The 115,343-nt window shown below is 41.6% G+C and carries 100 protein-coding genes (1 of these 100 running past the window's edge); 40 read left to right on the top strand and 60 right to left on the bottom strand.

All coding sequences use genetic code 11. From position 1 onward, the window contains the following. Positions 1–1,505: the 5' portion of an SUMF1/EgtB/PvdO family nonheme iron enzyme gene (locus A7968_RS15070; protein ID WP_064667400.1), read on the bottom strand. 520 nt of this gene lie to the left of the window's left edge; the window shows 1,505 of its 2,025 coding nt (coding positions 1–1,505); its start codon is at positions 1,503–1,505; its stop codon lies beyond the left edge, outside the window. Positions 1,506–1,764: 259 nt separating this feature from the next. Here A7968_RS15070 and A7968_RS15065 point away from each other — a divergent pair, with 259 nt between their 5' ends. Further along, complete coding sequence (locus tag A7968_RS15065) at positions 1,765–2,664, top strand: 1-aminocyclopropane-1-carboxylate deaminase/D-cysteine desulfhydrase (protein WP_064667399.1); 900 nt, start codon at positions 1,765–1,767, stop codon at positions 2,662–2,664. A 6-nt stretch (positions 2,665–2,670) separates the two neighbouring features. On the opposite strand, the gene A7968_RS15060 is transcribed toward A7968_RS15065, so the two are convergent. The 3 genes from A7968_RS15060 to A7968_RS15050 all read right to left on the bottom strand — a co-directional run bounded on the left by A7968_RS15060 (position 2,671) and on the right by A7968_RS15050 (position 6,812). After that, positions 2,671–4,407, bottom strand: coding sequence for an EAL domain-containing protein (locus A7968_RS15060; RefSeq protein WP_084448216.1), 1,737 nt, complete (start codon positions 4,405–4,407; stop codon positions 2,671–2,673). Positions 4,408–4,692: 285 nt separating this feature from the next. Continuing rightward, positions 4,693–5,424 (bottom strand): single-stranded DNA-binding protein, encoded by a 732-nt coding sequence (gene ssb / locus A7968_RS15055; RefSeq protein WP_064667398.1) that lies wholly within the window; start codon positions 5,422–5,424, stop codon positions 4,693–4,695. A gap of 20 nt (positions 5,425–5,444) precedes the next feature. Beyond that, positions 5,445–6,812 (bottom strand): MFS transporter, encoded by a 1,368-nt coding sequence (locus tag A7968_RS15050; RefSeq protein ID WP_064667397.1) that lies wholly within the window; start codon positions 6,810–6,812, stop codon positions 5,445–5,447. Positions 6,813–6,976: 164 nt separating this feature from the next. Here A7968_RS15050 and uvrA point away from each other — a divergent pair, with 164 nt between their 5' ends. Together uvrA and A7968_RS15040 are read left to right on the top strand one after the other, a co-directional pair. Next, on the top strand, positions 6,977–9,796 hold the full coding sequence (gene uvrA / locus A7968_RS15045) for an excinuclease ABC subunit UvrA (protein ID WP_064667396.1): 2,820 nt from the start codon (positions 6,977–6,979) through the stop codon (positions 9,794–9,796). Between the two features lie 18 nt (positions 9,797–9,814). Further along, positions 9,815–10,861 carry a hypothetical protein gene (locus A7968_RS15040; protein WP_064667395.1) on the top strand — a complete coding sequence of 349 codons (1,047 nt, stop codon included), beginning with the start codon at positions 9,815–9,817 and terminating at the stop codon, positions 10,859–10,861. Between the two features lie 35 nt (positions 10,862–10,896). Here the strand turns inward: A7968_RS15040 and A7968_RS15035 are convergent, their stop codons facing one another. Further along, entirely contained in the window at positions 10,897–13,062 is a 2,166-nt protein-coding gene (locus A7968_RS15035) for a winged helix-turn-helix domain-containing protein (RefSeq protein ID WP_064667394.1), read from the bottom strand. Positions 13,063–13,337: 275 nt separating this feature from the next. Here A7968_RS15035 and A7968_RS15030 point away from each other — a divergent pair, with 275 nt between their 5' ends. Continuing rightward, on the top strand, positions 13,338–13,610 hold the full coding sequence (locus tag A7968_RS15030) for a hypothetical protein (RefSeq protein WP_064667393.1): 273 nt from the start codon (positions 13,338–13,340) through the stop codon (positions 13,608–13,610). A gap of 119 nt (positions 13,611–13,729) precedes the next feature. Here the strand turns inward: A7968_RS15030 and trpS are convergent, their stop codons facing one another. The 3 genes from trpS to rpe all read right to left on the bottom strand — a co-directional run bounded on the left by trpS (position 13,730) and on the right by rpe (position 16,146). After that, positions 13,730–14,734: a tryptophan--tRNA ligase gene (gene trpS / locus A7968_RS15025; protein ID WP_064667392.1), complete on the bottom strand. Its 1,005-nt coding sequence runs from the start codon at positions 14,732–14,734 to the stop codon at positions 13,730–13,732. Between the two features lie 63 nt (positions 14,735–14,797). Then, complete coding sequence (locus A7968_RS15020) at positions 14,798–15,463, bottom strand: HAD-IA family hydrolase (protein WP_064667391.1); 666 nt, start codon at positions 15,461–15,463, stop codon at positions 14,798–14,800. Then, complete coding sequence (gene rpe / locus A7968_RS15015; protein WP_064667390.1) at positions 15,463–16,146, bottom strand: ribulose-phosphate 3-epimerase; 684 nt, start codon at positions 16,144–16,146, stop codon at positions 15,463–15,465. Before rpe ends, A7968_RS15020 begins: the two co-directional genes overlap by 1 nt. A 345-nt stretch (positions 16,147–16,491) precedes the next feature. On the opposite strand from rpe, the gene A7968_RS15010 reads away from it, so the two are divergent. Together A7968_RS15010 and A7968_RS15005 are read left to right on the top strand one after the other, a co-directional pair. Continuing rightward, positions 16,492–16,785, top strand: a complete 294-nt coding sequence (locus A7968_RS15010) for a hypothetical protein (protein WP_064667389.1) — start codon at positions 16,492–16,494, stop codon at positions 16,783–16,785. Between the two features lie 4 nt (positions 16,786–16,789). Continuing rightward, complete coding sequence (locus A7968_RS15005) at positions 16,790–16,975, top strand: DUF2970 domain-containing protein (RefSeq protein ID WP_064667388.1); 186 nt, start codon at positions 16,790–16,792, stop codon at positions 16,973–16,975. Here A7968_RS15005 and A7968_RS15000 read toward each other — a convergent pair. The 9 genes from A7968_RS15000 to A7968_RS14960 all read right to left on the bottom strand — a co-directional run bounded on the left by A7968_RS15000 (position 16,938) and on the right by A7968_RS14960 (position 25,836). Further along, positions 16,938–17,789: a Dam family site-specific DNA-(adenine-N6)-methyltransferase gene (locus A7968_RS15000; RefSeq protein WP_064667387.1), complete on the bottom strand. Its 852-nt coding sequence runs from the start codon at positions 17,787–17,789 to the stop codon at positions 16,938–16,940. The two genes, A7968_RS15005 and A7968_RS15000, sit on opposite strands and share 38 nt — an antisense overlap. Positions 17,790–17,842: 53 nt before the next feature. Next, a complete protein-coding gene (locus tag A7968_RS14995) occupies positions 17,843–19,183 on the bottom strand; it encodes an AAA family ATPase (protein ID WP_064667386.1) in 1,341 nt (446 codons plus the stop codon). Further along, a complete protein-coding gene (gene aroB / locus A7968_RS14990) occupies positions 19,183–20,253 on the bottom strand; it encodes a 3-dehydroquinate synthase (protein WP_064667385.1) in 1,071 nt (356 codons plus the stop codon). The genes A7968_RS14995 and aroB overlap by 1 nt, the downstream gene beginning before the upstream one ends. Before the next feature lie 25 nt (positions 20,254–20,278). Then, a complete protein-coding gene (aroK, locus tag A7968_RS14985; protein ID WP_016709531.1) occupies positions 20,279–20,797 on the bottom strand; it encodes a shikimate kinase AroK in 519 nt (172 codons plus the stop codon). Between the two features lie 184 nt (positions 20,798–20,981). After that, the gene (locus tag A7968_RS14980; protein ID WP_064667384.1) at positions 20,982–23,066 is read right to left on the bottom strand and encodes a type IV pilus secretin PilQ; all 2,085 of its coding nucleotides are present in this window, start codon (positions 23,064–23,066) and stop codon (positions 20,982–20,984) included. After that, positions 23,053–23,589, bottom strand: a complete 537-nt coding sequence (locus A7968_RS14975; protein WP_064667383.1) for a pilus assembly protein PilP — start codon at positions 23,587–23,589, stop codon at positions 23,053–23,055. Before A7968_RS14975 ends, A7968_RS14980 begins: the two co-directional genes overlap by 14 nt. Next, a complete protein-coding gene (locus tag A7968_RS14970; RefSeq protein ID WP_064667382.1) occupies positions 23,586–24,206 on the bottom strand; it encodes a type IV pilus inner membrane component PilO in 621 nt (206 codons plus the stop codon). Before A7968_RS14970 ends, A7968_RS14975 begins: the two co-directional genes overlap by 4 nt. Continuing rightward, positions 24,203–24,769, bottom strand: a complete 567-nt coding sequence (locus A7968_RS14965; protein WP_064667381.1) for a PilN domain-containing protein — start codon at positions 24,767–24,769, stop codon at positions 24,203–24,205. Before A7968_RS14965 ends, A7968_RS14970 begins: the two co-directional genes overlap by 4 nt. Next, a complete protein-coding gene (locus A7968_RS14960) occupies positions 24,757–25,836 on the bottom strand; it encodes a pilus assembly protein PilM (protein WP_064667380.1) in 1,080 nt (359 codons plus the stop codon). The genes A7968_RS14965 and A7968_RS14960 overlap by 13 nt, the downstream gene beginning before the upstream one ends. A gap of 132 nt (positions 25,837–25,968) precedes the next feature. Between A7968_RS14960 and A7968_RS14955 the strand changes: the two genes are divergently transcribed. After that, complete coding sequence (locus A7968_RS14955) at positions 25,969–28,470, top strand: penicillin-binding protein 1A (RefSeq protein WP_064667379.1); 2,502 nt, start codon at positions 25,969–25,971, stop codon at positions 28,468–28,470. A gap of 76 nt (positions 28,471–28,546) precedes the next feature. Here the strand turns inward: A7968_RS14955 and metL are convergent, their stop codons facing one another. Beyond that, complete coding sequence (gene metL / locus A7968_RS14950; RefSeq protein ID WP_064667378.1) at positions 28,547–30,892, bottom strand: bifunctional aspartate kinase/homoserine dehydrogenase II; 2,346 nt, start codon at positions 30,890–30,892, stop codon at positions 28,547–28,549. Positions 30,893–30,899: 7 nt separating this feature from the next. Beyond that, complete coding sequence (gene metB, locus A7968_RS14945) at positions 30,900–32,162, bottom strand: cystathionine gamma-synthase (protein WP_064667377.1); 1,263 nt, start codon at positions 32,160–32,162, stop codon at positions 30,900–30,902. A 235-nt stretch (positions 32,163–32,397) separates the two neighbouring features. On the opposite strand from metB, the gene metJ reads away from it, so the two are divergent. Next, positions 32,398–32,718 carry a met regulon transcriptional regulator MetJ gene (gene metJ, locus A7968_RS14940; protein WP_016709540.1) on the top strand — a complete coding sequence of 107 codons (321 nt, stop codon included), beginning with the start codon at positions 32,398–32,400 and terminating at the stop codon, positions 32,716–32,718. A gap of 82 nt (positions 32,719–32,800) precedes the next feature. Here metJ and A7968_RS14935 read toward each other — a convergent pair whose 3' ends face one another. Continuing rightward, complete coding sequence (locus A7968_RS14935) at positions 32,801–34,042, bottom strand: malic enzyme-like NAD(P)-binding protein (protein ID WP_064667376.1); 1,242 nt, start codon at positions 34,040–34,042, stop codon at positions 32,801–32,803. A gap of 557 nt (positions 34,043–34,599) precedes the next feature. Then, positions 34,600–34,812, bottom strand: a complete 213-nt coding sequence (gene rpmE / locus A7968_RS22990) for a 50S ribosomal protein L31 (RefSeq protein WP_084448215.1) — start codon at positions 34,810–34,812, stop codon at positions 34,600–34,602. A 233-nt stretch (positions 34,813–35,045) separates the two neighbouring features. Between rpmE and priA the strand changes: the two genes are divergently transcribed. The 5 genes from priA (at position 35,046) to A7968_RS14910 (ending at position 40,187) form a co-directional block, all read left to right on the top strand. Further along, entirely contained in the window at positions 35,046–37,232 is a 2,187-nt protein-coding gene (gene priA / locus A7968_RS14930; protein ID WP_064667375.1) for a primosomal protein N', read from the top strand. 20 nt (positions 37,233–37,252) lie between these two features. Continuing rightward, positions 37,253–37,777 (top strand): SPOR domain-containing protein, encoded by a 525-nt coding sequence (locus A7968_RS14925; protein WP_064667374.1) that lies wholly within the window; start codon positions 37,253–37,255, stop codon positions 37,775–37,777. A gap of 80 nt (positions 37,778–37,857) precedes the next feature. Continuing rightward, the gene (gene hslV / locus A7968_RS14920) at positions 37,858–38,376 is read left to right on the top strand and encodes an ATP-dependent protease subunit HslV (protein ID WP_064667373.1); all 519 of its coding nucleotides are present in this window, start codon (positions 37,858–37,860) and stop codon (positions 38,374–38,376) included. A gap of 11 nt (positions 38,377–38,387) precedes the next feature. Further along, positions 38,388–39,716: an ATP-dependent protease ATPase subunit HslU gene (gene hslU / locus A7968_RS14915; RefSeq protein WP_064667372.1), complete on the top strand. Its 1,329-nt coding sequence runs from the start codon at positions 38,388–38,390 to the stop codon at positions 39,714–39,716. A gap of 96 nt (positions 39,717–39,812) precedes the next feature. Then, positions 39,813–40,187 carry a gamma-butyrobetaine hydroxylase family protein gene (locus A7968_RS14910; protein ID WP_064667371.1) on the top strand — a complete coding sequence of 125 codons (375 nt, stop codon included), beginning with the start codon at positions 39,813–39,815 and terminating at the stop codon, positions 40,185–40,187. 171 nt (positions 40,188–40,358) lie between these two features. Here the strand turns inward: A7968_RS14910 and A7968_RS14905 are convergent, their stop codons facing one another. The 11 genes from A7968_RS14905 to A7968_RS14855 all read right to left on the bottom strand — a co-directional run bounded on the left by A7968_RS14905 (position 40,359) and on the right by A7968_RS14855 (position 48,953). Beyond that, positions 40,359–40,655, bottom strand: coding sequence for a hypothetical protein (locus tag A7968_RS14905; RefSeq protein WP_064667370.1), 297 nt, complete (start codon positions 40,653–40,655; stop codon positions 40,359–40,361). Between the two features lie 2 nt (positions 40,656–40,657). After that, positions 40,658–41,080 carry a hypothetical protein gene (locus A7968_RS14900; RefSeq protein WP_064667369.1) on the bottom strand — a complete coding sequence of 141 codons (423 nt, stop codon included), beginning with the start codon at positions 41,078–41,080 and terminating at the stop codon, positions 40,658–40,660. Between the two features lie 275 nt (positions 41,081–41,355). Next, the gene (locus A7968_RS14895; RefSeq protein ID WP_064667368.1) at positions 41,356–41,628 is read right to left on the bottom strand and encodes a hypothetical protein; all 273 of its coding nucleotides are present in this window, start codon (positions 41,626–41,628) and stop codon (positions 41,356–41,358) included. 325 nt (positions 41,629–41,953) lie between these two features. Further along, on the bottom strand, positions 41,954–42,928 hold the full coding sequence (locus tag A7968_RS14890) for a transposase (protein WP_064667367.1): 975 nt from the start codon (positions 42,926–42,928) through the stop codon (positions 41,954–41,956). Between the two features lie 404 nt (positions 42,929–43,332). Then, a complete protein-coding gene (locus A7968_RS14885) occupies positions 43,333–43,764 on the bottom strand; it encodes a hypothetical protein (protein WP_064667366.1) in 432 nt (143 codons plus the stop codon). Between the two features lie 45 nt (positions 43,765–43,809). Next, the gene (locus A7968_RS14880) at positions 43,810–44,202 is read right to left on the bottom strand and encodes a hypothetical protein (protein ID WP_064667365.1); all 393 of its coding nucleotides are present in this window, start codon (positions 44,200–44,202) and stop codon (positions 43,810–43,812) included. A 376-nt stretch (positions 44,203–44,578) separates the two neighbouring features. Further along, positions 44,579–44,866, bottom strand: coding sequence for a type II toxin-antitoxin system RelE/ParE family toxin (locus tag A7968_RS14875; RefSeq protein ID WP_064667364.1), 288 nt, complete (start codon positions 44,864–44,866; stop codon positions 44,579–44,581). Then, a complete protein-coding gene (locus A7968_RS14870) occupies positions 44,866–45,144 on the bottom strand; it encodes a type II toxin-antitoxin system Phd/YefM family antitoxin (RefSeq protein WP_064667363.1) in 279 nt (92 codons plus the stop codon). Before A7968_RS14870 ends, A7968_RS14875 begins: the two co-directional genes overlap by 1 nt. Positions 45,145–45,390: 246 nt before the next feature. Further along, complete coding sequence (locus A7968_RS14865; RefSeq protein WP_064667362.1) at positions 45,391–47,271, bottom strand: methyl-accepting chemotaxis protein; 1,881 nt, start codon at positions 47,269–47,271, stop codon at positions 45,391–45,393. A 117-nt stretch (positions 47,272–47,388) separates the two neighbouring features. Then, entirely contained in the window at positions 47,389–48,417 is a 1,029-nt protein-coding gene (locus A7968_RS14860; protein WP_064667361.1) for an MJ1255/VC2487 family glycosyltransferase, read from the bottom strand. After that, positions 48,414–48,953: a phosphatase PAP2 family protein gene (locus tag A7968_RS14855; protein WP_084448214.1), complete on the bottom strand. Its 540-nt coding sequence runs from the start codon at positions 48,951–48,953 to the stop codon at positions 48,414–48,416. Before A7968_RS14855 ends, A7968_RS14860 begins: the two co-directional genes overlap by 4 nt. A gap of 218 nt (positions 48,954–49,171) precedes the next feature. On the opposite strand from A7968_RS14855, the gene rraA reads away from it, so the two are divergent. Both rraA and A7968_RS14845 read left to right on the top strand, forming a co-directional pair. Further along, the gene (gene rraA, locus A7968_RS14850; RefSeq protein ID WP_064667360.1) at positions 49,172–49,669 is read left to right on the top strand and encodes a ribonuclease E activity regulator RraA; all 498 of its coding nucleotides are present in this window, start codon (positions 49,172–49,174) and stop codon (positions 49,667–49,669) included. Between the two features lie 3 nt (positions 49,670–49,672). Continuing rightward, positions 49,673–50,722: a formimidoylglutamase gene (locus A7968_RS14845; protein ID WP_064667359.1), complete on the top strand. Its 1,050-nt coding sequence runs from the start codon at positions 49,673–49,675 to the stop codon at positions 50,720–50,722. A gap of 3 nt (positions 50,723–50,725) precedes the next feature. Here the strand turns inward: A7968_RS14845 and A7968_RS14840 are convergent, their stop codons facing one another. Both A7968_RS14840 and hutI read right to left on the bottom strand, forming a co-directional pair. Continuing rightward, on the bottom strand, positions 50,726–52,387 hold the full coding sequence (locus A7968_RS14840; RefSeq protein ID WP_064667434.1) for a bifunctional diguanylate cyclase/phosphodiesterase: 1,662 nt from the start codon (positions 52,385–52,387) through the stop codon (positions 50,726–50,728). 130 nt (positions 52,388–52,517) lie between these two features. Continuing rightward, entirely contained in the window at positions 52,518–53,765 is a 1,248-nt protein-coding gene (gene hutI, locus A7968_RS14835) for an imidazolonepropionase (RefSeq protein WP_064667358.1), read from the bottom strand. Positions 53,766–53,877: 112 nt separating this feature from the next. Between hutI and hutC the strand changes: the two genes are divergently transcribed. The 3 genes from hutC (at position 53,878) to hutH (ending at position 57,882) form a co-directional block, all read left to right on the top strand. Then, a complete protein-coding gene (gene hutC / locus A7968_RS14830; protein ID WP_064667433.1) occupies positions 53,878–54,591 on the top strand; it encodes a histidine utilization transcriptional repressor HutC in 714 nt (237 codons plus the stop codon). Between the two features lie 82 nt (positions 54,592–54,673). Continuing rightward, on the top strand, positions 54,674–56,347 hold the full coding sequence (gene hutU / locus A7968_RS14825) for a urocanate hydratase (RefSeq protein WP_064667357.1): 1,674 nt from the start codon (positions 54,674–54,676) through the stop codon (positions 56,345–56,347). 2 nt (positions 56,348–56,349) lie between these two features. Further along, positions 56,350–57,882 carry a histidine ammonia-lyase gene (gene hutH / locus A7968_RS14820; protein WP_064667356.1) on the top strand — a complete coding sequence of 511 codons (1,533 nt, stop codon included), beginning with the start codon at positions 56,350–56,352 and terminating at the stop codon, positions 57,880–57,882. Here hutH and A7968_RS14815 read toward each other — a convergent pair. Next, positions 57,879–58,649 (bottom strand): Rossmann-fold NAD(P)-binding domain-containing protein, encoded by a 771-nt coding sequence (locus tag A7968_RS14815; protein ID WP_064667355.1) that lies wholly within the window; start codon positions 58,647–58,649, stop codon positions 57,879–57,881. The two genes, hutH and A7968_RS14815, sit on opposite strands and share 4 nt — an antisense overlap. Before the next feature lie 129 nt (positions 58,650–58,778). Here A7968_RS14815 and A7968_RS14810 point away from each other — a divergent pair, with 129 nt between their 5' ends. Next, positions 58,779–60,806: a methyl-accepting chemotaxis protein gene (locus tag A7968_RS14810; protein WP_064667432.1), complete on the top strand. Its 2,028-nt coding sequence runs from the start codon at positions 58,779–58,781 to the stop codon at positions 60,804–60,806. 113 nt (positions 60,807–60,919) lie between these two features. Beyond that, positions 60,920–62,293, top strand: coding sequence for an oxygen-independent coproporphyrinogen III oxidase (gene hemN / locus A7968_RS14805; protein ID WP_064667354.1), 1,374 nt, complete (start codon positions 60,920–60,922; stop codon positions 62,291–62,293). Positions 62,294–62,359: 66 nt separating this feature from the next. Here hemN and A7968_RS14800 read toward each other — a convergent pair whose 3' ends face one another. The 3 genes from A7968_RS14800 to A7968_RS14790 form a co-directional block, all read right to left on the bottom strand. Then, positions 62,360–62,872, bottom strand: coding sequence for a DUF2489 domain-containing protein (locus A7968_RS14800; RefSeq protein ID WP_064667353.1), 513 nt, complete (start codon positions 62,870–62,872; stop codon positions 62,360–62,362). Then, positions 62,872–63,462, bottom strand: coding sequence for a Der GTPase-activating protein YihI (yihI, locus tag A7968_RS14795; RefSeq protein WP_064667352.1), 591 nt, complete (start codon positions 63,460–63,462; stop codon positions 62,872–62,874). The genes A7968_RS14800 and yihI overlap by 1 nt, the downstream gene beginning before the upstream one ends. A gap of 755 nt (positions 63,463–64,217) precedes the next feature. Then, positions 64,218–64,850, bottom strand: a complete 633-nt coding sequence (locus A7968_RS14790) for a c-type cytochrome (RefSeq protein ID WP_064667351.1) — start codon at positions 64,848–64,850, stop codon at positions 64,218–64,220. Between the two features lie 295 nt (positions 64,851–65,145). Between A7968_RS14790 and yihA the strand changes: the two genes are divergently transcribed. Next, a complete protein-coding gene (yihA, locus tag A7968_RS14785; RefSeq protein WP_064667350.1) occupies positions 65,146–65,808 on the top strand; it encodes a ribosome biogenesis GTP-binding protein YihA/YsxC in 663 nt (220 codons plus the stop codon). On the opposite strand, the gene A7968_RS14780 is transcribed toward yihA, so the two are convergent. Then, complete coding sequence (locus A7968_RS14780) at positions 65,809–66,330, bottom strand: DUF1285 domain-containing protein (RefSeq protein WP_064667349.1); 522 nt, start codon at positions 66,328–66,330, stop codon at positions 65,809–65,811. After that, complete coding sequence (locus A7968_RS14775) at positions 66,330–66,917, bottom strand: YceI family protein (RefSeq protein ID WP_064667348.1); 588 nt, start codon at positions 66,915–66,917, stop codon at positions 66,330–66,332. The genes A7968_RS14780 and A7968_RS14775 overlap by 1 nt, the downstream gene beginning before the upstream one ends. Before the next feature lie 420 nt (positions 66,918–67,337). Between A7968_RS14775 and A7968_RS14770 the strand changes: the two genes are divergently transcribed. Together A7968_RS14770 and A7968_RS14765 are read left to right on the top strand one after the other, a co-directional pair. Further along, positions 67,338–68,258 carry a lipase family alpha/beta hydrolase gene (locus A7968_RS14770; protein ID WP_064667347.1) on the top strand — a complete coding sequence of 307 codons (921 nt, stop codon included), beginning with the start codon at positions 67,338–67,340 and terminating at the stop codon, positions 68,256–68,258. 116 nt (positions 68,259–68,374) lie between these two features. Then, a complete protein-coding gene (locus tag A7968_RS14765; protein ID WP_064667346.1) occupies positions 68,375–69,070 on the top strand; it encodes a lipase secretion chaperone in 696 nt (231 codons plus the stop codon). A gap of 60 nt (positions 69,071–69,130) precedes the next feature. On the opposite strand, the gene polA is transcribed toward A7968_RS14765, so the two are convergent. Beyond that, a complete protein-coding gene (polA, locus tag A7968_RS14760; protein WP_064667345.1) occupies positions 69,131–71,866 on the bottom strand; it encodes a DNA polymerase I in 2,736 nt (911 codons plus the stop codon). A 569-nt stretch (positions 71,867–72,435) separates the two neighbouring features. Between polA and elbB the strand changes: the two genes are divergently transcribed. The 3 genes from elbB (at position 72,436) to A7968_RS14745 (ending at position 76,623) form a co-directional block, all read left to right on the top strand. Further along, positions 72,436–73,086 carry an isoprenoid biosynthesis glyoxalase ElbB gene (elbB, locus tag A7968_RS14755; protein WP_064667344.1) on the top strand — a complete coding sequence of 217 codons (651 nt, stop codon included), beginning with the start codon at positions 72,436–72,438 and terminating at the stop codon, positions 73,084–73,086. Between the two features lie 377 nt (positions 73,087–73,463). After that, positions 73,464–73,856 carry a c-type cytochrome gene (locus tag A7968_RS14750; protein ID WP_064667343.1) on the top strand — a complete coding sequence of 131 codons (393 nt, stop codon included), beginning with the start codon at positions 73,464–73,466 and terminating at the stop codon, positions 73,854–73,856. Positions 73,857–74,049: 193 nt separating this feature from the next. Then, positions 74,050–76,623: a diguanylate cyclase domain-containing protein gene (locus A7968_RS14745; RefSeq protein ID WP_064667342.1), complete on the top strand. Its 2,574-nt coding sequence runs from the start codon at positions 74,050–74,052 to the stop codon at positions 76,621–76,623. A 12-nt stretch (positions 76,624–76,635) separates the two neighbouring features. Here the strand turns inward: A7968_RS14745 and rep are convergent, their stop codons facing one another. Next, positions 76,636–78,654, bottom strand: coding sequence for a DNA helicase Rep (gene rep / locus A7968_RS14740; protein ID WP_064667341.1), 2,019 nt, complete (start codon positions 78,652–78,654; stop codon positions 76,636–76,638). 112 nt (positions 78,655–78,766) lie between these two features. Here rep and ubiK point away from each other — a divergent pair, with 112 nt between their 5' ends. The 4 genes from ubiK (at position 78,767) to A7968_RS14720 (ending at position 80,964) form a co-directional block, all read left to right on the top strand. Continuing rightward, positions 78,767–79,036, top strand: coding sequence for a ubiquinone biosynthesis accessory factor UbiK (gene ubiK / locus A7968_RS14735; RefSeq protein ID WP_064667340.1), 270 nt, complete (start codon positions 78,767–78,769; stop codon positions 79,034–79,036). A 128-nt stretch (positions 79,037–79,164) separates the two neighbouring features. Continuing rightward, positions 79,165–79,371, top strand: coding sequence for a ParD-like family protein (locus A7968_RS14730; RefSeq protein WP_064667339.1), 207 nt, complete (start codon positions 79,165–79,167; stop codon positions 79,369–79,371). Then, entirely contained in the window at positions 79,364–80,149 is a 786-nt protein-coding gene (gene map, locus A7968_RS14725) for a type I methionyl aminopeptidase (protein ID WP_064667338.1), read from the top strand. Before A7968_RS14730 ends, map begins: the two co-directional genes overlap by 8 nt. 14 nt (positions 80,150–80,163) lie before the next feature. Next, positions 80,164–80,964, top strand: coding sequence for a helix-turn-helix transcriptional regulator (locus tag A7968_RS14720; protein ID WP_064667337.1), 801 nt, complete (start codon positions 80,164–80,166; stop codon positions 80,962–80,964). 60 nt (positions 80,965–81,024) lie between these two features. Here the strand turns inward: A7968_RS14720 and can are convergent, their stop codons facing one another. The 7 genes from can to ilvG all read right to left on the bottom strand — a co-directional run bounded on the left by can (position 81,025) and on the right by ilvG (position 89,476). Then, a complete protein-coding gene (gene can, locus A7968_RS14715) occupies positions 81,025–81,687 on the bottom strand; it encodes a carbonate dehydratase (protein WP_064667336.1) in 663 nt (220 codons plus the stop codon). Further along, positions 81,687–82,880 carry a methyltransferase gene (locus A7968_RS14710; RefSeq protein WP_064667335.1) on the bottom strand — a complete coding sequence of 398 codons (1,194 nt, stop codon included), beginning with the start codon at positions 82,878–82,880 and terminating at the stop codon, positions 81,687–81,689. The genes can and A7968_RS14710 overlap by 1 nt, the downstream gene beginning before the upstream one ends. A 33-nt stretch (positions 82,881–82,913) precedes the next feature. Continuing rightward, entirely contained in the window at positions 82,914–83,900 is a 987-nt protein-coding gene (locus A7968_RS14705; RefSeq protein WP_064667334.1) for an ABC transporter substrate-binding protein, read from the bottom strand. Positions 83,901–84,066: 166 nt separating this feature from the next. Then, positions 84,067–85,617: a threonine ammonia-lyase, biosynthetic gene (gene ilvA / locus A7968_RS14700; protein WP_064667333.1), complete on the bottom strand. Its 1,551-nt coding sequence runs from the start codon at positions 85,615–85,617 to the stop codon at positions 84,067–84,069. Positions 85,618–85,619: 2 nt separating this feature from the next. Next, on the bottom strand, positions 85,620–87,476 hold the full coding sequence (gene ilvD, locus A7968_RS14695; protein ID WP_064667332.1) for a dihydroxy-acid dehydratase: 1,857 nt from the start codon (positions 87,474–87,476) through the stop codon (positions 85,620–85,622). Positions 87,477–87,587: 111 nt separating this feature from the next. After that, entirely contained in the window at positions 87,588–87,830 is a 243-nt protein-coding gene (gene ilvM / locus A7968_RS14690; RefSeq protein ID WP_064667331.1) for an acetolactate synthase 2 small subunit, read from the bottom strand. Continuing rightward, the gene (gene ilvG / locus A7968_RS14685; RefSeq protein ID WP_064667330.1) at positions 87,827–89,476 is read right to left on the bottom strand and encodes an acetolactate synthase 2 catalytic subunit; all 1,650 of its coding nucleotides are present in this window, start codon (positions 89,474–89,476) and stop codon (positions 87,827–87,829) included. Before ilvG ends, ilvM begins: the two co-directional genes overlap by 4 nt. 567 nt (positions 89,477–90,043) lie before the next feature. On the opposite strand from ilvG, the gene A7968_RS14680 reads away from it, so the two are divergent. The 8 genes from A7968_RS14680 (at position 90,044) to A7968_RS14645 (ending at position 98,118) form a co-directional block, all read left to right on the top strand. Then, positions 90,044–91,711 carry a phosphoethanolamine transferase gene (locus A7968_RS14680; RefSeq protein WP_064667329.1) on the top strand — a complete coding sequence of 556 codons (1,668 nt, stop codon included), beginning with the start codon at positions 90,044–90,046 and terminating at the stop codon, positions 91,709–91,711. After that, on the top strand, positions 91,704–92,078 hold the full coding sequence (locus tag A7968_RS14675) for a diacylglycerol kinase (RefSeq protein WP_064667328.1): 375 nt from the start codon (positions 91,704–91,706) through the stop codon (positions 92,076–92,078). Before A7968_RS14680 ends, A7968_RS14675 begins: the two co-directional genes overlap by 8 nt. Beyond that, a complete protein-coding gene (locus A7968_RS14670) occupies positions 92,069–94,033 on the top strand; it encodes an LTA synthase family protein (protein WP_064667327.1) in 1,965 nt (654 codons plus the stop codon). Before A7968_RS14675 ends, A7968_RS14670 begins: the two co-directional genes overlap by 10 nt. A 54-nt stretch (positions 94,034–94,087) precedes the next feature. Continuing rightward, positions 94,088–94,762 (top strand): response regulator transcription factor, encoded by a 675-nt coding sequence (locus A7968_RS14665; RefSeq protein WP_064667431.1) that lies wholly within the window; start codon positions 94,088–94,090, stop codon positions 94,760–94,762. Then, on the top strand, positions 94,743–96,176 hold the full coding sequence (locus A7968_RS14660) for a sensor histidine kinase (protein WP_064667326.1): 1,434 nt from the start codon (positions 94,743–94,745) through the stop codon (positions 96,174–96,176). The genes A7968_RS14665 and A7968_RS14660 overlap by 20 nt, the downstream gene beginning before the upstream one ends. Before the next feature lie 46 nt (positions 96,177–96,222). After that, entirely contained in the window at positions 96,223–97,101 is an 879-nt protein-coding gene (locus A7968_RS14655) for a TraB/GumN family protein (protein ID WP_064667325.1), read from the top strand. Between the two features lie 484 nt (positions 97,102–97,585). Continuing rightward, complete coding sequence (locus A7968_RS14650; RefSeq protein WP_064667324.1) at positions 97,586–97,825, top strand: type II toxin-antitoxin system ParD family antitoxin; 240 nt, start codon at positions 97,586–97,588, stop codon at positions 97,823–97,825. Next, positions 97,825–98,118 (top strand): type II toxin-antitoxin system RelE/ParE family toxin, encoded by a 294-nt coding sequence (locus A7968_RS14645; RefSeq protein WP_064667323.1) that lies wholly within the window; start codon positions 97,825–97,827, stop codon positions 98,116–98,118. Before A7968_RS14650 ends, A7968_RS14645 begins: the two co-directional genes overlap by 1 nt. Positions 98,119–98,458: 340 nt before the next feature. Here the strand turns inward: A7968_RS14645 and A7968_RS14640 are convergent, their stop codons facing one another. Further along, positions 98,459–99,241: an RES family NAD+ phosphorylase gene (locus A7968_RS14640; protein WP_064667322.1), complete on the bottom strand. Its 783-nt coding sequence runs from the start codon at positions 99,239–99,241 to the stop codon at positions 98,459–98,461. A gap of 490 nt (positions 99,242–99,731) precedes the next feature. Next, positions 99,732–101,174 (bottom strand): ATP-binding cassette domain-containing protein, encoded by a 1,443-nt coding sequence (locus A7968_RS14635; RefSeq protein ID WP_064667321.1) that lies wholly within the window; start codon positions 101,172–101,174, stop codon positions 99,732–99,734. A 146-nt stretch (positions 101,175–101,320) separates the two neighbouring features. Here A7968_RS14635 and A7968_RS14630 point away from each other — a divergent pair, with 146 nt between their 5' ends. Then, entirely contained in the window at positions 101,321–101,938 is a 618-nt protein-coding gene (locus A7968_RS14630; RefSeq protein ID WP_064667320.1) for a toast rack family protein, read from the top strand. A 6-nt stretch (positions 101,939–101,944) separates the two neighbouring features. Here A7968_RS14630 and A7968_RS14625 read toward each other — a convergent pair whose 3' ends face one another. The 5 genes from A7968_RS14625 to A7968_RS14605 all read right to left on the bottom strand — a co-directional run bounded on the left by A7968_RS14625 (position 101,945) and on the right by A7968_RS14605 (position 108,195). Next, positions 101,945–103,672 carry a response regulator gene (locus A7968_RS14625; protein ID WP_064667319.1) on the bottom strand — a complete coding sequence of 576 codons (1,728 nt, stop codon included), beginning with the start codon at positions 103,670–103,672 and terminating at the stop codon, positions 101,945–101,947. Between the two features lie 94 nt (positions 103,673–103,766). Further along, positions 103,767–106,100 carry a fatty acid cis/trans isomerase gene (locus A7968_RS14620; protein ID WP_064667318.1) on the bottom strand — a complete coding sequence of 778 codons (2,334 nt, stop codon included), beginning with the start codon at positions 106,098–106,100 and terminating at the stop codon, positions 103,767–103,769. A 4-nt stretch (positions 106,101–106,104) separates the two neighbouring features. Next, positions 106,105–106,467: a hypothetical protein gene (locus tag A7968_RS14615; protein WP_064667317.1), complete on the bottom strand. Its 363-nt coding sequence runs from the start codon at positions 106,465–106,467 to the stop codon at positions 106,105–106,107. Between the two features lie 152 nt (positions 106,468–106,619). Continuing rightward, positions 106,620–107,285, bottom strand: coding sequence for an SDR family oxidoreductase (locus A7968_RS14610; protein WP_064667316.1), 666 nt, complete (start codon positions 107,283–107,285; stop codon positions 106,620–106,622). 103 nt (positions 107,286–107,388) lie between these two features. After that, complete coding sequence (locus A7968_RS14605; protein ID WP_064667315.1) at positions 107,389–108,195, bottom strand: VOC family protein; 807 nt, start codon at positions 108,193–108,195, stop codon at positions 107,389–107,391. A 229-nt stretch (positions 108,196–108,424) separates the two neighbouring features. Here A7968_RS14605 and A7968_RS14600 point away from each other — a divergent pair, with 229 nt between their 5' ends. Continuing rightward, positions 108,425–110,491 carry a TonB-dependent receptor gene (locus A7968_RS14600; protein ID WP_064667314.1) on the top strand — a complete coding sequence of 689 codons (2,067 nt, stop codon included), beginning with the start codon at positions 108,425–108,427 and terminating at the stop codon, positions 110,489–110,491. Positions 110,492–110,522: 31 nt separating this feature from the next. Here the strand turns inward: A7968_RS14600 and A7968_RS14595 are convergent, their stop codons facing one another. The 4 genes from A7968_RS14595 to A7968_RS23220 all read right to left on the bottom strand — a co-directional run. Then, complete coding sequence (locus A7968_RS14595) at positions 110,523–111,236, bottom strand: hypothetical protein (protein ID WP_064667313.1); 714 nt, start codon at positions 111,234–111,236, stop codon at positions 110,523–110,525. A gap of 121 nt (positions 111,237–111,357) precedes the next feature. Further along, complete coding sequence (locus tag A7968_RS14590; protein ID WP_064667312.1) at positions 111,358–113,148, bottom strand: alkaline phosphatase family protein; 1,791 nt, start codon at positions 113,146–113,148, stop codon at positions 111,358–111,360. An 11-nt stretch (positions 113,149–113,159) separates the two neighbouring features. Beyond that, positions 113,160–114,749, bottom strand: coding sequence for an alkaline phosphatase (locus tag A7968_RS14585; protein ID WP_064667311.1), 1,590 nt, complete (start codon positions 114,747–114,749; stop codon positions 113,160–113,162). Positions 114,750–115,273: 524 nt separating this feature from the next. Beyond that, the coding region (locus A7968_RS23220) for an EF-Tu C-terminal domain-related protein (protein ID WP_455710328.1) at positions 115,274–115,343 on the bottom strand (70 nt) is incomplete at its 5' end.

Here is a 115,343-nt window from a genome sequence, read left to right as displayed (position 1 = left end):
TTGCGTTCAGCTTCTGTTTTATAATTGGTATTAGATACAAATTGCTGATAAGCGCCTACTGTCACTTCTTTATTTTGCATAGCAAATGAGCTTGCAATGGTTTTTTCAACAACGGGGCGTTCATTAGCAAGACCATTACCGTTGATATCGCCCATTTCAAACTTACCAGCTGGAATTACAACCATTGCAGCAGCGGCGTTACCACCAAGCGCAGTACTGGTTACTGGTGTCGTATTACGTTGCTCGCTAGTGTATGTCGGTGCAGCAATCGACTCAGGCTTTTTTACCAACTTAGCGTGAATTGTCTGTGGCTTTCGCAAGTCAACACGAACACGATAAGGTTGATAACCCTGCTTGCGCACTTCAACATCATGAATACCGCTAGGTAAAGTCGTTGCCAAACGTGTTGAACCAAAGCTAACACCATCAATAAATACTTCATCGTCATACACATTAGAGCGCAGTGTAAACTCAATCATTTTATTTGCGTCTACCTGCGGCTTTGCCGTCGGCATTGGCATAGGTTTAACTGAATAATCGTTTATCGGCTGCTCGCTAATACGCGACACCGAAACATTTGTATTATCCTTACTGTCACTGAATGTTAACTGACTATCAGTAAAAGTCGTCTCGTAGCTGGTTTGATAACCCGTGCTAAGCGGTGTGCCATACTCTGAGCAATAACGATTATCAACGCTCAATAAGTTACATAAACGGCTGCTGTTTACATCGCCACGCATAGTGACACTTAAGTTTACGTTGTAGTTACCCTGACCACTAAACGCACTGTTAACCACATGGCTACTTAACACCTGAACCTGTGCCCCCGCCATATTACGCTTGGGTTCAACTAAACGCTCTTCCGTTAAGTTAGCAAAGATTTGATCAACAAAGCGCTTAGTCGCTTTTTGCAGACCCATTTGCTGGCCACGTTGCTCACACGCTGCTAACGTCTCTGTCCGTTTACAGTTTATTGTATGATTAACTTCTAATGTGCCTTCACGGGTAAATTCGTTGCGTAAACGCTCAACTCGGGCTGTGGTTAATTGTTCTTTTAGGCTTTCGAGTGTATTTAGCTGGGTATGTTTTGCTACGCGAATTTGTTCAATATCTTTGCGGTGGGATGCAATTGCCGCCAACTGCATCGCGATATCATCTTTATTTTGCTTGTGATCAACCACAGCTTGCTGATAGCGCGCTTGTGCAGCACTAATATCAATCGTGGGATCGTCAATTAAACGACGATACATTTCATTCATGGCATCAAGTGCTTGATTTTTTTCTTTGTCGAGTTCAGTTGAGCGAGTTCTTAATAAATCAAGTTGGCTTTGTAACTGACTTTCTTCTTTTAAGTGTTTTTCAAGTATCTGTGTAGCGTTATCGTATTCAGCTTGTTTAATACTGATCTCAGATTCAATTCCAGTTACTGTGGCTGTATCTTGTGCAAATGCACACGATGCAAACAAGCTAGCTGAAATTAACAGAGATAAAGGAGCAATTCGCATATATTCCATTCCCAAAAAGCGGCAATTATTTGGTCATTATTTATTTTTTATAATTAAACTCTTATGCTATGTACTTGCAAGGCAAAACACAAGCTTTGTTCAAAAATTATCTGAGTTTACAACTATTACCTTAGTTGATACCAGTAAATTACCAACTCATTGCTTGAAAACTGCTTATTTTCCACTCCAAACACGAATCGTTTTGTTGTCTTTGCCTAATTTGTTAATCTTACCTCCCAGTTTATTTTAAGTTGCCACTGTGAATTTAATACCTGAGTCTGCATTGCAAACAATCACTAGTCCTTTGCTAAGTGAAAAAAAAATATCTTTATTAGTAAAACGTGATGATCAACTGCACCCACTGATCAGCGGTAATAAATGGCGCAAACTTAAATATAATCTGATTGCCATGCAAGCACAGCAAAAAACCGAATTACTTACTTTTGGTGGTGCATTTTCAAATCATATTCATGCCTGTGCGGCTGCCGGAAAGCACTTTAATTTAACCACCCATGGTATTATTCGCGGCCCTGAGCTTGATCAGCAAAACCCGACCTTACAATTTGCCAAACAATGCGGTATGCAGTTGCACCCAGTTACCCGTCTAGAGTATCGCGAGCGACATAACCCTGGTTATTTAGCGCAATTGCAAACACACTTCCCTAATGCCTATATATTGCCAGAAGGCGGCACAAACAACGCCGCTTTGCTAGGCTGTAAAGAACTTGCTCAGTCATTACCCGACGCTGACTATGTTATTTGCCCAACCGGGAGCGGAGGCACACTGGCAGGGTTAGTTGAAGGCTGCGATAACAGCACGCAGGTTTTAGGAATTGCGGTATTAAAACAAGCTGAGTATTTGATCAATGAAATAAAATCACTCAGCCCTGTAGCGGCACAGCAACAAAACTGGCAATTACTCACCCAGTTTCATGATGGTGGCTATGGCAGGTTTAGTCCTGAACTTTGGCAATTTTGCCAAATGATGCAAAGCCAACATCAACTCCCCCTTGAGCCTATTTACTCAGGAAAAATGATGTACGCTTTATGGCAGTTGATCGCAGATGATTATTTTCCCAAAGGAAGCCAAATAATTGCTATTCATACCGGCGGCTTGCAAGGCTTAGATGGTTTACGCTATCGACAGTTGTTACAGTGAATTCAATCAATTCACTGTAACATTAGTAAATTCTTGCAAGGGTTCAGTAAAGTAAAACCCTTGGGCGCCAAGTACCCCAAGCTTTTTAAGCATGTTGAGCTCTTGTTGCGTTTCCACCCCAACACCGTATACGGGTAAGCTGACTCGCTCAGCGTTACTAACAATTTGCCGCACCATTTTTTGCTGCGTTATATTTTTATCAATGTTGTGAATTAAATCATAGCTTAATTTTAGCCCTTTAATGACTTTATAATGCGTTAATAAAGCAATTTTATCGTGCGATGAAACATTATCAATTACCACAGAGCTGCCCACAGATTTAACCTTGCTAAAAGCAAATTTCAAGAGCTGTTGATGTTGATAAAAATCCACTTCCGATATTTCAAATTGTAACTTATTGGCAGCTTGTGCATTTTTCATTATCTCGCCAAACCAATGCCAGTAATCATCATCAAACCAATTAAACGCATGTAAGTTAATACTCACCGTTAAAGAGCTTGGCTCACTATTTAATAACTTAATAACTTGCTCTAATACAGTTTTATCCAACAAGGTAATTGCGTCATCACTTTTCAATTGCGGAATAAATTGCTTCGCCGACAACATCCCCAATGATTTGTGACGCACTCGGATCAAGGCTTCATGTTGTAATATATCACCACTGACAAACTCAAATAGTGGCTGGAAAAATAGCATAAACTTCTTTTTATCAATGTAATCAGTTAGGTTCTCAGAGCTATTAGCCAGCACTGTTGAGTGTGTATAGTTAAATGGCACACGATGAACATGCTGCCAAGCACTTTGCTTTGCGAGTATTAATGCTGATTTTGTTAATTGATAAACTATTGTTTGATCAGCACCATCACGATAGTTACATACCCCGATTTTAATTTCTTTGCGGGATAGATCACCGCGATAAAGCAAAGATGCTTGGTAAATCGTTTGATGTAACCGCTTGGCGTAAGTATCAACATCGGCCTGCGGTATATTCTCTAAGGTTATTGCCAAGCCACCTGAAGATAATAACTTCACAGATACCCGCGATAGTTCTTTAAAACCTTTAACAATAATGAGTTTAAAGTGACTTTCTAAATCAACACTATCAGGGAATGGTTGCACCCAATAGAGTAAGGCAAAGAGATGGTTATAATTGTTTTGAATACCATACACGCCTTTGATTGCGGTATCATCTTCAGATACCTGCTGCGGTTTTGTCGCAACAGTATTTACGTCTGCAATTGCCATGTTATTAACAGGTAGATTAACCGTCAACGGTACAGTCGGTGCATTAAAACCGCTGAGTTCAGCAACCATATCGCGCCGTTTAAAAAGCACACGCCACCAGCGATAGCCCCACACAGTGGCGCCAATCATGACTAAGTTCAATAAAATAAACAGGTGACTTTCTACAATCCAAAAAGGCAAATGATAAAGCTTTAAACTAACCGTTTTATATTTATAGATATCACTCTCTTGGGCCATAAAAGCAGAAAAATGAAACGGCATACTCTCTGGTTCAAGCATAAAACCATGATCGGCAGCAAGTGCAGCGATGATATCTCTGTCGTCAATTTGATCTAGTTTTAAGTTATATACTTGCTGCGCTAATTGGCTGCCTTCGATGTGTACTTTTTGATGCAATATCTCGCCTAATAAGAGATTAAATATCGTTAGTAAAAGCATAAAAGCAATCACATAAATACTTAGCATCCGTACTTTTGCATTTTTAAATTGAGTCACCATGGCTGTTACGCTATTTGTTCTAATAGCTAAAGTGTTGTTCAAGATCCTTATAAACACAAGGCTACAGCATGTTTAAAGATAGTTTTAGAGTTAATGAGCCGAGCAAAAAAGCCAAAACTGACGCTTTTTTAAAGACCTATGAACTTTAAAATTTCAAATAAAAAATGTAATCCGAGAGGAGTCTATGACAGGCAAAATTTACTAGCATTCAGTTTTTACCTATAAAAATAAAAAAGGGCCTGTAAAAACAAGCCCTTAATAATAATTACTGATAATTCACTTGAATTAAAACGGAATATCGTCATCAAAATCGATTGGTGGTTCCATCGGGTTTGATGCGCCGCCTTGAGGAGCATTTTGTGGTTTAGGTGCAAAACCGCCTTGTGGTTGGCCGCCACCTTGTGGTGCATAGCCGCCGCTTTGGTATTGGTTATTCTGCTGTGGCGCAGCAGCTGGCTGTTGGCGTGCTGCAGGTGCTTGTTGTGGAGCACTCTGTTGTTGCTGGCCGTAACCACCACTTTGTTGTGGTGCACTTTGCTGATAACCGCCACCTTGTTGTGGGGCGCTTTGTTGCGGAGCACTCTGCTGTTGGCCGTAACCACCTTGAGATTGACCGCCTTGGCTTTGCTGTTGGCCACTTTGATAACCACCACCTTGCTGGTCGCCGCCACGTGCGCCTAGCATTTGCATTTGGCCAGTAAAGCCATCAACTACGATTTCTGTGGTGTATTTTTCTTGGCCTTGTTGGTCGGTCCATTTACGTGTTTGTAATTTACCTTCAACGTATATTTGTGACCCTTTACGGCAATATTCGCCGACAATTTCAGCTAATTTGCCAAAAAATACCACACGGTGCCATTCTGTTTTATCAACCATTTGACCGGTGTTTTTATCTTTATAGCTATCAGACGTTGCTAAGGTAATATTCGCTACACCATTGCCATTAGGCATATAACGTACTTCTGGATCTTGACCTAAATTACCAACCAAGATTACTTTGTTCACACCGCGTGCCATGGACCTTTCTCCTATAAACGTTATATTAAACCAGCCGCTTTTCGGGCTTGGTCTAGGTCAAATTCTTTATCATCAATCTTTAAATAGCTGCGATTTTCTTCGCACACTACCGTTGCTTCTAACACACCTGGTAAAGCAACTAAACGAGATGCAAGGGTTTGCGCTTGCTGCTCATTACTTAATTCTGTCATTAAGCTTATCATTTTACTTCTTGGCGGGACTTGCATATTCCACGCAAGGATAAGCCATATTAACCCAACAACTGCGGCTGCGGCAAACACTGCTTGAGCTGTTGTTGATTGCGCAACGTAACCTCCTAAAATCCCACCTAAAAATGCACCAAAAAATTGCGAAGACGAAAACACTCCCATCGCCGAGCCTTTTTGATTTGCTGGTGAAAAGCGCGATACCAATGCAGGCATAGTTGCTTCAAGGAAGTTAAACGCGACAAAATAGGCCAACATACATAATGCCATGCCTATAATACTATCAACCCATAACGCCATTGCGGTCATACTTAAAGTTAATAACGCAATAGAAGCGATAAAGGCCTGCTTTTCTTTTTCTTTACGAATGGCGATGATCATCATCGGTGCCATTAACAAGAAACCAAAGATCAATACCGGAATATATATTTGCCAATGTGCTGATGCCACCAGTCCATTGGTAATCAATTGCCCTGGTAACGCAACAAAAATAGTGGTTAGGGTTAAATGCAGTAACATAATGCCTGCATCTAAACGTGCTAATTGCGGGTGCTTAATCAGCTTTTTAATATCAGTAAAGCTGGCCAGTGTATCGCCTTTGGGGGCTTTATTAACGGCTTTGGGCACTAAAAACAATACTATAAAAATACCCAAGATAGCCAAAACAGCTGTTAACCAAAATATACCAGCAATACCCCAAGCAGCGGCAACCATCGGGCCAAGTAGCATGGCTACAGCAAAGCTCATACCAATACTCATGCCGATCACGGCCATTACTTTTGGTCGCTGTTCATCACGACTCAGATCAGAGGCAAAAGCAAGTAATGAGCTGGCAATTGCCCCCATTCCCTGTAATGCACGACCAACCGTAACCATTTGCAAAGAATCAGCCGTTGCAGCAATAACTGAGCCAAGCGCAAATAAACACAAACCACCAACAATCACTTTTTTGCGGCCGATTTTATCTGATAGCCAGCCCATGGGGATTTGCAACACCGCTTGTGTTAAACCATAAGCACCAATGGCAATACCAATCCATAACGGTGAAAACCCAGCTAAGTCTTGTCCATAAATAGCCAACACTGGCATTAACATAAATAAGCCAAGCATACGAAATGCAAACACACTCGCGAGCGATACTGCGGCGCGTTTTTCTCGTGAATTAAGTGAAGATGCTGTCATGATTCGCGTGTTCTTGCTGTCTATTAAAATTCGAGCAGGGATTCTAGCACAAGCTTAACAAGAAATAATCGTTTCAAACTGATGATTTTTCATTGATCAAGGATTAATCTTCGCACGTATTATGAGATACTCAGTAAATCAATTTGGTAATGAAACGAGATAGCATGGAAAACATTGAAGTCCGAGGCGCCCGTACGCACAATTTAAAAGACATCAGCCTAACCATTCCCCGTGATAAATTAATTGTTATCACCGGCCTATCTGGTTCAGGTAAATCGTCTTTAGCATTTGATACCTTATATGCAGAAGGGCAACGTCGGTACGTGGAATCTTTATCGGCTTACGCCAGACAATTTTTATCTTTAATGGAAAAACCGGATGTTGATCATATTGAAGGGCTGTCTCCGGCTATTTCAATCGAACAAAAATCAACATCACACAATCCTCGCTCAACCGTTGGTACCATTACCGAAATTTATGATTACTTACGTTTAATGTTTGCCCGTGTTGGCGAGCCGCGTTGCCCGACTCACGATTTACCACTGGCAGCACAAACTGTGAGCCAAATGGTCGACACTGTGTTGGCATTCCCTGAAGGTAGTAAACTGATGCTACTTGCTCCAGTGGTCAAAGAGCGCAAAGGTGAGCACGTTAAGTTGTTAGAGCAACTAGCCAGTCAAGGTTATATTCGTGCTCGTATTGATGGTGAAGTGTGTGACCTTTCAGATCCACCAACGTTAGAGCTTCATAAAAAACACACTATTGAAGTCGTAGTTGACCGCTTTAAAGTTAAAGATGGTTTACAACAACGCTTAGCTGAATCGTTTGAAACCGCGCTAGAGTTATCAGCGGGGGTTGCAACAATTGCCTCAATGGATGATTCAAGCGCCGAAGAGTTACTGCTATCAGCCAATTTTGCTTGCCCTACTTGTGGCTATGCCATGAGTGAGCTCGAACCACGCTTGTTCTCATTTAATAATCCAGCGGGCGCATGTCAAAGCTGTGATGGTTTAGGTGTACGTCAGTATTTCGATCCAAACCGAGTGATTCAAAACCCTGAATTAAGTTTATCTGGCGGTGCAATCAAAGGCTGGGATAAACGCAGCTTTTACTATTTCCAAATGCTGCAAGCGGTTGCCGAACATTATAAATTTGATTTAGAAGTGCCCTTTCAAGAGCTGAGTAAAGACGCTAAAAGAGTCATTCTTGATGGCTCCGGTGATACAAAAATTGCTTTTAATTATCGCAATGACCGAGGGGACTTAATAACTCGCAATCATGAGTTTGAAGGCGTGCTCAATAATATGAACCGCCGCTACCGTGAAACCGAGTCAAATTCAGTACGTGAAGAACTGGCTAAATATCAAACGAGTCAAGCGTGCCCAAGCTGTAAAGGCTCTCGTCTTCGCCAAGAAGCACGCAGCGTATTTATAGGGCAAACAAACTTACCAACCATTACTGCAATGAGTATTGGTGAAGCAATGGACTTTTTTGAAGGTCTTAACTTAACCGGTCAAAAAGGCCAAATTGCTGAAAAAATCCTAAAAGAAATTCGCGATCGTTTATCGTTCTTAATTAATGTTGGGCTTAACTACCTTTCATTAGAGCGCAGTGCCGATACGCTCTCAGGTGGTGAAGCGCAGCGTATTCGCCTTGCAAGCCAAATTGGTGCAGGCCTTGTTGGCGTAATGTATGTACTTGATGAACCATCTATTGGTTTGCATCAACGCGATAACGACCGTTTATTAAAAACCCTTATTCACTTACGTGATTTAGGTAATACCGTGATTGTGGTAGAGCATGATGAAGACGCTATTCGCGCTGCCGATCACATTATTGATATTGGTCCTGGCGCAGGTGTGCATGGCGGTTATGTAATAGCTCAAGGTACGCGTGATGATATTTTAGCCAGTGAAGAGTCTGTTACTGGGCAGTTTTTATCGGGCAAACGTAAAATTGATGTGCCAAGCGAACGCCATAAAGTGAACGACAAATGGTTAGAGCTGTTTGGCGCAACCGGTAACAATCTTAAAAACGTTGATTTAAAAATACCGTTTGGTTTGATGACCTGTATTACTGGGGTATCCGGCTCTGGTAAATCAACGCTTATCAACGACACTTTATTCAAACTCGCGCATACTGAATTAAATGGCGCAACCACCGCAGAAGCAGCGCCTTATAAATCAATCAGTGGTCTTGAGCATTTTGATAAAGTAATCGATATAGATCAAAGTCCAATTGGCCGCACCCCGCGCTCAAACCCGGCGACTTATACTGGTATATTTACGGGTATTCGTGAGTTATTTGCAGGTACTCAAGAGTCACGTTCGCGTGGTTATAAAGTGGGTCGCTTTAGCTTTAACGTTAAGGGTGGCCGTTGTGAAGCCTGCCAAGGTGACGGCGTAATTAAAGTAGAAATGCACTTTTTACCGGATGTATACGTGCCGTGTGATGTCTGTAAAGGTCAACGCTATAATCGCGAAACGCTTGAAGTACAGTACAAAGGTAAAAACATTCACCAAGTGCTTGAGATGACGGTTGAAGACGCACACGACTACTTTGACAAAATACCCGCTATTGCACGTAAGCTAAAAACCTTAATGGATGTAGGCTTATCGTATATTCGCCTAGGTCAAGCCGCGACCACGCTCTCTGGTGGTGAAGCGCAGCGCGTTAAACTTGCTCGTGAGCTATCAAAACGCGATACCGGTAAAACCTTGTATATTTTGGATGAGCCAACTACAGGTTTGCATTTTGCCGATATTGAGCAATTATTAGTAGTGCTGCATCGGCTACGCGATCATGGTAATACTATCGTGGTGATTGAGCATAACTTAGATGTGATCAAAACCGCGGACTGGATCATCGATTTAGGCCCTGAAGGTGGCGCAGGCGGTGGTGAAATACTTATTGCAGGTACACCTGAAGAGGTTGCTGAATGTGAGCGTTCACATACTGGTCATTACTTAAAGCCGCTACTTTAAGCGGCAACTTTATTAAATATGCAACGGTATCTAAAAGTAATCAAATGGCGCGCTAACAAACAACTCAAACAACAGCACGCGAGTTGGCAAGTGCATGCAAAGCGTATTTTTAAACGCGGTCAGGCTATTTGGTTTAATTTAAGTACTGCACAGAAACTGTATCTACTGGCATTAGCCAGCCTCGTTGTTTTGCAATCAGGCTGGCTTTGCACTGCCCTGAGTATTATTGCCTTAATTGTTGAGTTTTGGCCTAAGTTTAATCACCTTTGGCATTCACTTGCCGGAAAAGCGTTAATACTAATTTTTTACGCAACCATTGCCAACTTTGTGCTCGCCAGTGCCAGCGGCATTGTCAACGAAGTCACTATGGTGTCAGCAAGTCAGTTAAATTACACCCATAACTTTGCAACCTTGATCTACTTACCCCCTTGGGCGTTAGGGATCACCCTTGCAACGCTACTAGGGCTGCAATTACTTTTGCCCTTGTATATTCTCGCCCTGTTGCTGATCAAACCTTTTGGCTCTGATCGCATTAAATTCATCACCCAAAGTTATTCGCCCTTGCTAACAGCCCTATTGCGTTTCGTGCTAGCAAGTGTGGTGATCCTTAATATCTTTTCGTTTGTAGATGGTAAGCCCACAGCCGAAATTATTGATGATATGGCAAGCACCTATTCACAAAGCCAGCAACTATCAAGCAAGCCAAAAGCCCAACAAGAGCAAGCAATAGAGCAATTATCTGAGAAAATACAACAGCAAACTGAGTCTGATACAGATGCGAATGAACGACCAACACTCACTGTAGAAGGTGATACCGACATTTCCAATGCGGTGTATTCTTTTCTTGATACCAAAGGCTACTTTGAGCGCAGTAAACGGCTAATCGCTATTTTTGCCTACAGCTTTGAAGCGAATAGCTACTCGCGTTGTAAAAAAGCCCCAAACACCAAAGTTGTTGAGCTAAATGATTACGAAATTGTCGAGATAGCATTAGATAATAGCAAACCCTACGGCTACAGCTTTACAGTAAAAGCCTGTGATTCACCAGGAATAAAAGCGCCTTAGTTGCCTGCAACAACACAACAGCTAGCGCCCATCCCCTACCAACTGACTAATTTTATTTGCGTGTCTTTCACATCTCGGCGGTTGAATAACAGCTCGTTATTATCGGTGACATTAAACGCAAACGACTTAAAATCAACCTGAGTTTCTTCAAGCTGATGAGTAGTTAAATTAAAACGAGCTACTCGTGAAATGCCATCGCTAATATATAAATAATCGGTATTGATTGCATGAAAAGAGGTCGCTCGTGCATTGTCAGGAAGCTGCCAACGTTTATCATCCGCGAGTCTGATCAGTTCATCACTGGTGACTGCAAAACTATCGCCTTGATTATTATTAAGTAGCGCATATGGGGCTATATCGCTACGCTTCGTCAGTTCGCGAGTTACTAAATTAAACTGCCATAACTGATAGCGTTTATCTTGCAACTCAGTAAGCCATATTTGCTCGCTGTTATCTGACCACGCATAGCTGCTAATTTTTCGTCCTTTAAGTTCGGTAATAGTGTGTAGTTTTTTTGTTTGCACATCAAAAAAGTTAAGCTCTTCATTAATTTTTAATAATAAAAATTTGCCATTACTGGCCATTCTCACAAAGCCAAAGTCAGGCGTGCCATGCTCGGCAGTAAAGTTACTCAATTGTAGTTGCTGGTTACCTTGTTCAAGCCAAATTTGTGCATTACCAGAGCGGCTAGAAATAAACAAAGTGTTGGGCTGCTGGCCTTTAAGTAGTGGTAATGCGTTGTAATTATTGCCTTCAGACGCATATAAATGATGCCCTTGCATAGCTGGCGAAAATAAATCAGTGACTTTGAATATAGATAGCTGTTGGGTTTGCGATGGAGAAAAGTAAAAACTATTAGCAGATTGAGCCGCGATATAATAAGCAGACATATAAGGCGATATTTCACGCACAGAAACAGTACCATCCGGAATATTAATCGTGGTTAAACGGTTATATTCAGAAACAAATACGGTGTCCTCATCAGGCAGCCAATCAAATGCAAAACTAACGTTTTTCGACTGAGCTTGAAAAAAGCGTTTTATTTCTGAGGTCTGTAAATTGTAGGTAAAAAACGTAAAAGGCTGACTTTGCAGCGATTGAATATACCCTATGTATTGACCTGATGGGGAAATGCGCGGCATTAATGCGCCATACAATAAGTCAGAACTTGGGACTAGCGTACTCTCCTTTTTCGTTGCAGTGTTATAGCGAAACAGGCCAGAGCCTCCCCGTTTGTTTTTAAACTCAGTGAAATATAAGAATGTTCCACTTTCATCCAGTTGAGCATAACCGGTATAACGTAAATCACACTCTCGTATTACTTGGCCATCACTGGGGTTTAAAAAATCGCTTAAATCAACCAATACCATTACGCATTGTTGTTCAGACAAATTAGTTGCCTGTAGCAATACCCTATGCTGCTTGTGCTGCCACGAAAGAATAGAGACATTAAAGTCTTGGTAATGAAGCTCAACTTCTCGTTGATCAGCAATACGCTTGACAAAAGCATGCTGCTGTTGACTCGTTAAATCAGTATTGCTGTATGCTAAATATTGCTTATCAAAAGAAATTACTGGTACGGCTTCAGCCCCAACGTTCCATGTACTTGGGATAATTGTTGCTGAGGTTTTTATGATCTGCTCTTGCGCAGGGGTATGTTGCTCCACGTTTTTTAGCACAAACCAACTGGCAATCACGCTAATTAAAATCAGTAAAAACACGCCAGCGATTATAGAAAATTGTTTTGATTTAGTGTTATTAGCCACTAGGGTTTGGCTACCTGCATTACTCTCAGCAAGCTCCTCAGGCGAAACCACAACGCTACTCTGGGCATCGCTAATATTATCGGCCGAAGACGCAATCGTAGCCTGTAACTGCGGCTCAGCTTCAGCTAATGGTGTGGCAACCACAGTCAAGCTATAGCCCTTACGGTAGTGAGTTTTTAGTAAGGGGGCTTTTTCAACTGGATGTGAAAGCTGTTTACGTAGCTCTGAAATAGCGCGATTAATCGCATTATCATCAACAAAACTTTGCTGCCATACCTGCTCAACCAACTCTTGACGGGCAATGATCCGCTGCGGCTTACTAATAAAGTGTATCAGCAACTTAATAAGTAACGGGTCTAATTCTCGTTCAATGTTACCTGCAACAACCACGCAGCGGTTTTTAATAAATTGCCAAGGTCCGATTTGATAATTCATAAGGCTTATTTCTTTTTTTATATCTACTAACCCTAGCACAGGGACGATTATTTATGTAGTTAAACCTTATATTGCAATATAAGGTTCATCTTTAACTTATTGATTAAAATTAAAAATAAAACAAAAAACCTTATCTATTAATTGCTCATATCTAGATAAGCGACTTTATCAATTTCCAGCGCTATTCTTATCACCGTCAACAGCAAACATGTCTCTGCATACTTAAATGCAGTTCATTATTGCAGCTACATTCTAAAGTTTAAAAGGGTTTAATCATGAAAAATTTAATCAAAAAAACATTACCAGTATTACTAATCACTGCAGCATTTGGCGCATCTTCAGCGATGGCAGCCGGCAACCCTGAGTTAGTAATGCAACAGTTAGGCAGCGTACATATTTCTAAATCAGTGGTGCAACAAGCACAGGCAAAAGAGCAAGTATTCGAGAATGGCTTAGATACAAAATTAAATATGAGCTTAGAAAAATCAATGGATGAGCTACAAAAACAAATCGATGCAAAATTAGCTGATAAATTAAGTAAAGCATAATGCGCAATCAAAAAAGCTGCGCTAGGCAACAATTAGTGCAGCTGAAATACCATTATTTAAACGTAAAAAACCGCTTAAGAATACTATTCGAAAGCGGTTTTTTATCGACTAAATCTAAATTACGGGCGAGGGATAAAACCTAATGCATCGTACACTGACTTTAGAGTTACCTCTGCGCGAGCGCTGGCTTTTTCAGCGCCAGTTTTCATGATGGTATCAAGCATGGTTTGATCTTCACGAATTTCTTTAAAGCGTGCTTGAATTGGTTCTATCATACTAACAACCGCATCAGCTGTATCTTTTTTCAGGTGGCCATACATTTTGTCTTCGTACTCTGGCACTAACTCTTCAATTGAGCGTTTAGTGGCAACAGACATAAGCGTTAATAAATTTGATACACCTGGTTTTTCAGTACGATTAAAATAAATACGTGCTTGTTCATCTGAATCAGTGACTGCTTTTTTCAGCTTTTTCTCAATCTTTTTCGGTTCATCTAACATCATGATAAAACCATTTGGATTTTCATCTGATTTAGACATTTTTTTCAGTGGGTCTTGCAAGCTCATTACCCGCGCGCCAAATTCTGGAATGTAAGGTTCTGGAATTGTGAATACGTCGCCGTATAGATTATTAAAACGTGTAGCGATATCACGGGTCAATTCTAAATGCTGCTTTTGGTCATCACCTACAGGTACTTGTGCTGCTTGATAAAGTAAAATATCAGCCGCTTGCAGTACTGGGTATGCATATAAACCAACATTCACATTATTCGTGTTCTTGGCTGACTTGTCTTTAAATTGGGTCATGCGGTTTAGCTCACCCATTTGTGCATAACAGTTTAATACCCAACCTAACTGAGCATGCTCTGGCACTTGCGATTGTACAAAAAGCGCGGCTTTTTCAGGGTTAATGCCACAAGCGACATACAAAGCAATACCGTCTAATACACGGGTTCTTAACAATTCAGGGTCTTGACGCACGGTAATCGCGTGTAAATCGGCTAACATAAAGTGACTGTCATATTCTTCCTGTAGCTTTACCCACTGGTTAATAGCGCCAACATAATTGCCTATTGTCATCCCACCGGTTGGCTGCATGCCACTTAACACTACTGGTTTACTCATGATGTTCCTTTATATTACTAAAATAAAAAATACTAAAATTAACAACACTAACTTAAATGTCGTTTACCGCTGATTAAGAACGGGTAGTATATCTAAGAATGTATCACAGAGGTACTGCGGATTATAATCACTCAAGTTTTCACCTTGGTTATAACCATAAGTTAGCGCAAGCATATCGATATTGGCTGCTCGTGCAGCTAAAATATCACTTTTTGAATCACCGATCATTATTGCTTGGCTAACGGGCACATTTAATTGCTGACAAGCAAACAACAGCGGCTCAGCAGAGGGCTTTTTAGCCATGTCGTCACCACAGACGATAACCTCAAAGTGACTCGTTAGCACAAGTTTATCGAGTAGTTTCTCTGTGAAACATCGCGCTTTATTGGTGATCAGCGCTTTTGGTATACCTCGCAATGCCGCCAAGCCGGTTTCCACATGTTGGTACAATACACTGTATTCACCAACGAGTTGTTCATAATGCCCATAAAACAACGCAATGGCTTTATCTGCAAGTGCAGTGTCTAAATGCTCACTAACTTGCATATCACCACTCAAACCCCGTTTGACTAAAGTTTCAATGCCATTTCCGACCCAGCTTTGTACTAAGCTTTGGCTAACAATAGGAAAGGCCAAATCAGATAAGGTCAGGTTCATGGCGATATATAAATCATAAACGCTATCAACTAAAGTGCCATCTAAATCAAATAAAGCAGCATCGTACTTCATTATTTAACACCTTTTAACTGTTCGCGCATTTGCTCTATCACCACTTTATAATCTGGTTGGTTAAAAATAGCTGAGCCGGCAACAAACATATCGGCCCCTGCTTGTGCGGCGGCAGCTATATTGTCAACTTTTATTCCGCCATCCACTTCTAAGCGAATTGCGCGGCCTGAATCATCAATGATTTTCCGTGCTTGGCGTAGTTTTTCTAACGTATGAGGAATAAAACTTTGACCGCCAAAACCGGGATTCACCGACATTAATAAAATCACATCAAGCTTATCAATTACATGTTCTAAGTAGCTTAAGCTCGTAGCAGGATTAAACACTAGCCCAGCTTGGCATCCATGATCTTTGATCAGCTGTAAAGTACGATCAATGTGCTCACTGGCTTCTGGGTGAAAGGTAATAATCGACGCGCCAGCATCTGCAAACTGTGGAATTAAACTATCAACGGGTTTTACCATTAAATGCACATCAATAGGCGCTTTAATGCCGTAATCACGCAGTGCTTTGCAGACCATAGGACCAATTGTTAAATTTGGCACATAGTGATTATCCATGACATCAAAATGAACTACGTCTGCACCTGAGGCTAAAACACGATCAACATCTTCACCCAAACGAGCAAAGTCAGCCGATAAAATAGACGGAGCAATAAGGTACTTTTGCAGTGTTTCCAACATAGACAATCCTTAGTGTGTATTCAAAAATGCACTTAAGCTGAGTTACTAAGCCTTTAATGCGCTTAATGTAACAAATAACCCGAACGCGGGAAAATAAATATGCAATGTTTTGTATTACAGCTAATAATGAGCAAAATAATAAACGGAACAATTAACTCATTTAAGTTTTTATTCTATTTAGTTAAACGCAACGGTTGAATTTCAAGCAACTAAATTTAAACATTATTTTTACCTTAAGCTTTTAATTTTATTAAAAATTTATAATTGTTAAGGGTAAATTAAGTTTGTTATTTAAGCGTTTTTTATGTATGCTCTAATGAGTTACACTATTATGGACTTAGTCAAATGCGTGCTTTTAAAATCGGGATCTTAACTGCTACTGCTCTAACTATCAGTACTATAAGCTATTTTTCACAAAGTGATGATGAACTTATGGTGGCAAACGATTGCCAATGTAGCTCTGGACACCTAACAATTAATAATTCAGTGCAATGCATGAAAGTAGAACAAGAATCAACTTGGATGTCATGGCTCACTGGTGATAGTCGCAGTGCACAATTTCATTATTTAGATTTACTTGAGCTATTAACTAGCTCAGATGAACCACAAAAAGCGCGTTCTCTTAGCCCGCGGTTTTAATTAAATGCAACAGCTGATCAGTGCCTTGCAAAGTGTTATTGCGGCATTCTTTGGTGTGCAATCTGAACACAAACGCCAATCTGACTTCAAACAACACTCCCCGCTTAGTATTATCATTATCGCCGTTATATTATTTATTATTTTTGTTGCCGCTATTTATGGCGTGGTGGCTTGGGTGCTAAATACATAGCCATTAGCTCGTTCACTTTATTACGTGAGCCACCTTTTGGACTAATGGTACGTTTGACTTGAATTTCTGCCAAAGTTGCTTGGCTATATATTTTACGAGTCCAGACCGTATCGTGGTTTGAGATCAATACCGGTGTTTTGTTCTCAAATGCAGCTTGCTCAGCAAGGTTCGCTAAATTTGCCTGATCATCTAAATTAAAACCACCCTTTGCATATGAAGTAAACGAAGCCGTTTTGCTCAAAGGTACATACGGTGGATCACAATAGATCACCGCATTATCCGGCACTAATTTAAATACATCATCGTAACCTAAACAAGTAAATGTAGCCTGTTGCGCTTTCTCAGCAAAAAAGTACATTTCATTTTCAGGAAAATAAGGCCGCTTATACTTACCAAATGGCACATTAAAAATGCCTTTTAGATTATAGCGACACAAGCCATTGTAGCCATGGCGATTCATGTATAAAAATAAAATCGCTCGCTCATAAATATCATTGCTTTGATTAAACTGAACGCGATAATCGTAGTACGCGTCCGCTTGATTATTCAAATCAACAAATAGCTTTTTAGCGTCACTAATGAATTCGTCAGGAGAGTTTTTTAGCTCGTTATAAAGGTTGATCAGATCAGCATTTATATCATTGAGAATATAATGTTTAAAATTTGTATTTAAAAATACCGAGCCAGCGCCAACAAACGGTTCAACTAAGGTATCAGCGTGTTTACTCGCGTCATTTAAGCGTGTGCTAATATCTTCAACTAAGCTGTATTTTCCGCCAGCCCATTTAAGGAAGGCTCTGGTCTTTTTCTGCATCGGCTCTTTACTTCAAACTGGTGTGCCGCGATTTTACACTAATCAAAGTAAGTTTACTGATCTAGTAACGCGATTTCTTGTTTTATTTTACTGATTTTTTTATAAAATGGCTGATTTTTACGCACAGCTTCTGGTAACTTAGATAACGCCTCTTTAGCACTTTTTAAGTTATCATAACTACCATAAGTTACTAGCCACCACAATTTGCCATTACGGCGCGTCTGATAGACCTTAGCCAGTGGTTGTAACCCTTGTTCAACCGCATACTGCTCGGCAATTTTTTGTTGAGTCACCGCTAGTAGTTGGATCACCAGTTGTTCATCACTCTGCTGCAGATACCAGCGATTATCAACGGGCAGAATAGCTTCTGCTACGTTACTCACATCAGGCTCAATAACATCATCGGCTAAACTCGTTGTGACATCCACAGGCTCGGCGGCAGGCGCCAAACTATCTAGTATTGCCGCGATATTATTTTCCTGGGCAGAATTATCAATAAGCGGCTGAACTTGCTCTGGCTGAGTTTGTTGCTCAGCTAATTGAGTATCTGCATCTGCGACTGCTGAGGAGTCTGTTGGCGGTGCAGGCTCTGTTGCTGGTTGCTTTAAACTATCAACAGGAATTGCCGTCGCCACAGGCGGTTCTGCTTGAGGCTGATAAAAATCTTGCCACCAACGGGTCATATCGGATTGATATAAAAAACCAATAATCAACAGCATAATAATTACTAGCAACGCAATTAAATGTACTCGCCAAGATACTTTATCAGCCACGGTTACTTTTGCAGTATGCTGTGTCGGCTGCCAAGCTAATAATAAACTTGGGTTGCCATGCGCTTCTTGCAAAAAGGTTTGAAAGACAGGATCTTCATCGTATGGTAAATCTTCAAAGTAGCACTGCATAAGCTGTTTACTTTCAGCCATCGAAAGTGCTTCTAAATGAATTTCTACCGAGCTTTGAAACTGTCCGACTGATTGTGATGCAAGTAAAATATATAACGTCGTCGGGCTTTGTTTGGCAAGCGTTGTCAGTTCTTGTACCATTTCATCAGATAAATGCCGACCGCCATCTAATACCCATAGACATGGGCCGCAGTTCTGTTGTTTAGCAAGCTGATAAAAGTTTTCTGACAAGCTTAAATTTTGGTCAATTAATGGCGAGCGAAAACTTTGTTCAAGTAACTCACTCATTAATTGTGCATCGGTCATACGCGCACTTAGCTGCACAAATGCTTTATTAAAATCACTGTATTTATCAGTAATAAAAGTTTCGAGAAGATAACTTTTACCAAGCCCGGATGGGCCCAGTAAGACAATTAGATTTTGCCCATATTCAAACTGTAGGGCAATCCGATCAACCAAAGCCGAACGGCTAGGTAAGATTTGCGATTGCATTAGCGCCCTATTAGATCTCGAACCTGTTGATCAGAGACATCATCAACCAGCGCGCATTGACCAAACGAAGTCGGAAGAATAAAACGGATAGTGCCTTTTTTATTTTTTTTATCTTTACGCATGTGATGTAAAAAGTGTTCGCTGTTCATCACATCGGGAATATCACAAGGTAAATTATATTGCGCGATTAAAGTAATAATTCTTGATACTTGCGTAGCGTTTAAATCGCCACGAGTATGCGCAAGTTTTGCAGCTAACACCATGCCGGTTGCCACAGCTTCACCATGTAACCATTGGCCATAGCCCATTTGCGCTTCAATAGCGTGTGCAAAGGTATGACCTAAATTAAGCAAGGCACGTAGGCCTGCTTCTTTTTCATCTTGGGCAACAATCAGTGCTTTAATTTCACAACAACGGTAAATCACATGCTGGATGGTCTCTTCATCCAAAGCTTGTAGTTGTGCCGTGTTATTTTCAAGAAAACTAAACAACTCAGTATCGTAAATTAAGCCATATTTTATGACTTCAGCCATACCGGCTGCAAATTCACGAGCAGGAAGTGTATGCAGTGATTGCGTATCAATAAACACGGCTTGCGGCTGATAAAACGCCCCAATCATGTTTTTACCCAAAGGATGATTAACCGCTGTTTTACCGCCTACAGACGAATCAACTTGCGATAATAATGTAGTCGGTACTTGAATAAACGGCACGCCGCGTTGATAACACGCCGCTACAAAACCAGTAAGATCGCCTACTACACCGCCACCTAAGGCGATTAAACAAGTATCTCTGCCGCAATTGTTTTCAAGTAAAAATGCTGAGATTTTCTCAAACCATTCAAGTGATTTATATTGCTCACCATCAGGAATAATAAAACTTAGCGGATTTAAATCAGCTAATAACGCCATTGCATCGCTTAGGTATAAAGGTGCAATGGTGTCATTAGTGATAATGATAGGTCTACAATCACCAATATGATGACGCAGCCTGTCAGTCTGTTGAAGTGCAGATTGACCAATATAAATAGGATAACTTCGCTCGTCTAAATTAACTGTTAATTCAAGCATCGCTAGTATCCTTTCTTATTGGTATTTAAAAATCTAATTTCTCAATGATTTGATTAGCAACAACTTTAGCGCTTTGCTCATCAGTGCGTACAGTAAAGTCAGCAACTTCTTTATACAGCGGCTCGCGTTCTTCTGCTAAGCGCTCTAATACATCACGAGGTGCTTCTTCTGTTTGCAATAACGGACGACGCTTGTCGCGCTGCGTGCGTGCAACTTGCTTTTCGATCGGTGTCTCTAGGTATACAACGATACCACGAGCCGAAAGCTTGTTTCGTACTTCTTTACTCATCACTGAACCACCACCTGTTGCAAGTACAATACCCTGCATTTCAGTTAGATCACCAATGACAGATTCTTCACGAAGTCGAAAGCCTTCTTCACCTTCAAGATCAAACACCCAGGCAATATCTGCACCGGTACGGCGTTCGATTTCTTGATCAGAATCGACGAATTCAAGGTGCAATTGGTCTGCAATGTGACGACCAATTGTGCTTTTGCCAGCCCCCATAGGGCCAACTAGAAATATATTACGTTTTTCAGCCATATCTTTTAGTACAAACGAACTCTAAAATTTGAAATAAAACCCCGCCTAACGACCTGGCCCCAAAATTAAGGAGGGGATTATCTCAGTAATTGATTGGGTATTTCAAGTCTATTAGAACAAAAAGCCAATTAACGAGCAATTAAAGTCAATAATTGCCCATTGTGTAAGAATAAATCAGTGAAAATTACTCTATTTGGATTTTTGGAGTAACGAAAATCAGCAATTCTTTCTTTTCATTAAACTCACTTGTGCTTCTAAACAGCACTCCTAGGTAAGGAATATCACCTAGTAATGGTACTTTTTTAACTGAGTTAATGATTTGCTGCTGGAATATACCACCAAGTACCACGGTTTGACCATTCTCAACCAGTACTTGGGTTTGAATTTCTTGGGTATCAATTGCAACCGCAGGTCCTGTTCCGGTTTGCACTGTATCACCACGCGTATCTTGAGTAATAATCAAATCCAAAATCACTTTATTATCAGGAGTAATGTGTGGTGTAACTTCAAGGCTCAACACCGCCTTTTTAAAGCTAACTGTGGTTGCCCCACTTGAAGCAGATTCAACATACGGTATTTCAGTACCTTGCTCAATACGTGCTTTTTTCTGGTTGGCGGTAGTAATACGCGGACTTGCGATAATTTCACCGCGGTTTTCTTCTTCAAGCGCGGTTAGTTCTAAGTCAAGCAATGTGCCATTAGCTAACTTAGCAACGTGCATACCAATGCTGCCAGCGGCACCTGTAATCGGCAGGTTAACATTAAGACGGTCTGAAATACTTGGGATCGTCCCGTTAGAAATCGTGTTAGCCCCTTCTAAGGTGCCCGAAATACCATCGGTGCCTTGTTGATCACTAAACCCCCAACGTACGCCTAAATCTTCTTTAACGTTGTCACGGACAGTTACCATACGCGCTTCAATAACAACTTGTCTGACTGCGATATCTAAGGTCTCAACCATACGACGCACACTTTCAATACTTTTTGCAGAGTCTTTAATCAATAAGGTATTGGTACGCTTATCAACTGATACGCTACCACGCGCACTAATGATGCTGTTGGTATCTGTTTTTAGTAAGTCAGCAAACTCTTCTGCCTTTGCATAGTTTAAGCGGATGTATTCGCTATATAGCGGCTCTAAATCTTCAACTTGCTGCTTAGCCTTGAGCTCTTTCGCTTCACGCGCAGCAAGCTCCTCCGAAGGTGCCACCATTAAGATAGAACCATCCATACGCTTATCTAAGCCTTTTACACGCAATACCACATCAAGCGCTTGATCCCACGGTACGCCGTCTAAGCGCAAAGTAATATTACCATTGACTGAGTCACTGGTAACTAAGTTAAAGTCGTTATAACCGGCGATGATCTGTAATACCGCCCGCACTGAGATATCTTGAAAGTTTAAGGTCATTGGGCGACCTTGATACTCTTTACCACCTTCTAAATAAGAGCGTTGCGAATCATCTTTTTCAACCGTTAGCGTTAATATGTTTTCTATTTGCTGATAGGTAAATTTAAACGCGCTATTAGGGCTGATTACCACTCGGCTCATGTTATCTTCTTTAAATGTCTCAATTGAGCTTACAACCGTGCCAAAATCAAGCACATCCAGCTCATACAATAAATCATCTAAAATATCGGTGTGATGAAACTCAGCAATAATTTTGCCGCCACTTTCATGGACATCAATAGCAGCCTGAGTATCTTGTAAGAACACTAATACACGGGCTTCACCTTTTTCACCACGACGAAAATCAAGCGACTGAATTGAGTTAATATAATTACCAGTTGTATCTTGCGCTGCGTTATTACCCTCTTGTGCAGTAAGTGGGTTATCTGAGACATGTAGTGACACAAGATTATTATTAACTGTGGTTTGGTAAATTTTTAAACGCTCTAAATGCACAGTAACGATTAACGTACCATCCGTAGTCACACTGCTAACTTTTTCAATACCCGCTTGGTTGATTGGCACATCCCCCAAACCTTGCTCAACATCAGCTGCGTTGAAGCGCATTTCGATACGTGCTGGATTATTGAACACCTGAACTTTGGGCTCTGCTGTCAATTCTTCATCAAATACGAGCTGTAACTGTGTTTCTCCAGCCATTAACGGGTTATAACGAACATCATACAACAGCGGTGTCGCCATTGCTGATTGCGTGATAAAAAGGGCAATAACAACAAACAAAGCCTGATGAATGCGATTACTCCACGATACTCCCTTCTGCATTTTAATTTTACCTTTTTTATTTTTAACTAGTGCCATTGGATCCCGCCTCTAACATTTCCAGCTTTGTCAGGCGCTCTTTCCAACAACCAGACCCATCAGGGATTAACTCTAACAACTCTATATAATCACTGTTTACTTGTTGTACAACGCCGTGATACAAACCAATATGATTACCGACCGTTACCCGGTGCAAAGTATCATCTGCTGCTTTGATTAATGCCCATATTTGCCCATCAGACCCTAGTGTGCCCTTCATTGCTAGATTATCCAGAGGGTATTTTTCTAACACCTCACGCGTACGCTCTGGGTCAGGGTGTAAACAGTTTTTTACTTGAATCATATTATTTTGAATAATTTCAGGTTGTGGCGCAACAAAAGGGCTGCGTAGCTGTTTGGCGCTATATTCAAAGTGCTCAAATTCTGTCAGCTTTGGGATTGCCTCAACTTTAGGTGTCGTACTGGCTTTAACTTGATCAATAAATTCCTTTTGCTCAGAGGTATCATCATTACATGCAGTGAGCAAAACACTGCTGAGTAAAACAACAGCTAATTTTTTCATTTTTTAGCTCCTGCTTTTTTCACATCACCTTCATAGCGGTAAGTTTTAGCAACAACACTAAAGGTCAACATACCTGAATCCGAACTATTAATTGAAAAGTCATGCAAACTCACAATACGCGGTAGTTGCGCCACTTTCCCCACAAAATCACCAAACTCATGGTAGCTGCCTATTACCTCAATTTTGATTGGTAATTCAGTATAAAACTCTTTTTCAACTTCTGGTAACCAACCGATTTTAAGGAAGGTTAAACCACTGGTGGTACCTACGTAAGATAAATCATCTAGCAAGCCTGGTGTCTCGTTTGAAGTTGGTAAGCGCTTTAACAGTAAAGAAAACTTTTCTTCCATTTCAACCATTTGCTGGCGATAAATTTCCAAGTTACTGGCCAAGGCATACTTAACTCGATAGGTACTACGTAATTCTACTTCCTTGCTAACCGCATTCTTGTAACTATCAATTTCATCTGAAACTAATAAGCTGTAGCTAAAAAACAACACTAATGCAGCAACAAAAGTACAGCAAATAACTTTAACAACAATTGGCCAATCACCAATATTCTCAAGCTCAATTTCGTTCCAATCAATCTCAGTTAACGCTTTGATATCAAGGTTCATTGCTTCACCTCGCCAATTTTATCAAAGGATTTTACGTAAAATTCCATATTAAAATCACTTAACAACCGTGACGACTTTTCCCCAGCAACAATGCCTTGCATAGTGGGTTTCTCGAGCAAATAAGAGTTCTGTACTTCACGCAGCATATTCGAAAGGTGATTATTAGATTCACTACGACCAACCACATGAATAGCACTCCCTCGACGCTCTAACTTAGTTAAGTAAACACCGGTAGGTACTATTTTCGCCACTTCATCCATGATCTGAGTGCCTAAGTTACGGCTACTTTGCAACTCTTCAATTAAGCGCATCCGCTGTTGTAAATTTTCTTTCTTTTTATCTAGTTCACGAATTTCACTAATACGACGATCTAATTGGCTAATTTCTGTTGTAAGGTAATTATTTTTAATATTTTGTCCATCTCGCAAATTACCGTAATAAGTACTCAATAAATACATACTCATAAAACTACCAAGCACAACTAAAAACAAAATAGTGGCAAATTTATTTTGCGATTGTTTTCGTTGTTGCTCGCGCCATGGCAGTAGATTTATATGTGGCATGATGAAAAACTCCTTAATGCCAAACCTGTCGCTATTGCAAATTGCGTACGGTGACGCTGTAACACATTACGATCAACATGCGCAGAGATATCCATATTTGCAAAAGGTTCTGCCACTATGGTGTGAATACCCAGTTCTTCAATTAGTAATCTATCCAATCCATCAATCATCGCAGTACCGCCAGTAAGTACAATATAATCAATTTGATCTTTACCACTGGTGGTTAAAAACATCTGCACTGCACGGCGTACCTGTTGTAACAATGAGGTTTGAAACGGTGCCAGTACTTCAAAGGTATAATTAGGCGGTAGATCGCCTGTCGTTTTACCTATTTCAGCTTCATCAAAGCTTTTATTATAATAGGCCACAATACTGTTGGTGTATTGGTCGCCGCCAAATACTTGATCTCGGGTATAAATAGTTTCACCACCGAGTACCACACTGACCAGCATCAAGACTGCGCCAATATCGACTACTGCAACACATTTGTTAAATGCATCACTTGGTAATTGTTGATAATAAACATCCATAGCGCGGCTCAGCGCATAGCTTTCAACATCGACTACCTTCGCAGTTAAACCAGCTGATTCTAGCGCACCAACGCGGGCTTCAACACTTTCAGTTCGCGCAGCAGATAACAACACATTCATTTTTGAAGGGTCAGCTTCGTTAGTGCTTAATTTTTCAAAATCTAGGCTAACTTCATCTAAGGGATAAGGAATAAGGCTGTCTGCCTCGATTTCAATTTGTGACTCAAGTTCTGCATCGCTGAGGGTAACATCCATAAAAATCACTTTCGTGATCACTGTTTGTCCAGACACAGCTACCGCAGCAGATTTAATTGATTTAGGCAATTTACGTTTTAGCTTAGTAATAATATTACCAATTGCTTCAATATCTTGAATATTGCGTTCGGCCATCGTGCCTTTTGGCATTGGCTCTATTGCTAGCGCTTCAAGTCTATAGCCGCTATCCGTTTCATTCAGTAACACTGCTTTTATAGCATGTGAACCGATATCTATCCCTACCATCATCGATGAAGACTTATTCAATAGTTGACTTAGCATGTTTGCAACTTGGCCTTTGTTTTAAGAATAAACAAGTTATAATTTTTATATGAAAAAATACTATTCACTTTTTAATCAATATATACTAGCAGTCTCCGATTCTAATTGGGAGTCCATTTAGGGAAAATATAAGTGATTTTATTAAAACGAACTTTACAATTTTTTATCATTTGCACGTTTTTGGGGCTCATTACCTTAGTAAGCCTTTATTATTACGTTAAATCTGATATCCCCAGTGTGCAAGTTTTAAAAGACGTGCAATTACAAACTCCTATGCAAGTATTTTCTAAAGATGGTTTATTAATCAACCAGTTCGGTGAAAAACGCCGTATTCCTGTGACCATTGATGAAATACCGCAACCACTCATAAATGCCATATTAGCTACTGAAGACAACCGTTTTTATGATCATATCGGCATAGATCCTATAGGTATTTTGCGTTCAGCGCTCGTATTAATTTCAACTGGCGAGAAAAAACAAGGCGCAAGTACTATTACAATGCAGCTAGCTCGTAACTTTTTCTTAACACGCGAAAAAGCCTATATTCGCAAGGTTAAAGAAATCTTTATTGCACTGCATATCGAAAACTTACTTAGCAAAGATGAAATACTGACTTTGTACCTGAATAAAATAGAGTTAGGTAATCGCGCGTTTGGTATCGGCGCCGCAGCACAAGTCTATTACGGTAAAAATCTTAACGAATTGAATTTAGCGCAAATGGCGATGATTGCAGGCTTACCTAAAGCACCGTCAGCATTAAACCCAATCAGAAACCCAACCCGTGCAAAAGCGCGTCGTAATGTGGTATTGGGTCGTATGTTAGATGAAAACTATATCTCTAGAGCCGAATATAACGAAGCCACCACAGCCCCTATTACTGCGAAATTCCATGGTGCAGAAATTGAATTATATGCCCCCTATATTTCTGAAATGGTACGCGCCGAAATGGTCGCCCGCTATGGCTATGAACGCGCTTACAATACTGGCTTTAAAATTTTCACTAGTGTTGAATCTGACGTACAAGCCGCAGCACAAACTGCACTGGTTAATAACTTACATGCTTATGATATGCGCCATGGTTACCGTGGCCCAGAGCAACAGTTATGGGACTTTGAAACGCAAACAGCATTGAGTCATAGTGAAATTCTGGAAAAATTAAAACCAGTAAAAGAAATCGGCCCATTATTAGCCGCGGCCGTACTTGAAGTGGGCGAGCAAAGCGCGACTGTGTTATTAAAAAATGGTGAGCAAGCGAACCTTGATTGGGACAACCTAAAGTGGGCGCGTAAATACATCACTCGCTATCGTCAAGGATTTCCACCAAAAACCGCTGGCGATATACTCAACCCAGGTGAACAAGTTTGGCTGCGTGCAAATGACGATGGCAGTTATTTACTTAGTCAATTGCCTGAGGCGTCTAGCGCGTTAGTCTCACTAGACCCTAATGATGGCCGTATTAAAGCGATTGTCGGTGGCTACAGTTTTGAACAAAGCCAATATAACCGAGCAGTGCAAGCAAAGCGTCAGGTCGGCTCTAACATTAAACCGTTTATTTACTCTGCCGCCTTGAACAACGGCTATACCTTAGCGTCTATTTTAAATGATGCGCCAATTAATCAATGGGACAAGAGCCTAGGGGTGGCATGGCGACCAAAAAATAGTCCAGCCGTTTACAATGGTCCAATTCGTATTCGTCGTGCTTTAGCGCAATCTAAAAACGTAATATCTGTACGCTTATTGCGTGGCGTTGGCTTACAACGTACCGCGGATCACTTATTAAAGTTTGGTTTTAAAAATAGTGATATTAATCGCAGTGAATCATTGGCATTAGGTAGTGCGTCAATTACCCCGCTTGAGCTTGCTCGTGGTATGAGTACCTTTGCCAACGGTGGTCACTTGATCACGCCGTACTTCATTAATGAAATTCAAGATTCAGCGGGTAATGTATTATTTAAAACCGAGCCACTGTTGGCCTGTGATCCTGTCACTCCCCAGCTAACGATTAAACAATTTGAGTTAACAACCGAGCCTGCTAACAGCCAAGAACCTATCGCAAATCATTGTGCGCCGCGAATTATATCGAAGCAAAATGCATTTTTAATTGCAGACGCAATGCACAGCGCAATATGGGGCGGCGGTAGTTGGGCGCATAAAACTGGTTGGAGTGGTACTGGTTGGCGTGCGCAAGCCTTAGAACGCCGCGATTTATCTGGTAAAACAGGTACTACCAATGACTCTGTTGATACTTGGTTTAGTGGTTTTAACCGCAACGTGATGACTTCTGTATGGGTAGGATTTGATAACCCAGGTAATCCGCTTGGCCGTTCAACCTATAACAACAATATGGATAAAAACCAAATTTCTGGTGCTGAATCGGGCGCTAAAACGGCCCAGCCAGCTTGGGTTGATTTTATGCGTGTTGCCCTCGACGGTAAACCTGAAGCACCGATTGAGCCACCAGAAGGACTCGTGTCAGTAAGAATCGATTTAGCAACCGGTTTACTGAGTCAAAAGAACGATTATACCAGTCGCTTTGAATACTTTGAAAAAGGCACATCGCCAACCAAGTATGTAATGCAACATGTAGAAAACGTCTTTGAAGAAGAAACTAAAACGGAAGAAGAACTGTTTTAGACTATGTCGCGATATAAAATCGCTGCTGCATAAAAAAAGCGCCAATCGGCGCTTTTTTTATGATTGATGATCACGATTATTTTAAGTTTTGCACTAGCCAATATAAATCAGAATGTACGCCCGCGGCGGTTACTTCTTTACCCGCGCCAGGGCCTTGGATCACCAAGGCATTATCGCTATACCACTGGCTGTTGATGACAAAAATATTATCGCCAGGGGTCAAGTTAGCCAAGGCATCACCTTGTGTTGCATATGCAAGCCCAACTTTAGCGGTTACTTTATCATCGGCAATTGTCAGTGCACCGGTATAACGCAGCACTTTATTTTCTACCGCCGCAGTTTGTGCTTTGTCTGCAATAAAATCATCAAGCAACTGCTTGTTATCTAGGAAAGACTGCCAATCACCCTGCGCTAACTGCTCAGGCATTAATGGCGTTAAGCCAATCTCATCCAGCTCTAAGGTTAAGCCTAATTCACGGGCTAAAATAAGCAGTTTGCGCTGCATGTCACGCCCAGATAAATCTTCACGCGGATCAGGCTCTGTGTAACCCATTCTTTGCGCTTGCAAGACTAGCTCTGAAAACGCCACACTGCCGTCATAGCTACTGCATAACCACGATAAAGTCCCCGAAAACACCCCTTCAATGTGAGTAATACTATCGCCGCTATTTTGTAAATCAGCGAGCGCAAAGTTAATTGGCAGCCCTGCACCAACACTAGTGTTATAACGCCACAGCAAGTTACGCTCAGCTAAATTGTGGCGTAAGCTTTGATACCAGTCATTGTTTGCAGTACCCGCGTATTTGTTAGCGCTGATCAAATGGCAATCTAAGTTCACAAACGCAGGGTAAAGCTCACTAAACGCTTCACTGGCGGTAATATCAATCACTACTTTGTGTTCGTAATCAAGTTCACTGATACGCGTTAGTAGATCGTCCTGTTGATAGTCAATCGCTTCGTTTTGCCACTGTGATTGCCATTGTTCAAGTGCAATACCACTGGGGCTAAACAGCATTGTTTGAGAACGCAATAAACCAACCAGCTTGACGCTAAAATGCTGTTGTAAACGGTGTAATTGTTGACTAAGTTGCTCAAGAAACACTTCACCCACATTGCCTAAACCCGCAACAATAATAGCCAACTCTTGACCTTTGTTGATCAATTTATCGTGCAATATGGTCAGTACATCACTATCAATTGATTGATCAGTAAGAAGTAAAATATAGTCTGTATCTTGATGACTAAAGCGAGGAGTTAAGCTTTGCTCAGTTAGCACCCCAGTCGCTTGTTCATATAATTGCGCCACATCATTACGTGGCGCGACAACAGCGCAGCCATGTAAGTTAGATTCAATAATATTCGCGCGCCCTTGCAAATGACTGACCGCTTGATGAGTTGCATCAGCTGGCACTAATAAGTAAGTATCACCATTTTGCACAAAGTGGTGCAAACTATGCTGAATTAGCTGGCTTAATTCACCAATTTCACCGCCTCGCAACTGATCAATACGCAATAAATCAATATTCTCTAAGGTGGTGATAAAACGCTTCGCTTTGCTATAGCCTTCTTTTACAACCTCTGTAGCACTGGCTTCGATATCATAGCTGCTACGAACCACTAACTTAATATCTGTATTTTTTAGTGGTGATAAGGTTTTTGCGTGTAAAACAGGATTACCTAAACGAGCCAGTAAATTAGCTTGGCCACGGCATACTTTTGAGTACTTTATAGCTTTTTTAACTTTACGCGGATCAGTACTAAATACCCCTTGAGTATCAGTCCAAATCGACACTTGATTAGCGTGGCAATAACTGCCTAACAAAGTGGCACTGTAATCACTGCCATTACGCCCAAGCGTAACTGTATTTGCTTGGCAATCGGCAGCAATAAAGCCAGTAACCACATTAATGCAATGTGCCGAGATCAACTCAGCACAGGCTTGTTGATTTTTTTGATGTAATAACTGTCCATCATTTAAAGTAAATAACTGACGGGCATCAACATCTTTCGCTTCAAGACCGAGTTGCTGCAAATAAGTGGCTAACAAACGTGCCGACCACACTTCACCATGAGCAAGTAATGCAGCTTCCTGTAAGCTTTGCTGCTGCGTTTGTTGCGCTATTAAGGCCAGCTCTTGCTCAAGTAGGTTTAATGCCGCATGGCGCGCTGTAGGGCTTAACAATTGCTCAATCAAAGTACGTTGATGGTTATCAAGCTGTAGTAAAATATCACTCACAGCTTGTTGATCACCTTGCTGATAGCTTTGCCACAATTTAACTAACGTATTGGTGGTTTTACCGGCGGCAGAAACCACCACACAGTCACCCGCTTCTGTATGCGCTAAAATAATATTAGCAACAGCCTGATAGCGCTCCGCTGAGCTTAAGCTAGAACCACCAAATTTATGAACTATATTTACCATTTTCTATTTACCACAAAGCCGTATGTGCTGGAGTCAGCTTAAATGAGCTTGATTGCTCTTGATCTTGTTGTTGCGAAACCGATGTTGCTGTAGTTGCTGAGCGCTGGCCTTGACCTGGTTTCACTTTATTAAAGACCCGTTCTAAATCAGCGACCAAATCTTTAGCGTCTTCGATACCGACCGAAATACGGATCAACGTATCACCTACGCCGGCAGCTAAGCGCGCGGTTGCTTCCATTCCGGCATGAGTCATGGTGGCAGGGTGACAAATTAAACTCTCTACTCCACCTAATGATTCCGCTAAGCTGAATTCTTCAAGGCTGGTTAAAAATGCCGCGGCATCGTTAACATCACCTTTAATATCAAAGCTTACCATACCACCAAAACCACGTTGTTGTTGTTTTGCCAACTCATGTTGTGGGTGAGACTCAAGACCAGGGTAATATACTTGGCTCACGAAAGGTGAGTTTTCTAAATACTGGGCAATGATAAAGGCATTTTCTTGATGTTGGCGCAGACGCACATTTAAAGTACGCAGGCCACGTAAAGTTAAGTAGCTATCAAACGGCGCACCAGTGATCCCAATATTATTAGCCCACCATGCAAGTTCATCACCGAGCTCCTGAGTTGCAGCAATCACAGCACCGCCCACTACATCAGAGTGGCCATTAATATATTTAGTGGTTGAATGCACCACGATATCTACACCAAACTCAATAGGATTCTGTAGCGCTGGTGACAAAAAGGTGTTATCAGCGCCAACTAATGCACCGCACTGCTTGGCAATTGTGGTGATCGCTTTAATATCTGTTAAGCGTAAAATTGGGTTACTGGGTGTTTCAATCCAAATAAGCTTTGGTTTGATCTCAAGAATTTTTTGATGGTTTTCAGCTTTAGTTAAATCTAAAACCACTAATTTTAATAACCCGCGCTTTTCAAGCGAGGTAAATAAACGATAGCTGCCACCATAGCAATCATGTGGGATCACTAAAGTATCATCACTATTAAGTAGTTGCGTGGCTAAATGCACTGCCGCCATGCCGGTTGCAGTAATTATGCCCTTTGCACCGCCTTCAAGCTTTGCTAAGGTTTCAGCTAAAATGTCACGGTTAGGATTACCGCTGCGGCCATAATCATATTGGCGCTTAGTATCAAAATCGGCAAATGAGTAGGTGGTCGATAAATGAATAGGAGGCACAACGGCGCCGTGATGTTTATCTGCATCAATGCCATTACGCACTGCAATAGTTGCTTTGTTCTTTTGACTCATAACGTCACCTACAATTAAATGGATGTTTAGACGTCTAAAAGGTTAGAGGATCGGATTTAAGAAGTCAAAGCATTTATGCTGTTTTAGGTGCAAGCATGGCAGTAAAAACATTTAAGTTGCTAGATGGCTAAATAACTAGTATTTGACTATCTTATTTAAAACGATAGAATTTCGGCATCTTTGCGCAGCAAAAGGTCGCGCAAACAATTAACAACCTGAGGCAACGACACATCCTATGGCTAAATGGAATGGTGAATATATTCACCCATACGCAGAACACGGGAAGAAATCAGAACAAGTTAAAAAGATCACCGTTTCGATCCCGCTAAATGTATTAAAAGTTTTAACTGATGAGCGTACTCGCCGTCAAATTAACAATCTTCGCCATGCAACAAACAGCGAACTACTTTGTGAAGCATTTTTACACGCATTTACTGGCCAACCATTGCCAAACGATGAAGACTTACGTAAAGATAATCCAGAGAAAGTACCTGAAGAAGTGAAGAAAATCATGCTTGAGATGGGTCTAGAAGTACCTGTACTCAACGAAGATTAAACAAAAATATACTTCAGGGATTGGCTACAAAAAAACCTCAGCGACTTACGTTACTGAGGTTTTTTATTAACCAGCAAATAAGTTACGCCATGTAATTTTCAGGCATATCGATTTGCGCAACACCCGAATCTATAGCCGCCTGCGCGACAGCTTTAGCGATACGCGGTAATAAACGCGGATCCATCGGTTTTGGAATAATATACTCAGGGCCAAATTCAAGCTTATCTACACCCGCTGCTTTTAATACTTCAGCAGGGACTGGCTCTTTAGCAATACTACGAATAGCATCAACCGCCGCAATTTTCATTTCATCATTAATTTTGCTGGCGCGTACATCGAGTGCACCGCGGAAAATAAATGGGAAACACAATACGTTATTTACTTGGTTTGGATAATCAGAACGACCCGTCGCCATAATTAAATCATTTCGTGCACCGTGAGCAAGCTCAGGTGATATTTCTGGATCTGGGTTTGAACACGCAAATACTACGGGTCTATCAGCCATCAGTTTTAGATCTTCAGCTGCTAATAGGTTTGGCCCAGATACCCCCACAAAAACATCGGCATCAGCAATTACATCTTGCAAAGTACGTTTATCAGTATTGTTAGCAAATAACTGTTTATATTCGTTTAAATCATCACGACGAGTATGGATCACACCTTTACGGTCTAGCATATAAATATGTTCACGCAATGCGCCACACTTGATCAGCAGTTCCATACATGCAACCGCAGCGGCGCCAGCACCTAAGCACACGATAATGGCATCTTCAATATCTTTACCTTGCACTTCAAGTGCATTGATCATGCCTGCGGCTGTAACAATCGCAGTACCGTGTTGATCGTCGTGGAACACCGGAATGCTACAACGTTCGATCAATGCCTTTTCGATTTCAAAGCATTCTGGCGCTTTAATATCTTCTAAGTTAATGCCACCAAACGTATCTGCGATGTTTGCCACCGTATTAATAAAGTCTTCAGTGGTATTGTGTTTTACTTCAATATCAATCGAATCTAGGCCTGCAAAGCGTTTAAATAATAAAGCTTTACCTTCCATTACTGGTTTTGACGCCAATGGCCCTAAGTTACCTAAACCTAAGATTGCGGTACCGTTAGTAATAACCGCGACCATATTGCCTTTACCTGTGTATTTATAGGCATTAGCAGGATCAGCAGCGATTTCACGTACAGGTTCTGCAACACCAGGGCTATATGCTAAAGCGAGATCTTGGACTGTTTCAGCCGGCTTAGTTAGCTCGACACTGATTTTTCCTGGAACGGGATGCGAATGGTAATGTAAAGCTTGTTCACGAAAATCTGACATAACGCGATTTTATCCTGCAAGTAAATTAAGTTGAAAGTGAGAGTAAGCAGTTCTTATAGGGAACGATACCTATATTATAATTAAATTCAAGCAATATCAGGTCTATCCTGTTATATGCTATATCCGTTAATTTTATGCGTTTTATCGTCAAGTTTTGCAAAAAAACTGCAATTAAAAGCGATAAAAACCACATAAAGCATCAAAAAACCTAACTAAAAATGCTTGTTAAGTGAATATTTAAAGCAAAAACTATCAGCAAAAGTAGATATTCACATAAGTGAGACGTTAGCAACATTTAGCAGCATAAAGGCTAACTTTATCGACAAAAGCATTTAATCTAGCGCTTTAACACGATAATCAATATAGAGAATAAATCACTATTTGTCTGTTATTTGCTCGCTATACTGGCTATAAAAGTGGGAAATAGTCACAACATAATGAATGCAGTAAATAACGCTAAATGGGCAGGAATTAAGGGCAAGATGGACGCAGTTTTTTTAATTACAGGCATAAAAAAAAGCACCCTAAGGTGCTTTTTTCCGACAAAACAACAAGCATTACTTGCTGCTAAGTGAACCGAAACGCTTGTTGAAGCGATCAACACGGCCACCAGTGTCTAAAACTTTTTGCTTACCAGTGTAAAACGGGTGACACGCAGAACATACGTCTAAGTGAATGTCTTTACACAGTGTAGAACTAGTTTCGAATTTATTTCCACATGAACATGATGCTGAAATTACTTCGTACTTAGGGTGAATACCTTCTTTCATAGAAACCTCTAGTTAAGGCCGCATCGCTCTCCAAACCCGTAGTCTGGCACCATACGTCGTTAAAACAAATTATTTAGGACGCGTATTCTATGCAACAACCCCGCTTGCTACAAGCTTTAAATAGTGTTTTTGCTAATAAATTAAACAAAAACGTTAAAGCCAAGATTCGCTGCTAGGTTTTTAGCTGTAATTTTAGTACATTAACTTCCTTGCTAGTTATTGTTTGGGTTGTTATGAGTTTTGTTGAAGTTGCTATAAAAGTTCCGTTGCAGCGCACCTTTGATTATCGCATCCCAACGCAACTTAACGGTTTATCAACACCGCCTCAAGTGGGGGCTCGTGTCATGGTACCGTTTGGCAATCAACGTAAAGTTGCAGTGGTATTGGCTTTAAAAACACACAGCGACGTGCCCGCCGACAAGCTCAAAGACCTATTTGAAGTCATTGACGATGAACCAATTCTATCGCCGCAACATATCGAACTATTGCGCTTTACCGCACGGTATTACTGCTATCCATTAGGCGAAACCATCCATATTGCCCTGCCAAGTGCACTGCGCCAAGGTTTATGCCCAGATAAAAGCAGTATCAATATGGTGGCACTGACCGACAAAGGCGCCAAGCTGCCGTCTTTAAAAGCAACCAGCCAATTAAACTTGCTCAAGCAATTGGCCGAATCGGGTAAATCGTCTTTAACAGAATTAAAAGCATTGGGGTTTAGTAAAAAAACCATCGACAGCTTGCTGACTAAAGAACTGATCAGCCAAACCATCGAGCACGACAATCAATGGCAGCAACAAGCGCCTACCGTGGGCAATAAACCGACGCTAAATAAAGAGCAAGCGGTTGCCTGTAGCACCATAAATCAAGCACAAGGGTTTAATAGCTTTTTACTTGAAGGGGTGACTGGCAGCGGTAAAACCGAAGTCTATTTACAGTGCCTTGAAGACGTTTTAAAACGTGGTGAGCAAGCGTTAGTACTGGTACCTGAAATAGGCCTTACCCCGCAAACCGTTAACCGCTTTCGTCGGCGTTTTCCAGATACCCCCATTATGCTGTGGCATTCTGCGTTGACCGATAATGAACGCCTGCAAACCTGGCGCTTTTGTGAAAAAGCTAGCTGCGCCATAGTGATCGGCACCCGTTCAAGTATCTTCTTACCGTTTTTAAAACTCGGTATGATCATCGTAGATGAAGAGCATGACAGCTCTTTTAAACAACAAGACACGCTACGTTACCACGCCCGAGACTTAGCCGCTTATCGTGCTTTTCAGCATAAAATACCGCTTATTTTAGGCTCAGCTACTCCGGCTCTTGAAACCTTGCATAAGGCACTTAACAATAAATACCAACTATTAAGCCTCACACAACGCGCGCAAACCAGCACTGATAATCAATTTCAATTACTGGATATGAAAGGTCAACCCGACCAAGCAGGCATAGCACATGGCAGCCTAGCCACTATTCGCCAGCACTTAAAGCGTGGTAAACAAGTGATGGTATTTTTAAATCGTCGTGGCTTTGCACCGACCTTGATTTGCCATGAATGCGGCTGGCTCAGTGAATGCAAACGTTGCAGCACCAGTGCGACTTTTCATAAAGCAATCGGCCAGATGATTTGCCATCATTGCGGCGAGCAAGAACGGGTGCCGCACCAGTGCCCAGATTGCGGCAGTACACAAATATTCCCCAATGGTAAAGGCACTGAACAAATAGAAGAGTTTTTAAGCAGTGAATTTCCTGACACCCCAATTAGCCGCATTGACCGCGATTCAACACGACGTAAAGGCAGCTTAGAAAAAGCCCTAGATGATATAAACCAAGGCGGCGCTCGCATTTTAGTAGGCACACAAATGCTGGCCAAAGGTCATCACTTCCCTGACGTCAGCCTCGTACTAATACTCGACGTAGATGGCGGCTTGTATTCCTGTGACTTTCGCGCAACCGAGCATTTAGCGCAGTTAGTAACACAAGTTGCAGGACGCGCTGGGCGCAGTGGTGAGCCGGGTCAGGTATTATTACAAACACACTTCCCTGAACATCCGTTATTGCAAGATTTAGTCAATAATGGTTATCAAGATTTTGCCCGTTTTGCCTTACAAGAGCGTGATGACGCGCAACTGCCCCCCATTACTAATATGGCGATTGTGCGTGCTGAAGGCCACAACATAAAGCAAGTGGTCGATTTTTTAACGGATTTAGTTCCAGTTCAGAGTCTAACTGGTATACAATTACTGGGTCCGATCCCTGCACCACTCGAGCGAATTGCAGGGAAATACCGTTTTCAATTACATATTCAAGCGCTCGAACGCCCTCTATTACACCAATATCTCGCGCAAATGGTCGACTATTTAAGTACCAGTAAATTAGCGCAAAAGGTGCGATGGAGCTTAGATGTAGATCCTATAGATATGATTTAAGGTTAGAAGTCCACATAACCATGGCACAACACGATTTTATAAATAAAAAGCCAAACAACCGTAAAAAACAGCCACCACCAAAAAAGCCCTTTCCGGTGTTATTGATGCTTGTGGCCATTTTGTTAGTTGCGGGTTTTAGCTTTGGTTTATGGTATGTAAAGACCAATGCCGATCCTAAACTGGTTGAACAGCAAGCAAATCCAATGCCTGCAAAAGTGAAAGAAGAACTCGTAAAACCGCGCCCACCAGAGTTTATTAAAGAAATCAAAGAACATGAAATTCAGGTTGAAGTAAGAGAAATTGAACAAAAAGGCCCCTATGTCATGCAATGTGGTTCATTCAGAACATACGGCCAAGCAGAAACTCTTAAAGCAAAAATTGCTTTTGCCGGATTAATTGCAGAAATTCGAGAAACAACAGGCAGCAATGGGGTTTGGTACAAAGTACGCCTAGGCCCTTACAAAACCAAACGTTTAGCCGAAAGTGATAAAAATAAACTCAAGCGCAGTAAAATAACTGGCTGTGGAATTTGGAATTGGACTTGATTTTAGTCCGTTAACCCATATTAACTCATCATCAATCGTTTTTAACGAGTCGCCCCTGCGGCTCGATGATGAGGAATAACATGACCACTATTGTAAGTGTACGTCGCGGCGATAAAGTCGTCATTGGTGGCGATGGCCAAGTTTCACTTGGTAACACCGTAATGAAGGGCAATGCCCGTAAAGTTCGACGCCTTTATAATGGCAAAGTGATCGCTGGTTTTGCTGGCGGTACTGCTGATGCCTTCACCCTATTCGAACGTTTTGAAAGCAAACTTGAAATGCACCAAGGCAATTTAACCAAAGCCGCAGTTGAGATGGCCAAAGATTGGCGTAGCGATCGCGCCTTGCGCAAACTAGAAGCGCTACTTGCTGTTGCCGACTCCACCGCGTCTTTGATCATCACCGGTAACGGCGATGTTGTGCAACCTGAAAACGACCTCATTGCCATCGGTAGTGGCGGTAACTTTGCGCAATCTGCAGCAACCGCCTTGCTTGAAAACACCGAGCTTAGCGCGCGTGAAATCGTCGAGAAAAGCCTCACCATTGCAGGCAACATTTGTGTATTCACAAATAACTTCCAAACCATCGAAGAATTGTAATAGGAACTGCTATGTCTGATATGACTCCCAGAGAAATCGTTCATGAACTTGACCAACATATCATTGGCCAAGCTAAAGCAAAAAAAGCAGTGGCCATTGCACTTCGTAACCGCTGGCGCCGCATGCAACTCAATGAAGACCTGCGCACTGAAGTAACGCCGAAAAACATTTTGATGATCGGCCCAACCGGTGTCGGTAAAACTGAAATAGCCCGTCGCTTAGCTAAACTTGCCAACGCCCCTTTTATTAAAGTGGAAGCCACTAAATTCACTGAAGTAGGCTATGTTGGTAAAGAAGTTGAAACTATCATTCGCGACTTGGTTGACGTTTCAATCAAAATGACCCGCGAGCAACAAACTAAAAAGTTTAAACATCGCGCTGAAGAAGCCGCAGAAGAGCGTATTTTAGACGCGCTACTGCCACCAGCAAAAGATTCATCTGGTGAAAGCCAACGCGATGACGGCTCATCTACACGCCAAGTATTCCGTAAGAAATTACGCGAAGGGCAATTGGATGACAAAGAAATCGATATTGATTTAGCTCAAGCGCAACCAAACGTTGAGATCATGGCACCACCTGGTATGGAAGAGATGACCAACCAGCTGCAAAGCATGTTCCAAAATATGTCCGGTGACAAGCGCAGCAAACGCAAAGTTAAAATCAAAGAAGCCTTCAAACTGTTAGTTGAAGAAGAAGCCGCTAAATTAGTGAACCCTGAAGAACTAAAAGAGCAAGCAATCTTCGCCGCAGAACAAAACGGTATTGTATTTATCGACGAGATCGACAAAATCTGTAAGCGTGGTGAATCATCAGGCCCAGACGTAAGCCGTGAAGGCGTACAGCGCGACCTACTGCCACTTATTGAAGGCTCAACGGTGAGCACTAAACACGGTATGGTGAAAACAGACCACATGTTGTTTATTGCCTCTGGCGCATTCCAAATGGCAAAACCATCAGACATGATCCCAGAGCTACAAGGTCGCCTACCTATTCGTGTAGAACTTGAAGCACTCACCGCTGATGACTTTAAACGCATTCTAACCGAGCCACACGCCTCATTGACCGAGCAACAACATGCGCTACTTAAAACAGAGCAAGTAAATGTTGAGTTTAGCGACGACGCCATTGAGCGCATTGCCAAAGCGGCATGGCAAGTAAACGAAAAAACCGAAAACATCGGTGCCCGTCGTCTACACACCGTGATGGAAAAGCTAATGGAAGAAATTTCCTATGATGCCTCCGAGCAAGCTGGCAGCAGTATCGTGATTGACGCCGCCTATGTAGAGCAGCATTTAGGTGCACTGGTTGAAGATGAAGACCTAAGTCGCTTCATTCTTTAATTTTAAAACTAGGATCTAGGGCCTAGGTTCTAGGTTCTAGGTTCTAGGTTCTAGGTTCTAGGTTCTAGGTTCTAGGTTCAACACAAAGGTATAACAATGAAGCAAGTGATCAAGGTACATCATCATACAGTTAGTAAAACCCTTGATGTTTATTTTGACGATGACAGCCATTGCACCTTTAGCTGTGAGTTTTTACGCGTTCATTCACCATCTGCCGAAGTGCAAGGCCACAGCAACGAACCGATGAAGTTGGTGCTAAATAAACAGTTAGTTGGTATCAAACATATTGAACCCGTCGGCCACTACGCACTGCGTTTAGACTTTGACGATGGCCACAACAGCGGCTTATTCAGCTGGGCATACTTCAGCCACCTACAAACTCAACATGACGAGCTATGGCAAACCTACCAACAACGTGTCGCAGAGCATCAAGCCAATAAAGACAGCGTACCGATCAAGTTTGTGCCTTAGATTAGCTTTAAGCTGGTAAGTTTTAAGTTGATCGGCGTTAAAGTTAACTATGTGGTTATTTTAACCTAATGAAATCAAAAAACATACTCAGCTTTGAATCGCACGCTACGCTATGACAAAAAATTTGGATAAGAGTAAAAACTGAGTGCGGCATTTATCGTTTACTCATAGTCATACAGGAAAAGTCATTGCTATTTTCCCCCATTTTTCTTCTTGCTCATCCATGAAGCAATCCTCATGAATTGGATCGTAATTAGGATGTTCACAATCCCAAAATGGATACTTCAATTCTGCCTGTAAGCGCCACAACTTTGCTACATTAAGTAGCATATCAACTTCCCAACGATCAACTAATATTGTTCCATTATCATGTTTATTAACTATTTTCTCTAATTCAACTAATTCTGTTTTTTTTGCAAACGAAAGTAATTCATTGAATATCTTCGGTGGTAAGAAATATTCTTTCATTTTTATACCTTTTCATTCGTATTGATCATTAATTTTGACAACTGCTCTAAACATATAAGTAAATTATTTGCAGTCATCGGCCTAGATACATTCAGAAGAGGATGATCTTTTTGTAAAAAGTTAAAACATAAACCATCTGGTAATTGTCTACCTACAGCTAATTTCCAAGCCCGACCATTGACAGGCTGCTTACGTAACTTATCTAATGAGTCAGCAAAGCTAATACCAAATTTTTGGTTAGGTAAAATAAGCGCATTATCTGGTATAAATGGATCAATTGCATAATGTAAGTCTTTACCTAATCTTAATTTATTTAGCCCTGCGTGACTATTGCGCCCACAACGCCAGACATCATTTTTGTATACACTCCAAAGTTCTTTTGGGGAAACAACAGTATATAAATTTTTACTAACTATTCTGGTCATAACAATCCTTGTTTATAATTTTAAAATGCAACTAAGTATTTTATTACACGACAAAATACCTTCAACAGAGACAAATGTAAATAAGCTCTTCTGCTATTTTAAAAAGAACTAAAAGTGACACCCACTTTAAAAAGGAACTAAAAGTGACACCCACTTTAAAGTCGCCTTTGGATCAATATTCATTACGGGGGATGAACCGCCCATTGCACTTTCTGTTAATAAAAAGCGCATGATGTGTGGTTTGGGCTGGAAGTTAGAGACCTCCGGCTACACGATTAGTTGCGCATACTGTCGATTTTAATTTTTTCTTTTTCTAAACGCTCTTTTTTGAAGTTTTCATTTTTTAACCTAAGAAACGCTTCTGGGTTAAGTTGGCAATGATAATGGTGATGATTTTTAGCTAAGTCCTCTTTGTCTTTGGCTAATTCTTTTTCTGATTTTCTCTTACGACCCCAAAGCTCTAGCCCTTTTCTAAGTGCGACATACCAACTATATGCAAGCGCTAATAATGAAACAATAGGATTAGACCAACCAAGAAATGCTATCAATGCAGGTATAGCACAAACCCATATTGTTAAAATGAGTAACAGCAGCTTTCAGCCTTTAGCTTCTGTTTTCTGTTTAGCTACAACCTCTTCGTATGTGGAAAAATTCAATCCTGAGTAAATCTTAGCGAACTAAAAGTGACACCCACTTTAAAATCGCCTAAAAATAGCACCAAATAAGTTCACATCAAATCAATTTACCGCCTAAAACTCATTCAAAATTACACTTATAATTATCTCGGGAAGCTTTTATTCGACAAGTCCTAACTTACTGACATGCAATCCCTTGCCTTGGGACAATATTTGACGTTTTAGCTGGGTATAAGTACTAGGCCAGTAGTTTTTCGCTGTTGCTAACGTTGCTACGTCGTTTTCTCTTCAGATTTTCACAATAGCTTTCTTGTGCTGCCGCCCTACCCACTGCACCATGAAATACGCGGGTAAATTGCGTGGTCAGTTTTAACCAGTTTTCGGGCGAAATATTTACACGCTCTAATAATGGTAAATGACTACTTTCGATATAACCCCGTTTCCCTTCCCTAACGCAGCGCCCAGTTAATTCAATAAGTTCAAGATACGATTTAAGCTCAAAAGGCAGGCCTTTCGGCATTATCTGACACGGCATGCCAGCAAAACGTAATAACTTTTTAGGTTGCTTGCCTGTTGATGCGCTTTCAATACGTTTTTGTACGCTGGTGTAGATTGATTTCTCTGGGGTGTTCGCTATTTTGGCGCGGATTGGGTTTAAATCGACATACGCCATACACGCTGCAAGTGCAGCTTCATCTAGTAGAGCTTGTGATTTAAAGCGACCTTCCCAGAATCGGCCTGTGCAGTTATCTTCTTTATTGGCTCTGCGGGCAATATCTTCATTTAACAACCGCATAAACCAGCTAATACTGGATAACCGCTCTCGATATTGCTCAACCGTTTGATTAAAAAAGATGAACTCTGATTTACTCAATTTTTCACCTTGCAAATACTTTTTCGTCAATAACGTGCCTTTACACAGCTTATGCCAGCGTAGAATAATGGCTTTGTCATTAAGCCTATTTGCTTTTTTATCATCAACGTACAGTACTAAATGCGTGTGGTTACTCATCACTGCATAGGCACACACATCAATGCAAAATACCTTAGCCAAGGCGAGTAGTTTATCTTCTACCCAGCCCCTGCGGTGCTCATAGGACTGACCTGTAAAACGGTCTTCACCGCATAAAAAAGCACGGCGTACACACCGAGAAATACAATGATAGTATTTTGTATCAACCAAACTTACTTGACGCTTTCTTGCAATTGCCATGGAACACCCTGTTTGTTTTTCATACTAATTTAAAGCTAATAAAAAATAGGGGAAATACAAACTTTAGGATGGGTGTCTTCTTTGTTTTCTTTCTTTGTTTTCCTTCTTTGTTTTTCTCTGCTCATTCCCTTCTCTTTGTGCAAAAGATCTTTAATTGAATTATTCACAAAGAGGTTAAGAGGCGCTGTGCTTTAGAGGTAAACAAATGCTGCGCTAATAGCCTGAGGGCTATTACGTTGCGCTTATTTGTGTCTGCCGTAAGCTACTTGCTTAACAGCCGCATAGACAGACGAAGTAAACGAATTTGCTTATTAAATTAGAGTTGATTTAGAATTGACCGTCAATTTATACAAACGGTCAAAAAGAATACTAATGCCTATTGACAGAATTAAGGCTCATATGTGTTAGCGGAGCATTACACAAATGCTAGAATTCTCATTTATATAACCGTAACCATCAATGTTCACTGATTTAGATTCCAAACCATAAGCAGGAACTGATGTTGCTACGATTGGAAAGTTAAGCTTAATTAAATCGACTTTACTTGGTTTAGAAATACCGAACCAAAAATTTACAACTTCATCTTTTACGAACATACATGGTTGAGAGTATTCAATTTCAGTTAAACCATAATTTATAAAACCTAAAAACTCAGAACCGATTGCATCAATAAATTTTGCTTTGACGATAATGTTTGAATTAGAGTTTAACGCATCCTTTCCACTTGCAGGGGCAATAATTGTTTCATCACAACTATTATCTTTCCACATAAGAAATTGCCAAACAGAATGTTCTGATAAGTCATTAATTGTGATATCCCAAATATGTTTGCTCATAACTTCCTTATACTGATAACGCCCGCTGTTGCTTTTGTTAGTTTTTTATTCAAATTCTGGTTCATCGTGTTGCTCGCGAAGGCTAAGCAATTCACCTGAACGCGCCACTAAAACTGCTTTTTCGCTATTTATATCTATATCTTCCACTAAAAAATAACGCAACTCATACGATAATTCATCAACTTGATAAGTATGTTCCAGTAAGAAGTCTTGATCATGAAAGTTATCACCAAATGAATTCAGCTCGCCAATAAATGATATTGACTGCTTTTCTCTATGGTGAGCCTCTCTATCACCCAAAACTGCGCCAGGGGTATTAGGCTTAACTTGACCGACGACATAGATATTTGAAGTAAAATTTAGCTCATCTATGTGGCAGGAAAGATAAGGGTCACCTTCTGCAGTGCTAAGTATTTTTATAATATCGCTGAGAGTCATGATGATGTCGATTAAAAACTAACGAGCCTGAAGAATAACTCGTATTTATTTTTATTGATTCATTAACCATAACCGAGTTGCTATTTTGATTCAATCGCTTAGTAATATTCGTGTTAGGTTATCGATTATTTAAGCGTGCCAATACTAATTAAGCGCTAAGTTTCCCTCATTTACTTCTCATTCCCTTCTCTTTGTGAAAAAAGATCTTTAACTAACTAAATCATTCACAAAGAGGTTAAGAGGCGCTGCGCTTTAGAGAATATAACTAACCGAATTTGTTTATTGATTTAGCGTTGATCGTCACTATATAAAAACGGTCAAAAACAACACTACTGCCTATTGGCCGAGTTAAAGCTTAAAGATGTTAAACACAGTTTTACACATCGTCTTCGGTCAAAATTTGCCGGCAATTACGAACTGTTAATATTCGAATTTCGTGGCTTAAACTGTAGATAATACGGTAGTAACCAAAAATAATTTCACGGTAATTAGTGTTAGGTATTTCAGGAACGAAACGCCCCATTTCTGGCATATTGCCAAGCAATGCTGTTTTGTCAAAAACGTCATTCACCCATTTTTCAGCAGCTACTCGGTTATCTAAAGAAATGAACTCTGCTGCATCACCCAGTTTTTGAAGTGCTAATGGGGACCAAACTACTTTCATTACTTAATGCGCTCTAGCACTTGTGAGCGCGCATCTTCATTTGCAACACCTAGCCCTAAAGCCAATTGAGCTTCTGCGGTACGCATTTCTTCAAGTAGTTCGATCTTTTCTTGCATTGCTTCATACTCTGCAACATCGAGAACAACGGCTACGCCTTTACCATGTTGTGTGATTACCAATGGACGACGAGTCTCATTGATTTGTTTGATGTAAGATGCGACACCGGCACGAAATTCAGATAACGGTTGAATATCTTGATCGAAACGAATGCGACTCATATTGAACTCCAATTAGTACAAAATAACGTACAAATAATAGTTCAACTAATCGCTGTTAGCAAGAGACGATACTGCGCTATTGTACTTTGTCGTGCACGCATACGCCTGCTCGTCCCACGCTCATTTACTTACCCAAACAAAAAAGCCATAACTTTCAAACAACTCAGGGCTGCTTAAAACTTATGGCTTAGCGCTTAAAGCTCAGCTAATTCCTAGAGCCTAAACCCTAGAACCTAACACCTAATATTAAACCTTAAACTTATCTATCGCTTTATAAAGTACTCTTGCTTGCTCTGACACTTCTTCGCTAGTTTGCGCATTTGTTGCTGAATGGGCTGAGGCGTCTTCGGCAATATCGCGAATCCGTACGACGTTTTTATTCACCTCTGAGGCAACTTGGCTTTGCTCTTCAATGGCGGCGGCAATGTGGGTGCTCATTTCCATAATGGTTTGTACATCTTCGGTAATTGAGCCTAACAGTTCACCGGCTTTAGTGGCTTGCGCTGCGCTTTCGCCGCCTTGGTTTCTACAATGCTGCATAATGCTCACCACTTCTTGAGTTCGCCCTTGCAAGATAGAAATAATGCTTTCAATCTCTTTGGTTGATTCTTGAGTGCGCTGAGCAAGTGAGCGAACTTCATCGGCGACCACTGCGAAGCCGCGACCTTGTTCACCAGCACGCGCCGCTTCAATGGCTGCATTAAGTGCGAGTAAATTCGTTTGTTCCGCGATACCCCGAATTACATCTAATACTGAACCAATGGTTTCGCCGTCTTTTTCAAGTTGTGATACGACCGTTGATGCGTTACCTAATGAATCAGACAACTGCTTAATTTGCTTAACCGTGGCCTCTACTTCTTTACGTCCTTGTTGCGCACTTTGGTTAGTTGATTCAGCTTTTTTAGCTGCGGCCTCAGTATTATGAGAAATATCCTGAATAGTCGCCTGCATTTCAGTGGCAGCCGTTGCTACCATATCCGCTTCATGTAACTGCTCTTGCATACCTGAACTGGTGGCGGCGGTGGTTTCCGATAAGTGATCGGTCGCTATATTTAGCGTGGTTAAAGCGGTATTCACTTCGTAGATCAGTTTTTTGAAATCATTTATAAGACTATTAAAATCAATCGTCATGATGGTGACTTCGTCTTTACCGCTGTGCTCTATAGCAAGGCGTAAATCATTGTTGCGGCGAATTTCATTAATCGTATGGTAAACCCGCTCAATAGGAACAATGATCGAACGACTCGTCAAGTAGACTAAAATCATCACCAGCAAACTGGCCACAATAAAAATGATGATGGCGATCATTTGCGCTTGTGCTGCGGTAGATTCAACTTGTTGCTTAGTTGCGGTCGTAATTAAAGTGACTAAATCATCACTTTGTTTGACGCTGTCTCTCATTCTACCGAGCGCACCAGAATTCAAATCCAGACCTAATGCAACTTGCGCATCAACTAACGATTTAAACTTACTGTTATAAACTGCAAGTAAACGTAATAGCTCTGACTGGTCACTTGAAGCCAAGTTTTCATTGCGAATTTGACGCTCTAACTGCACTACACCGCCTTCAAAACTGGCTAAGTATTTCAGATCAAAGCGCAGCATAAAATCTTTTTCAGAGCGCCTTAGCTGTAACATTAAGCTCAGTAAATGGTAGTTATCTTGCTCATCCAGCAAAGTCTCAATTTTATGAACCGCATCTCGTAGTTCACCATACAAGGCATCTTTAGGGTGTAAACCTATTTTCTTTTGTAATTTTACAACCTTTTGAAAATCATCATTATACTGCTTAGCAAGGATGGCAAATTGCTCCACTTGCGCAGTGGCGATATCAAGCTCACGTGAGAGCTCAGTTAACATACTAATTTTATATTTTAGTTGCTCATATTCTTGTGCAAACAACTCTAAACTACTTTCTTGTTTGTAAAACAAAAAATCTTTTTCGTACTTACGCATAGAGAGTTCATGTATATCAAGCTCTTCCGCGTACTGAATCGTTTCGTTTAGCTTTAGCATTATGCGTGCTTCATAAATAATAACGCACAACATAACTACCATCGCAAGACCAACTACGAGTGCATTGACTTGTAAACGACGTTTAATAGTCAAATTTTGGAGTAAACCCATTAACAACAGCCTTTAAAAATAATTCACTGTAAATAGTATAGTTAAATAACGAATAGTTAGCTTACATTATTGCTCTATTTACTATGATGCTCTAAAAAAACTTAGCTAAATTAGGGGTTAACTTACCGCAGACCATAAGTTTTGATGTAATTCCTCGGTGTTACTCCATTGTTTTGCCGCTAGCCAATCAACTAATGGCTGCGGATCGCTAGGAAAATTAATTTGTTTGTGGCTTTTACTATTGATCCAATCATCCAAAGCATTAGGGTTTAAGTAATTCATGATGTGAGCCGCTTTCATTGCCAGTAATGTTTGGGCATTGGCAGCTTGTTCAAACTGCCCAGCCAACGGTTTTAATAACAGTTTTTTACCTAGCTTTAATGCCTCACTCGAAAGCTCAAACCCGGCATTGGCGATCACACCTGAGGCGTTTGCTAAGTCATTTAAAAAACCATTACGGGCGGGGCTTCGCAAATGAATGTGCCCAGTTGAAGTATTGTCTGCTTGCGGGTGATAGCAGTAAAATTCTTTTTCAGGAAAATCTCGCAAGTAATCAACCACACTGTTGAGATCTTCAAACGGCAGATACACCAACACTTTATTATCAACATTAACTGGATTATTGTGTTGGTGGTGAGCAATAAATGGCGGAATGATATTTTGTGCGAAAGGTTGCCAATGCACCCCCAAATAAATATCCGCGGGGGCATAGTATTTAATAAATGAGCGGCGCAACAAACTGTGGCCAAACATCGGCACTTTTGGCGACAAAAACGCAGCTTGATGGCTCATGCCAATAACAGGCACACCTTGGCGTTTTGCTGCCCATGCAGTGATAGGTTCAAAGTCGTTAAAGACAAAATCATAGCCTGATACATCGAGCAATTTTATATCTCGAAGTAATTTACATAGCCGGGTATTTTTTACTGTCTGATAACTATTTACTTGGCCATTTTTAGTACTGAAGGATAAACCTCGAAAACTACGGTAATTTGCAAACTCGTCCATATCAAAGTAATTTTGCTGAGTGCGACCTGAAAACACATAATCAACCTCAACCCCCATTTGCTTGAATGCATTTGCCATCACTCGCGCACGGGTGACATGACCATTGCCAGTCCCTTGGATGCCATACAGTATTCTCATAAAGTCGCCACGATCAAGATTGCTAATAAACCACAACTGCTGCCCATTAATGCACCAAGTACTACATCAACAGGAAAATGTACGCCAAGTAACACCCGAGATGCCGCAACACATGCAGCCCATAAAAACCACAGGCTAACAAACTCGGGAAAGTACTGAGCTAATACAACTGCGACTAAAAATGCCCCAGCACTATGCCCAGACGGTAAGCTAAATTTATCACTAGGAACAATGTAAGCGCCTTTAATTAAGCCATCACACGGCCTGATTCTGGCAAAACTGTTTTTTGCGACAAAATATATGGGACGTTCAATTAAAAAGCCTAGTAATAGCGTCATCGCCATTAATTGTAATTCTGGTTCATTACTAAGCCAGCCAAAGCCGACGGCGATTAACACATAAAGCCCTCCATTGCCTGTTTTAGAGAAACCTAATGCAGAATTTTTTAACCATGTTGGGGCATTGCCATTAAACACCATCAAAAATAAACTTTGATCCAGCTGAGCCACTTTTTTTAGCATGTTGTTCTCATTCATCACTTGCTCCTTTACTGTGTAAACTCTGTACACAATTTCAGCTTAGGCGGTGAAAATAACAATTGAGTGACGCTTTTAAGACACTAATGTTGCTTTTGCTGTTTTAGCGCAATAATTGTTTAAAAAGAGCGCAATTTACTACGATTAAGTCGTTGTTATTGCAATTAAGCAAGGTATACTAAAGTTCAGCTCACGTATCTTTAGATAAGGATAGAAAAATGGATTACAGCACTTCAGATTTATGCGATCACTTTGCCGATGTGGTCGATGTGCTCGAACCTATGTTCATTAATTTTGGCGGTCGTCACAACTTTAGTGGCCGTATTAAAACCGTTAAATGTTTTGAAAATAATGAACTGATCCGCGATATACTCTCTCAAGATGGCGAAGAGTGCGTATTACTAATCGATGGTGGTGGCTCGACGCGTCGTGCGCTCATTGATATTGAGCTTGCAGAACTAGCCATTGAAAACAATTGGCAAGGTATTGTGGTTTATGGCGCAGTACGCCATGTTGATGAGCTTGAAGAACTTGATTTAGGTATTCAAGCCATCGCTTCTATTCCAGTTGCTGCTGACAGCACCGGTGCTGGCGAAGACGGCATTGGCGTAAACTTTGCTGGTGTATCATTTTTTGATGATGATTTTATCTACGCCGACAGTACAGGCATTGTATTATCAGCTGAAGAACTCGAACTGGAAATTGTAGAAGAATAATCAGTGGCAAACCATCTCCATATTTATGACGAAGCGACTGTTAAACCATGGTGTAACAGTCGCGCCAACGAAAAGAAAGCGTGGCAATCTATCGCCCTACTCGACACCCATGTTGAGCCACTGCAAGCCATGCAAGATGCCGCACAATTTGGTATTAAGTATGTTCTATTGGGTATTTGTGAAGATATTGGCCCACGAGCTAACTTAGGTAATGGTGGTGCCGAAGATGGTTGGCAAGCATTCCTAAAACGCTTTTTAAATCAACCTGATAACCAATTTTTAGCGAACGAAAAAGTGTTGTTATTAGGCGAAGTCGCAATTAACGATTTAACCCAAGCAGCGCGCGATTTATCAAACCAAAACCCTCAACAATTAGCGCAATTACGCGAGTTATGCGCCCAACTTGATCAACGTGTTGAGCAAGTGCTGAGCTTGATTTTTGCCGCTGGCCTTGAGCCTATCGTGATTGGTGGTGGCCATAATAATTGCTTAGGCATTATTCGCGCACTCAGTAAACACAAACAAACAGCGGTCAATGCAATTAACTTTGATCCTCATGCTGATTTTCGTGATTGTGAAGGTCGCCACAGTGGTAATGGCTTTCGCTATGCTTACAACGAGCAACACCTTGGTCATTACCATGTGATTGGTATGCATGAGCTAAAGAATAACCAAGCGATTATAGATGCCTTAGCTACTGCGCAATTTAATTACGACAGCTACCAAGCGCTGCAAGTAAGACGCGAGAAAACCCTTACTGAAGCATGCCAACAAGCTCTTGCAACCCTAACTCATGCCCCTCTTGGTGTGGAAGTTGATTTAGATAGTATTTCATTAATGCCTGTCAGTGCTTACACAAACTGTGGTTTTAGTGTTAGTGACGCCGAACATTTTGTGCATTTGGCTGCCAGTCAAATTAACAGCCATTACCTGCATTTATGTGAAGCGGCCCCAAACCAACACCCCAGTGGGATGCAAGCAGGAATCAGTGATGCAGGGCAAATAATCACCGCGCTTGTGAATGCATACCTACAAGCTAGAGAGCATGCATAGCGGCTATTGGTGCTCTATTTGCCATTGCCTAAGCCATGAAATCATACCCACGCTACTTAATGGATGACTAAAGTAATACCCTTGTGCAGCATAAGTATTTAGGCTTTTTACAAAGTTTAGCTGTTCACGGGTTTCAACACCTTCGCAGATAACTTTAGCATTTTGCTGATTGTGCATATCGACCATACCGCTGATCAAACTACGAACATGGCTTTGCTGGCTAAAGTCAGCGGTTAATGCAGGGGCTATTTTTACATATTCAACGGCTAGATTCGGCAATTTAGCTAACCAGATTGGGCTGTCGCCAAGACCATCAACACAGATTTTAATACCTATACTATTAATGCGCGCCACCATGGCTTTGCCTTGATCATCTAAACTCATAAATAGATTAAGTGGGCACTCTACAATGAGATCTCCAGCTTGTAGCTGATGTTCCACAAAGATACGGTCAACAAACTCGATAAACTCTTCATTTAGCATTTCAGAGCCGAATAAATTAATACTTAAAGGCATGCTGATACCTTCCATGCGCAGTGCCATTGCCAGCTCCGCTGCACGCTCGATCACAAAGGTTGCTAATGGATAGGCAAGCCCTGCGACACGTATGTCATCTATAAAACGGTTGGCGGATAAAATTCCTTGTCGTGGATGCTGCCAACGTAACAATAACTCTAAAAACTCAATGTTATCGTGTTGATTGCAAATAATCGGCTGGAAATACAATTCAAGTTCGCTGGAAAAATCTATATTGGCTAATTCGTGCAAGCGGGCTTGTTGCTCTAGTTGCTCTATTTTCATTTGCTGATGGTAGGCCACCACTTGCTGTTTAGGGTGGCTATCTAATGCGAGGAAAGCAAATGAAACTAAATTATCAAAACTATTTTCTTGCTCATCACAGTCAACAAAACTCGCCCGCGCGCTTACTTTGATAGTGCAATTAGCCACATTGAAAGGTTTTACAGTTGCTCCTAATATTTGATTGATTAACTGTTCATGTAAATGTTTTTGCTGTGCTAAGTTGCAGATAAAAGCAAAGTTAAGGCCACCTAAGTGTGCTAACTTTTGCTCCCCATCTAAACTAATAACTTCTTCAATAAGTAGCAGCTGTTTAATGCGATTTGCCGACTGTGCGAGTAATAAGTCACCAAAATCACGACCAATATGCTGGTTAACTTGCGCAAATCCTTCTAAACGAAACACCACTAAGGCTGCCCGCTGTTGGTTATCTTTACGCCAATCGTAATAACCTTGGCGCAGCAATTTAATGTTAGGTAAGTTTAATAACGGCGCAGGTTCCATATAATTGGCATTATTAAGCTGCGTCACATCATCTGTAGCAATTGCTAATTCTTCATCAGTAAAATAGCCTGACATCGCCAATACAATGCTCGCCAGAGCAATTAAATACAGCGGTAAATCCAATAATAAATGAGCGGATAACAGCACTGTAAATACTAATGCAGAGCAGCAACTCAGGGTAAGCATAGCCCATTTATTTTGCGAGAAGGCCAACCATAAATGCAGGCCAATACTGACTGCAAATAATAGCTCTAAAAAGTTTAGCTCGTTGCTTAATATGGCCAGCGCTAGCACGCTATTGATTAAATAACTAAGGCGTAATAATGGCTTTTGCACCACGCATAACGCGCAGATCATCGCCATTAAAACCGCACCGGCTAAAAAAACAGGTAATTGTGGGTGATTTAGTAATGCGATCCCTGCGGTATATTCAAGTCCTGTGTTTGTTAATAGCGCAATTAAAAACATCTTTTCAGTACAACGTTAAACCAGATTAGTTTAGTCTACCCAAAACCCACAAATTTAACAGTTTATTTACGCCTAACTGGTAACTTAATTGCGCGGGATGGGATATCTGCCAATGTGCTATATCGGCGCGCATACCCACTTTTAGTACGCCACGATCACTTAAACCAAGGGCTTTAGCTGCGTTTTTGGTGACGCCAGCCAAGGTTTCTTCTGGTGTTAACCTAAATAAGGTGCAGCCCATATTCATCATTAATTGCAAAGAACACAAGGGTGATGTACCTGGGTTAAAGTCTGTGGAGATAGCCATAGGCACATTATATTGCTTTAATAACGCGATGGGTGGCTGTTTAGTTTCACGTAAAAAGTAAAATGCACCGGGTAATAACACCGCGACGGTTCCAGCAGCAGCCATCGCTTTTACGCCCTGCTCATCTAAATGCTCGATATGATCCGCCGACAAGCCCTTAAACTCGGCAACAAGCTCGGCGCCATGTTGATTTGATAATTGTTCGGCGTGGCATTTCACAGGCAAACCATGTTTAGTGGCCGCTGCAAATACACGGCGAGTTTGCGCATGACTAAATCCCACATTTTCACAAAATACATCCACAGCATCAGCCAAATTACCCGCAACCACTTGCGTTAGCATGCCATTACACACCAACTCAATGTATTCATCACTGCGGCCTTGGTATTCAGGTGGCAAAGCATGTGCCCCTAAAAAGGTCGTTTTTACATCAACGGGGTGATTTTCACCAAGTAACCGGGCTACTTCGAGAATTTTAACTTCATTTTCGCAATCTAAACCGTAACCCGATTTAATTTCAACCGTTGTCACGCCTTCGCTATACAGCGCATTTAAGCGATCTTTCGCTAAAACAAATAAGGTTTCATGATCAGCCGCACGGGTGGCTGTTACAGTACTTGCGATACCACCGCCCTGCGCTGCTATTTGCTCATAACTCACACCTTGTAAGCGCTGCTCAAACTCTTCTGCTCGCGATCCTGCAAACACTAAGTGGGTATGACAATCAATTAATCCTGGGGTGAGCCATTGCCCCTTTGCTGAAATGATCGGCGTTGCGAGTGCATCAAACGAGGGTAATTCAGTTTGCTTGCCAAGCCATGCTATATGGCCATCTTTAATCGCCAGTGCAGCATGTTCAATTGCCCCATAAGGTGCATCAATATTGCTATCCATAGTGGCAATATTGGCATCGGTGATCAGTAAATCCCATTCGTTGCAGTGGTTGTTTGCAGTTACGTTAGTCATAGCAGCCCTTAAAAAAATGTTTTAATCAGTCTAACAAGCTATCTTGTATATACAAGATAAATGTGCCATCTTATAGCCAGTATTTAATTAAATGAAAACTGTAGATCAGCACATGACGACACCTAAGTTCGCGCAAATAAAGCAATTTATTGTTGATAACATTCGATCATCCGCTTGGCTTGAAAACCAACGGGTGCCTTCTGAGAACGAATTAGCCGAACAATTTAGTGTTAGCCGCATGACTGCACGCCGTGCCTTAAGCGAATTAACCGAAGCTGGTATTCTTACTCGCAGCCAAGGTTTAGGCACATTTGTTGCCAGTTTTAAATCGCAGTCATCGTTACTTGAAATTAAAAATATAGCGGATGAAGTTAAAGCACGTAATGGTAATTACAGTTGTACCGTTTTAGTGCTTGAATCAATCAGCGCTGTGGCACCGATTGCCATTGCATTAGGTGTTGAAGTAGACAGTGTGGTATTTCGCAGTGTGCTAGTGCATAACGAGAATGAGCAACCACTTCAAGTGGAGGAACGTTTTGTTAATCCAGCACTGGCACAAAGTTACTTACAGCAAGATTTTACCACTTTAACACCGCATGAATATTTATCGAGTGTGGCACCGCTGACTGAAGCGCGCCACACTGTTGAAGCCATTATGCCAAATAATGAAATGTGTCAGTGGCTGAACTTATACCATGAAGAACCATGCTTGCAGGTGATCCGCCGAACTTGGTCATCCGCAGGTATTGTTAGCTTTGCTCGGTTAGTGTCTCCTGGTAGTAAATACCGTTTAGGTGGCCACTTAACTTTTAAAAAGCAACACTAAAAAGATTATTAACATCAAAAAGATGCGCTTAGTTGCGTATTTTTTGTAACTAACAAGCTTGTATATACAACAGGAGTACTCCATGAACAATAGACTTGACGAATCGCGTGTGATCCGCGCGCCACATGGCGATAAGATCAGCGCTAAAAGCTGGCTCACCGAAGCGGCTAAGCGTATGTTAATGAATAACCTCGATCCAGAGGTGGCAGAGCACCCACATGCACTTGTTGTATATGGCGGCATTGGTCGTGCAGCCCGTGATTGGCCTTGTTTTGATAAAATCATCGAAACTTTAGATAGACTTGAAGACGACGAAACGCTTTTGGTTCAATCAGGTAAGCCAGTTGGGGTATTTAAAACCCATAGCAATGCACCGCGAGTATTAATTGCCAACTCAAACTTAGTGCCACACTGGGCTAATTGGGAGCATTTTAATGAGCTCGATAAGCTAGGTTTGATGATGTACGGGCAAATGACTGCGGGCTCTTGGATTTATATTGGCTCGCAAGGCATAGTACAAGGTACCTACGAAACCTTTGTCGCTATGGCAAAACAACACTTTAACGGTGATGCCAAAGGTAAATGGGTATTAACCGGTGGTTTAGGTGGCATGGGTGGTGCGCAACCACTTGCAGCAACCATGGCAGGCTTTAGCGCCTTAGTGGTTGAATGTGATGAGACACGTATCGATTTTCGTATTAAAACCCGCTATGTCGACGTTAAAGCAACCGATTTAGACCATGCCCTAGAGCTTATCAACGGCGCATGCGCAAAAGGCGAAGCGTTGTCAGTCGGTTTACTCGGTAATGCTGCCGACGTATTTAGCGAGTTAGTAAAACGCAAAATTACGCCTGATGTTGTCACCGATCAAACGTCAGCCCACGATCCACTCAACGGATATTTACCACAAGATTGGAGCATGGCGCACGCGGCTAAAATGCGTGAGCAAGATCCACAAGCTGTGGTTAAAGCCGCCAAACAATCAATGGCTGTACAAGTTACGGCAATGCTAGCTCTGCAACAAGCAGGCGCAGCAACTACTGACTATGGTAACAACATTCGCCAAATGGCGTTTGAAGAAGGTGTTACTAATGCCTTTGATTTCCCAGGTTTTGTACCAGCTTATATCCGCCCGTTATTTTGTGAAGGCATTGGTCCATTCCGTTGGGTAGCATTATCTGGCGATCCAGAGGATATTTATAAAACCGATGCTAAAGTTAAAGAGCTCATTCCAGATGATAAGCATTTGCACAACTGGCTTGATATGGCCCGCGAGCGCATTCAGTTCCAAGGTTTACCTGCGCGTATTTGCTGGGTTGGCTTAAAAGACCGTGCCCGTTTAGCACTGGCGTTTAATGAAATGGTTAAAAATGGCGAATTAAAAGCGCCAGTCGTGATTGGCCGTGATCACTTAGATTCTGGCTCAGTAGCCAGCCCGAACCGTGAAACTGAAGCGATGAAAGACGGTTCAGATGCTGTTTCTGATTGGCCATTATTAAACGCACTACTTAATACTGCCGGCGGTGCGACTTGGGTATCTCTGCATCATGGTGGTGGTGTAGGCATGGGCTTTAGCCAACACTCAGGCGTGGTGATTGTTGCCGATGGTACTGATGAAGCCGCAGAGCGTGTTGGCCGCGTGCTATGGAATGATCCTGCCACTGGTGTTATGCGCCATGCTGACGCAGGCTACGATATTGCAATTAATTGCGCGAACGAGCAAGGCCTCGACTTACCTATGTTGAATAAGGAATAACCATGTTTGAATATACTCTCACACCCGGCCAGCTCGACTTGGCGACACTGCGTAAAATTAATCTTTCACCGGTAACATTAAGTCTTGCTAAAGATAGCGACATCAACATCGCAGCAAGTGCACAAACCGTGCAAGATGTGATTGATCAACAGCGCACTGTTTACGGTATTAACACCGGCTTTGGCTTACTGGCTAACACAAAAATTGCCGAGCATGAACTTGAGTTATTACAGCGCTCTATTGTGCTTTCTCATGCGGCGGGTATCGGCGAATACATGGACGACAGCACAGTACGCTTAATGATGGTGCTAAAAATTAACTCTTTATCACGTGGTTTTTCAGGTATTCGCTTGAAAGTGATTGAGTTTTTTATGCAACTGCTAGAGGCCGAAGTTTACCCTTGCGTGCCTAAAAAAGGCTCTGTTGGGGCATCAGGTGATTTAGCACCACTGTCACACATGTGCTTACCGTTACTGGGTGAAGGCGAAATGCGCCATCAAGGTAAATTAATAAGCGCCGCCGAAGGCCTAAAAATTGCCAAGCTTGAGCCACTCACTTTAGCTGCCAAAGAAGGCCTAGCCCTACTGAACGGCACCCAAGCTTCAACGGCTTTTGCATTACAAGGCTTATTCCGTGCCGAAGATTTGTATGCACAAAGCTGTGCGATTGGCTCAATCAGCATTGAAGCTGCAATGGGCAGTCGTTCACCATTTGATGCACGTATTCATGAAATTCGTGGTCAACGCGGACAAATTGATACCGCCGCAATCTTCCGCGATATACTCAGTGAACAGTCACAGATCAGTGAAGCCCATGTCGATTGTGAAAAAGTACAAGACCCTTACTGCTTACGCTGTCAGCCACAAGTACTTGGCGCATGTTTAACGCAAATTCGCCAAGCTGCTGAAGTTTTATTATGCGAGTCAAATGGCGTAACCGATAACCCATTAGTGTTTGCAGATGTGGGCGATATTATTTCTGGCGGTAACTTTCATGCCGAGCCCGTTGCAATGGCTGCCGATAACTTAGCGTTAGCGATTGCTGAAATCGGTGCACTTGCGGAGCGTCGAATTGCCTTATTGATTGATTCAAACCTATCAAAACTACCACCGTTTTTAGTTGAAAATGGCGGTGTAAATTCAGGCTTTATGATTGCACAAGTAACCGCAGCGGCACTGGCATCTGAAAATAAATCACTGGCACACCCTGCTTCTGTAGATAGCCTACCAACCTCAGCAAACCAAGAAGACCATGTTTCTATGGCTACCTTTGCGGCGCGTCGTCTTGGTGAAATGGCTAATAACACCCAAGGTGTATTAGCTATTGAATGGCTTGCCTCAGCGCAAGGGCTGGAGTTTAGAAAGCCATTAACAGCTTCTGAAAAAGTAGAGCAAGCGAAAGCTATCTTGCGTGAAAAGGTCAGCTACTACGATAAGGACCGTTATTTTGGCCCTGATATCGAAGCTGCTAATACGTTATTGCAACAAGGAAAACTATGTAGCTTGTTGCCTGCGGGTATTTTACCTTCGTTTTAAATATCAAATTGATAATTAAAACCTAACTGTTCAATAGCCGAACCATCGATGATGCGTTCGGCTATTTTGTCACTCATAAAGGTAGGCGCTTGCGTGCCATACTGCTGACACTTCTGCTGGTAATAATCTGCTTTGCTTGGATGAGCCGGATTAACCACATTGTAAATTGGCGCAGCAAGCTGCCAATTATCCAACACAGTGATAATCGCATTAATCACATCTTGTTGCTGCACCATATTAACTGTTTGTCTACTAGAGCCACGTAATTCTTTGCCAGCCACAAATCGCCCCGGTTCGCGGTTAGGGCCAATTAAACCGCCTAATCTAAGTACTTTGCCACCCGCATCAAGTACAAGTTGCTCCGCTGCGATTAACGGCTGCTGCCTAGCTGTGGTTGCCTTTACTACACTTTGTTCAGTATAAATTGCATTATCTTGGTCGTACACAGCAGTTGATGAGCATAATAAAAAGCCTTTTGCCTGCATGGCGTTGGCAAGTTCAATCGCGAGTGTCAACGTTTCTAAATAGTGACTATCAGCATGTCGACTTCGCGGGGGTATTGAGCATACCCACCAGGCATTGTGCAAATCAACTTGATGAGTCAGCTTATTATCTGCAAATACCAACTGGCGTTGAAAAGCATGTTGGTGCTCACTACTGCGATGCGTGCCTTGCACACCCCAGCCTTTTTCTTGCTGTTGTAAGCACAATGGCTGACCCAGCCACCCCGCACCTAGCACAACTAGCTGGTCGTTATTTGTTCCCATTACGTAGCATCACCCTTACAATTTTATAAAATACCGTCAACTTGTCTTATCGCATACCATAGCACTAAGTACCAAGATATGATTAGATAAGAGTGCTTACTCTACTAAATAATAAGAATGTGTGCACTTATGCTTAAAAATCTATCCCTAAGAAAAAAAATACTATTGCTGATCGGCGGCACTATAAGTGTCTTATTACTGATTGCCTCAGCCTACTTTGTTAACCATATTGCCGCGTTGTCGCGGCAAAGTATCGAGCGCGAAGCACATAGCTACCTACAAAGTGAACAACTTTCCATGAAAAGTTATTTTGCTCAGTACGGCAAACTGGTCGCAACATTTGTCAATAACCCGCATTTAGTAAATTGGTTTGATAATTGGGATAAACGTGACCAAACCCTACAAGGTGCGCCAGGCTATGATGAAATAAACCAAGACTTTGTGCGTATTAGTAGCAAAGACGAAAATATTTTATCGGCCTTTTTTGCCTCGGCAAAAACCGGGGAATACTTCAAAGAAAATGAACGAACCACTCACTACAATAATGAGCCATATTATGCGTATAAACGCGGTTGGTGGATAGATGCCTTAAAGATTAACCGTTTATATGTTGGGCCAATTTCCGTTGATTTAACAACACGCAACGCCTCAGCAGTAGTGCAACAACCCGTATACAACCAAGATAATGAATTAGTTGGTTTTGGCGGTGTTGACTTACAACTCAATAAAATTAACAAAATGGTCGAAGATATTCGCTTTAACGGCCAAGGTTACGGATTTTTACTGGATGACAACCAAAAAGTCGTGCACTTATCCAATCGTACCAAGCATAAGCTGTCGATCACTGATGAAGGACCTAATGGCAAAGAAGGTCTGGAGCAACTAGAAAAACAATTTAGCGATACCCAAGGCTTTACTGAACTTAATCAACTGATGAAAAACAACATCGAGGGCGATGCCAGCATTACCTTTCAGGGCCAAGAATATTTTGTTGTGTATAACCGCCTGCAATTAGAACACCCTTACTTAAATTGGTATGTGGGTATTTTAGTGCCACGCAGTATGATTGATGAACCTGTTAATCAAGCCGTAACAACAACGACCACTTCAGTATTGATTATTTTATTAATCATAATCGCGATGATTTTATGGGCCACCCACATGATCTCAAAACCGATTATTACCCTCACCCATATCATGCGCGATATAGCTTCTGGCGAGGGCGATTTAACCCAAAAAATTACTATTGATAGCAAAGATGAAGTGGGCCAGCTCGCCCACCATATGAATACCTTTATCGATAAACTGCGCGTGATGATGCTAGATACCGCAAAACAAGCAAAGCAATTAACCAATGCCGCAGCTCAACTGAATTTAGTCTCGCAAAAAACCAATGCTGAAATTCAACAAGAAAAACAGCAAGTCGACAGCGTTAGCGCCGCGGTAACAGAAATGGCCACCACCGTGATGGAGATTTCTCGTAACGCACAACGCACCAACAATGCCGCAGAAGAAGTACAACACATCTCTGTTGATGGTGCGAAACGTTCGCAAAATGCGCAAAGTGTAATGACCGCATTAGCCGATCACATCGGCGAAGCGTCCAAAGTAGTCGCTGGGTTAGAGCAAGAAAGTGGCAATATTGGCGCCGTGGTGGATGTGATCAACTCAATTGCAGAACAAACTAACTTACTGGCCCTTAATGCGGCAATAGAGGCTGCGCGTGCTGGTGAGCAAGGCCGTGGCTTTGCGGTGGTTGCCGATGAAGTTCGCTCCTTAGCGAGCCGCACTCAAGAGTCAACCGATGACATTCGTAATATGATCTCGCGTTTGCAACAAATTGCTCAGCAGGCTTCTACTATGATGCAGCAAGGACAACAGCGTGCACAAAGCTCAGTGACACAAACGCAAGAAGTGCTTGATGCACTACAAAACATTGCCGATGCTGTGACTAAAGTACAAGATCAAAGTCATCACATTGCCACCTCAACCGAGCAGCAAACGGTGGTTGCTGAGGATATCAACAGCAGTCTCGCGGCAATTAATAACTTAGTAAATAATACCGCGGATCATGCTTTAGAGCTTGCTGACGAAGCGCGTGAACTCAATGATTTGGCAGCATCACTCAATAAAACCGTCAATCAGTTTAAACTCTAGGCCTACAACAACTATAAAAAGAGTGCTGTGATGGCACTCTTTTTTGTTATAGATCAATACCCCGTCAAGTTGGTTTTTTTATAATTATGCAAACTTTATTAAAGGCGCGCGTGATGATTAATTTACCAAAGTGGGATCAAAGTTTAATAAATAAGTACAATATTTCAGGGCCAAGATACACCTCTTACCCAACCGCATTGTCGTTTAATGAGGGCTACCAACAGCATGATTTGATCAACGCGATTAATTCATCATCAACTAATAGCCTCTCTTTATACATCCATATCCCATTTTGTAGCCAGCTTTGTTACTACTGCGGCTGTAATAAAGTGATCACTCGTCATCAGTCAAAAGCAGACCTTTATCTTGATTATTTAGAGCAAGAGATCATTGCACAAGCCCCTCATTTTTCAGGCTACCAAGTAGAGCAATTGCATTTAGGTGGCGGAACACCAACATTTTTAAGCAGCACGCAAATGAGCCGTTTAATTACCTTGCTGCATCGATACTTTAAATTTGCCTCTGATGCTGAGCGCGGTATTGAAATTGACCCTCGTTCATTAGCTGATGGTATGTTAGAGCATTTGCGCAACCTAGGTTTCAATCGGGTTTCATTTGGTATTCAAGACTTTAATGACGCAGTGCAGCTGGCTGTAAATCGCCCACAAAGTGCCAGTGCAGTAAAAAGCTTGCTCACTGAAGCCCGCCAGTTGGGTTTTAAATCTATCAATGCGGATATGATTTATGGCCTACCACTGCAAACACCCGAAAGCTTCAAAACCACTATTGAGCAACTCATCGCCCTGAGTCCTGATCGAGTGTCGGTATTTAATTATGCGCACTTGCCGGAGCGCTTTGCCGCACAGCGAAAAATAAAAGATGCCGATTTACCCAACGCTCACGACAAGCTCACTATGTTTAAAAACACCCTTGAGCAAATGAGTGACGCCGGTTATCAGTTTATCGGTATGGATCACTTTGCAAAAACCAGTAATGAGTTAGCAATTGCACAAAATAGTGGCCAATTACATCGTAACTTTCAAGGTTATACTACTCATGGCAACTGTGATTTATTAGGCTTAGGGGTGTCATCAATCTCACAAATTGGCAGCTCAATTTTGCAAAATCAAAAACAGTTAAAAGCCTATTATCATGACATTGAACACCAATTAGGTAGCGCTATCTGTAAAGGAATGCAATTGAGCCAAGATGATGTCATTCGCGCAGAAGTGATCAAGCAATTGATTTGCCATTTTCAACTTGATACTCGCGCTATCGCAGATAAGTTCCAGATCAATTTTGCCAGCTACTTTGTTGATGCACTCAAAGCACTCGACCCACTCTTAGCAGATGGCATGATCAATATTAAAAATAACATAATTACGGTGACTGAACGGGGAAACTTATTTATTCGCATCATCTGCATGTGTTTTGATGCTCATTTACAAAACCAGATTAACGCAACTCGGTTCTCACGGGTAATTTAACCTGAACACACAAGCATAAAAAAAGCAGACTTAGGTCTGCTTTTCACTTATCTTGCTATCACAAATTTAATTAAACACTACATTTTCGCTACCAGGCGCTGCTTTGAACTCCTCGATAATTTTCTTACAGTCAGCTTTAATTTGCTCTGCATGAGTTTCCTCTGCACGCCAACGGGCACTGTCTTGCTGAAAGATTTCTTTTTTCGAGTATTTTTTACGAGCATCATGAGTTGGCATTTCTTTTACTACTTCATACATAGCAAATATACCTGGGTAGCGCAGCGAGATATCACCGTCGTCAGCAAAGCTGTATTGCGACATTAGCACCCAAATGCGTAAGCTCCCTTCTGAGAACTCACACTGCTCCTGCTCCATTGCACGAGCGATTAAATGAATACTATCGGCGAGCTTAGCATTGCGCTCTACACGAGACTTCGCGAGCTTCGCCTGTTGCTTTGCTTGCTCTTTGGCAATCAGTTTTTTTTGCGCACTGAGTTTATACAGCAATTGGCCAGCATAAAATGCCAGCCCCGCAATGATCGCAGCGCCAACACACAGAGCTAAGATCAGCATATTCATTATTTATCGTCCTCGTCATCTAACCATTCATTGGCTAAATCGTTCGACAAGTAATGATCAAAATCACTATTACCTTGTTCGCTAAATTCTTCATCATCAAAGTCATCAGCAGCGTCTTCATCTTCAATACCCAGTAATTCGCATAACTCTTGGTGACGTGCAATGCGGCTATTGAAATACTTAGCATCTTTACCAGTTAACATTTGGCCACTTTCGTGCAGCTCAACTAGTTTTAATAGACGCTCGTCATTTTCTAGCGCTTCTAGCTCTTGCTCTGGTGAAATTTCAGGTTGAACCACTTTTTTCAGCTCAACTTGTGGCTTTAAGTTACGTTTTAACTCAATGACCGGCTCTGCTGCAACTGCAATTAAAGGAACCGGTTTCTTGCTGCCAACACGCTTGTCTTTGTGTTGCTGGTTACCTTTACTCTCTGGCTGTAAAGCATCAACCGAATTACGTGAACCTGGCTTAGCACCTTTGGTTTTTTTAACACGCTGCTCTTTTAACGCACGCATTTCTTTAAGCTTATCTTGGCTTAAACGAACGGGACCGTTAGACGGGATTTTACGTGACTTTTTCTTTCTACTCATATCTTGATCATCTCACTTAAGAGGTTTTGAACAACGCGCACTGTGGCGTTGCGATGCTGGCCTTGCCAGAAGAATTCGGTTTGTGCGGATTGAGGTTGGGTAACTCGACTACTAGCGCACTTTTATACATTTAAGTATAAACGATGGCTATTGTAACAGGACAAATAAAAAGGCGGTAGAGAAAACATCTCTACCGCCTGCTAATCTGAGCGCCATTTAACTGGACACTTCTCCCTTCGACTTTTTAGTCTTTATTATTGTTATTATTTTTGTTGTTCCATGTTGTTATTATTTTTACCTTCCGTGTAACATTCCATTTTGTTTTTATTTTAAACTTCCATGAGATTTTATTATTCTCGGTCTTCATTGACTCTTTTTTAATATTCCCTCGGTGGCATCAACTGATGCCTTATCCCCGATAATCACGTCACACTACTTTCCGTGTAGTTTAATCCATTTTGTTCTTATTGTTTCAGCGACAGGGGTTAATTTACGCATTAATAATTTTGTTACAACTAATTTATATAAGTTTTCTTACACAACATAAATTGCAACATTGTGAAAACATTAAATTACAGTAGGTTATGATAAAAACAAAAATAAAAATAAGATTTGGCTTACAGTTAGGTATGGTCAATGTCTCACAAATAGAAGGGCAATATCGACAAATTACAAATACAAAAAAAGCAGCCTACGCTGCTTTTTGTAACTAACTATGGAGTTTAGTATTAATAATTTAATTAATCTATACTACTTTAGTGTAGTCCACCTAGGTACTGAGAAAGTACTTCGATATCTTTATCTGTTAGTTTCTTCGCAATATCTTGCATCATGCCATTTAAATCGTTGTGGCGTGTGCCATCACGGAATTTTTCAAGTTGTGACTTGATGTATCCTGGATGTTGAAAAGAGATTTTTGGAAACTTAGCTAATGATGAGCCATTACCGCGTGGACCATGACATGCAGCACATGCTGGAATGCCACGCTCTGCATCACCTGCTTTATAAAGCATTGCGCCAACTTCAACTACATCTTTAGGTGTTGCACCTTCAGACATGTTTAGTGACGAAAAGTAAGCAGCGACATCTTTCATGTCTTGATCGCTAAGTGGCATTGCCATTGCGCTCATTACAGGATCCATACGGCCCTCTTTACCACCTGAAGTCATACCTGATTTCAAATCGACAAGTTGCTTATAAATATAATCTGCGTGTTGACCTGCAATTTTTGGGTAGATATTAACCGGCGCATTACCGTCTGGGCCGTGACAAGCCGCACACGTTGCTGATTTTTCTTTACCTGCGTTTACATCGCCATCAAATGCTGTTGCGTTGCTTGCTGACAACGCACCAAGCAATATAGTTAAAGATAGTGCTATTTTTTTCATGGTGAATTCTCTGTTTCCGACCCTGTATCATCTACAATATGGATGTTGTGATTTATATATTCTACACGATAATAAATTCTCTGGCACGTTTTCTACTCATATTAAACTTATAAATTATAGGGTTTTGACCTAGATTAAGCTTTAGAGCTGCCGTTTTAGTTCATTTTAGGCTGATATCTTAATCCAAATCCGCTTTTTAATAGTGTAGTAATAGTATAAAATGCGCCCCTTAAGTGAACTTTAATTAAGTAAAGTTTACTCGCTGTAATACTTAATTAAGTTTCTAGGAGAGCCTGTGCTCAAATCTCGTATCAAATATAACACTGCGTCGTTCGTAACCAGCGCACCTGATATCACTAAATTGCCTACTGATACGGGAATTGAAGTAGCCTTTGCTGGCCGCTCCAACGCCGGTAAATCGAGTGCCCTAAATGCTTTAACAGACCAAAAACTGGCTCGTACCAGTAAAACGCCTGGTCGTACCCAGCTGATCAATACATTTGAATTAGCCGACGTTGATAATATGCGTCTCATTGATTTACCTGGCTATGGTTTTGCTAAGGTGCCAATCGAGATGAAAAAGAAATGGCAAAAGTCATTAGGCGAATACCTACAAAAACGTCAAAGTTTAAAGGGTATCGTTGTACTGATGGATATTCGTCACCCTCTTAAAGATTTAGACCGCGATTTAATTAACTGGGCAATTGGCAGTGAAATTCCAGTATTGGCATTGTTAACTAAAGCAGACAAACTAAAGCAAGGTGCTCGTAAAGCGCAAGTTTTACAAGTTCGCCGTGAGTTAAGCACTTTAGAAGGTGATATTACCGTTCATGCGTTTTCATCTTTAAAAGGCACAGGATTACCTGAAGTCGCTAAGAAATTAGATGAATGGTTCCTTGGACCAATTGTTGCAATACCACCTACAGATGTTGAACAAACGCCTGAACCAGATGCTTAATCAGACGTTTAAGTAAAAACGCTGACCCGCAGATTGAATGAAATAGCCTTGCTTATCAGCTTGTGCTATTTCAGCCCACTGATAAAACACACTTCTAGAAACTCGCGCACTACAGCCATGCGGTAATTGAATATATGGCACAGCTTGCCCTTGGTAATCTTGCACTACAATAGGCTGTGCTGGCGTAATTAACCAAGTTCGCGCTAAATTATCAATGCAGCACAACACTTGGCCTTGCTCGGTCATTTCAAAGCACCAATCAACAACAATAAAAGGCGCGTCACATACTGTGATAGCTATTTTTTCAACCGGTGTTTTTAAATAATACGCTCCCTGCTCTTTACAAAGCACCGAGGCAAATAGCTTAACCATAGCAAGGCGATTAATTTTACTTCCTGTGTAAAACCACTCGCCTTGTTCATTGATTTGAATTGGCAGCTCACCGCAATGTTGTGGTTGCCAATCAGCAAAGGGCTTACCTGGTTGCTCAAGCAGTTTGGCAAGTTCAGGTAAACTTTGCATTATCTATCTTTATTTAACGTTAAAGAAAAGTCTACTGGAACAGCTGTTGCGATTGATGGCAAACCTGCTAGCTTTTGTAACTGAGCAATGCCCTCTGTTACAGCAAAGTCACTGGCATTAATAATGATCGGGCTAAGTGATGATATAGTGATATCACCCATTGGCGACATATTTGCTAACACATCAAATTTAATGGTTTTTTTATTGCCATGAAAATCAAGCTCAGCACTAATCCCTTTTAATAAATGCTGACCCGGTGCAATAGCTTGTAAGCGCTTAGTTAAATCAGCGGTGATTATTGCTTTAGGAAATTGAGCGGTTTCAAATAACAAGTTTGTCATGCGTTCATTACGGATTGGGATCATCGTTTCAACGGATGCCAAGTCAATTTCTACCTTGAATTGCCCTTCATCAGATAAACCACCTGAAACCGTTTTAAAGTAATGTGCCTCTGCGATGCTATTTGATTTAATCGATATAAAGCTCACTTTACTTTGATCATTATTAACATGCCATGCAGCATTCGCAATAGGTGCCAAAAGCAAGCTAGAAAGAGACAAAGTGGCCACAGCCATAGTTTTAAACATAACGCATTCCTTCGATAATGAGAATTATATTGATGTTAGCACTGATAGAATGAAGTGCAATGGGGGAAATAAAAAACAACCCAGTAAATCAATACTGGGTCGGTATAGCAAACTGGGGAGAAGCTATCAATACGTTGCACCCTTGCGAGTGCATCATCAACAGGATGTCCTACAGGATGAGGACGCGCGGACTTTAGCAAACTAATAATGAGAAATAAACTAAATACAGGTACTAACTAGCAGAATTGATAAACATATAACGAAATCTACAAATTGCATTTTAAATTAACTTAATGTTAACATTGATTGTGTGCTTAAAATTTGCTCTATTAACTTATTAGAATAAAAACTCCACCGCTTTTGAATTATTTAAGCAGCTCAAAAGCTACCAACAACACACACAATTAATGAGCACAGATCATGAAAAAAATAACCATGCTTTACCTATGCAGTTTGCTATTTATCTTCTCTAATACCGTGAATGCCGGCTACACCCAAACAAAATACCCCATTGTCTTAGCCCATGGCTTAATGGGCTTTGACGATGTGTTAGGGGTTGATTACTTTTACCGGGTGCCCGCAAGCCTGAGCAGAGACGGTGCACAGGTTTATGTTACCGCCGTATCCTCGCTGAATAGCTCTGAACAACGCGGCGAGCAATTACTGCAGCAAGTTGAACACATTATCGCACTCACCGGTGCTGCCAAAGTAAACCTAATTGGTCACAGTCAAGGCGCACAAAGTATTCGCTACGTTGCCTCATTACGCCCCGATTTAGTTGCTTCAGCAACCAGTGTTGGCGGGGTTAACTTTGGTAGCCCAGTGGCTGATGTGGTCCGTGAAGGACTAACACCAGGTTCAGCACTTGAAGGAGTAGCAAAAACCGCGTTTGATGCTTTTGGTGGTCTAATCGCCTTACTCTCTGGCAATAACCAATTACCACAAGATGCTATTGGTGCTTTGCAAAGTTTAACCACCGAGGGGGCGCTGGCATTTAACCAACAATACCCTGAAGGCTTACCCGCATCACAATGCCAACAAGGCCCTATGCGTGCAAGTAACGGGGTATATTATTTCTCGTGGAGTGGCACTCGCACTTTAACGAATGCTTTTGACCCATCAGATGCTGCATTAGCACTGACCTCGCTATTGATCCCTGGGGACGATGACGGTTTAGTATCACGCTGTAGCAGTCATTTAGGCTATGTTTTAAAAGATAATTATCGGATGAATCACCTTGACGAAGTAAACCAAATGATTGGCTTTCATCATTTGTTTGAAACTGATCCACTGACTGTCTATCGCCAACATGCCAATCGCTTAAAAAATTTAGGGCTGTAAATAATGAAGTGGTTTTTCAGCCTACTGCTAGCGATTACTCTTGCTAGCAGTATTCTAATCTATTTATCCAACCCAGCGCAGCGAGTTGATAAAACACCACTGCAGGTGGATACCCTGTGGCGATTGATAACATATTTGAACACGTTATTTTAGCCTCCCAAGAGTCCGGTGAGTTTACCGCTTTGCACACTCAACAACAGTGCGATAAATTAGCTGCCTGCCAAGAAAACAATGCGCTATTTAACCGCTATCTTAGCTTTAAAGTCGCGCTGGCAGAGTTGCAACAACAACTCGCTCATTTACCGCTAAGCGAACAATTAGCTGCAATGATCGCTTTTCAACAGCGCTATTTCAGTGAGACTGAAATTGCTTTGCTCTTTGCTGATGATAATCAGTGGCAACGTTATACAATCGCCAAATTAGCCATCAATACTGATAGCAGTTTAACTAAGGAGCTGAAGCAACAGCTGTTAGCTAATCTTGACGCCGAGCAACCCGATGAGATCACACAATCATTGCAACCAACGCGACAGTTACAACAATTAAATGGCAGCTATAAAGACGCATTGCAGCAGCAAGATTACAATCAACTTGCAGCTGAGTTTGGTGATGCCGCCGCAACACGGTTAATTGCATTGCAACAGCAACGCCTACAGTGGCAAACGCTTAGCGAGCAATTACAACAACAAGTTGTGCTGTTAAAACAACAAAATGATCCACAGCAAGCCGAGCAAAAGATCGCGCAATTACTCGATCAACATCTCACCGAAAATCAACAAAGACGATTTTTAGCACTGTTTCCTCAGACCTAAAAAAACGTGGCTGCACACAGTGCAGCCACGCTGATATTTATTGATGCAAAGATGTAGCGATTAGTGAGCTTGCTCCCAGTTATCACCACTATCGGCTTCAACGACTAAAGGCACATCTAATTTCGCAGCATCAGACATTAATTGACAAATCTCTGCTGTGTATTGCTCAACACACTCAGTTTTGATTTCAAATACCAATTCATCGTGCACTTGCATTAGCAACTTAACGGTATTCGGTGCTTGCTCATACACCCACTTATTTACTGTTAGCATGGCTTTTTTGATGATGTCTGCCGCAGTGCCTTGCATTGGCGCATTGATCGCGGCACGCTCCGCCCCTTTACGACGAGCGCCATTACGGGCATTGATCTCCGGTAAATGTAGGCGACGACCAAAAATAGTTTCAACATAACCGTTTTCAGCCGCTTTCTCTCGAGTTGATTCCATATACTCAAGCACCCCAGGGAAGCGTTCAAAATATTTATCAATATAGTGCTGTGCTTCATGGCGTGGCACATCAAGCTGACGCGCTAAACCAAATGCCGACATACCATAAATTAAACCAAAGTTAACTGCTTTGGCTTTACGACGCATATCACTCGTTACCTCTTCTAACGTCACACCAAATACTTCTGCGGCAGTTGCACTGTGTACATCAAGGCCATTAGCAAAAGCACTGAGTAGGCCTTTATCTTGCGATAAATGCGCCATAATACGTAGTTCAATTTGGCTATAATCGGCAGCGACAATTTTATAACCATCAGCAGCGATAAACGCTTCACGAATACGACGCCCTTCTTCTGAGCGAATGGGAATATTCTGTAAATTAGGATCGGTCGAACTTAAACGCCCTGTCGCCGTTACCGCTTGATGATAAGAGGTATGCACACGGTTAGTTTGCTCATTCACCATTAATGGCAGCTTATCTGTGTAAGTCGATTTAAGCTTAGATAAACCACGGTGTTCGATGATCACTTTTGGCAATGGATAATCGTGAGCTAACTCTTGCAGCACTTCTTCTGCGGTTGATGGTGCGCCTTTTGGCGTTTTTTTAATAACGGGCAGTTCAAGCTTTTCAAACAGTAATACTTGTAATTGCTTTGGTGAGCTTAAGTTAAATGGTTCACCCGCAATTTCATGAGCTTCTTTTTCTAATTCAATGAGCCGCTCGCCTAAACGCTGGCTGTGTGCCGCTAGCATTTTACTATCGATTGCGACACCGGTACGCTCAATATCTGAAATAACACTAAGCAACGGTAATTCTATTTCTTCAAATACCGATTTAAGTTTGTCATCAGCCGCTATTTTAGGCCATAACACTTCATGTAAACGCAACGTAATATCAGCATCTTCAGCGGCATACGGTGCGGCTTTTTCAAGTTCAATTTGATTAAACGTTAACTGTTTTTTACCTTTACCAGCAATATCTTCAAAACTGATATTTTTATGGCCTAAGTATTTTAGTGCTAACGAATCCATATCATGGCGCGTGCCAACACTGTTGAACACGTAAGATTCAAGCATAGTATCAAACTTAATCCCTTTGAGTTCAAAACCGGCATTGGCTAATACGCTTTTATCGTATTTAAGGTTTTGACCTACTTTCGCTTTGTTTTCATCCGCTAAAATTGGCCCAAGCTTAGTCATCACTGTTTCTAAGCTTAATTGCTCTGGAGCGCCAGGATAATCATGGGCAATCGGCAAATACACAGCTTCGCCCGCTTTTACAGCAAAGCTCATACCCACAAGTTGCGCTTGCATATAATCAAGGCTGGTTGTTTCGGTATCAAACGCAAATAACTCGGCATTATTTAGCTGTTCAACTAGCGTATCTAATTGTGCTTCGCTGAGGATGGTCTCATAATGGGCGTCTGCCACTTTTGGCAGTTCATTGGCTTCACTTGGTACAGCTAAGTGAGTATCGGCATCTTTTGGATTATCAAGTAATTCAGCCAACCAGCGACGGAATTCACATTCACCGTATAAAGCGATTAATTCGTCTCGATTAGGCTCTTGAAGTTTGAAAGTATCTAGATCCGATTCAACCTCAACATCACATTTAATCGTCGCCAGTTCATAACTTAGCGGTAAATGAGCCGCAGCGGCTGCCAATTTCTCGCCGATCTTACCTTTGATCTCATTAGCATGATCTAGCACACCTTGTAATGATCCGTATTTTTGTAACCACTTAACCGCCGTTTTAGGACCACAGCCATCTACACCTGGAATATTATCTACTTTATCGCCCATTAATGCTAAGTAATCGATAATCAGCTCTGGGCCAACACCGAACTTCTCTACAACAGTCTCAGGATCTGAGATGCTGTCGGTCATAGTGTTGATCAAGGTGACATGCTCATTCACTAACTGAGCCATGTCTTTATCGCCGGTTGAGATCAATACATGGCGCTGTTGCTCTGAAGCGATCCGCGCAAACGTACCAATTACGTCATCAGCTTCAACACCTTCAATACTAATAAGCGGAAAACCCATCGCTTTAATAATGTTATGCAGCGGTGCTATTTGTGTACGTAAGTCATCTGGCATCGGTGGACGATTCGCCTTGTACTCACTGTACATATCATTACGAAATGTTTTACCTTTAGCATCAAACACTACCACCATATGGCTTGGATTATATTGTTTGATCAGGCTTTTCATCATATTTACCACGCCATAAATAGCGCCGGTAGCTTCACCTTTAGAGTTAGTTAAATGTGGTGGTGAATGGTATGCACGGAATAAGTAGGAAGAGCCATCAACTAAAATAAGTGGATTTTCAGGGATCTGAGCCATGGTGTAATTGGATCCTAAATGAGAGAAAACGAAATAATTGTAAGCATGCCATAAGGACACACATAAAACGACTGCCAATTAAGCTTTGTTTAACCAGCCAAATGAGAGCAAGCTGTGGATAACTATGTAGATAACAGCCACAAGCTATTCCTCCAAAGTAAATTAAAATTACTTAGAAAAATGTTAAGTGTATGTTTTGTTTAAAAAAGATAATGCGAGGTTCTTTTTTTATTATTTTTTATAGCAATGTGGAAAAGCATTTCAACGCTTCCCTTCATTCTGCTTTTTTGGTACAACGAATAACGGTTAATTAATCCCTTATAAATAACCGGACGAGCATTCTATCACAATGGATCAAAGATCATAGTGATCCTTTATAATTTTTTCCTCTTAGCGATCTTTTAAAAAAGCATATAGCGCGCTTTTACTTACCCTCAAGAGAATTATCAAATAAAAATAATCTTTAAATGAACGAAAGTAAGATCATAAAATGATCTTACAAAGGTCACGACGGCCACTAAAAAGCCGTGCTAAACTAATTTTATGAAACATAAATAAGAGTCAAATATATGAAAAAAATAGCTGTAATTTTAGCGGGTTGTGGAGTTTATGACGGTGCGGAGATCAACGAAGCTGTATTAACCTTATTACATATTGCTAAAGCTGGCGCAAGCTACCAATGCTTTGCTCCTGACATCGAGCAGTTGCATACCATCAATCATCTCACTGGCGAGGAAATGCAGCCAAATCGTAACGTACTAGTAGAAGCTGCCCGCATTGCAAGAGGTGAGATTAAAGCGCTATCTCAATTAGACGTTAATGATTTTGATGGGTTAATTGTCCCTGGTGGCTTTGGCGCCGCGAAAAACCTCTGCGATTTTGCTGTTAAAGGCACACAAGCACAATTACACGCTGACATGCTTCGTGTCGGTAAAGCATTTGCTGATGCCAACAAAGCGGCAGGTTATATGTGTATAGCACCGGCAATGATCCCTTTGATCTACGGCAATGGAGTTAAAGCCACCATAGGTAACGATGCAGATACTGCCGATGCACTAAAGAGTCTTGGCGCGCACCATGTTGAATGTGCCGTCGATGAGATTGTAATTGATGAGCAACATAAACTCGTTAGCACACCTGCTTATATGCTGGCACAATCTATTTTAGAGGCCGATGCAGGCATAGAGAAACTCGTCAAAGCTGTAATTAAAATGTGTTAAACCATGAGTGAACAATTACTGAGTTTTATAAATTGCGGCTAAGCCGTTATACCCAAACCACCCCAAGATACAGAATTCAGCGTTTCACAGGTGCTTAATATCAAGGCGTTACTTTGCAACAATGGCAGTCCCTTTTAAGAAGTAACAACGCTGAGAATAAGTGCCTGTGAAACGCCCATCGGGTTGGTTTAAAAGCGATTTATACTGCGTTATTGATTTTAACAAGGGAACAACCATTATTTGCAATCAATGCCTTCTCTAAATCGCTTTTAATTCCAACTGAAACTCGCATCTTGGGGTAGTTTGGGTATATAATCGTTCTAAATTCCGTCATCTATCGTGATTGATCACGTTCAAATCGAAGTGAGCAAGGCAAAATGAAAAAACTATCAGCTGCATTATTATTGCTAGCAACCACCGCATACGCACAGCCATATGATAACTCTATGACTGAAGATGCAATCAAAAAACGTATCGCACCGATTGGTGCCGTTTACTTTGAAGGCGATAAAGCAGCCGTTGCTGACGTGCCAACAGGTCCTCGCACTGGTGAACAAGTTTACCAAGCTGCATGTTTTGCTTGTCATGGTACTGGCGCACTCGGTGCACCAAAGTCAGCTGATGACTGGGCTCCTCGCTTGGCTAAAGGCGCAGATACTCTTTTAAATCATGCAATTAACGGTTTTAATGCGATGCCTCCTAAAGGTACATGTATGGATTGTTCAGATGATGAGCTACAAGCAGCCATTGATTTCATGAGCAAAAAGTAATACTTAATACTGTACTACATTTTTATAAAGGCTGATTTTAATCAGCCTTTTTTATTATTGAAATAAGCAACCCCCTACCTTTATCATTATTTATTATTATGCTTTTCTAATACTATTGTCCGCTTGACGATTAGCCGAAAAAGTGAAAATATAAGTCCAATAAATATACAATAATAAAAATCGGTTACTGTCATTGGAAGATATAGCGGCCTTATTACATAAGCTAGAGCATAAAAATAATCGTTTAAAAGCTTTAGTCCAAAAGTATAAGCAATCACACCACTTACAAAATGCCCTGATACAATTATCAGAGCAGGCCAGCTCTGTTGCCGAATTAACGCTACTTTACCCCGCTATTCACGATATTTTGCAAGATTACGTTCCCAGTAAAAGCTTTTACGTGGTGCTATTGAATCAATTTAGTAACACGCTCGAACTATCTTACTTTGCTGATGAAAAAGATGGTATTTCAGTACCCCTTAATCAAGATCACAACTTTATCCAAGGCGTTACTGGCTATGTGTTTAAACAAGGCAAAACCACCTATTTCCAGGGTGAAGAGATGCAAGCCGCCGCAGATAAAGGATTATTTAAGCTACTTGGCACACCAGCGGAACATTGGGTGGGTGTACCGGTATACCGAGAGCAAAGTATTATTGGTGTATTAGCTGCCCAAAGTTACGATAAAGAGCAGTGTTATTCTGAGCAACAAATTGAGCTTCTAGAAGTAATGTCGTTATATTTATCGACAGCGATTGAGCGGGTAAAAAAACGCGAACTACTAGAGTCAGAAGTAAAAATTAGGACCCGTGCCTTAACACAAAGTAATGAAGCACTTAATCTTGAAGTAGAGCAACATAAAAAAACCTTAGCACGGCAGCATATTCTGTTTAAAATCTCAGAGTTAGCAACGCAAACAAAGCACATTGATGAAGTTTACCAACAAGTACACGAAATAATAAAATCAATAACTTATGCTAAAAACCTCTATATAGCCCTGTACGATAAAGAAACCGGTTGGTTAAACTTCCCTTATTGTGTGGATGAATTTAACGAAAATACCAAGCCACGCCCTTTCGCTAAAGGCTACAGTGAGCTGGTATTACGTACCGAGCAAACCCAATTAATAGACTCAGCCCGGGCAGATAAACTACGTAAGTCTGGCGAAGTAGAACGCCCAGATAACTGCGCTGACTTACACTCAGCTACCAGTTGGTTAGGTGCACCACTGAAAACAGCGCAAGGTGTTATTGGTCTAATTACCTGCCAAGCATATAATAATAACCATGTTTTTGATCAAGACGATTTTGAACTGATCACCTTTGTTTCGCATCAGATTGCCACCGTTTTACAAGCTCATTTAGCCGCACAAGCCTTAAAACAAAGTCACCAACAGTTAGAACACCGGGTTGCTGAAAAAACCAAAGAAATTCGTCAAACCAATATGCATTTACAAATGCAAATTGAAGAGCGGAAAAAAATCGAGCAACAGCTATATCACGATGCTCATCATGATCCGCTAACAGGGTTACCTAATCGCAGTTTATTTTTAACGCAACTAGAAAAAACCTTACAACATTACCAACGCTACCCGGAACAACAGTTTGCGGTACTGTTTATCGATTTAGATAAGTTTAAGGATATTAATGATCAACTAGGGCACCAAGCAGGTGATCAATTTTTAATTGGTGTTAGTGAGTCATTTTCGCAGTGTATCCGTGAGCATGATTTACTGGCGCGCTTAGGGGGCGATGAATTTGTTATTCTATTAACCCACTTAACCGATCGTCAGCAAGCTGAAGATGTGGCTAAACGCTTAATTGAATTAATGAAAAAGCCATTTTGTATGAAAGGAATTTGTGTACAAAGCGGTGCCAGCGTAGGTATCACCTACTCTAAAACAAGCTATAAACATACCGATGAAATTATCCGTGACGCTGATGCTGCTATGTATTATGCAAAAAATGCAGGCCGTAGCCGCTTTGAGTTTTATCACCCATTACTCAGCGCCGGTACCAGCCCTTATGAATTAGAGACCAGCCATCATTTAGACTCGTTACCAATGCACTTTCGCTGCTCTGAAATCATCACTCTTGACGAGCAACATCAACCCGAGTCATTACTGGAAGCATTTGGTGAACACCCGGTACTTGGTAGCACCAGTTTTGAAGTATTAAAGAAATTTGCCGCTGATAAAGCACAACAGCTCGAAGTTGAATTGCAGTTACTAACGAAGGCCTGCCAACAGATCCACACCGCACAATTGGACAAGGTGTTGTTTCCTTGCTCTGGTTTGTTACTCGAAAAAATAGAGTTTCAAGCGTTATGCCAAACAATGCAAAGCCACAATATAAAAAAACAAATTTGTTTATTATTTAATGAGCAAGAGATCCGCTACGCTTCAGCGGTACAAATTAGTAATTTAAAAATACTCAATGAGCGAGGTTACTCGATTGGTTTAAATGATTTTGCCAAAGATCGTTGTGAACTTAATTTACTTTGCGAGCTTAACTTTGATTATTTACTACTTAGCTCTACGTTTAGCAAACGGGTATTACAACAAAAAAGCTTTGATTTACAACTGCAAGGTGTACTTGCAATTACTAAAATAAAACAGGTTAAAGTAATCGCAAAAGGCCCATCAATTCTCAACTTTAGATCCTTGCTCGACACTCATGGTTTATTGTTATTTATTGGCAAGCAGCATGCGCTAAATAACACCTCTGCCAAGTCAGTAGACTCCACAGTCGAGCAACTATTAAATTAAGCCACAAGCCAGTTACTCTGGCTTTTTCAACATCGCACGAAGATTAGCAACCCTCGCTTGGCCTTTTTCCATCCGTTCAGCTTGGGTGTTTGGCGCTTTTTTATTTTCAAAAGCCAAATCATCTTGCGGTAGCTCTTGTACAAATCGGCTTAACTCGGTTTGTGAGGTTTCACCAAATTGGCGACGAATTTTCGCATAGGTCATGGTCAACTCTTGCTGCGCGCGGGTAATACCTACATAAGCCAAGCGACGCTCTTCATCAACGTTTTCTTCATCAATACTCACTTGATGCGGCAATAGGCCCTCTTCCATACCAACCATAAACACATAAGGGTATTCCAAGCCTTTCGATGCGTGTAACGTGAGTAATTGCACGGCATCGGCTTCATCTTCTTCCTCGTTGCGCTCAAGCATGTCACGCAGGGTAAGTTTGCTGACCACTTCGGCGAGCGTGAGTGGTGGATTATCAGCATCCCCAGTAAGCATATCGGTGATCCAGCGATATAACTCAGACACATTCTTCATGCGCATTTCTGCGGCTTTAGCGCTGGGCGATGACTCATATAAATAGGCTTCATAATTGATTTGCCTTACTAAGTCTTTTACCGCTTCAAGGGTGTCGCCACGTACCGCATTATCTGACAGCTCAACCACCCAACGGGCAAAGCCTGCCAACGAATTTAAGCCACGCCCTTTTAAGCGATAACCTAAGTCATTATCAAAGCAAGTGGCAAATAAACTGGCATGTTTTTCATTCGCTAAAGTCCCCAGCTTTTCAAGGGTCACGGTGCCAATCTCACGGCGCGGTGTATTAACAATACGCAAGAACGCGTTATCATCATCTTGATTCACTAATAAGCGTAAATACGCCATGATGTCTTTAATTTCAGAGCGAGAGAAAAACGAGGTACCGCCACTTATTTTATAAGGAATACGATTACTCATTAATGATTTTTCAAAACCACGCGCTTGATGATTACCACGGTACAAAATAGCGTAATCTTTATAGCTAGTACGCTTCATAAATTTATGCGAGATGATCTCTGCGACTACGCGCTCTGACTCGTGCTCTTCATCGCGACAGCCAATCACTTTGATCGGCTCACCATAACCAAGTTCGCTGAATAGCTTTTTCTCGAATTCATGGGGGTTGTTGGCGATCAAAATATTGGCCGCTTTTAGAATACGCCCAGCACTGCGGTAGTTTTGCTCCAGCTTAATTAGTCGCAGGCCCGGAAAATCTTTACTCAACAACACTAAGTTTTGTGGTCGTGCGCCGCGCCATGAATAAATTGATTGGTCGTCATCACCTACCACAGTAAAGCGAGCTCGCTCACCCACAAGCAACTTAACTAATTGATATTGGCTGGTATTGGTATCTTGATATTCATCCACCAGCAAATAGCGAAACCGTTGCTGCCAACGCTCACGAGAGGTGGCATTAGTGGTGAGTAATATTGTTGGGATCATGATCAGATCATCAAAATCCAGAGCATTATAAGCACGTAGCTGGGTTTGATAACGGGCATATAACTGTGCAAATAACGCTTTCTGTGGCTCACGGGCTTCGCGGATCGCTTGCTCAGGCAAAATCAGCTCATTCTTCCAACTGCCGATTTGCATTTTTAACAGGTTAAGCAGATCTTTGTCTTTTTTAAGCTCGTCTTCTGTTAGATCAGCCAATAATTGGTTGGTGTCTTGATCATCAAACAGTGAAAAACCAGCTTTAAAGCCCAGTGTTTTAAGCTCTTTTTTAATGATCTCCAGCCCTAGGGTATGAAACGTAGAAACCCACAGACCTTTTGATTCTTGCTTACCTAAGGTTTGCATTACCCGTTCACGCATCTCTTTTGCGGCTTTATTGGTAAAGGTAACAGCAGCGATATTACGAGCTTGATACTCACATTTCTGTACTAAGTAAGCGATTTTATTAGTAATTACACGGGTTTTACCTGAGCCCGCCCCTGCTAATACTAGGCATGGGCCACTAATATATTTTACCGCTTCATCTTGTTTAGGATTGAGTTTCATATCGACCAAAGAGATTGCATAAAGACGGGCAATTTTAACGTAATCACTACAATACGCCTAGCCAATAAGGTAATATTAGCTATTATCATTTTAGCGACAGTAAGGGACGAACATGATCAACCCAGCAAAGATTGAAGAAATAGCCAAACAGATTTCAAGTAATATGCCACAAGGCGTTAAAAACCTTGCAGATACGTTTGAAGCAAAAACCAAACAGGCGATTCAAAACAAGCTTGCTGAGATGGACTTTGTCAGCCGCGAAGAGTTTGATGTACAAAGCCAAGTGCTTATACGTACCCGTGAAAAGCTCACTGAGCTTGAAGCTAAAATCGCGCTACTTGAGCAACAGCTGGTTGCTAACAATGGCGATGATGCACAATAAGTGATTACACATATATCATTAGAAGGCAGCTAAATTAGCTGCCTTTTTTATTGCCTGCGACAACGCTAACTTGCATTCATAGCCAGATGAATATACGATTCATATACGTTTTATATATAGGCAGTGTTATGGGTATCGTAAAAATTAGCGACCAACTCCACGAAGAAATACGCAAAGCCAGTACCACTATGGTGCGTTCAATCAATTCGCAATCTGAATACTGGATAAAAATTGGCATGTTAGCCGAGCTTAACCCAACCATGACTTACGCCGAAATCATTAAACAACAACTCTCACAAGCAGATGTGCAAGTTGGAGAGCCTATTCATGAGTGAAATCATTATCAAAACCCCTGAACAAATCGCTTTAATGCGTGAGTCAGGCCGATTACTTGCACAAGTGTTTGCCTATTTAGACGAGCAAGTAAAAATCGGTATCACCACTATGGAAATTAATGATTTAGTTGAGCGCTATATTGTTGATGAACTCGCCTCACGCCCAGCTAGTAAAGGCCAATACGATTATCCTTATGTATTAAACAGTTCAGTTAATGAAGTAGTCTGCCATGGGTTTCCAGATCCTAAGCGAATATTAAAATCAGGCGATATTGTTAATATCGATATTACGCTTGAGAAAAATGGTTACATTGCCGATTCCAGCAAAATGTATATGCTTGGTGAGGTTTCACCGCTGGCTAAACGCTTGGTTGATAAAACCTATGAAGCGATGTGGCAAGGCATAAAAATGGTGAAGCCTGGAGTACGACTCGGCGATATTGGCAATGCTATAGCAAACTTTGCTCACAGTAACGGTTACAGCGTGGTGCGTGAATATTGTGGCCATGGTATTGGCGAGCAAATGCATGAAGAGCCACAAGTTTTGCACTATGGTAAGCGCAATACTGGGGTTGAACTCAAAACAGGCATGACCTTTACCATTGAACCTATGATCAACCAAGGTGCGGCAAAAATAAAAACCAAACCCGATGGTTGGACTGTGGTTACCCGAGATAAAAAGCTCTCTGCTCAGTGGGAGCATACTATTGCCGTCACCGCTGATGGCTATGAAGTGCTCACTTTACGCGCCGAAGAAAGCGCGATGCTCACAACCTAAACAAGGTTAAATGTATGGCCATTTTATTGTTAAATGATCCATTACCTCATTTGCAGTTTCAAAAGTTTTCACCTGATCAGCGCTTAGCTGATTGGGTGCAATGCTATTGGAAAATTGGTTCGCAAAATACGCAAACCGCACAGCTATTTAAGGAAAAACTTTACCCAGATGCCGGTGCAAGCCTCACCATTGATTTCAGCCAAACAACGCCGGTAATTACATTTGCCTTTAATCGTCATACTCAGGCACACACTTTCAGTACCTTAGATACTTTGCTGAGTGTTCGCTTCGCACCTTCAGGGGCTTATCACTTATTAGGCATAACCTTACACGAGTTAACAGAAGTGAATTACCTGCTAGGCCACGATTTCACTCCACGTTGGTATAGCAGTTTACTGGCATGTGTTGAAAAGATGCAAAATAGTCCATTAATGAGCCAACTGTACTTACTTGAACAATGGTTACTTAATCAAGCGATGGGTCAGCAATTAGCCAAAAACAGTACACTAAAAGTCATCAAGCAACTTATTCAGCTTAATAACTCTACAACCGTTGTCAGTAAAAAGCTTGGGCTAACACGGCGAACGCTTGAGCGTCGCTTAAAAAAAGAAGCGGGGGTGAGTCCTGCTCGACTACAGCAGTTTTATCGACTAAAAACCGCACGTAGTCTGCTCGCTGAGAGCCAAATACCAGTGACCGCTATTGCATTACAATGTGGATATTATGATCACGCTCACTTTTGTCACGCATTTCATCGTTTTACCTTCGAAACACCGCAGCAGTATCGTAACCGAAAAGCAGCAAATCAGCTCTGAATGCCTAGCAAACTAGCATCGTCTTTTGTGCTCATGCTAGTTCACTAACAAAATAATCGACTACTTTTCTCCAACGTAGCGATCAAATACTTTTAGGGCTGCACTCTTGTAAGTATCAGTTACTTCATCGGCACACGTCACCACTGATTCTAGATCATTTAAGTGACCGTTAGCTAAACCGTATACCCAGCCATGAATAGTCAACTCTTGACCACGTTGCCATGCTTCTTGCACAATATTGGTACGACACACATTGCGCACTTGCTCAATGACATTAAGCTCAATCAAGCTATTAAGGCGATCTTTCTCTGCTAGAGCATCTATTTTTGCAATGTATTTTTCTTTTACATCACCAACATGACGCAACCAGTTATCGATCAGGCCAAATTTAGCATCATTTAAGACCGCTTGCACACCACCACAGCCATAGTGACCCACAACCATAATATGCTTTACTTTTAACACTTCAACAGCGTACTGCATCACTGATAAACAGTTGTGGTCAGTATGAACCACTACATTCGCCACGTTACGGTGAACAAACAGCTCACCTGGCATTAAATCAACGATTTCATTGGCCGGTACGCGAGAATCTGAACAACCAATCCATAGATATTCTGGGTTTTGTTGCATTGACAGAATTTTAAAAAATTCTGGATCATCTTTACACGTGCGCTCAGCCCAACGTTTATTATTTTCGAATAAATTTTTTAATTTTCTCATTACATCTCTTTTCTATCTTTGACGGTAGCTTGGATCAAAATATTGCGCGGTGTTAATTGCTTTTCACAAAACGTCTGCACATTGACTTGATAACCTTGTTGTTGCAAATATAAAGCACGATCGAGCACAAGCCAAACTTCTATTGCCCTTCTAAACACATGACGGACCAGTTCAATACGCTCAGTTACTTTTTTGCGCATTTCCCCTTTAGTCAAAAAGTAATCATAATCAATATCTTGTGGTATTTCCAAGGCCTTTTTATCTGCAGCCCATGCACAAAAAGCTTTAAATGAATCTGAAAAGATTGCTTTGTTAACAGAGGGCACGCTGACATAGTGTGATTCGCCAGTGAGGGTTTTGCGCAGTGCATCAAAACCCAGCCGCCATTGCACTTCGGTTTTACGTACTTTATCAACCCGAGAGGGGGCCGTTACGGTCTCTTGCAATGCCAATTTTAAATCACGGTGTGTTAACTTGAGCTTACTGTGCTGCGCAACTGCACTCATCGCTTGATAGTCATTGTCAGTAAACAAGTGATAACAACATGGCGATAAACTAATCTTTTCTGTTTGTGCACTAACAGCATTACTCATAAAGGCTTGATGCAGTGCACCACAAGCATGCAGTGCGACCGCATGTTGTGTTTGTTGAAAGTACTTAGCAACATCATCTTTTAGCACATCGGCTTGGCTAAAGCGCATAGCCAGTCCTTGTTGCTGAGCACTTTGCTGACCCTGCTCACAGAGATGTTGTTGTAACTCGATACTGTGAACGCTAGGTGCACGATTAAATGCCAACATGCGCCCCAAGTGGCCTTTCCCGGCACACCATTCTAATACTGGTAAGTTTGATTCTTCACCCAGCGCACCGACAAAGTCTTGTAGTTGGGTGAACTTGCGACCCTTAATGCCGTTGCTGATCCAAAATGGATATTCAATACGCGTCGCAATGGTTTGAGGTAACTCACATAAAGCGGCTAAATTATTTACTTCAGCAATATACGGGCTAAAAAATTGATACAGCAGATGCTGTTCACTATCGAGCTGTGCAACTTGCTGGTCGCTCAAAGCCGCTAAGGCTTGCTCTAATTCAGGCCAAGGTAGTTGATCAAAATCGAATGCGGTGCACTGCCAATATTGGCGAGTGCGGTGTAATAAGTTATCTAGGGCTGTAAACTGCTCAGCAAGGCTCATGGGATTTTGGCGATGGTCAAATGCGTTTCGCCATTATACGCTTTTTCTTAGCATCAAGCGCAAATAAAGTGGAATGGATAATAAACTAATAATAATTGCACTAATGAGCATCCATGACATTTTAATCTCTTCTGGTTCAGCATAATGATAAATAAAACCAGCTTGCGCTTGATTAAAGGCACTTTGTTCAATTGCGTATAAACCTGCAATCAATCGCCATTTAGCTATCGACATGGCGCCTAAATTGGTTCCGGCCGGTAGAATATAATCACTTAGTACCTCGGCTTCATAGCCAAGCTGAGCAAAGCTTTTTTGCGGTGCGTAATCATGCTGAGTCAAAGCAATGGCTTCGTCCATGTGCATCATAGCGTAACGCCAACCTTTTAAACTGGCCTGATAGAAAGCCTCCACGGTTTGTGGCTGCTGAGCGAGCATATTTTCAGTGGTATAAAGAATATCACTATAAACATTGATGCCGTATTTCTGTGGGCAAATAAGCCGATGATCTATACCTTGCTCGCGCATCATATACGGTTCGTTAGTAACATATACTTGCATCGCATCAATAGTTCCTGTTAACCAATCAGCGCTGCTAGTATCACTGCCATAGGCTGTCAAATTATCCGTGTGAACACCACTTCGCTCTAGCATCACTAGTAACTCGGCATTTTCTTTACGGCTAATGCTGCTGATGCGCTTATTAGCAAAATCTCGAGGATGAAAAATATCAGAGCTTTTTTTGACCATCCAACAATAAGGTGAAAACTGTAAAATAGCCGCCATTGCCACCAGTGGTTTACCGGCAATACGCTGCTGTAAAATACCAGAATGCCCCACTCCAAACTGAGCTTGCCCCGCCAGCACTTTAGAAAAGGTATCTGGATTGTCAGGATCTGCGGGTAAAATAGTAACGTTTAATCCGGCGTCTTGATAAAAGCCTTGTTGCTGAGCCATATAATAACCAGCAAATTGAAATTGATGCGTCCACTTTAATTGTAAGGTGACGTCGGTAATTGCCATACTTTGTTTACAAAGCACTGCAAATACAAGGCATAACCCTAGTTTTAGTCCTTTAAATCTCAATGTACACTCTGAATAGTTTATAAGTTTGCTATAACTATAGATAATATATTGAATTTACTAAAGCAATGAAAAAAGCACCTCAATTGAGGTGCTTTGGATATATTTAATTATTAGCCGCTTTAGCCCTATCAATAGGGCTTTGGGTCGTTAAAAATTGGGTAAAACACGGATTATGTGTTTCATCTTGTACGCTATAGCCCAAACGATTTAAGTGCTCGTTAAATACCTCATACTGATTTGCCTCAATCGCAAACCCAGCTAATACATTGCCCATCGAACCACCATGGTTGCGATAATGGAATAACGTAATATTCCAATTGCTGCCTAAGGTATCTAAAAAGCGCGCGAGTGCGCCTGGGTATTCAGGAAACTCAAAGCGTAATAACCGTTCATGAAGCTGCTCTGGCGCTTTGCCACCGACCATATATCGCACGTGTAGCTTAGCCAGTTCGTTATCAGACAAATCACAAAATTGATAACCATTAGTGGTTAAATCGGCTTTGAGCTCATCTAACTCTTGCTGACCTTGGCGCAGCGCAATACCAACAAAAATCTGTGCTTCACCAGGGCCTGCATAGCGATAATTAAACTCTGTGATTGCACGGCCACCTAACGAAGCACAAAACTGCTTAAAGCTACCTTTTTCTTCGTTAATAGTGACCGCAAACAGGGCTTCGTTTTTCTCACCCAGCGCAGTACGCTCTGCCACATAACGTAAACGGTCAAAGTTTAAATTAGCACCTGATAAAACTGCCGCTAAATGCAGCCCTTTCAGGCCACTTTGTTGGCTCCATTTTTTCAGTCCTGCGGTTGCAAGCGCACCAGAAGGCTCAGCTATAGCACGGGTTGAAACAAAGATATCTTGCATCGCAGCACAAATTTCATCGCCTGTGACCGTGACCACTTCGTCACAAAATTTTTGCGCTAAGCGAAAGGTTTCTTTACCGATAATCTTTACCGCAACACCATCCGCAAAGCTGCCAACCCGCTCCAGCTCAACCGGTTTACCCGCTTCAAGGGCTGCTTGTAAGCAGGCGCTTTCGTCTGCTTCTACGCCAATCACTTTAATATCGGGGCGTAATGACTTGATATAGACCGCCATACCAGCGAGTAAACCGCCGCCGCCAACCGGAATAAATACCGCATCGAGCTGGTTAAGTTGCTGCATTAGTTCACGAGCAACAGTGCCTTGACCTACAATCACATCTGGGTCATCAAAGGGTGGTACAAATACGCCATTGCGCTGTTCAGTCAGTTCTAGTGCATGCGCTTTAGCGGCATCAAAATGATGGCCATGTAATACCACCTCACCACCGAGTGCACGTACTGCACTGACTTTTATTTCAGGTGTAGTGACCGGCATGACGATAGTCGCTTGATGACCTAAATGTGAGGCGCTTAGCGCCACGCCTTGGGCATGATTACCAGCAGATGCGGTTATCACCACAGAACCTTTTGGTAACTTAGCCAGTTTGTTATACGCACCCCGTAACTTAAATGAATAAACGGGCTGCTGATCTTCACGCTTTAACCACACTTGATTACCAAGGCGTGCACTGAGTTCAGCCATTTCGCTAACCTCAGTCACTTTTGCCAGTGGTTCCATATTGGCTTGGATAATAGCGCGAAAATAATCGAGCTCTTGAGAAACCATAATTAGCTAAGCTCCTCCAGTTTGGCTAGATCGCGAACCGCGCCTTTATCTGCACTAGTTGCAAGTAGCGCATACGCTTTTAGCGCAGATGACACATAACGCTCACGGTTAAGCGGTTTATACGCTTGCTTACCACGGGCTAGCTGCTTTTGCTTACGTGCTTCAAGCTCATCATCTGTTAGTGCTAACGTAATTTCACGAGTGGCAATGTCGATAATAATTTTATCGCCGTTTTCAACATAGGCAATGGCGCCGCCGCTGGCAGCTTCAGGTGAGACGTGACCAATTGATAAACCTGACGTACCACCCGAGAAGCGACCATCGGTGATCAAGGCACATTTTTCAGCCAAGCCTTTTGATTTTAAGTAACTGGTTGGGTAAAGCATTTCTTGCATACCCGGGCCGCCTTTAGGGCCTTCGTAGCGAATAACCACGATGTCACCGGCTTTTACTTCATCATTTAAGATACCTTCAACTGAATCATCTTGCGATTCATACACCACGGCGGTGCCTTCAAAGTGTAGCATTTCATCAACTACACCCGCACTTTTTACAATACAGCCATCAACCGCTAAGTTGCCCGATAATACCGCTAAGCCACCATCTTGGCGAAATGCATGTTCAACGCTTCGGATACAGCCATTTTCACGGTCATTGTCGCCTTCATCCCAACGGCACGATTGACTCATTGCTTTGGTGGTACGAATGCCTGCAGGGCCTGCACGATAAAACGTTTGTGCAGCTTCGTTGTTTGGATCAGTAGCATCCCATTTTTTAACCAGCTCAGCCATCGTCATACCGGCAACATGGTTTACCGACATATCAACTAAGCCCGCTTTACCCAGTTCGCGTATAATCGCCATCATGCCACCAGCACGGTGTACATCTTCAATATGGTATTGCGCAGTTGCAGGCGCTACTTTACACAGGAACGGTGTTTTACGAGATAACGCATCAATGTGCGACATATCAAAATCAACACCGGCTTCTTGCGCAGCTGCAAGTAAATGCAATACGGTATTTGACGAGCCACCCATAGCAATATCAACGACCATGGCATTCATAAAGGCTGTTTTATTGGCAATGGCGCGTGGTAGTACGTCTTTATTATCTTTTTGGTAATACTCACGACATAAATCAACAATGCGTGCACCGGCTTCAACATACAACTGTTTGCGGTCTTTATGAGTAGCAAGCGTAGTACCGTTACCCGGTAGTGCTAGGCCAATTGCCTCTAATAAACAGTTCATTGAATTGGCGGTAAACATACCAGAACATGAACCACAGGTTGGGCATGCTGAGCGTTCAACTTGCTCTGAATCAGCATCACTTACCGACTCATCTGCACCTTTTACCATTGCATCGACTAAATCAAGTTTGATATCGATATTGGCAAGCTTAGTTTTACCTGCTTCCATCGGGCCGCCTGACACAAAGATCACTGGAATATCTAAACGTAGTGCCGCAAGCATCATCCCAGGGGTGATTTTATCGCAGTTAGAAATACAGATCATCGCATCGGCGCAGTGACCATTAACCATGTATTCAACCGAGTCGGCGATTAAGTCGCGCGATGGTAATGAATACAACATGCCGCCGTGGCCCATCGCAATGCCATCATCAATGGCGATGGTATTAAATTCTTTTGGCACACCACCGGCTTCGGTGATGGTTTCAGCCATGAGCTCACTAAGTTGATTAAGATGCACATGCCCCGGTACAAATTGTGTGAACGAGTTTACAACCGCAATAATTGGTTTACCAAAATCAGTATCTGTCATCCCTGTTGCACGCCATAATGCACGAGCACCTGCGCGCTTTCGACCTTCAGTTGTAGTTGCACTTCTTAATTTAGCCATAGTTACCTCAGTATTTTGCAGCGATTAATAAACCGCTGACATCCTCATTCTTAAATTTTTATCGCTAAAGGGAAATCCCAATAGCCCTGTTGATTTAGTTGCTACAGCAAACTACATTGCTTGCTGGTGTAAATTCTCTAATGTGATATGCCTAACATCCACCAGCTTATTAAGCTGTGTAGTTAATAAATGAATCGGTTTATCACTATCGACTGTCATAGCTACTTGGTACTGGCCATCATCCATATTCAGTTGAAAATGGGTTAAATCAAAACCGCGATGACGAACTACGCGTAAAAAGCGCTCCACGGCAACACTTTGATTTTTTAAAGCAACTGTTAAGCTGTGTTTCATTTTGCACTCTCCGTCATCATTTCATCATTGGCAGCACCCGGTGGTACTAATGGCCATACGTTTTCTTTATCATCTATACATGCATGTACTATATAAGGACCGGTACTGTTAACCAATGCAGTGATAGCATCATCAACTTGGTTTGCATGAGTAATTGCTTGCCCAGGTATTCCAAACACCGCGGCTAATTGCACAAAGTCTGGGTTATCCGATAAATCAGTTTCAGAATAACGCCCTTCAAAAAACAATTCTTGCCATTGGCGAACCATACCCAAACGCTGGTTATCTAAAATTAATATTTTTACCGGTAAATTGTTACGACGAATCGTCGCTAATTCTTGAATATTCATCATGATTGAGCCATCACCTGAAACCGTGATCACAAAATCATTTGGTCTCGCAACTTGTGCACCTATCGCCGCAGGCAAACCAAAGCCCATAGTGCCCGCACCACCGCTACTTAAATGATTGCTTGGGTGGCTAAACTTCATATGCTGCGCTACCCACATTTGGTGTTGGCCTACATCACAACAAACCACGCCATTTTTCGGCATACGTTGGCTAAGCTGATTTAATAAATACGGTGCAAATACTTTTTCACCAGGGTAATCATAACGCCATGCATGCTCAGTCATCATCGCTTTGGTATGCGCTAACCAAGCTTGCTCAGTAACAAAACACTCAAGCTGAGGTAATGAACTTTTTAAGTCTGCAATCAACGAAGCTTTAGCCGGTTTACGTTTACCTACCTCTGCTGCATCGATATCTAAATGAATTACTTTTGCTTTGGCTGCAAACTTACTTAAGTTACCCGTTACCCGGTCGTCAAAGCGGGCACCTATACATACTAGTACATCACATTCTTGTACCGCTAAATTTGCAGCTTGGCCGCCATGCATGCCCAGCATGCCTAAATTGTATTCGTAATCAGGTAATACACTGCCTAACGCTTTTAATGTTGATACTGCTGGCATTTGCGTTTTATCTAAAAACTGCATTAACTGCTGTTGGGCATCGGCCGCTTGTACACCGCCACCAACATAAGCCACTGGGCGTTTCGCTTCACTTAATAACTGATTAGCAATGGCGACTTGATTTAAATCTAACTGAGGTAAGTAATCGTCAGCTGCAAGCCAAGGATGAAAAGGCACTTGCGCCATTTGAATGTCTTTTGGAATATCAACTAAAACAGGACCCGGACGGCCACTTTGCGCCAAGTGCATGGCTTCTTGTAGGATTTCGGCTAAATCTTCAGGACGTTCAACCATATAACTGTGTTTAGTACACGACAATGACATGCCTAGTACATCGATTTCTTGAAACGCGTCAGAGCCGATTGCTGCAGTAGGTACTTGCCCGGTGATCGCCAGTAATGGTACTGAGTCCATCATCGCATCAGCAAGTGCGGTGATTAAGTTAGTCGCACCAGGCCCTGATGTTGCAAAACAGACTCCTAATTTACCGGTGCTACGCGCAAAGCCAACCGCCGCAAATCCTGCACCTTGCTCATGACGAGTGAGGTAGTGCTTAACTGGCGCACCATACAGCGCATCGTAAATTGGCATGATGGCCCCACCTGGGTAACCAAAAACTTCATTTACGCCGTGTTTGGCTAATAAATCAATCGTTAACTCTGCGCCTGTCATTAATAAATCCTCATTCCTCAGTGACATATCTAAACTTAATAACTCATTCTAAACCCTGAAACTAAAAAGCCCCCCGGACTGTTAAGTGCGGGGGGCTTTTTCAATGCTTCTCTTTTTTAAAGCACTAACAAGCCCCCGCGGTAATAATAATCACCACGACGTTAATTAGGACTAGGTTTAGTGCATTTGTAAGCATGTAATCAATACCAAAAATTTGTTTGTTCGCGTGAGGGTTATTTACTTCCCTCGCTGTCTTTTTCTATTAGTACCGCGATGAGGGGATTAAGTCAACCTTAAAATCAATCCAATTTTCATATAAACACCAGCCTTTAAAGGCATAAAAATCCAACATAACCACACAAATAGATTAATTTTTCTCATATGCGAAACAATTGATATTTCATACCTCGTTATAACCAAATAGCGGTTTGATTAATTTTTAACGAACTCGCAATAAATTATTCTATTTAAATGGCACCACTCAGGAAATGCCTAGTTACTCTTCAGTATTTCTTAAGTTTCGGCTCATATCATCTGGCCACTAAGTTAGATATGAGTTGTTAATTTATGGTCGTCACTGAATTTCTCCGAGCGGGTTTGAAAAAGCGTTTTTATATTACCTGTAGTGCTAACGTATTTATTATTGCCCTTGCAAGTTACTACTGCTTAATTATTAATATTCCATTTATGCAAGGTGCCTTTACGGCCATCACCACCTTGCCGGCTTTTTCTTGGTTATTTTTACTCTCGGTGCCGTTACTACTACTGTGCTTGTTGATCATTTTTTTCTCTTTGTTGTCGAGCCGATGGTTACTCAAACCCGTAAATTACATCTTATTGCTGTGCTCTTGTTTAGTTTTATACGGCACTTTAAATTACGGAGTAGTGTTTGATTACTCAATGATCCAAAACACCTTTGAGACCGACAACCAAGAAGCTATCAGCTATCTCAATCCACAATTTCTACTATTTTTCATCTTATTCGCCCTGCTGCCATTACTGATTTTAGTTAAAACCAAGGTACGGTTTAGCCCTGTTTCCCAAGAGATATTGAGCCGTAGTAAATTATTACTTGGCTGCTTTGCTTTAATCGCGGTTATTATCCTGAATTTTTATGCCGACTACGCAGCAACGGGACGTAACAATCAGCTGTTAAAAAAAGAGTTAATTCCGTTTCAATATTTAAGTAGTGGCTATAAATATATTCGCGATCAATGGCTAGTGACTGCTGAGCCATTTCAAATACTCGATCCCACACCAACACTAATTGCCCCCGCACAAACACAAGTCACTGTGATTGTTGTCGGTGAAACAGCCCGTGCCGCTAATTTTGCATACCAAGGTTATAAGCGCGACACCAATCGTTACACGCGCCCTTTTAATGTGACTTACCTCGATAATGTTGCCTCTTGTGGCACTGCAACAGCAGTATCTGTGCCTTGTATGTTCTCAGTTCAACAGCACGAAAACTTTTCACGTAGTGAAGCTGACAATCAACAAAATATCCTCGATATCGCCCAACAAGCTGGCGCTGATGTGCTGTGGATAGACAATAACAGTGGTTGTAAGAATGCCTGCAACCGTATCGACACTATTACTATTACCCCTGACAATTCAGCGCTGTGCACAAAAGAGCCTTGTTATGACGAAGCTTTACTCGCGCCGCTGAAACGTAAGCTCGCTAATTTGAGCCAAGCAAATACGGTAATTGTATTGCATATGATGGGATCCCATGGGCCTACTTATTTTCAGCGTTATCCCGAGCAGTTTAAACAATTCACTCCCACCTGTGATCGCAGCGATATTCAAAACTGTAGTTCTGAGCAACTAGTTAATACCTACGACAACACTATTGCCTACAGCGACTACGTCAACAGCCAAGTCCTTCAGCAACTTGCAGAGTTACCTGACAGCATAGAAAAAAACTTTATTTATGTGTCAGATCACGGCGAATCTCTGGGTGAAAATGGCGCTTATTTACATGGTTTTCCATACAGTTTTGCCCCTTCAGAGCAAACTCATGTGCCCTTGTATATGTGGGCTGCAAAAAACAATCAACGCATCAATGAAAGCTGCTTACGCACACTCGATCTGCAACAAGCCAGCTCGCACGACAATATTTTTCACACTTTAGCCAATCTGATCGGCCTCAAAAGCAGCCGCTATGAAGCCTCTTTAGATTTACTAAGCACTTGTAAAGCAAACAATAACAAAGCGAATACTCACCATGAATAACTCAAAAACAGTACTCAAACGCCAAGGGCTGATGCGTCTTATATTCACCTTACGCCATACATTCAATGGCTTAAAATGGATGACCCGGTTTGAAGCGGCATTTCAGCAAGAACTTGCAGTATTTCTAGTGCTCGGCGTGTTTGCCTGGCTTCAGAATATTACTACTAGCAATAAGCTCATTTTAATTGCCAGTTTGCTCTTTGTATTATTTGCCGAGTTGGTAAATACCGCTGTTGAAGTGGTAGTTGATCGTATTAGCACAGAGCACCATGAGTTATCTGGCTTAGCTAAAGACATTGCCTCTGCTAGCGTATTTATCGCAATGCTGATTAGTGCTCTGATTTGGTGGGCTATCTTATGGGCATAACGCAACAACTCAGCCTACACCAATTAAAAACTAAACTTGGTCCATATTGGCTGTTACTGACCTTTTTTAGCCTATCCCTTATTATGCTTACACTGGCTCGTTTTGGCTTAAGTGTGTGGCAAGGTGAGCGAGTATTTAGCTCTCATGCCTGGCTTAATATCTTTGTCGGCGGCTTACGTGTTGATATATCAACATTAAGTTATATTCTTATGCCCACATTATTGTTGCTGATTGTCACCTCCGTGTTGGGTAAACAAAATATGACTCGCATAGTAATAAAATACTACCTGCTGATAATGACCGCATTGCTGATCTTTTTTGAGGTGATCACCCCTACTTTTATCAGCGAATACGATCTACGTCCTAATCGATTGTTTATTGAGTATTTAATTTACCCTAAGGAAGTGTCAAAGATGATTTTTTCAGGCTATAAAACTGAAATCATCTGTACCTTCATCCTACTGGGGTTAGGTATAAAAGCCGCAGCAATGGTGTTTGCCTCTCAATGGCACAGCCGTACTCAACTATCCCCCCTCAAGCATAGTGTATTGGTTATTTCGTTATTATGTTTAACGGTTTTAGGAGCACGTAACTCTTTTGGCCATCGCCCTTTAAACCCCGCGATGGTGGCATTTTCTACGGATCACCTACTTAATGATCTTAGCCTTAACTCCTTGTATAGCGTTGCTTTTGCGATTAAGCAGCTCAGTAATGAAAAATCTAGTCAGGACTTTTATGGCGCTATGCCAGAAGAACAATTGCTAAGTACAGTACGCAAAAGTATGCAGCTGCAAAACGCAGTGTTCAATGATAGTAGCGCGCCTACTAAAACCTTCCGCCAAGCAACGCACCAAGGAAAAGCCAAAAACCTCGTCATTATATTGCAAGAGAGCTTAGGTGCCCGTTATGTTGGAGCATTGGGTGGCCTGCCATTAACACCTTATATAGATAAACTTTATCAACAAGGTTGGGGGTTTGATAACTTATACGCGACGGGCACGCGTTCAGTGCGCGGTATTGAAGCGGTTATTACTGGGTTCACACCAACCCCTTCACGCGCAGTGGTAAAGCTCGATAAATCACAACGGGATTTCTTTACGATTGCCGATTTTCTTGCCAAGCAAAACTATCACACCCAATTTATCTACGGTGGTGAAAGTCATTTTGATAATATGCAAAGCTTCTTTTTAGGTAATGGTTTTCAAGAAATTGTTGATAGTGATGACTTTGCGAATATTGATTTCAACGGCTCTTGGGGTGCGTCAGATGAAGATTTATACACCCAAGCGGATATCGAGCTCACTAAACTACAACAACAAGGTAAACCGTTTTTCAGTTTAGTGTTTTCAAGCTCTAACCATAGCCCATATGAATTCCCTGATAATAAAATTGCCCTTTACGACAATGACAAACAAACTCGTAATAATGCAGCAAAATACGCAGATTATGCACTCGGTAGCTTTATCGACAAGGCAAAAAAATCAACTTACTGGGACGACACCGTATTTATTGTTATTGCCGATCATGACTCACGAGTCTCCGGTGCGAGTTTAGTGCCTATTGACCACTTTCGGATTCCTGCGGTGATCTTTGGTAAAGACATTCCAGCAAAACGCGACCACCAGCTTGCCAGTCAACTTGATATTCCTGCCACCCTGTTATCATTGATCGGTGCCAGTGGCGAGCATCCAATGATTGGTCGCGATCTATCAAAGCCCATCGCTCCACAGCAACAACGTGCCATGATGCAATACGATAAAAACTTTGCGTACATTCAGGCAAATGGTGAACAAGGCAATAAGGTAGTAATTTTACAGCCACATAAAGCTGCTACAACTTATATCTATAATCAACATCAACTGATCCCATCAGCAAACGACGAAGCGCTTGTGCAAACAGCCCTTGGCCATGCTAATTTTGGTAATATAGTCTACCAAAACGGTTGGTATCATTAATTGCTAAGCCTTGCTAAAGTAGCAAGGCTTATGGTTTGTTATAAAGTAAACATCATGAAGATACTGATCATTGAAGATTCTGAACCACTTAGACGCAGCTTAGATGTAGGCCTCAATAATCTCGGTTTTACTGTCGATAGTAGCGGTGATGGCTCGCATGGTTTAAGCATGGCACTCAGCGGTGATTATGATCTAATTATTCTTGATTTAATGCTGCCAAGTGTCGATGGCATGAGCATACTCAAAGCACTACGCAGCACTTCAAGTCAAACTCGGGTGCTTATTTTGTCAGCACGCTCAGAAGCACAAGATAAAATTTCAGGCTTAATGACAGGCGCTGATGATTACCTAACAAAACCGTTTTCATTTGAAGAATTACACGCTCGCGTATTAGCACTTTCTCGCCGTGGTCAGCTGCACAGCCAACAAAATACCTTATCAGTTGCTGATTGCGTATTAGATTTGAGCTTAAAAACGCTGCATTATCAACAGCAACCAGTCAACCTGACCCGTAATGAATATAAAATTATTGAGTGCTTGTTCAGCGCCAAAGGGCGAGTAATGGGGCTTGAAATGATCAGTGAAGCCGTTGTTGGCCAATTTGATATGCTCTCAAAGAACGCTCTCGAAGCACACATTTCCGCAGTCCGGAAAAAAGTGCGTCAACTCGGTGGCGAGCTACCTATCAAAAACAAACGTGGATTCGGTTATGTTGCCTCACAAGACTAAGCTCCATTCAATCAAACGTAAGCTGGTAAATAATATTACAGCTGTTATTTCACTGATCTTAGTTACTATTTTTTTAACGGTCGATCTAAGCGTCGACTCTTGGGTAGAAAACCAATTTAATCAATCATTAACTAACAAAGCTAATTATTTAAAAACCCTAGTAAAAGATCATGCTGGCAAGCTTGAATTTGATTTTGCTGGCGAATTTATGTCTGAATACGAGCAAGCCAATCCCAGCGAGTTTTATCAGCTTTGGCATGAACAACACACTTTTGAAAAGTCAGATTCGCTACAGCTCTACCCCGGTGTTGATTTGCCTAATATAGATATTGCCATTAATGAATTTAGAATTATTGATTACAGCTTGCCAAATGGCGAAGCTGGGCGTGCAATGATCAGCCATTTTATTGCCCAACAAGCAGACGACAATACAGCTGACAGTGGCCATTTTAATACCATGGTATTAACCATTGCCGCCCCAACCGCAGCACTGAATAAAGTGTTGATCATTATTGATGTAGTGTTTGTTCTTACCTGTATTATTGCAGTGTTTGGCGTGCGCTATTTAGTCACCCGCATAGTCAATCGCGACCTGTATCCACTGAATAACCTAAACGAACAAATTAAACAGCTGGATATCACCGAAACAGCACAGATCATTAACAGTGATTTTAAAGTAGAAGAAATTGAGCCAATCCGTAATGAACTCAATAAATTTATTACTACTAATCAACAGCTTTACCAAAACGAAAAACGCCTCACCAGTGATATAGCCCATGAATTAAAAACACCGATTGCGGAACTAATTAGCCTTTCAGAAGTGGCGCTACGTTACCCCAATGACGAGCGAATTAGCGCCACTTATACCAGTGATATACTGGCTATTTCACAGCGCATGAAAACCATAGTTAATAACCTGCTTTTATTACAACGCGCGGGTAGCAGTGCCATTGAGCTGACTATTGAGAAACTCAATTTAAGTGCTTTTATTAACAATATCAGTAATGAATTACAGTTTAAGCACCCAGATATTGAACAACGATTACAACTCGACATTGCCGAAGATTTGCTTGTTAACGTTGATAAGTTTTGCTTGCACACTATCTTATCTAACTTACTCGATAACGCATTATTTTATGGTGAACGCCAACACAGCGTTAATTTGCAGGTAACACAAGCCAGTGACAAAACAATAATTACACTTTGTAATACCCTCGCAACACCATTAAGTGGGCAACAACTTGAAGCGATTTTTGATCCGCTCTATCAATTAGATAGTTCTCGAACCAATAACCAACGCCACGGCTTAGGATTGGCGATAGTAAAGAGTTTATGTAACCTAAATAACTTTACTATCAGAGCTGAGAATAAAGCAGATTCTCGTTTAGCATTAATTTTAACATTACCCAATTAAGATAATTGGTTTAGTATGGATATATACCCAAACAATAAGGACAATTATGAATCTCACTCAGCGTATTAGCAGTTACTTTATTTTATCGCTTTTACTGTGTATTAGTTTTGCCAGTCATAGCGAACCGGGGCTTTGGAAAATCGAAAAAAATGGCGTTAACAGCTATTTATTTGGCACCGTACATGTGGGCGATGCCAGTATGAAAGGCCTGCCAGGGAAAGTCACCAAAGCCATTGATGCCAGTGATAAAGTGATTGTTGAAGTAGATATCAGTGCAATTAGCCCGATGGAAATGCAGCGCCGCTCTCTGCCATTTATGATGCTAAAAAACGGTAAAACCCTACAAAGCGAATTATCAGAGCAGAACTACGCCAAATTAAAAGAATACTTCAGCAAAAAGTCGATAGATATCGCAATGTTTAATAACCTAGCCCCATGGGCGGTGATGGTAACCATGATGCAAATGGAATTTCAAAACGTGGGGTTTTCTGATCAAACCGGCATTGATAAACAAGTACTCGCCTACGCTAAAGAGAAAAAAATAGCGGTTGGTGAATTAGAAACCCTTGAGTATCAAATGGAAATGTTTAATCACCTCTCGTTATTAAGCAACGAGATGATTGAAGAAACGTTTGAACAGCTTGCCGACGTAGAAACCTACTTTATTACCTTAGTGGATGCGTGGAAAAATGGCGATATGGCTACGCTAACGAAGTACTACAATGAAAGCTTTGACGACAGCAACTATGGCGAGATCAGCGAACAAGTAATGCTTATTGAACGTAACAATAATTGGGTAAAAGAACTCACGCCACGCATCGGTAAAGAAAAGCTATTTATCGCCGTAGGCGCCCTGCACTTGCCAGAGCAACACGGTTTATTAAAGCAATTTAAAGATCAAGGTTTTACAGTAACTCGCCTTTAATTACTTACAGAAAACAACTCACCCGCTTGGCTAGTAATAGCCAAGCGCCCCAGTTTTCTACTCTCCCTCATTTACTTCTCATTCCCTTCTCTTTGTGCAAAATGTGTTTAAGTGAATTATTCACAAAGAGGCTGAGGTTGGCGTAGGTCGTGCTTTAGCGCGCCACTTCCAATAGCTAATAGATTCTCGCCATAAATGACGACCTACAGGATGAATAATCAGGCTTTGTGCCTCATGGATTCAGCTCAATGAATCTGTTGTTCTCCTCTCATTTACTGCTCATTCATTGCTCTTTGTACAAAAAAATTTAGTGAATTATTCACACGCTCCCACAAAACCAACGCTTTGCTAAGCGCAATACAATAGCTGGCTAAAACTGGTGAGGTAAGAGAAAAAAGCCAACTGTTTTTTGCCCGTTTAATTGCCTTGATATATTTTCTATACCATAATCCAATATATATTGGTATTTTAAAGGTTTTACATTATGGCTAAGAATACAAGCGTAACATTAGGCGATCATTTCGATAAATTTATAAATCAGCAACTTAACTCAGGTCGTTATGGTTCAGCAAGTGAAGTAGTACGTGCTGGTTTAAGAGCCCTAGAAGATCAGGAAATAAAGATGATGAATTTACGAAGTATGCTAATTGACGGTGAAAACAGTGGCGTTGCAGATTACTCGTATGATTCTTTGATTTCAGAGCTGGACAAAGATAACCACTAATGTCGAAATTCGAATTATCAGGAAAAGCCAAAAGCGATTTAATAAAAATAGCCAAATATACTCAGTTAAATTGGGGTACAGCGCAAAGAAATGACTATTTAAAACTGTTAGATAGTACTTTTCATCAATTAGCCAACGAACCTATGCTGGGAATTAATTGCGATTACATAAGAGAGGGTTATCGAAAACAGCCTCAAGGAAGCCACGTAATTTATTATAAAAAACATAAAGCACAGCAAATTTTAATCGTGAGAATATTACATAAAAGTATGGATGTTCACCGCGCGCTCTGAAAAATATAACGAACCTGTAGCATCACTCGTTTTTAATTTATTTTTATTGATGGTTCAACCATAGCCGAGTTGCTATTTTGCTTAAATCGTTTGATGATACTCGTGTTGGATTATCGATTATTTAAGCATGCTAATACTAAGCGTTAAGCTCCCCTCATTTACTGCTCATTCATTACTCTTTGTGCAAAAAAAATTAGTGAATTATTCACAACGAGGAAAAGAGACGCTGCGCTTTAGAGGAAGTAAACGAATTTGTTTATTGATTTAGAATTGACCATCACTATATAAAAACTGTCAAAAAAACATTAGTGCCTATTGCCAGAGTTAAGGCTCATATGTGTTATGTGTTGCCACGCTCCGCTGTCAAAGATGAGCTTTCATCCAACCTCTCGAAGTCATATTTAACCTTAGATACGACAAACAAGTCACACTGAACAACTGCCGCATCATTTAAATTAAAAAGGACATAATTATGCCCTTTAGTTAAAGAGCTTTTATAAATAATCCCGTCATACCCTTTCGATTTAATAAACTCTGATATTACTTGCGTCGGCGCATATTCTGATTTGGAATCAGATTCCGTTACAGGCCAAGAAAAAGCAATATCCATCGCAGCCCACACAGCGTCAATTTTCTGCTCAATAGAAGGTTCGTCGATGTAAAAATATGGGTACTGCTCGGCCTCAGCAGTCTCCGAAAAATCTATCAACTTCATATCCTTTGTCAAATGCAATTTAGCGATTGTTACGGGTAATCCAGGCCAAGGCCTCACTTCGTGTACCGCAGTTTCTGCATCTGCTGCTACATATAAACAAGGGTTCCCTTTTAAGTTCGCTCTCCCCTCTGAGGGGCTATTGCTCAAGGGTTTCATTCGCTTAAATGAATAAGGAATACGCTTATCAACATGGAACTCTTGTTCTGCACTATCAGTAGCCTTTTCCTTATCGCATCCAGTTTGTGCACGCCATACCACAGAACCAGATTTCAAGGTTTTAATCCTGTCATTACAAGTGTCATTAATTGAATTTAGAAATTCACTCGACTCATGATCTAAAGTGTAGCGCAACTTAGAGCACGCTTTTTTAGAAAAGTCAGAATAGCTTAACCAAGATTTGAAGCTCATTCATACTCCTTAGTTTGTAGTAACACATAACACTTACAACAAGCAGTTTTGTGACGTTCTTCCACAAAATTATTCTACTACTAGTATCTAAATCAGGTGAATATTATATTCTTGGCCAGCAATTATCACCAAAATACCTGAATGCATGAGATGGTCTATCAATTTTGATAAATGTAACCTAAGCTGCTACTTCCATTGAGCTATCCTTGTCATATAAAAATTTAATCAAAGAGCACGTTCCTCTTTTATTCAAAAGGCGCGTTCTCTTATTTACATTACTCATTAATAACAAATTATGTAACTGTTTGCTATCCATATAACCAAACCACCTAAAGATGCAGAATTCAGCGTTTCTCTGGTGCTTAATATCAAGGCGTTACTTTGCAAGAATGGCTGTTGGGTTTTGTTGCTCTCAACCCAACCTACGGCGGTAAATTTAACGCCGAGCTGATCTGGTTTTTCCTAGCACCTAAAACCTAGAACCTTTTCCTTATCTAAAATCAGCCATATCTAAATAGTGCTCTATCCCGGCAATTTTATCTTTCGCATGGTGGTTTACATAAATCACTGTGCTACTGCCTGCGGCGCAAATCTTTTCAATCAACAATAAAACTCGCTGTCGATTTGCTTCATCAAGCCCTAAACATGGCTCGTCTAGAATTAATAATGTTGGGTGTTTTACCATGGCGCGGGCAATCAATAGCATGCGTTGGTCACCAAAAGACAGTTGCGTAAATGGGGTGTTTTTTAACTCACTCAAACCTAATAATGCTAACCATTGTATGGCGATATCAAGCTGAATTTGAGTTGGCTTTTGATACAAGCCAATGCTGTCGTAAAAGCCTGACACTATGGTATTGAGCGCCGAAATACTAACCCGATATTCCATATGCAAAGCATTGGAAATATAGCCGATGTACTGTTTTATTTGCCAAATACTCTCGCCACTGCCACGCTGAAAACCAAACACCTTAATATCATTGTTATAGCACTGGGGATTATCACCGGTAATTAGATTAAGCAGGCAGGTTTTGCCGGAGCCGTTTTTACCACTGAGCTGCCAATGTTGCCGCGCTTTAATAGTCCAATTTAACTGACTAAAAATAACTTTGCCACTATAACTGACGCTGGCATTTTGCAATCGCACTAACTCAGAGTCATTAAACTCTGGGGCACTGTGCGCTTCGTCTTTGTTAGGGATGGTTAAATCAGTTTGTTGTAGGTGTAATAATTTAAATAAATCATCGCGCTGCTTAAGGTCAGGAGTTGCTAGTTGCTGTTGTAATTCGCCATTTTTCACATAACCATAATGCGTAATAAATACGGGGATTTCGTCTAACCGATTAACCACAAAGGCCATGGTCATGCTGGCACTTAGTTCGATTAATACGCTACGTAATAGCTCAACGCTTTGTACATCCAAACCATCAAAAGGCTCATCAAGCACAATCAATTCGGGGCGATTACTTAATGCTTTAATTAACATCAGCTTGCGTGTTTCCCCTGTGGAGAGTGCGCGCAAACGTTGCTTAAGCAATGGCGCAAAAGCAAAACCTGTAATTAGTTGCTGGCATAACTGCTCATCAAAGTTTGCGCTTGATTGCTGATAAATTAACTCAGATACCAATTTAGGGCTGGTTTTACCATCGCTGATGTCGTCTTGATCCGCTAATAATTCGGCGGCAATTAATTGCTTTTGCAGATCTGAAGAGACGATTTCGGTACGCTCAAAATCACAGCTTCGCGTACCACTGACAATATTAGCTTGATCAAGTAATACTGCTGTTATAGCTGATTTACCTGCGCCGTTATCACCAAGCAGCAGCCAATGCTGATCGCTTGTCACTTGCCAAGTTAGATTGCTTACAACAAAATTTGCTTGCTCATCGGTGCCAAGGCTGGCAGTAACATTATTTAATTCGATTGACTTCACAGCGCTTCCTTTAGCCTGACGAGTTTAATTTAATTTGAAAGTACATGACTTTAATTACAATGGCTATAGAATAAAATTCACGCTATTTAAACCTTTTTAAATCGGCTCGCGTCTAACCTATAAAATCATCAACAAGAGTAACAAACATGAACACAGCAAGCATAACTACCTTAGCCAGCGTTTTATTAACCTGTAGTGCTTTTGCCCAGGCAGAGCATAAAATTGAGCACTCCTTTGATATCAGTGGGCAGCAAAAACTCGCCATTGACGTACCGGTCGGAAGCCTTGAACTAAGCACTAATAAAGGTAACCAAGTCACTGTCTCTATTGAATTAAAAGCTAAAAATAACGGTATATTCAGTGATGATGTAAAACTTGAAGAGATCACCCTGCACCATGAACAAAGCAGCGATAGATTAAGCCTGTCGATTGATGAAGATGATGTGCAACAAACTTGGCTAGTAAGTATGCCAGAGGCTATGGCGATAGATTTAGCACTGGGTGTTGGTGATATTGAAGTAAATAAGTTTGCTAACTCTGCGGCAATTGACGTTGGTGTAGGCGCGGTTCGCATCAGCAGTGCATTAGCCGACTATCAATCGATCACGCTTGATAGTGGTGTAGGTGATACCAAGATCTCGGGAATGAAAAATGATGCTAAGCATAGCCGTAAAATGGTCAGCTCAACCAGCAAATACCGCGGTGATGGCCAGCACACTATTAACATTGAAGTTGGTGTAGGCGATATAAAAGTCCGCCACTAGCAGCAATCAGCCCTTATCAAATACGTGTATAAGGGCTTTTTCAACATCACTTACCCCCAACGGTTTGTACACATGACCGTTCGCGCCTAAATCATAAGTTCGCTCTAAATCACTTGCTGCAGTATTGGCTGTGACAACAATAATTGGGGTCGTTGAATTAAGCTCTTGGCGAATAATATCAATCGCTTGAAAGCCATCCATCACTGGCATATTTAAATCCATAAAAATCACATCAAAGCTGTGCTCTGTAAGCTTTTCTGTTGCGATCAAACCGTTTTCGGCCGTTTCAACGGTGTAGTTAAAGTTACTTAAAATACGCGATAAAATCGTCGCATTGAGTAAATTATCTTCCACCACTAAACAATTTAACGATGCCGGTAATAACGCAGGCTCTGTGGTGGATTCTAATTCAGCCAGTGGAATTCGGATCTTAACTTTTGCGCCATGTGGCGATAGATCGTTAAATTCAATCCCTCCTTGCATAGCACTAATAATATGCTGAACGCGTACTAAACCAGTTTGCAAGCCTTGAAAGTTATTATCACGATCTGTGTTATCTACATTTAAATAAGGGTAACTCTGCTCAAACCCTATTCCGCTATCGGTCACTACAATTCGTAATTGACCTTCCCGATAGTCCACCGTGATTGCAATCAAACCCTTGCTGGTATATTTAACCGCATTACTTAATAGTTCAGTGATGATTTGCTGCACACGCTTGTGATCAACTAGCAGATATTGATTTAACTCGGCACTTAAGTTTACTGCAAACTGCAGCTGTTTAGTCTCACATGCATATCTAAATGGGGTGATCACAGACTCTAGACTCGTCAGTAGGTTTTGCTGCACAGGTTTTAGCTGCCACTGCCCAATACTAAATTGTTGTAATTCATGCAGTTCATCTAACATAGCAACAATCCTGCTAGCGCAATATTTTGCTTGCAGTTGTACTTGTTGTTGCTCTGCTGGTAACTGTAATTGCTCAATCGAATCAACCAGCCCTTGCAGCGGCGTTCTAAATTCATGGCTTGCCCGCGCAATAAAACGTTCTTTGTTATGACTGATCTGCTCAACTTGTGCTTTTTGTTGTTGGTATTTATTGATTGCAGCAGTGATCTGTTGCTCCATTGGCCGGAAAATATATTTTAATTCAATCAGCAATAAGGCTAAAGTGCATAACCAAAAACCAAGCTCGAGATAAGCAAGCAGCTGTACTTTTTGTTTTGCATGTTGCTCAAATAAAGTTACCGCACCATCCAAATTTTTGAGTAGTTCTTCACTCTCTGCCACTCTAAATAGGTACTCTGGCGTTCTTACTTCTGGATTGTTCAATAATAACTGGGCGTTATCTAAATATGCCCGAAAGCTTTGCGCAAGGTTTACTGGGGGAGAAAAATAATAACTAACTAGTTCTTCATTTAAATACGCATAACCACCACTTGGGTGCTGCTGCACTAAAAACTTATGACCTAAGGCAAACTCAGCGCTTGCGTGGCGTAATACATCAAGGTGTAATTGCGTATCTTTATCGACATCGCTGATTAGGGCATTGCTATGCCACGCTATTTTTTGCGATAACATGCGTTGCTTACCTGCCACGTTGATAATATGCGCGTCGTCTTTTTGCACAAAAAACATATACTGAATAAGCAATGCACCTGCAGTGCAGAGAATAGCGATCGCTAATAACGCCCAACGATAGCGAGACCGAATATTAGCAATAATGTGGATCATAAGAGGCTCTTTTTTTCGTTAAGTGTAGACCACGAAAAATAATCTGACACGCGACTAAATAAAATAAACCCCGTTTTTATCCGGGGTTTATTAATTATCTATTCTCTAAACGATTATAATCAAATAAACCGTATTCTACGCCACGATATTGCTTGGCAACGCGATGCAAAATATCACTGTATTGCCAAAACTGCGGATGCGTGCGGCGAATAGCAAATTGACTTTTCAAAGCGCTATAGTCGGCTTCAATTTGCATCATAGGTAACTGCTCTGCAAATGATGCAAGCTGTTGTGGATTGTTCAAATACCAAATTGCTTCAGGATAGTCACCAATAAAACCAGGCACGATAGTGACGGTATCCTCGGCATAAGCACGCTGCCCTTCTTCGTTTAATAAGCTGGAAATATTATAGTGAGCATTATGGTGGATCAAGGTATAGGCTTGATGTTCTTTATCGCCGTCTTTGACTAACACATAAGATATTTGCGGCAATAAGTTTACGGCCTTAGCAGGCATGTTATTTAACTGCTGTAACGGCTCAGGCACTTGCCTATAATCATAGCGTTGGCTAAGAACAGGCTTAAGAGTTTGTTTAATTAAACCATATAGTTCATGTTGATGATCTTGGGTTTGATATTCAACCCCTGTTGGTTGGCTAAAGCTTTCACCACTTTCAAAGAACTCTGTAAGGCTAGTTGGCGATTTACGATACCAATTTGCTTTTAGCTCTTGGCGCTGCTGCTTTGGCAACAATGCTAAAAAGTTTTGCTCTCCTTCGAGGCGTAAAAAGTCCATATATAAGCGCGTAATTAGTTGATGACCAATATTGCCATACACATCAAAGCCCGCCACCAATAGGTAATGTATACGCTCAAATAGTGCGTAGTCTAATACCCACATGGTTTTTGGCTCTTGGCCTATAAACCCTTTAACGACTGTTGCGCTATCAAAATGGCGAAATATAGTCAGCGCGGCGCTATCATTCACCCCTTCACCACGCCATAACACGTCAGTGGTCAAGTTCTCACCGTTTTCAAACATACGATTCGCCAACTCTACTTTCGCTTTTAGGTAAGTGCTTTGGCGTTTAGAATATTTTACCCAACTAGAAATTGGTAATGCATTGCTTTCTTCCGCTGCGGGCAATGCAAGTGCATCTTCATGCTGCATTAGCATTTGCCCAACTTCTGGTGTCGCAGCTTTATCAGGATCAGCGAACGCCACCCAAAAATGATCATTAATAACATTTAAGGCAATTTGACCACGGCATACAGGCCCTTTGATAAAGCCCATGATAATTAATTCTGCTTCATCAAGCATAAATTGATATTTAGATTTCGTTGGAATTGCCGCAAAAGATTTAAACGGGTTAGATGCAACATCAACGGTATAGCTCGGCATTTTTTCAACCGTGTAATCCGCGGCAATAAACTGCTGGTATAAACGAGCCAGTTTAGTATCGTCTAGCGCCAGTGGTAGGTGTGTTTTTGCCAAGATGGTTGATCTATCGTGCATCAAACGATAATACACACGCTCAACTTTCGGGTCATCATAAGGACGACGCGTATTGACTAACTGAATATCTTGCCCTGGTGGCGTACTTGAGCGCACGAGCTTAAAGAAACTTTTTTCACCATCTTGGACAAAGTAAATATGCGCTAAATACCAATGTTCAAATATGTAGCGTGCAGCTAATTGATGTTTTAAACCATCTTGATTTAAAAAGCTTTCCCAACGCTGGGCTTGTGCAATCACGGCTTTACTTGGCGGTTTAATATGCGCCATTTTGCCACCGTTTTTAAGCCATTTTTCTAGGTGCTTAAATTCAGTCCGTGAAATACCGGGTAATCCGTAAGGCATACCTGCATGCGGTTGACTATCTGCAAAGCGGTCAAACTCGCCCATGCTGGTACAGCTTTGTTCGCGATCCAGTGAAAAATCAAATTCATCATCAAGAATATCATCTTCAGGTAAAGGCGAGCTCATTTTCAGTACTAAGCTGTTATACAGTACACTACCAGCCAGATTAGCTTGCTCCGACTGCTCTCGCTCATTTAGCACTGGTTTAAAACCTTTTTCGCGCCATTGGTCGGTTTGCGTGGCATCAAACAATAACCGACTCGGTGTTGAGGCTAACAAACGGGTGCCGTCATACACTAGCTCTTTACTTAAACCACGGTCGATCCCTTCTGGCGATGACAATTTAAGTTGGCATGGTGCATCGTAACAACCATGACACACAACACAGCGGCTTTCTAGCACAGGTTGTACGTGCTGTAAAAACTCGGCACCGCTACCAGTAGTATGCTCAACGATGCGTTGTTGTGTTTGTTCTGGCCCAAAAAGTTGATTGTAATGGGCTGCGCCTAAGTAAGCGCAGCCGCTGAGCACAATAATAAATACACTCAGCAAAAAAGACTTTTTCATCGTTTTATTCGTCCTCATCACCCAGATCAAAGGTCGGCATCATATCCATTTGCGGTGACACAAATGTTTGCTCTGACTGCGTATCGAGCACAGCACTTAACAATGGCCCGTGGGTTAAAGTTAGCTGTGCGTGATGTGCTTCGCTTGTTAAGTCGGCAAACGCCGGGTTATGAGCTTCGATAATATAATCTGCAATAGTAATAGCAATACTGCTATCTGATGCTGGATTTTGACAAAGCTGGGTAAGTAAGTCGTCATCTAAAAGTACGCTTAGCGAAAGATCTGGGGTCGATAAATCTCGCTCACTTAAAGTCTCATCAAAAAGAAATAACGGAAGGGTTAAACTGCTATCTTGCTCTAATTCCATGTGCTGCTCTCTAAATACGGCTGTTCAGGCTTTTAATAGAAAGATTATAGCAAATAATAGCATCAAAAATTAGCTAAAGATTTCAGCAGTTAGTGGCTTTTTACCCACCAACTGTTGAAATGTAACGGCACTCACTGTGCATTTTGGTAAATCTACCAAGGTAGAGTTTCACCATTTGCATGCCAAAAACCACCGCTATTACTGAGATTGAGTTCATCAATACGCTTTGTTAAGCACTGCGCAGATTCCTCTGCTGAAATATCACCTGCAAAATTAACCATTTGCGTTTGCACAAAGCCAGGGTGAAATAATCCAACAGCAATTTTTTTACTCTTTAATTCATGAGCTAGGCTGACCGATGCCGCGTTAAGTGCAGCTTTTGACATGCGATAGCCGATATAACCACCCGAGCTATTATCGGCAATTGAACCCATGCGGCTGGTGATCATAGCAACTTTAGCATCAACACCTAGGCTGTGGATCAAAGCATGAGTCACTCGGATCGGCGCTACTGCATTTACGGCAATTTGCTGATTGAGGGTGTCAAAATCCATTTCAGCCATCGTCTCATGGTAAAAAATACCGGCATTGTTGATCAGCAGATCTATTTTATGGCCATGCAACTGGCTTTCAAGCGTTGCAATGTCTGCTGCATTGGCAACATCGATATTACTGATCACCGTAACATCTAATTCTTTAAGTTCATCGCTTGGATTACGCACCACGGCCGTAACCTGATAGCTCTTTGCTAAATATTGCTGACATAAATTAAGGCCAATGCCACGGTTTGCGCCTGTAATTACCACGTGTTTTGTCATACTTTTGCTCCCATTTTATATACAACTATTAATTGAGAACTTGGGGCAAAGAAAAATAAAAAAAGCCCCACAATGCTTTTTTAGTCAATTTCATTAACCGTAACTAGCTGCATTTCACATCATTCATAGCCGAGGTCATAATTGAAAACACAGCGCCTTGTGGATCGGTGATCACACTAAAACGACCCACTTCAGGGATGTCAGTAGGAGGAACACAAACTTCACCACCAAGCTGCTGAGCCGTTGCGGCATAATTGTCACAATCATCGACAGCAAAATAAATCATCCAGTGAGCTGGAATATCCGCAGGCCATTCGTCCGTCATTTCAAGCATCCCTGCAACCGGCTGATCAGCGACTGTGAATAACGTGTAGTTCATGCCTTCCATTCGTTTTTCAACACATTGCCACCCTAATAACTGGCAATAAAACTCACGGCTTTTTGCACTATTGCGCGTTGCCAGCTCATGCCAATACGGGGTATTTAGCTCACCTAAGCGTTTGCATCCTTTATGCTTATTACCTTGCCATAAAGCAAATAACGCACCACCTGGTTCATTGAGTAACAGCATGCGACCCGCGTCCATTACATCATGCGGCCCTGCGATAATCTCAGCACCTAATTGTTTGGCTTTTGCAGCCACTTCATCAATATTATCTACCGCAATATAAGCTAACCAATGACTCGGCGTCGCTGCATTTTTTTGTTCGTTCGGCATTTGAAACATGGCAGCAATATCATCACCTTGCTTTTGCAACATAGTGTAATAAAGATCATCACCAATCGGTTGATCATCCGCCCCCCAAGCAAAGAGTTCAGTATAAAAAGCTTTACCATTTTTCCAATCTGATGTGCATAATTCTGACCAACAGAAAACCCCATGGGGATGATTTGTTTTTGTTTCGCTCATGGTTCATTCTCCTTAAAAAATACATTTATTAAAGTTAAAGGAGGAAAGCCATTTTAGCCAATTTTATTTGTAGCATCAGCCGTTACTGATCCTGGTAACACAAGGCTTCATTTAATTAATCACAACAGTGAGGCACGATTCGAGTTGAAAATATTGATAATGGTATTAAATAAATGTATAAATACGAACAATTTTTACTACCATCTTAAATAGTGATTATATTGTGACCATGAAATATTATTTACCGTTTTTACTTACACCTTTAGCAGCACTGGCTAATACTCAAGCTGATATTGAACAGATCACAGTATCCACTACTCGTAGCACTGCCCCTGTAAGTACAGTACCTGCAACAATTAGCGTGATCAGCGCAGCTGACATTGCCAAGCAATTAGCCCACACTCAAGATCTCTCGCAAATTCTTGGTAACTTATTACCAAGCTTTTCACCAAGCAGACAAAAAATGACCAGCGCAGGTGAAACACTACGCGGCCGTGAACCACTTTATATGATTGATGGTGTGCCACAATCAAACCCGCTGCGCAACGGCTCACGTGATGGCAATACCATTGACCCTGCGATGATCGAGCGCATTGAAGTGATCAGCGGTGCTAATGCAATTCAAGGCATGGGCGCCAGTGGCGGTATTATTAATATTATTACCAAAACCCCTGGCGATGATAATCATCAAGTTACTGCTGGATTTAGTGCACCAACAACCGGTGGTAGCGATAGCCAAAGCTATAAAGCCAGCTATTTATTTAGCCAAGAAAAAGACGATTTAAGCATTGTCGCGGGTGTATCTGCACGCAGCACGGGTATGTACCGTGATGGCAATGGCGATTTAGTCGGTCTCGATGGCGCTCAAGGTGATACCCAAGACTCAACCAGCCTAGATTTATTCTTCAAGGCCAAGTACCAATTAGACAGTGAACAAAGCCTACAAGTGATGCTTAACCATTACAACATTGAAGGGAATGGCGACTATTTAGCAACCAATGGTGATGTAGCAAACGGGATCCCGACTGGTGCTGAAAAAGGTAATATTGAAGGAGAAGCGCCGCGTAACCGTGTTACTACTGCCACTGTTGACTATGTACATAACAATATCGCTGGCGGTAGTTTATCACTGCAAGTATTTATGCAGGATTTTGCTGCCATGTACGGCGGTGGTAACTTTGCGACATTCCAAGATCCTGCTTATGGCGATGATATTTTCGACCAGTCTCAAAATAAATCACAAAAGTTCGGTGGCCGCTTAACCTATGCCAAAAATAACCTTGCTGGCAGTGATTTTGATTTAGTGACTGGGCTTGATTTATTAAGCGATGAAACCTATCAAGAGCTAGCACAAACAGGTCGTAACTGGGTTCCAGAAACAAAATTTAATAATGCTGCACCATTTGCACAGCTGCGCTTTGATGGTCTTGAAGATTGGACCTTCAACGTCGGCGCACGGTATGAATACGGCAAGTTAAAGGTTGATGACTTCACTACCCTCGCCTCTTACGGCAGCACCTTTGTTGAAGGTGGCGAGCCAAGCTTTAACGAGTTACTGGGCAATGTAGGTGTTGTTTATCAAGTCACTAAAGATTTACGTTTTTATGCCAGCTACAGTGAAGGCTTTAGCATGGCTGATGTAGGGCGAGTATTGCGTGGCATTAACCAACCAGGTTTATCGGTTGAAAGCTTTTTAAACCTTGAACCGGTGATTTCAGACAACCGTGAAGTAGGCCTTGAATACAACAATGATTTAATTAGTTTTAAAGCCAGCTACTTTGAGTCAGACTCAGATTTAGGCTCACGTTTACAAGCCGATGCCGATGGTATTTATAGCGTGCAACGTGAGCGCACTGAAATTCATGGTTTTGAAGCAAGTGCTCAGTATTACTTAAACGATGAGACTACATTTGGTGCCAACTACGCAGACACTCAGGGTCAATACGATGGGGATGGCGATAACATTGTAGAAAGTGATTTAGGCGGCAGTAATATTTCACCAACACGCCTTAACTTATTTTGGCAACAACAGTGGTTCAATAACATCGACAGCCGCTTACAAGTTAATAAGCTATTTGATCGTGACTATAATACCGGCGGTGAATTTGCAGGTTATACAACCGTTGATTTATCAGTTAATTACCAAACCCAACAATACGGCGCATTTAGCCTAGGTATTGATAATTTAACCGATAAGTTTTATATCACTTATTATGGCCAAACTAACCCTGCCGCGACTCGTTACTTTGCGGGCACTGGCCGCGTAGCCAGTGTGAATTGGAGCTTTGGCTTCTAGGCAATATTTAAAAGAGCGCGCAAGCGCTCTTTTAATGACTATGACCACCGCCTAGTGCTTTGCCGCCGGCATCATAAAAACCCGAGGCGCCGTGCTCAATAAAGCCCAAGTTAATCATTTTTGCTAAAAATGGGTCGCCCTCGTTATCACCAATATCTGCGTAATCGGTGGTTTGAAAGCTATCCCAGTTGGCAAATTGTTGCATCACAGCCGCTTTATCAAATTTCACCTTATCCAGCGTTAGTGTTTGCGTTAGCTGTGGTTTGCTAATACGCATTGAGCTTAGCAGCTTTTTATTGACCAACCATGCAAGCTCTATCTTGGTATCACCTTGCACTAATTGATAATTTTGCAGTTGTTCACACCCTTCGCCCTGCTCACTCTTGAGAGTCATTTTTGCAATAAAATCATCACTTACTAACTGATATTTAGTACTCCAATCTTGCTCGCCTTGCACTTCGCTTGGCTGGTATTCAATACCACGCTGGTGCGCTTGAAAATAACGAATTGGCCGAATTTGCTGGTTACTCAGTTGCTGCCATACTTCGACTAACTCACTGCCTTGTTCCGCGACCTGATGCGGCGTTCGCCACAAAGTAAATTGCTGCGCCTGCGCGAGTGTATTATTTGTTGTTTGCTCACTGTTAACTTGATAGTTAGCTTGTACATACTGGCTTTCAAGTGCGCACTGCGAGGCACTGGCCAATGGGCTAATTAGCAGTAAAGATGCGATTAGTTTTTTCACTGAATTCTCTTTTTGATGTAATACTTTAGATCACTGTAAAGTGTTTGTTTGGCAAATTAATGACAAAGAGCAACTCAAATGTGAGTTGCTCTTTTAGTTCAGCCTATTTCACTAAAACTGTTTAGTTAGCGACTTTTTCGTCGGCTTGTTTTACTAAATCAGCTGCATAATCCATTACATGGAAAATAAAGCTCTGCTCGTTAGTACCGGTAACTAAATGCGCACCTGGACCACGAGCATACACACCAACATCTTCACCAGCATGGGTTTCAGATGAAAGAGGCACTAGTGCTTCTTGGTGAAAACCAGGGCTTTGCGTGTCTACATCCGTTAAATCAACACGGCCCGTTACAGGAGCAAAGTTATAACCTGCCTCTGCATCTGTTTCCTCACCTAGGTCTCTAAAACCACCACCATTGGTATAACCAACGGTGGTATACGGCATGTTATCGGCAGCAAGACTTGGCTCAGTTTCACCAACAGCCACCACTTTACCTAAAATTGGATTACCGCGTTTAGGGTAACCAGCAATGGTAAATACATGGCTATGATCGGCAGTGACAATAATTAATGTATCTTCGATACTGGTTTTATCAAGCGCCACTTGCACCGCTTTTGACAATTCTATGGTATCGTTTAACGCGTTATAGGCATTACCGGCGTGATGAGCATGGTCAATACGCCCAGCTTCAACCGTTAAGAAAAAGCCTTTATCGTTATTATCTAGTATATCTAATGCTGTTGCTGTCATCTGTGATAAAGATGGTTCGCCCGCAATATCGTTACTACGATCTGCTTCATACTGCATGTGTGATTCATTAAACAAGCCAAACACTTGTTTAGTATTAACCACATCAATCGCATCAAAGCTCGCTTGGTCCATCACATATTGACCATTTGGATATTTAGCTTGCCATTCTGCAGTGAGATCACGACCATCGGTACGATCACCTTCTACTGAACTTACCGCATCTGCTGAATTAAATGCCGCATCTTTCGGTAAGAAATGACGACGTCCGCCCCCCATTACGACTTCAATGCCATCAATATCAACGCTAGGGAAACGTGCTGTTAAGTTCTCTTCGAAATTAACCAGTTGCGAGGCAATATCTTCACAATTTGCCGCCTCAGATTCTGGCATATCTGAAATATCTTCCCAGTTACGATTAGCTGCTTTTGCATAAGTGGCCGCAGGCGTTGCATGGGTGATCCGTGCCGTTGAGATAATCCCAGTCGATTTACCCGCAATTTCAGCAAGTTCTAATGACGTAATTAGCTCATGACCTTTGCCTGATAAACAGTTGCCATTAACTACGGCTTCATCAATACCAATCACGCCAACATCGGTTTTTACACCCGAGGCCATAGCAGTCATCGTACCGGCTGAGTCAGGTGTTTGTGCATCAACATTGTAGGTTTTAGCAAAACCAGAAAACGGCAGTGTTTCAAAGCTTAACTGATGCTCTTCGCCGAGCTTTCCTTCAAGCTGTCCAGCTAGAATGCGCGCGGCAGTAACTGTTGAAATCCCCATGCCATCACCTACAAAAAGAATGACATTTTTCGCTTTGCCCGATTCTTTAACAATATTAGCAATATTATCTTCGCTAGTAGCAAGCTTAGTTTGTGCTTCTTTAAACCATGTATTTGTTGTAAGCGGCGCTAGCTGCTGAGCATTTAATGACGTTGCAGGGTCGTTACACGCTACAGAGGTTGCAGTTACTTCATCGTCATCAAGCTCACCATTTTTATTAGTGTCTTCACCGGTTAGCGTTTCAATACCGCCATTGATACATTGCTCAGAGCCAACCGCAAGGGTGTTTTCAACAGTGAGTGAGTCAATTTTATCGTCATCATCAGAGCAACCAGCCAAGGCAACAACTACCGCAAGAGAAATTAAGTTAAGTTTTTTCATTGTGATCACCATTATTCTTCTATTAGTTCGAGCGCTTGATTGATAATGTGGAAAATAACATTTTGTTCCACTACACCTTGCGCTAACTGTGCACCAGGACCCGTTGCGTGCAATGAAATATCTTCACCGGCATGGGTTTCAGAGCCCATAGGGACTGTTGCTTCTTGATGAAAACCTGGTGTTAAAGTATCAATTGCAGACAAATCAACACGCCCTGCAACCGCAGCCTCTAAATATGACGCTTCGGCATCGGTTTCATCACCTAAATCTCTAAAGCCTAAGCCATTAGCGTAACCCACCGTGGTGTAAGGCATGCCATCAGCCGCAAGTGTTGCTGTATCGCTGCCAACAGCTACAACTTGGCCTAAAATTGGATTACCGCGTTTTGGATAACCAGCAATGGTAAATACATGGCTGTGATCAGCTGTTACTAGAATCAGCGTCTCATTTGGATCGGTATTTTCTACTGCTGCTTTAACCGCATTGGCAAATTCAATGGTGTCATTTAATGCGTTATAAGCATTACCCGCATGGTGGGCGTGGTCGATACGACCCGATTCAACCGTTAAGAAAAACCCTTTCTCATTATTCTTAAGAATATCGATGGCTTTAGTGGTCATTTCGGTCAATGAAGGTTCGCCTGCAATATCATTGCTGCGGTCGGCTTCATATTGCATGTGCGATTCATTAAATAACGCAAATGCACGCGTTGTATAGGTTGTTAAGCTGTCAAATCCAGCTTTGTCGACTACATACTTGCCTTCAGGGTATTGTTGCTGCCACAGTGCTGTAAGGTCGCGCTCATCAGTACGGTCACCTTCGACCTCACTCATTGCATCAGCAGAGTTGAATGCAGGGTCTTTTGGTAAGAAATGACGGCGACCACCGCCCATTACTACTTCAAGGCCATCAACATCAACGCCAGCAAAACGCGCTTCTAAATTCTTTTCAAAATTTACTAACTGTGAGGCGATATCTTCACATCCTGCACTAACCGCAGCTTCTGGCATATCTGAAACATCTTCCCAATTACGATCTGCCGATTTTGCATAAGTTGCAGCAGGTGTTGCATGAGTGATGCGTGCGGTAGAAATAATACCCGTAGCTAGGCCTTTAATTTCAGCAAGTTCAGTGGCTGTAATTAATTCATTACCTGCGACTGTTGCACAATTACCACGTTCAATATCTTCATTAACACCAATAACGCCAACATCCGTTTTAACACCAGAAATGATGGCTGTCATAGTGCCCGCTGAATCCGGTGTTTGTGCATCCACGTTATAGGTTTTTATTTGCGCAGAGTATGGAAACTCCTCAAAACTCAAAAAGCCTTCCTCCCCTAAAGCCCCTTGTTTTTGACCTGTAAGGATGCGTGCGGCTGTTAGTGTAGATACACCCATACCATCGCCCACAAATAGGATCACGTTCTTTGCTTTTGTTGCTGGTACGGTATTAGCCATTGCCTGTTTAGAGGTTATTTTGCTTTGTGCAGCGCTATACCAATCACTTTTCATTTGATTATCTGGTAGTACACCTGCATTTGCCGCTGTAGACAATGCCAGTGTTAAACCAATTGCAGTCGCAATTTTATTAATTTTCATTTTAAATTCCGTTGATACGTTATGGTCAAGAAAGTTAGTAATAATCAGAATATTTATACTAGGCGGGATTTGTTACTGAAAAAGTGACTTTGTGTTACATAACAATGAAAGGTATAATCAATTTAATTTGTTATATCATAACATTACAGTAATTCGGGAGTAAGCGGTAAGCGGTAAGCGGTAAGCGGTAAGCGGTAAGCGGTAAGCGGTAAGCGGTAAGCGGTAAGCGGTAAGCCAAAAAGTTTGAGTGTTGCAAATTATTATGTCAAACACTTAAAAAGTACTCGGGCAACTTAAAACTTACCGCTTATGACTTAAAGCTCAAATCGCAGGCATTAAAAAGGCCACCTAAGTGACCTTTTTTCTAATAATTAACTTTATAAGTTAATTATTACTCATTGAACGTTGCTACAAAGCACCTACGCCTATAGGTAACAGCGCCACCTTCACATGACGTAAATCGTAGGCATTAAAAAAGGCCACCGAAGTGACCTTTTTCTAACAATTAACTTAAAAGTTAATTATTACTCTACGATAGTTGCTACTACACCAGCACCTACAGTACGGCCACCTTCACGGATAGCGAAACGAAGA

It is taken from the genome of Pseudoalteromonas prydzensis, from assembly GCF_001661495.1.
Classification (GTDB): Bacteria; Pseudomonadota; Gammaproteobacteria; order Enterobacterales; family Alteromonadaceae; genus Pseudoalteromonas; species Pseudoalteromonas prydzensis.
The sequence above is the reverse complement of the archived record's forward strand: the minus strand, read 5'-3'. Positions and strand labels throughout refer to the sequence as shown.

Bases quoted from the DNA above. Each gene is read 5' to 3' on its own strand.
- ssb (WP_064667398.1), bottom strand. From the start codon at position 5,424: ATGGCACGCGGTGTGAACAAAGTAATCTTGGTTGGTAATTTAGGTCAA.
- A7968_RS14800 (WP_064667353.1), bottom strand. From the start codon at position 62,872: ATGAATATGCTGATCTTAGCTCTGTGTGTTGGCGCTGCGATCATTGCG.
- A7968_RS14730 (WP_064667339.1), top strand. From the start codon at position 79,165: ATGGGTATCGTAAAAATTAGCGACCAACTCCACGAAGAAATACGCAAA.
- A7968_RS14935 (WP_064667376.1), bottom strand. From the start codon at position 34,042: ATGTCAGATTTTCGTGAACAAGCTTTACATTACCATTCGCATCCCGTT.
- A7968_RS14815 (WP_064667355.1), bottom strand. From the start codon at position 58,649: ATGGGAACAAATAACGACCAGCTAGTTGTGCTAGGTGCGGGGTGGCTG.
- hutI (WP_064667358.1), bottom strand. From the start codon at position 53,765: ATGACTAACGTAACTGCAAACAACCACTGCAACGAATGGGATTTACTG.
- A7968_RS14705 (WP_064667334.1), bottom strand. From the start codon at position 83,900: ATGGCAATTACCGACGTCACCTTACAATTAAAGTGGACGCATCAATTT.
- map (WP_064667338.1), top strand. From the start codon at position 79,364: ATGAGTGAAATCATTATCAAAACCCCTGAACAAATCGCTTTAATGCGT.
- A7968_RS14775 (WP_064667348.1), bottom strand. From the start codon at position 66,917: ATGTTTAAAACTATGGCTGTGGCCACTTTGTCTCTTTCTAGCTTGCTT.
- A7968_RS14960 (WP_064667380.1), bottom strand. From the start codon at position 25,836: ATGCTAAGTCAACTATTGAATAAGTCTTCATCGATGATGGTAGGGATA.
- A7968_RS14900 (WP_064667369.1), bottom strand. From the start codon at position 41,080: ATGACCAGAATAGTTAGTAAAAATTTATATACTGTTGTTTCCCCAAAA.
- hutC (WP_064667433.1), top strand. From the start codon at position 53,878: ATGACGACACCTAAGTTCGCGCAAATAAAGCAATTTATTGTTGATAAC.
- A7968_RS14655 (WP_064667325.1), top strand. From the start codon at position 96,223: ATGAATCTCACTCAGCGTATTAGCAGTTACTTTATTTTATCGCTTTTA.
- A7968_RS15005 (WP_064667388.1), top strand. From the start codon at position 16,790: ATGCAACAGCTGATCAGTGCCTTGCAAAGTGTTATTGCGGCATTCTTT.
- ubiK (WP_064667340.1), top strand. From the start codon at position 78,767: ATGATCAACCCAGCAAAGATTGAAGAAATAGCCAAACAGATTTCAAGT.
- A7968_RS15060 (WP_084448216.1), bottom strand. From the start codon at position 4,407: ATGGTGACTCAATTTAAAAATGCAAAAGTACGGATGCTAAGTATTTAT.
- hslU (WP_064667372.1), top strand. From the start codon at position 38,388: ATGTCTGATATGACTCCCAGAGAAATCGTTCATGAACTTGACCAACAT.
- priA (WP_064667375.1), top strand. From the start codon at position 35,046: ATGAGTTTTGTTGAAGTTGCTATAAAAGTTCCGTTGCAGCGCACCTTT.
- A7968_RS14590 (WP_064667312.1), bottom strand. From the start codon at position 113,148: ATGAAAAAACTTAACTTAATTTCTCTTGCGGTAGTTGTTGCCTTGGCT.
- A7968_RS14720 (WP_064667337.1), top strand. From the start codon at position 80,164: ATGGCCATTTTATTGTTAAATGATCCATTACCTCATTTGCAGTTTCAA.
- hslV (WP_064667373.1), top strand. From the start codon at position 37,858: ATGACCACTATTGTAAGTGTACGTCGCGGCGATAAAGTCGTCATTGGT.
- ilvG (WP_064667330.1), bottom strand. From the start codon at position 89,476: ATGACAGGCGCAGAGTTAACGATTGATTTATTAGCCAAACACGGCGTA.
- A7968_RS14840 (WP_064667434.1), bottom strand. From the start codon at position 52,387: ATGGCGATGATCTGCGCGTTATGCGTGGTGCAAAAGCCATTATTACGC.
- A7968_RS14880 (WP_064667365.1), bottom strand. From the start codon at position 44,202: ATGACTCTCAGCGATATTATAAAAATACTTAGCACTGCAGAAGGTGAC.
- A7968_RS14870 (WP_064667363.1), bottom strand. From the start codon at position 45,144: ATGAGTCGCATTCGTTTCGATCAAGATATTCAACCGTTATCTGAATTT.
- aroK (WP_016709531.1), bottom strand. From the start codon at position 20,797: ATGGCTGAAAAACGTAATATATTTCTAGTTGGCCCTATGGGGGCTGGC.
- A7968_RS14665 (WP_064667431.1), top strand. From the start codon at position 94,088: ATGAAGATACTGATCATTGAAGATTCTGAACCACTTAGACGCAGCTTA.
- A7968_RS14790 (WP_064667351.1), bottom strand. From the start codon at position 64,850: ATGAAAAAAATAGCACTATCTTTAACTATATTGCTTGGTGCGTTGTCA.
- ilvD (WP_064667332.1), bottom strand. From the start codon at position 87,476: ATGGCTAAATTAAGAAGTGCAACTACAACTGAAGGTCGAAAGCGCGCA.
- A7968_RS14650 (WP_064667324.1), top strand. From the start codon at position 97,586: ATGGCTAAGAATACAAGCGTAACATTAGGCGATCATTTCGATAAATTT.
- aroB (WP_064667385.1), bottom strand. From the start codon at position 20,253: ATGCTTGAATTAACAGTTAATTTAGACGAGCGAAGTTATCCTATTTAT.
- A7968_RS15030 (WP_064667393.1), top strand. From the start codon at position 13,338: ATGAAAAATTTAATCAAAAAAACATTACCAGTATTACTAATCACTGCA.
- hutU (WP_064667357.1), top strand. From the start codon at position 54,674: ATGAACAATAGACTTGACGAATCGCGTGTGATCCGCGCGCCACATGGC.
- A7968_RS14675 (WP_064667328.1), top strand. From the start codon at position 91,704: ATGAATAACTCAAAAACAGTACTCAAACGCCAAGGGCTGATGCGTCTT.
- A7968_RS14780 (WP_064667349.1), bottom strand. From the start codon at position 66,330: ATGCAAAGTTTACCTGAACTTGCCAAACTGCTTGAGCAACCAGGTAAG.
- elbB (WP_064667344.1), top strand. From the start codon at position 72,436: ATGAAAAAAATAGCTGTAATTTTAGCGGGTTGTGGAGTTTATGACGGT.
- A7968_RS14995 (WP_064667386.1), bottom strand. From the start codon at position 19,183: ATGCAATCGCAAATCTTACCTAGCCGTTCGGCTTTGGTTGATCGGATT.
- hutH (WP_064667356.1), top strand. From the start codon at position 56,350: ATGTTTGAATATACTCTCACACCCGGCCAGCTCGACTTGGCGACACTG.
- A7968_RS14970 (WP_064667382.1), bottom strand. From the start codon at position 24,206: ATGAACCTTGATATCAAAGCGTTAACTGAGATTGATTGGAACGAAATT.
- A7968_RS14610 (WP_064667316.1), bottom strand. From the start codon at position 107,285: ATGACAAAACACGTGGTAATTACAGGCGCAAACCGTGGCATTGGCCTT.
- metJ (WP_016709540.1), top strand. From the start codon at position 32,398: ATGGCTAAATGGAATGGTGAATATATTCACCCATACGCAGAACACGGG.
- yihI (WP_064667352.1), bottom strand. From the start codon at position 63,462: ATGAGTAGAAAGAAAAAGTCACGTAAAATCCCGTCTAACGGTCCCGTT.
- A7968_RS14620 (WP_064667318.1), bottom strand. From the start codon at position 106,100: ATGAAAAAGTCTTTTTTGCTGAGTGTATTTATTATTGTGCTCAGCGGC.
- A7968_RS14810 (WP_064667432.1), top strand. From the start codon at position 58,779: ATGCTTAAAAATCTATCCCTAAGAAAAAAAATACTATTGCTGATCGGC.
- A7968_RS14585 (WP_064667311.1), bottom strand. From the start codon at position 114,749: ATGAAAATTAATAAAATTGCGACTGCAATTGGTTTAACACTGGCATTG.
- A7968_RS14875 (WP_064667364.1), bottom strand. From the start codon at position 44,866: ATGAAAGTAGTTTGGTCCCCATTAGCACTTCAAAAACTGGGTGATGCA.
- A7968_RS14600 (WP_064667314.1), top strand. From the start codon at position 108,425: ATGAAATATTATTTACCGTTTTTACTTACACCTTTAGCAGCACTGGCT.
- polA (WP_064667345.1), bottom strand. From the start codon at position 71,866: ATGGCTCAGATCCCTGAAAATCCACTTATTTTAGTTGATGGCTCTTCC.
- A7968_RS14710 (WP_064667335.1), bottom strand. From the start codon at position 82,880: ATGAGCCTTGCTGAGCAGTTTACAGCCCTAGATAACTTATTACACCGC.
- A7968_RS15020 (WP_064667391.1), bottom strand. From the start codon at position 15,463: ATGAAGTACGATGCTGCTTTATTTGATTTAGATGGCACTTTAGTTGAT.
- A7968_RS14855 (WP_084448214.1), bottom strand. From the start codon at position 48,953: ATGAATGAGAACAACATGCTAAAAAAAGTGGCTCAGCTGGATCAAAGT.
- metL (WP_064667378.1), bottom strand. From the start codon at position 30,892: ATGGTAAATATAGTTCATAAATTTGGTGGTTCTAGCTTAAGCTCAGCG.
- A7968_RS14890 (WP_064667367.1), bottom strand. From the start codon at position 42,928: ATGGCAATTGCAAGAAAGCGTCAAGTAAGTTTGGTTGATACAAAATAC.
- hemN (WP_064667354.1), top strand. From the start codon at position 60,920: ATGATTAATTTACCAAAGTGGGATCAAAGTTTAATAAATAAGTACAAT.
- A7968_RS14605 (WP_064667315.1), bottom strand. From the start codon at position 108,195: ATGAGCGAAACAAAAACAAATCATCCCCATGGGGTTTTCTGTTGGTCA.
- A7968_RS14625 (WP_064667319.1), bottom strand. From the start codon at position 103,672: ATGATCCACATTATTGCTAATATTCGGTCTCGCTATCGTTGGGCGTTA.
- A7968_RS14645 (WP_064667323.1), top strand. From the start codon at position 97,825: ATGTCGAAATTCGAATTATCAGGAAAAGCCAAAAGCGATTTAATAAAA.
- A7968_RS14670 (WP_064667327.1), top strand. From the start codon at position 92,069: ATGGGCATAACGCAACAACTCAGCCTACACCAATTAAAAACTAAACTT.
- rpmE (WP_084448215.1), bottom strand. From the start codon at position 34,812: ATGAAAGAAGGTATTCACCCTAAGTACGAAGTAATTTCAGCATCATGT.
- A7968_RS14925 (WP_064667374.1), top strand. From the start codon at position 37,253: ATGGCACAACACGATTTTATAAATAAAAAGCCAAACAACCGTAAAAAA.
- A7968_RS14750 (WP_064667343.1), top strand. From the start codon at position 73,464: ATGAAAAAACTATCAGCTGCATTATTATTGCTAGCAACCACCGCATAC.
- A7968_RS14975 (WP_064667383.1), bottom strand. From the start codon at position 23,589: ATGAAAAAATTAGCTGTTGTTTTACTCAGCAGTGTTTTGCTCACTGCA.
- A7968_RS15010 (WP_064667389.1), top strand. From the start codon at position 16,492: ATGCGTGCTTTTAAAATCGGGATCTTAACTGCTACTGCTCTAACTATC.
- metB (WP_064667377.1), bottom strand. From the start codon at position 32,162: ATGAGTCAAAAGAACAAAGCAACTATTGCAGTGCGTAATGGCATTGAT.
- A7968_RS14885 (WP_064667366.1), bottom strand. From the start codon at position 43,764: ATGAGCAAACATATTTGGGATATCACAATTAATGACTTATCAGAACAT.
- A7968_RS14630 (WP_064667320.1), top strand. From the start codon at position 101,321: ATGAACACAGCAAGCATAACTACCTTAGCCAGCGTTTTATTAACCTGT.
- rpe (WP_064667390.1), bottom strand. From the start codon at position 16,146: ATGTTGGAAACACTGCAAAAGTACCTTATTGCTCCGTCTATTTTATCG.
- A7968_RS14865 (WP_064667362.1), bottom strand. From the start codon at position 47,271: ATGGGTTTACTCCAAAATTTGACTATTAAACGTCGTTTACAAGTCAAT.
- A7968_RS14860 (WP_064667361.1), bottom strand. From the start codon at position 48,417: ATGAGAATACTGTATGGCATCCAAGGGACTGGCAATGGTCATGTCACC.
- can (WP_064667336.1), bottom strand. From the start codon at position 81,687: ATGAGAAAATTAAAAAATTTATTCGAAAATAATAAACGTTGGGCTGAG.
- A7968_RS14680 (WP_064667329.1), top strand. From the start codon at position 90,044: ATGGTCGTCACTGAATTTCTCCGAGCGGGTTTGAAAAAGCGTTTTTAT.
- A7968_RS14905 (WP_064667370.1), bottom strand. From the start codon at position 40,655: ATGAAAGAATATTTCTTACCACCGAAGATATTCAATGAATTACTTTCG.
- A7968_RS14910 (WP_064667371.1), top strand. From the start codon at position 39,813: ATGAAGCAAGTGATCAAGGTACATCATCATACAGTTAGTAAAACCCTT.
- A7968_RS15000 (WP_064667387.1), bottom strand. From the start codon at position 17,789: ATGCAGAAAAAGACCAGAGCCTTCCTTAAATGGGCTGGCGGAAAATAC.
- A7968_RS14615 (WP_064667317.1), bottom strand. From the start codon at position 106,467: ATGGAATTAGAGCAAGATAGCAGTTTAACCCTTCCGTTATTTCTTTTT.
- A7968_RS14660 (WP_064667326.1), top strand. From the start codon at position 94,743: ATGTTGCCTCACAAGACTAAGCTCCATTCAATCAAACGTAAGCTGGTA.
- ilvA (WP_064667333.1), bottom strand. From the start codon at position 85,617: ATGGTTTCTCAAGAGCTCGATTATTTTCGCGCTATTATCCAAGCCAAT.
- rraA (WP_064667360.1), top strand. From the start codon at position 49,172: ATGGATTACAGCACTTCAGATTTATGCGATCACTTTGCCGATGTGGTC.
- A7968_RS14640 (WP_064667322.1), bottom strand. From the start codon at position 99,241: ATGAGCTTCAAATCTTGGTTAAGCTATTCTGACTTTTCTAAAAAAGCG.
- uvrA (WP_064667396.1), top strand. From the start codon at position 6,977: ATGGAAAACATTGAAGTCCGAGGCGCCCGTACGCACAATTTAAAAGAC.
- A7968_RS14770 (WP_064667347.1), top strand. From the start codon at position 67,338: ATGAAAAAAATAACCATGCTTTACCTATGCAGTTTGCTATTTATCTTC.
- trpS (WP_064667392.1), bottom strand. From the start codon at position 14,734: ATGAGTAAACCAGTAGTGTTAAGTGGCATGCAGCCAACCGGTGGGATG.
- A7968_RS15035 (WP_064667394.1), bottom strand. From the start codon at position 13,062: ATGAATTATCAAATCGGACCTTGGCAATTTATTAAAAACCGCTGCGTG.
- A7968_RS14965 (WP_064667381.1), bottom strand. From the start codon at position 24,769: ATGCCACATATAAATCTACTGCCATGGCGCGAGCAACAACGAAAACAA.
- rep (WP_064667341.1), bottom strand. From the start codon at position 78,654: ATGAAACTCAATCCTAAACAAGATGAAGCGGTAAAATATATTAGTGGC.
- A7968_RS14980 (WP_064667384.1), bottom strand. From the start codon at position 23,066: ATGGCACTAGTTAAAAATAAAAAAGGTAAAATTAAAATGCAGAAGGGA.
- A7968_RS15050 (WP_064667397.1), bottom strand. From the start codon at position 6,812: ATGACAGCATCTTCACTTAATTCACGAGAAAAACGCGCCGCAGTATCG.
- A7968_RS15040 (WP_064667395.1), top strand. From the start codon at position 9,815: ATGCAACGGTATCTAAAAGTAATCAAATGGCGCGCTAACAAACAACTC.
- ilvM (WP_064667331.1), bottom strand. From the start codon at position 87,830: ATGAAACACAGCTTAACAGTTGCTTTAAAAAATCAAAGTGTTGCCGTG.